The 111,488-nt window shown below is 64.7% G+C and carries 105 protein-coding genes and 1 tRNA gene (2 of these 106 running past the window's edge); 59 read left to right on the top strand and 47 right to left on the bottom strand.

The features are described 5' to 3' along the window. Both GOC52_RS05505 and GOC52_RS05510 read right to left on the bottom strand, forming a co-directional pair. On the bottom strand, positions 1-290 hold the beginning of the coding sequence (locus tag GOC52_RS05505; protein WP_019336990.1) for a peptide MFS transporter. Its footprint begins 1,465 nt before the window's first position; the window shows 290 of its 1,755 coding nt (coding positions 1-290); the start codon lies at positions 288-290; its stop codon lies off the left edge, out of view. A 79-nt stretch (positions 291-369) separates the two neighbouring features. Further along, positions 370-1,518 carry a DUF1624 domain-containing protein gene (locus GOC52_RS05510; protein WP_191850868.1) on the bottom strand — a complete coding sequence of 383 codons (1,149 nt, stop codon included), beginning with the start codon at positions 1,516-1,518 and terminating at the stop codon, positions 370-372. A 200-nt stretch (positions 1,519-1,718) separates the two neighbouring features. On the opposite strand from GOC52_RS05510, the gene GOC52_RS05515 reads away from it, so the two are divergent. From GOC52_RS05515 to GOC52_RS05525, 3 genes are all read left to right on the top strand, one after another. Beyond that, complete coding sequence (locus GOC52_RS05515) at positions 1,719-3,683, top strand: OPT family oligopeptide transporter (RefSeq protein ID WP_053442668.1); 1,965 nt, start codon at positions 1,719-1,721, stop codon at positions 3,681-3,683. A gap of 233 nt (positions 3,684-3,916) precedes the next feature. Continuing rightward, a complete protein-coding gene (locus tag GOC52_RS05520; RefSeq protein WP_010483385.1) occupies positions 3,917-5,995 on the top strand; it encodes an alpha/beta hydrolase family protein in 2,079 nt (692 codons plus the stop codon). A gap of 114 nt (positions 5,996-6,109) precedes the next feature. Further along, positions 6,110-7,366: a DUF819 family protein gene (locus GOC52_RS05525; RefSeq protein WP_049411403.1), complete on the top strand. Its 1,257-nt coding sequence runs from the start codon at positions 6,110-6,112 to the stop codon at positions 7,364-7,366. Positions 7,367-7,486: 120 nt separating this feature from the next. Here GOC52_RS05525 and GOC52_RS05530 read toward each other — a convergent pair whose 3' ends face one another. The 5 genes from GOC52_RS05530 to GOC52_RS05550 are packed head-to-tail and all read right to left on the bottom strand — an operon-like array spanning position 7,487 to position 10,512. Beyond that, positions 7,487-7,969: a hypothetical protein gene (locus GOC52_RS05530; RefSeq protein ID WP_010483381.1), complete on the bottom strand. Its 483-nt coding sequence runs from the start codon at positions 7,967-7,969 to the stop codon at positions 7,487-7,489. A 45-nt stretch (positions 7,970-8,014) separates the two neighbouring features. After that, positions 8,015-8,275, bottom strand: a complete 261-nt coding sequence (gene minE / locus GOC52_RS05535; protein ID WP_004148073.1) for a cell division topological specificity factor MinE — start codon at positions 8,273-8,275, stop codon at positions 8,015-8,017. A gap of 2 nt (positions 8,276-8,277) precedes the next feature. Then, a complete protein-coding gene (gene minD, locus GOC52_RS05540; protein ID WP_010483375.1) occupies positions 8,278-9,087 on the bottom strand; it encodes a septum site-determining protein MinD in 810 nt (269 codons plus the stop codon). Positions 9,088-9,124: 37 nt separating this feature from the next. After that, positions 9,125-9,970 (bottom strand): septum site-determining protein MinC, encoded by an 846-nt coding sequence (gene minC, locus GOC52_RS05545; protein ID WP_010483373.1) that lies wholly within the window; start codon positions 9,968-9,970, stop codon positions 9,125-9,127. Continuing rightward, entirely contained in the window at positions 9,916-10,512 is a 597-nt protein-coding gene (locus tag GOC52_RS05550; RefSeq protein ID WP_010483371.1) for a GNAT family N-acetyltransferase, read from the bottom strand. The genes minC and GOC52_RS05550 overlap by 55 nt, the downstream gene beginning before the upstream one ends. Before the next feature lie 153 nt (positions 10,513-10,665). Between GOC52_RS05550 and GOC52_RS05555 the strand changes: the two genes are divergently transcribed. From GOC52_RS05555 to GOC52_RS05570, 4 genes are all read left to right on the top strand, one after another. Continuing rightward, positions 10,666-11,868 (top strand): sensor histidine kinase, encoded by a 1,203-nt coding sequence (locus GOC52_RS05555; RefSeq protein WP_043396763.1) that lies wholly within the window; start codon positions 10,666-10,668, stop codon positions 11,866-11,868. Then, positions 11,868-12,509 carry a response regulator gene (locus tag GOC52_RS05560; protein ID WP_005408537.1) on the top strand — a complete coding sequence of 214 codons (642 nt, stop codon included), beginning with the start codon at positions 11,868-11,870 and terminating at the stop codon, positions 12,507-12,509. The genes GOC52_RS05555 and GOC52_RS05560 overlap by 1 nt, the downstream gene beginning before the upstream one ends. A gap of 234 nt (positions 12,510-12,743) precedes the next feature. After that, entirely contained in the window at positions 12,744-13,817 is a 1,074-nt protein-coding gene (locus GOC52_RS05565) for a polyketide cyclase (RefSeq protein WP_021203110.1), read from the top strand. Positions 13,818-13,920: 103 nt separating this feature from the next. Beyond that, entirely contained in the window at positions 13,921-14,292 is a 372-nt protein-coding gene (locus GOC52_RS05570) for a DUF423 domain-containing protein (protein WP_043396757.1), read from the top strand. A 159-nt stretch (positions 14,293-14,451) separates the two neighbouring features. Here GOC52_RS05570 and GOC52_RS05575 read toward each other — a convergent pair whose 3' ends face one another. The 5 genes from GOC52_RS05575 to GOC52_RS05595 are packed head-to-tail and all read right to left on the bottom strand — an operon-like array spanning position 14,452 to position 17,150. After that, positions 14,452-15,261 (bottom strand): M15 family metallopeptidase, encoded by an 810-nt coding sequence (locus tag GOC52_RS05575; protein ID WP_010483364.1) that lies wholly within the window; start codon positions 15,259-15,261, stop codon positions 14,452-14,454. A gap of 9 nt (positions 15,262-15,270) precedes the next feature. Continuing rightward, on the bottom strand, positions 15,271-15,864 hold the full coding sequence (locus tag GOC52_RS05580; protein WP_043396750.1) for a PH domain-containing protein: 594 nt from the start codon (positions 15,862-15,864) through the stop codon (positions 15,271-15,273). A gap of 3 nt (positions 15,865-15,867) precedes the next feature. After that, positions 15,868-16,047, bottom strand: a complete 180-nt coding sequence (locus tag GOC52_RS05585) for a DUF4177 domain-containing protein (RefSeq protein WP_010483360.1) — start codon at positions 16,045-16,047, stop codon at positions 15,868-15,870. Next, positions 16,044-16,223: a type II toxin-antitoxin system antitoxin gene (locus tag GOC52_RS05590; RefSeq protein WP_010483358.1), complete on the bottom strand. Its 180-nt coding sequence runs from the start codon at positions 16,221-16,223 to the stop codon at positions 16,044-16,046. Before GOC52_RS05590 ends, GOC52_RS05585 begins: the two co-directional genes overlap by 4 nt. Positions 16,224-16,268: 45 nt before the next feature. Further along, on the bottom strand, positions 16,269-17,150 hold the full coding sequence (locus tag GOC52_RS05595; RefSeq protein ID WP_043396748.1) for an SPFH domain-containing protein: 882 nt from the start codon (positions 17,148-17,150) through the stop codon (positions 16,269-16,271). Positions 17,151-17,287: 137 nt separating this feature from the next. On the opposite strand from GOC52_RS05595, the gene purT reads away from it, so the two are divergent. Further along, the gene (gene purT, locus GOC52_RS05600) at positions 17,288-18,475 is read left to right on the top strand and encodes a formate-dependent phosphoribosylglycinamide formyltransferase (RefSeq protein WP_043396745.1); all 1,188 of its coding nucleotides are present in this window, start codon (positions 17,288-17,290) and stop codon (positions 18,473-18,475) included. Between the two features lie 146 nt (positions 18,476-18,621). On the opposite strand, the gene GOC52_RS05605 is transcribed toward purT, so the two are convergent. Beyond that, on the bottom strand, positions 18,622-19,839 hold the full coding sequence (locus GOC52_RS05605) for an endonuclease/exonuclease/phosphatase family protein (protein WP_191850870.1): 1,218 nt from the start codon (positions 19,837-19,839) through the stop codon (positions 18,622-18,624). A gap of 38 nt (positions 19,840-19,877) precedes the next feature. Then, positions 19,878-20,633: an arginyltransferase gene (locus tag GOC52_RS05610; protein ID WP_191850872.1), complete on the bottom strand. Its 756-nt coding sequence runs from the start codon at positions 20,631-20,633 to the stop codon at positions 19,878-19,880. 156 nt (positions 20,634-20,789) lie between these two features. Here GOC52_RS05610 and GOC52_RS05615 point away from each other — a divergent pair, with 156 nt between their 5' ends. Next, positions 20,790-21,350: an EF-hand domain-containing protein gene (locus GOC52_RS05615; protein ID WP_191850874.1), complete on the top strand. Its 561-nt coding sequence runs from the start codon at positions 20,790-20,792 to the stop codon at positions 21,348-21,350. A gap of 51 nt (positions 21,351-21,401) precedes the next feature. Here the strand turns inward: GOC52_RS05615 and GOC52_RS05620 are convergent, their stop codons facing one another. From GOC52_RS05620 to GOC52_RS05635, 4 genes are all read right to left on the bottom strand, one after another. Further along, entirely contained in the window at positions 21,402-22,619 is a 1,218-nt protein-coding gene (locus GOC52_RS05620; RefSeq protein WP_043396739.1) for an RNA polymerase sigma factor, read from the bottom strand. Between the two features lie 224 nt (positions 22,620-22,843). After that, positions 22,844-23,353 (bottom strand): pathogenicity-like protein, encoded by a 510-nt coding sequence (locus GOC52_RS05625; protein WP_071305666.1) that lies wholly within the window; start codon positions 23,351-23,353, stop codon positions 22,844-22,846. A gap of 4 nt (positions 23,354-23,357) precedes the next feature. After that, a complete protein-coding gene (gene tesB / locus GOC52_RS05630; RefSeq protein WP_005408551.1) occupies positions 23,358-24,278 on the bottom strand; it encodes an acyl-CoA thioesterase II in 921 nt (306 codons plus the stop codon). Positions 24,279-24,365: 87 nt separating this feature from the next. Continuing rightward, entirely contained in the window at positions 24,366-25,142 is a 777-nt protein-coding gene (locus tag GOC52_RS05635; protein ID WP_010483336.1) for an enoyl-CoA hydratase/isomerase family protein, read from the bottom strand. Between the two features lie 34 nt (positions 25,143-25,176). On the opposite strand from GOC52_RS05635, the gene GOC52_RS05640 reads away from it, so the two are divergent. Further along, positions 25,177-25,623 (top strand): copper chaperone PCu(A)C, encoded by a 447-nt coding sequence (locus GOC52_RS05640; RefSeq protein ID WP_010483333.1) that lies wholly within the window; start codon positions 25,177-25,179, stop codon positions 25,621-25,623. A 72-nt stretch (positions 25,624-25,695) separates the two neighbouring features. Here the strand turns inward: GOC52_RS05640 and GOC52_RS05645 are convergent, their stop codons facing one another. The 3 genes from GOC52_RS05645 to uvrA all read right to left on the bottom strand — a co-directional run bounded on the left by GOC52_RS05645 (position 25,696) and on the right by uvrA (position 29,904). Continuing rightward, positions 25,696-26,421: a hypothetical protein gene (locus GOC52_RS05645; protein WP_053442673.1), complete on the bottom strand. Its 726-nt coding sequence runs from the start codon at positions 26,419-26,421 to the stop codon at positions 25,696-25,698. Positions 26,422-26,506: 85 nt separating this feature from the next. Continuing rightward, on the bottom strand, positions 26,507-26,914 hold the full coding sequence (locus tag GOC52_RS05650; protein WP_010483330.1) for an acyl-CoA thioesterase: 408 nt from the start codon (positions 26,912-26,914) through the stop codon (positions 26,507-26,509). Beyond that, complete coding sequence (gene uvrA / locus GOC52_RS05655; protein WP_191850876.1) at positions 26,914-29,904, bottom strand: excinuclease ABC subunit UvrA; 2,991 nt, start codon at positions 29,902-29,904, stop codon at positions 26,914-26,916. Before uvrA ends, GOC52_RS05650 begins: the two co-directional genes overlap by 1 nt. 337 nt (positions 29,905-30,241) lie before the next feature. Between uvrA and rplU the strand changes: the two genes are divergently transcribed. The 3 genes from rplU (at position 30,242) to cgtA (ending at position 32,078) form a co-directional block, all read left to right on the top strand. Beyond that, positions 30,242-30,550 carry a 50S ribosomal protein L21 gene (gene rplU, locus GOC52_RS05660; protein ID WP_005408557.1) on the top strand — a complete coding sequence of 103 codons (309 nt, stop codon included), beginning with the start codon at positions 30,242-30,244 and terminating at the stop codon, positions 30,548-30,550. Positions 30,551-30,568: 18 nt separating this feature from the next. After that, entirely contained in the window at positions 30,569-30,832 is a 264-nt protein-coding gene (rpmA, locus tag GOC52_RS05665; RefSeq protein WP_005415704.1) for a 50S ribosomal protein L27, read from the top strand. Positions 30,833-31,025: 193 nt separating this feature from the next. Continuing rightward, positions 31,026-32,078, top strand: a complete 1,053-nt coding sequence (gene cgtA / locus GOC52_RS05670) for an Obg family GTPase CgtA (protein ID WP_010483324.1) — start codon at positions 31,026-31,028, stop codon at positions 32,076-32,078. A 216-nt stretch (positions 32,079-32,294) separates the two neighbouring features. On the opposite strand, the gene rpsT is transcribed toward cgtA, so the two are convergent. Then, positions 32,295-32,564, bottom strand: a complete 270-nt coding sequence (gene rpsT / locus GOC52_RS05675; RefSeq protein WP_005408560.1) for a 30S ribosomal protein S20 — start codon at positions 32,562-32,564, stop codon at positions 32,295-32,297. A 117-nt stretch (positions 32,565-32,681) separates the two neighbouring features. Between rpsT and murJ the strand changes: the two genes are divergently transcribed. The 7 genes from murJ (at position 32,682) to GOC52_RS05710 (ending at position 42,367) form a co-directional block, all read left to right on the top strand. Beyond that, entirely contained in the window at positions 32,682-34,286 is a 1,605-nt protein-coding gene (gene murJ, locus GOC52_RS05680; RefSeq protein ID WP_029379866.1) for a murein biosynthesis integral membrane protein MurJ, read from the top strand. A 75-nt stretch (positions 34,287-34,361) separates the two neighbouring features. Further along, the gene (locus GOC52_RS05685) at positions 34,362-35,309 is read left to right on the top strand and encodes a bifunctional riboflavin kinase/FAD synthetase (RefSeq protein ID WP_010483316.1); all 948 of its coding nucleotides are present in this window, start codon (positions 34,362-34,364) and stop codon (positions 35,307-35,309) included. Beyond that, positions 35,306-38,137, top strand: a complete 2,832-nt coding sequence (gene ileS / locus GOC52_RS05690) for an isoleucine--tRNA ligase (RefSeq protein ID WP_049411378.1) — start codon at positions 35,306-35,308, stop codon at positions 38,135-38,137. Before GOC52_RS05685 ends, ileS begins: the two co-directional genes overlap by 4 nt. Beyond that, positions 38,137-38,661 (top strand): signal peptidase II, encoded by a 525-nt coding sequence (gene lspA / locus GOC52_RS05695; protein ID WP_010483311.1) that lies wholly within the window; start codon positions 38,137-38,139, stop codon positions 38,659-38,661. The genes ileS and lspA overlap by 1 nt, the downstream gene beginning before the upstream one ends. Positions 38,662-38,688: 27 nt before the next feature. After that, a complete protein-coding gene (gene ispH, locus GOC52_RS05700) occupies positions 38,689-39,639 on the top strand; it encodes a 4-hydroxy-3-methylbut-2-enyl diphosphate reductase (protein ID WP_010483308.1) in 951 nt (316 codons plus the stop codon). A 182-nt stretch (positions 39,640-39,821) separates the two neighbouring features. Continuing rightward, positions 39,822-41,705, top strand: a complete 1,884-nt coding sequence (locus GOC52_RS05705; RefSeq protein WP_191850878.1) for a M61 family metallopeptidase — start codon at positions 39,822-39,824, stop codon at positions 41,703-41,705. Further along, a complete protein-coding gene (locus GOC52_RS05710; protein ID WP_191850880.1) occupies positions 41,702-42,367 on the top strand; it encodes a lysoplasmalogenase in 666 nt (221 codons plus the stop codon). Before GOC52_RS05705 ends, GOC52_RS05710 begins: the two co-directional genes overlap by 4 nt. 81 nt (positions 42,368-42,448) lie before the next feature. Here the strand turns inward: GOC52_RS05710 and GOC52_RS05715 are convergent, their stop codons facing one another. The 5 genes from GOC52_RS05715 to GOC52_RS05735 are packed head-to-tail and all read right to left on the bottom strand — an operon-like array spanning position 42,449 to position 48,422. Further along, the gene (locus tag GOC52_RS05715; protein WP_191850882.1) at positions 42,449-43,168 is read right to left on the bottom strand and encodes a hypothetical protein; all 720 of its coding nucleotides are present in this window, start codon (positions 43,166-43,168) and stop codon (positions 42,449-42,451) included. Next, a complete protein-coding gene (locus GOC52_RS05720) occupies positions 43,165-44,121 on the bottom strand; it encodes a hypothetical protein (RefSeq protein WP_191850884.1) in 957 nt (318 codons plus the stop codon). Before GOC52_RS05720 ends, GOC52_RS05715 begins: the two co-directional genes overlap by 4 nt. Positions 44,122-44,167: 46 nt before the next feature. Continuing rightward, entirely contained in the window at positions 44,168-46,966 is a 2,799-nt protein-coding gene (locus GOC52_RS05725; RefSeq protein ID WP_191850886.1) for a TonB-dependent receptor plug domain-containing protein, read from the bottom strand. An 11-nt stretch (positions 46,967-46,977) separates the two neighbouring features. After that, positions 46,978-47,946, bottom strand: a complete 969-nt coding sequence (locus tag GOC52_RS05730) for a FecR family protein (RefSeq protein WP_191850888.1) — start codon at positions 47,944-47,946, stop codon at positions 46,978-46,980. After that, positions 47,943-48,422, bottom strand: coding sequence for an RNA polymerase sigma factor (locus tag GOC52_RS05735; protein ID WP_229301228.1), 480 nt, complete (start codon positions 48,420-48,422; stop codon positions 47,943-47,945). Before GOC52_RS05735 ends, GOC52_RS05730 begins: the two co-directional genes overlap by 4 nt. A gap of 284 nt (positions 48,423-48,706) precedes the next feature. Between GOC52_RS05735 and GOC52_RS05740 the strand changes: the two genes are divergently transcribed. The 4 genes from GOC52_RS05740 (at position 48,707) to GOC52_RS05755 (ending at position 53,434) form a co-directional block, all read left to right on the top strand. Further along, positions 48,707-51,577, top strand: coding sequence for an autotransporter family protein (locus GOC52_RS05740; protein ID WP_191850890.1), 2,871 nt, complete (start codon positions 48,707-48,709; stop codon positions 51,575-51,577). Positions 51,578-51,674: 97 nt separating this feature from the next. Next, the gene (locus tag GOC52_RS05745) at positions 51,675-52,679 is read left to right on the top strand and encodes a 2-hydroxyacid dehydrogenase (protein ID WP_191850892.1); all 1,005 of its coding nucleotides are present in this window, start codon (positions 51,675-51,677) and stop codon (positions 52,677-52,679) included. A 50-nt stretch (positions 52,680-52,729) separates the two neighbouring features. After that, a tRNA-Thr gene (locus GOC52_RS05750) sits at positions 52,730-52,805 on the top strand. Positions 52,806-52,999: 194 nt separating this feature from the next. After that, complete coding sequence (locus tag GOC52_RS05755) at positions 53,000-53,434, top strand: putative periplasmic lipoprotein (RefSeq protein ID WP_043396702.1); 435 nt, start codon at positions 53,000-53,002, stop codon at positions 53,432-53,434. A gap of 118 nt (positions 53,435-53,552) precedes the next feature. Here GOC52_RS05755 and GOC52_RS05760 read toward each other — a convergent pair whose 3' ends face one another. After that, complete coding sequence (locus GOC52_RS05760; protein ID WP_043396699.1) at positions 53,553-53,888, bottom strand: hypothetical protein; 336 nt, start codon at positions 53,886-53,888, stop codon at positions 53,553-53,555. Between the two features lie 13 nt (positions 53,889-53,901). Beyond that, the gene (locus GOC52_RS05765) at positions 53,902-54,537 is read right to left on the bottom strand and encodes a GyrI-like domain-containing protein (protein ID WP_043396696.1); all 636 of its coding nucleotides are present in this window, start codon (positions 54,535-54,537) and stop codon (positions 53,902-53,904) included. 351 nt (positions 54,538-54,888) lie between these two features. Here GOC52_RS05765 and cyoA point away from each other — a divergent pair, with 351 nt between their 5' ends. From cyoA to cyoD, 4 genes are read left to right on the top strand one after another with little or no spacing between them, the layout of a single operon-like run. Next, positions 54,889-55,929, top strand: coding sequence for a ubiquinol oxidase subunit II (gene cyoA, locus GOC52_RS05770; RefSeq protein ID WP_010483288.1), 1,041 nt, complete (start codon positions 54,889-54,891; stop codon positions 55,927-55,929). Between the two features lie 2 nt (positions 55,930-55,931). After that, on the top strand, positions 55,932-57,929 hold the full coding sequence (gene cyoB, locus GOC52_RS05775) for a cytochrome o ubiquinol oxidase subunit I (protein ID WP_005408582.1): 1,998 nt from the start codon (positions 55,932-55,934) through the stop codon (positions 57,927-57,929). After that, the gene (gene cyoC / locus GOC52_RS05780) at positions 57,926-58,564 is read left to right on the top strand and encodes a cytochrome o ubiquinol oxidase subunit III (protein ID WP_005408583.1); all 639 of its coding nucleotides are present in this window, start codon (positions 57,926-57,928) and stop codon (positions 58,562-58,564) included. The genes cyoB and cyoC overlap by 4 nt, the downstream gene beginning before the upstream one ends. Next, positions 58,564-58,905: a cytochrome o ubiquinol oxidase subunit IV gene (gene cyoD / locus GOC52_RS05785; RefSeq protein WP_005408584.1), complete on the top strand. Its 342-nt coding sequence runs from the start codon at positions 58,564-58,566 to the stop codon at positions 58,903-58,905. The genes cyoC and cyoD overlap by 1 nt, the downstream gene beginning before the upstream one ends. A gap of 141 nt (positions 58,906-59,046) precedes the next feature. On the opposite strand, the gene GOC52_RS05790 is transcribed toward cyoD, so the two are convergent. Further along, positions 59,047-61,104 (bottom strand): putative bifunctional diguanylate cyclase/phosphodiesterase, encoded by a 2,058-nt coding sequence (locus GOC52_RS05790; RefSeq protein ID WP_191850894.1) that lies wholly within the window; start codon positions 61,102-61,104, stop codon positions 59,047-59,049. Between the two features lie 150 nt (positions 61,105-61,254). Here GOC52_RS05790 and radA point away from each other — a divergent pair, with 150 nt between their 5' ends. From radA to GOC52_RS05810, 4 genes are all read left to right on the top strand, one after another. Further along, a complete protein-coding gene (gene radA, locus GOC52_RS05795) occupies positions 61,255-62,631 on the top strand; it encodes a DNA repair protein RadA (protein ID WP_043396689.1) in 1,377 nt (458 codons plus the stop codon). 138 nt (positions 62,632-62,769) lie between these two features. Further along, entirely contained in the window at positions 62,770-64,626 is a 1,857-nt protein-coding gene (locus GOC52_RS05800) for an ATP-binding protein (RefSeq protein ID WP_043396686.1), read from the top strand. 48 nt (positions 64,627-64,674) lie between these two features. After that, a complete protein-coding gene (locus GOC52_RS05805) occupies positions 64,675-66,981 on the top strand; it encodes a tetratricopeptide repeat protein (RefSeq protein WP_043396683.1) in 2,307 nt (768 codons plus the stop codon). A gap of 94 nt (positions 66,982-67,075) precedes the next feature. Beyond that, positions 67,076-67,534, top strand: coding sequence for a YqhG/Tai3 family protein (locus GOC52_RS05810; protein WP_043396681.1), 459 nt, complete (start codon positions 67,076-67,078; stop codon positions 67,532-67,534). Positions 67,535-67,575: 41 nt separating this feature from the next. On the opposite strand, the gene GOC52_RS05815 is transcribed toward GOC52_RS05810, so the two are convergent. Next, positions 67,576-68,370: a cytochrome C assembly family protein gene (locus tag GOC52_RS05815; protein ID WP_019336787.1), complete on the bottom strand. Its 795-nt coding sequence runs from the start codon at positions 68,368-68,370 to the stop codon at positions 67,576-67,578. A 122-nt stretch (positions 68,371-68,492) separates the two neighbouring features. Here GOC52_RS05815 and ffh point away from each other — a divergent pair, with 122 nt between their 5' ends. The 10 genes from ffh (at position 68,493) to GOC52_RS05865 (ending at position 75,510) form a co-directional block, all read left to right on the top strand. After that, complete coding sequence (gene ffh / locus GOC52_RS05820) at positions 68,493-69,869, top strand: signal recognition particle protein (protein ID WP_010483267.1); 1,377 nt, start codon at positions 68,493-68,495, stop codon at positions 69,867-69,869. A 91-nt stretch (positions 69,870-69,960) separates the two neighbouring features. Beyond that, positions 69,961-71,037 (top strand): NAD(P)H-dependent flavin oxidoreductase, encoded by a 1,077-nt coding sequence (locus tag GOC52_RS05825; protein WP_043396676.1) that lies wholly within the window; start codon positions 69,961-69,963, stop codon positions 71,035-71,037. Continuing rightward, positions 71,034-71,816, top strand: a complete 783-nt coding sequence (locus GOC52_RS05830; RefSeq protein WP_191850896.1) for an aminotransferase class IV family protein — start codon at positions 71,034-71,036, stop codon at positions 71,814-71,816. Before GOC52_RS05825 ends, GOC52_RS05830 begins: the two co-directional genes overlap by 4 nt. 130 nt (positions 71,817-71,946) lie before the next feature. Next, on the top strand, positions 71,947-72,207 hold the full coding sequence (gene rpsP / locus GOC52_RS05835) for a 30S ribosomal protein S16 (RefSeq protein WP_005415733.1): 261 nt from the start codon (positions 71,947-71,949) through the stop codon (positions 72,205-72,207). Between the two features lie 44 nt (positions 72,208-72,251). Further along, on the top strand, positions 72,252-72,764 hold the full coding sequence (gene rimM, locus GOC52_RS05840) for a ribosome maturation factor RimM (RefSeq protein ID WP_043396669.1): 513 nt from the start codon (positions 72,252-72,254) through the stop codon (positions 72,762-72,764). An 8-nt stretch (positions 72,765-72,772) separates the two neighbouring features. Continuing rightward, positions 72,773-73,531 carry a tRNA (guanosine(37)-N1)-methyltransferase TrmD gene (gene trmD / locus GOC52_RS05845; protein ID WP_043396666.1) on the top strand — a complete coding sequence of 253 codons (759 nt, stop codon included), beginning with the start codon at positions 72,773-72,775 and terminating at the stop codon, positions 73,529-73,531. A 154-nt stretch (positions 73,532-73,685) separates the two neighbouring features. Then, the gene (rplS, locus tag GOC52_RS05850) at positions 73,686-74,087 is read left to right on the top strand and encodes a 50S ribosomal protein L19 (RefSeq protein ID WP_005415736.1); all 402 of its coding nucleotides are present in this window, start codon (positions 73,686-73,688) and stop codon (positions 74,085-74,087) included. 82 nt (positions 74,088-74,169) lie between these two features. Next, the gene (locus GOC52_RS05855) at positions 74,170-74,550 is read left to right on the top strand and encodes a DUF6404 family protein (RefSeq protein ID WP_099560464.1); all 381 of its coding nucleotides are present in this window, start codon (positions 74,170-74,172) and stop codon (positions 74,548-74,550) included. A 79-nt stretch (positions 74,551-74,629) separates the two neighbouring features. Then, positions 74,630-75,064: a DUF1801 domain-containing protein gene (locus tag GOC52_RS05860; protein WP_043396661.1), complete on the top strand. Its 435-nt coding sequence runs from the start codon at positions 74,630-74,632 to the stop codon at positions 75,062-75,064. Positions 75,065-75,102: 38 nt separating this feature from the next. Further along, the gene (locus GOC52_RS05865) at positions 75,103-75,510 is read left to right on the top strand and encodes a DUF1801 domain-containing protein (protein WP_010483245.1); all 408 of its coding nucleotides are present in this window, start codon (positions 75,103-75,105) and stop codon (positions 75,508-75,510) included. Between the two features lie 74 nt (positions 75,511-75,584). Here the strand turns inward: GOC52_RS05865 and GOC52_RS05870 are convergent, their stop codons facing one another. Further along, positions 75,585-77,045, bottom strand: coding sequence for an MATE family efflux transporter (locus GOC52_RS05870; protein WP_191850898.1), 1,461 nt, complete (start codon positions 77,043-77,045; stop codon positions 75,585-75,587). Between the two features lie 62 nt (positions 77,046-77,107). Here GOC52_RS05870 and GOC52_RS05875 point away from each other — a divergent pair, with 62 nt between their 5' ends. The 3 genes from GOC52_RS05875 to GOC52_RS05885 all read left to right on the top strand — a co-directional run bounded on the left by GOC52_RS05875 (position 77,108) and on the right by GOC52_RS05885 (position 79,065). Then, positions 77,108-77,347: a hypothetical protein gene (locus GOC52_RS05875; protein ID WP_019337562.1), complete on the top strand. Its 240-nt coding sequence runs from the start codon at positions 77,108-77,110 to the stop codon at positions 77,345-77,347. A 9-nt stretch (positions 77,348-77,356) separates the two neighbouring features. Then, positions 77,357-77,764 carry an RNA-binding S4 domain-containing protein gene (locus GOC52_RS05880; protein WP_010483238.1) on the top strand — a complete coding sequence of 136 codons (408 nt, stop codon included), beginning with the start codon at positions 77,357-77,359 and terminating at the stop codon, positions 77,762-77,764. Between the two features lie 113 nt (positions 77,765-77,877). Beyond that, the gene (locus tag GOC52_RS05885; RefSeq protein WP_019337563.1) at positions 77,878-79,065 is read left to right on the top strand and encodes a glycoside hydrolase family 5 protein; all 1,188 of its coding nucleotides are present in this window, start codon (positions 77,878-77,880) and stop codon (positions 79,063-79,065) included. Between the two features lie 72 nt (positions 79,066-79,137). Here the strand turns inward: GOC52_RS05885 and GOC52_RS05890 are convergent, their stop codons facing one another. The 3 genes from GOC52_RS05890 to mutS all read right to left on the bottom strand — a co-directional run bounded on the left by GOC52_RS05890 (position 79,138) and on the right by mutS (position 84,234). Continuing rightward, positions 79,138-79,740, bottom strand: a complete 603-nt coding sequence (locus GOC52_RS05890) for a DUF937 domain-containing protein (RefSeq protein ID WP_010483234.1) — start codon at positions 79,738-79,740, stop codon at positions 79,138-79,140. A 108-nt stretch (positions 79,741-79,848) separates the two neighbouring features. Beyond that, the gene (locus tag GOC52_RS05895; RefSeq protein ID WP_010483232.1) at positions 79,849-81,492 is read right to left on the bottom strand and encodes a catalase; all 1,644 of its coding nucleotides are present in this window, start codon (positions 81,490-81,492) and stop codon (positions 79,849-79,851) included. A 186-nt stretch (positions 81,493-81,678) separates the two neighbouring features. Further along, positions 81,679-84,234 carry a DNA mismatch repair protein MutS gene (gene mutS, locus GOC52_RS05900; RefSeq protein ID WP_049455628.1) on the bottom strand — a complete coding sequence of 852 codons (2,556 nt, stop codon included), beginning with the start codon at positions 84,232-84,234 and terminating at the stop codon, positions 81,679-81,681. Positions 84,235-84,436: 202 nt separating this feature from the next. Here mutS and GOC52_RS05905 point away from each other — a divergent pair, with 202 nt between their 5' ends. The 6 genes from GOC52_RS05905 to GOC52_RS05930 all read left to right on the top strand — a co-directional run bounded on the left by GOC52_RS05905 (position 84,437) and on the right by GOC52_RS05930 (position 89,776). Then, complete coding sequence (locus GOC52_RS05905; protein WP_238794423.1) at positions 84,437-86,332, top strand: site-specific integrase; 1,896 nt, start codon at positions 84,437-84,439, stop codon at positions 86,330-86,332. Positions 86,333-86,343: 11 nt separating this feature from the next. Then, the gene (locus GOC52_RS05910; RefSeq protein WP_191850903.1) at positions 86,344-87,117 is read left to right on the top strand and encodes a nucleotide-binding protein; all 774 of its coding nucleotides are present in this window, start codon (positions 86,344-86,346) and stop codon (positions 87,115-87,117) included. Positions 87,118-87,250: 133 nt separating this feature from the next. Next, complete coding sequence (locus tag GOC52_RS05915) at positions 87,251-87,694, top strand: hypothetical protein (RefSeq protein ID WP_191850905.1); 444 nt, start codon at positions 87,251-87,253, stop codon at positions 87,692-87,694. A gap of 272 nt (positions 87,695-87,966) precedes the next feature. Further along, positions 87,967-88,371, top strand: coding sequence for a hypothetical protein (locus tag GOC52_RS05920; protein WP_191850907.1), 405 nt, complete (start codon positions 87,967-87,969; stop codon positions 88,369-88,371). Then, positions 88,368-88,802 carry a hypothetical protein gene (locus tag GOC52_RS05925; protein ID WP_191850909.1) on the top strand — a complete coding sequence of 145 codons (435 nt, stop codon included), beginning with the start codon at positions 88,368-88,370 and terminating at the stop codon, positions 88,800-88,802. Before GOC52_RS05920 ends, GOC52_RS05925 begins: the two co-directional genes overlap by 4 nt. Continuing rightward, positions 88,799-89,776 carry a CBASS cGAMP-activated phospholipase gene (locus GOC52_RS05930; RefSeq protein WP_191850911.1) on the top strand — a complete coding sequence of 326 codons (978 nt, stop codon included), beginning with the start codon at positions 88,799-88,801 and terminating at the stop codon, positions 89,774-89,776. Before GOC52_RS05925 ends, GOC52_RS05930 begins: the two co-directional genes overlap by 4 nt. Positions 89,777-90,626: 850 nt before the next feature. Here the strand turns inward: GOC52_RS05930 and GOC52_RS05935 are convergent. From GOC52_RS05935 to GOC52_RS05950, 4 genes are all read right to left on the bottom strand, one after another. Continuing rightward, on the bottom strand, positions 90,627-91,892 hold the full coding sequence (locus GOC52_RS05935; RefSeq protein WP_191850913.1) for an ATP-binding domain-containing protein: 1,266 nt from the start codon (positions 91,890-91,892) through the stop codon (positions 90,627-90,629). Then, a complete protein-coding gene (locus GOC52_RS05940) occupies positions 91,889-93,673 on the bottom strand; it encodes an ATP-dependent nuclease (RefSeq protein ID WP_191850915.1) in 1,785 nt (594 codons plus the stop codon). Before GOC52_RS05940 ends, GOC52_RS05935 begins: the two co-directional genes overlap by 4 nt. Before the next feature lie 61 nt (positions 93,674-93,734). Further along, positions 93,735-94,691 carry a hypothetical protein gene (locus tag GOC52_RS05945; protein ID WP_191850916.1) on the bottom strand — a complete coding sequence of 319 codons (957 nt, stop codon included), beginning with the start codon at positions 94,689-94,691 and terminating at the stop codon, positions 93,735-93,737. A 654-nt stretch (positions 94,692-95,345) separates the two neighbouring features. After that, entirely contained in the window at positions 95,346-95,639 is a 294-nt protein-coding gene (locus GOC52_RS05950; protein WP_238794443.1) for a helix-turn-helix domain-containing protein, read from the bottom strand. Positions 95,640-95,840: 201 nt separating this feature from the next. Between GOC52_RS05950 and GOC52_RS05955 the strand changes: the two genes are divergently transcribed. The 3 genes from GOC52_RS05955 to GOC52_RS05965 are packed head-to-tail and all read left to right on the top strand — an operon-like array spanning position 95,841 to position 97,603. After that, positions 95,841-96,704 (top strand): hypothetical protein, encoded by an 864-nt coding sequence (locus GOC52_RS05955; protein ID WP_191850920.1) that lies wholly within the window; start codon positions 95,841-95,843, stop codon positions 96,702-96,704. Further along, complete coding sequence (locus tag GOC52_RS05960) at positions 96,701-97,063, top strand: hypothetical protein (protein ID WP_026346942.1); 363 nt, start codon at positions 96,701-96,703, stop codon at positions 97,061-97,063. The genes GOC52_RS05955 and GOC52_RS05960 overlap by 4 nt, the downstream gene beginning before the upstream one ends. A 45-nt stretch (positions 97,064-97,108) precedes the next feature. Then, positions 97,109-97,603, top strand: coding sequence for an ABC transporter permease (locus GOC52_RS05965; RefSeq protein WP_231110266.1), 495 nt, complete (start codon positions 97,109-97,111; stop codon positions 97,601-97,603). 463 nt (positions 97,604-98,066) lie between these two features. On the opposite strand, the gene GOC52_RS05970 is transcribed toward GOC52_RS05965, so the two are convergent. Beyond that, positions 98,067-98,432 carry a hypothetical protein gene (locus GOC52_RS05970; protein WP_191850922.1) on the bottom strand — a complete coding sequence of 122 codons (366 nt, stop codon included), beginning with the start codon at positions 98,430-98,432 and terminating at the stop codon, positions 98,067-98,069. A 218-nt stretch (positions 98,433-98,650) separates the two neighbouring features. On the opposite strand from GOC52_RS05970, the gene GOC52_RS05975 reads away from it, so the two are divergent. Continuing rightward, positions 98,651-99,085, top strand: a complete 435-nt coding sequence (locus GOC52_RS05975) for a BLUF domain-containing protein (protein WP_019659243.1) — start codon at positions 98,651-98,653, stop codon at positions 99,083-99,085. Between the two features lie 439 nt (positions 99,086-99,524). On the opposite strand, the gene GOC52_RS05980 is transcribed toward GOC52_RS05975, so the two are convergent. Next, on the bottom strand, positions 99,525-99,824 hold the full coding sequence (locus GOC52_RS05980) for a hypothetical protein (protein ID WP_065183090.1): 300 nt from the start codon (positions 99,822-99,824) through the stop codon (positions 99,525-99,527). Positions 99,825-99,885: 61 nt separating this feature from the next. Between GOC52_RS05980 and GOC52_RS05985 the strand changes: the two genes are divergently transcribed. Then, positions 99,886-100,500, top strand: coding sequence for a hypothetical protein (locus tag GOC52_RS05985; RefSeq protein ID WP_019659241.1), 615 nt, complete (start codon positions 99,886-99,888; stop codon positions 100,498-100,500). Positions 100,501-101,154: 654 nt separating this feature from the next. Here GOC52_RS05985 and hxsA read toward each other — a convergent pair. The 5 genes from hxsA to GOC52_RS06010 all read right to left on the bottom strand — a co-directional run bounded on the left by hxsA (position 101,155) and on the right by GOC52_RS06010 (position 105,812). Next, positions 101,155-101,817 (bottom strand): His-Xaa-Ser repeat protein HxsA, encoded by a 663-nt coding sequence (gene hxsA, locus GOC52_RS05990; RefSeq protein WP_191850924.1) that lies wholly within the window; start codon positions 101,815-101,817, stop codon positions 101,155-101,157. Between the two features lie 2 nt (positions 101,818-101,819). Next, positions 101,820-102,989, bottom strand: coding sequence for a His-Xaa-Ser system radical SAM maturase HxsC (gene hxsC / locus GOC52_RS05995; protein ID WP_191850926.1), 1,170 nt, complete (start codon positions 102,987-102,989; stop codon positions 101,820-101,822). Then, positions 102,976-104,361 (bottom strand): His-Xaa-Ser system radical SAM maturase HxsB, encoded by a 1,386-nt coding sequence (gene hxsB / locus GOC52_RS06000; protein ID WP_238582451.1) that lies wholly within the window; start codon positions 104,359-104,361, stop codon positions 102,976-102,978. The genes hxsC and hxsB overlap by 14 nt, the downstream gene beginning before the upstream one ends. A 97-nt stretch (positions 104,362-104,458) precedes the next feature. Continuing rightward, on the bottom strand, positions 104,459-104,896 hold the full coding sequence (locus tag GOC52_RS06005; protein ID WP_238794424.1) for a hypothetical protein: 438 nt from the start codon (positions 104,894-104,896) through the stop codon (positions 104,459-104,461). Positions 104,897-105,365: 469 nt separating this feature from the next. After that, positions 105,366-105,812: a winged helix-turn-helix transcriptional regulator gene (locus tag GOC52_RS06010; protein ID WP_080112492.1), complete on the bottom strand. Its 447-nt coding sequence runs from the start codon at positions 105,810-105,812 to the stop codon at positions 105,366-105,368. Between the two features lie 61 nt (positions 105,813-105,873). On the opposite strand from GOC52_RS06010, the gene GOC52_RS06015 reads away from it, so the two are divergent. After that, positions 105,874-106,821 carry an aromatic alcohol reductase gene (locus tag GOC52_RS06015; RefSeq protein WP_053442702.1) on the top strand — a complete coding sequence of 316 codons (948 nt, stop codon included), beginning with the start codon at positions 105,874-105,876 and terminating at the stop codon, positions 106,819-106,821. Between the two features lie 778 nt (positions 106,822-107,599). Here GOC52_RS06015 and GOC52_RS20900 read toward each other — a convergent pair. Next, positions 107,600-107,902 carry a winged helix-turn-helix transcriptional regulator gene (locus GOC52_RS20900; protein WP_203218405.1) on the bottom strand — a complete coding sequence of 101 codons (303 nt, stop codon included), beginning with the start codon at positions 107,900-107,902 and terminating at the stop codon, positions 107,600-107,602. Positions 107,903-108,130: 228 nt separating this feature from the next. Here GOC52_RS20900 and GOC52_RS20825 point away from each other — a divergent pair, with 228 nt between their 5' ends. Both GOC52_RS20825 and GOC52_RS06030 read left to right on the top strand, forming a co-directional pair. Further along, complete coding sequence (locus tag GOC52_RS20825; protein WP_274600463.1) at positions 108,131-110,269, top strand: methyl-accepting chemotaxis protein; 2,139 nt, start codon at positions 108,131-108,133, stop codon at positions 110,267-110,269. Positions 110,270-110,324: 55 nt separating this feature from the next. After that, positions 110,325-111,488 carry the 5' portion of an EAL domain-containing protein gene (locus GOC52_RS06030; protein WP_032955122.1) on the top strand. The gene runs 414 nt beyond the window's last position, so only the first 1,164 of its 1,578 coding nucleotides appear in the window; its start codon is at positions 110,325-110,327; its stop codon lies beyond the right edge, outside the window.

The raw sequence follows: 111,488 nt of genomic DNA on the forward strand, positions 1-111,488 counted from the left end.
TGGCCGAGCACCAGCAGGATACCGCCGAACAGCACCGCCCGGCGCATGCCCAGCCAGCGGTCGGCCAGCATGCCGCCGAATACCGGGATGCAGTACACCAGGCCGCCGTAGGCACCGAGCAGGTCCAGGCCGGCCTTGTCGCCGAACAGGTGGTATTTGGTCAGGTACAGCAGCAGCAGCGCCTTCATGCCGTAGAAGGAGAAGCGCTCCCACATTTCAGTGAAGAAGCAGACGTAGACGCCCTTGGGATGGCCCAGGAAGTCGTCGGAAGCGATAGCAGTGGAATTCATCGCGGAATTATAGGCCTGTGGCCCGATCCGCTTTCAGTGGATCCACGCCATGCGTGGATTGCCGGACTGGTCTGGGCGATCACAGGTACCGCAACCACGCCAGGTCACGCCTTCGCGCCTTGAACCGCGCGAACGCCCGCGTCGGCGGGTACAGCGCCACCGCCAGCGCACAGGCCACCAGCAGCAGGCCGGCCACCGAATCCAGGGCGTACAGGTCACCGTGCGTCGGTCCCCAGATCGCCAGCGCGGCCAGGTACAGCCCCTTCAGCACATACAGGTGCAGCAGGTAGAAGAACATCGGCGCGGCGCCGATATCGGCCAGCGGGCGCAGTGCGCGCGCCAGTGGCGGCCATTCGTACAGGCGCAGCAGCAACAGCCCCACGCCCAGGGTCAACAGCAGGAACTGCAGCGACGGCGGGTACTTGGTGATGTTGAACACGCTCATCCATGTGCGCAGCGTGCTGCTTTGGTACTGCCACGGTGCATCCCCGTACTGGTTGGCGAATCGCAGCAGTGCGAACAGGGCCAGTGCGCCGATGCCTGCCCACAGCAGCCATCGCTGGCGCTGCTCTGGCGCGCGCTCGCGACCGAACCACGGCCCCATCAGGTAGCCCAGCGCAATCACCCCAATCCAGGGCAGCAGCGGATAGGACGTGCGCAGGCGCAGCGCACCGGCCTCGATCCAGTCGCGCTGATGCAGCACTTTCCACAGCACCGGCAGCAGGCCATTGCCCTGCAGCCGTACGCTGTCGAACAGGTTGTGCCCGGCCACCACCGCGACCGCGGCCACCAGCAGGACGGGACGGGGCAGCCACAACAGGCCGCCCAGCGCGATCATGCTCAGGCCGATGGCCCAGATCACCTGCAGGTACAGCGTGTCCGGTGGCAGCTGGAAGGTCCAGGCGAAGTTCACCAGGGTCAGTTCCAGCACGACCAGGAACAGGCCGCGCTTGAGCAGGAAGGCGGACGTGGCCCGACGCGGATCCGCCTGGCGCTGGCCGTACAGCCAGGCCGAAAGACCGGTCAACAGTACGAACACGGGCGCGCACAGGTGGGCCAGCAGACGGCAGGCGAACAGCGCAGGGGAGACCGTCGCCGCGTCCATCGGGTCGCTCACCTGGTGCTGCAGGAAGAAGGTCTCGCGCACGTGGTCCAGCAGCATCAACAGCATCACGGTGCCGCGCAGCTGGTCGATGGAGGCCAGGCGAGGGGAGGGGGAAGGGGGCATGCGATGCAGTAACAACAAGGTAGCATTAAGATATAACATATCATTTGCTGCGTGCCCAACCGGACTTTGCCGGGTCGGTCGATTGCCGGTCCACGTACTGGCCCATTGCGCTGCAGCACACGCCCCCATCCTTTGGCACGCTGGACTTGATCTGTCCTGAACGCTAGCGTGGCAGGGATTTTTTGCCAGCAGGGGCTTCCATGAACCACGACGCTGCGCCCAAGCAGCTCACCTTCCGCGCAGTGGCCCTGGCCATCGTGCTGGCGGTGGTGCTGTCGGCCGCAAACGCCTACCTCGGTCTGTTCGCAGGCCTGACCATCGCCACCGCCATTCCCGCCGCGGTGATATCCATGGGCGTGCTGCGCCTGCTGGGCGGTGGCTCCATCCTTGAAAACAACATCGTGCAGACCGGCGCTTCGGCCGGCTCGTCGATCGCCGCCGGTGTGATCTTCACCATCCCGGCGCTGGTGATCATGGGCTACTGGCCGGACTTCAAGTACTGGTGGGTGCTGGGCATCGCCGGCCTTGGCGGCCTGCTGGGTGTGCTGTTCTCGGTGCCGCTGCGCCGTTCGATGATCGTCGAAGACCCGCTTCCGTTCCCGGAAGGCAAGGCCGCGGCCGAAGTGCTCAAGGCCGGTGAGAATCCGGGCCCGGGCCTGAAGATCCTCGGCCTGTCGGCGGTGATCGGCGCCTTCGTCAAGCTGGCCGCGGAAAGCGGCATGCGCCTGATTCCCGATGCCTGGGCCACTTCGGCCTACGTCGGCAGCTCCAAGGTCACCGCCTTCATCGGCACCAACCTGTCGCCGGCACTGCTGGGCGTGGGCTACATCGTCGGCCTCAACGTCGGCATCGTGGTGGTGTCCGGCTCGATCCTGACCTGGCACATCGCCATTCCGATCTACCAGGCGTTCTTCATGAACACCGATCCGGCACTGGCCGCGTCGGTCGCCACCGCTTCGTCCACCGAAGCCGCGTTTGCCATCTGGGGTGCGAAGATGCGCTACCTGGGTGTCGGCGCGATGCTGATCGGTGGTATCTGGACCCTGATCTCGCTGCGCAAGTCGCTGCTCAACGGCGTCAAGAGCGGCTTTGCCGCCGCCCGCAAGAGCGGCGGCCCGGTGCTGGCGCACACCGAGCGCGACCTGCCGATGAAGTGGATGCTGGTGGCCCTGGTGGTCTTCGTGCTGCCGCTGCTGGCCCTGTACCAGGCCATCGTCGGCCAGTGGCACGTGTCGATCCCGATGACCCTCATCATGATCGTCGCCGGCTTCCTGTTCGTGTCGGTCTCGGCCTACCTGGCCGGCCTGATCGGTTCGTCCAACAACCCGGTCTCGGGCATCACCATCTCCACCATCCTGTTCGCCTCGGCCGTGCTGGTGGTGCTGCTGGGCGCCGATGGCCTCAAGCCGGTCGGTGCCGGCGGTGCGCCGCTGGGTGCGGTGGCTGCGATCATGATCGGCGCGGTGGTGTGCTGCGCTGCGGCGGTCGGCGGTGACAACCTGCAGGACCTCAAGGCCGGCTACATCGTCGGCGCCACCCCGTGGAAGCAGCAGTTGATGCTGGGCATCGGTGCGTTCTCGTGCGCACTGATCATGGCCCCGGTGCTGAACCTGCTGGCTACCGCCTACGGCATCGGCCTGAAGTCCGAGCTGCACCCGAACGCGCTGGCTGCACCGCAGGCCAACCTGATGGCCTCGGTGGCCAAGGGCCTGTTCGGTGGCGAACTGCCGTGGACCTTCATCGGCATCGGTGCCGTGGTCGGCGCCGCCATCATCGCCTTCGACAGCTGGCTGAAGTCGCGCAACGCACGCTTCCGCGTGCCGGTGCTGGCCGCCGCCATCGGTATCTACCTGCCGCTGGAACTGATGGTGCCGATCTTCCTCGGTGGCCTGATTGCCCACCTGGTGGAGCGCTTCCACAAGGTGCGCGCCGATGACGAAGAAGGCCGCGACCGCGTGCACAAGCCGGGCGTGCTGTTCGCTGCCGGCCTGATCACCGGCGAGGCGCTGATGGGCATCGCCATCGCGATTCCGATCGTGGTCAGCAGCCGCGCAGACGTGCTGGCCGTGCCGTTCCACCTGCCGGGCGCACAGTGGATCGGCCTGGCCGTGCTGTTCCTGGTCGGCTGGCTGATCTACCGCACTGGCAAGTACGCCAAGGCGTAATGCAGGGGGTCGGATCCCTTCCCGGAGGGAAGGGCTCTGACCCCACGCTGACAGCGTCTGGGGTCAGAGCCGATTCCGCCGGAATCGGATCCGACCCCCGTGTCCCCACAAACCGCGCTACGGCGCGGTTTGCTTTTTCTGGCGATTGCCCGCCCGCAGGCATGACCGATGGCCTTGGCAGCCCCGGCCGCACGGGCCTAACATCGGTTTTTTGCCGTCCTGCGGAGACCCCGATGAAACTGCGTCATGCCCTGCTGCCACTGAGCCTGCTGGCCGCCCTGCCCAGCGTTGCCGCTGCCCGTGGCCTGGAAGTCCGCGACATGGTGGCCATGGACCGCGTCTCCGCGCCGGTACTGACCGCTGACGGCGGCACCGTGGTGTTCGCCAAGCGCAGCGTCGACGCCAACCTGAAGGCCTCCACCGCGCTGTTCGCACGCAACCTGCGCACCCGCGATGCGGCGCCGCCGAAGCAGATCACCCCGGCTGGCTGGAGTGTCAATTCCGCTTCACTGTCGGCCGATGGCCAGACCGTGTACTTCCTCAGCGCCAAGAACGGCAGCCAGCAGCTGTACGCGCAGCCGATCAGCGGCGGTGCTCCGCGCCAGCTGACCGACTTCCCGGTGGACGTGGACAGCTACCACGTGTCGCCGCAGGACGACCGCGTGTTGTTCAGCGCCGGCGTGTTCCAGGCCTGCGCCTCGGATCTGGCGTGCACCGAGAAGAAGCTGAAGGACGTGGCCGGCGCCAAGGCCAGCGGCAAGGTCTTCGATTCGCTGTTCGTGCGCCACTGGGATACCTGGAACGACGGCCGCCGCAATACCCTGTTCGTGGCGCCGCTGCCGTCGGCCAAGGCCGGCGCGGTCAAGGGCGCTTCTGCACTGAGCGCGACCATCGATGGCGACGCGCCGTCCAAGCCGTTCGGTGGCAACGATGATTTCGCGTGGTCGCCGGATGGTGCCAGCGTGGTGGCCAGCATCCGTGTGGCCGGCAAGCAGGAGCCGTGGTCGACCAACTTCGACCTGTACCGCTTCGACGCCGCGGGCAAGCAGGCACCGGTCAACCTGACCGCGTCCAACCCGGCCTGGGATGCCGGCCCGGTGTTCAGCGCCGACGGCAAAACCCTGTTCTACCGTGCGATGAAGCGCCCGGGCTTCGAAGCCGATCGCTTTGGCCTGATGGCGATGGACGTTGCCAGCGGCAAGACGCGCGAGATCGCCCCGCAGTGGGATCGTTCGGCTGGCGGCATCGCCCTGTCCGCCGACGGTGCCAGCATCTACACCACTGCCGATGACCTCGGCGAACACCCGCTGTTCCAGATCGACGTGGCCAGCGGCAAGGCCACCAAGCTGATTGGCGATGGCAGCGTTACTGCTGTCGACGTGGCCGGCAACAGCGTGGCCATCACCCGCAACAGCCTGAAGAGCAACGACCAGGTACTGGTCGGCCTGCTGCCGGCCGCGGGCGAAGCCATCGGCGAACTGCGCGCGCTGACCCCGGCTGCTGGCGACGTACTGAAGGACGTGACCTTCGGTGACTACGAACAGTTCGAGTTCAAGGGCTGGAACAACGACACCGTGCACGGCTACGTGGTCAAGCCGCACAACTACCAGGAAGGCAAGTCGTACCCGGTCGCGTTCCTGATCCACGGCGGTCCGCAGGGCAGCTTCGGCAACGGCTGGAGCTACCGCTGGAACCCGCAGACCTACGCGGGCCAGGGCTACGCGGTGGTGATGATCGATTTCCACGGTTCCACCGGCTATGGCCAGGCCTTCACCGATGCGATCAGCCAGCACTGGGGCGACCGCCCGCTGGAAGACCTGCAGAAGGGCTGGGACGCGGCGCTGAAGAAGTATTCCTTCCTCAACGGTGACAAGGCCTGTGCGCTGGGCGCGAGCTACGGTGGCTTCATGGTCAACTGGATCGCCGGCAACTGGAACAGCCCGTTCAAGTGCCTGGTCAACCATGACGGCGTGTTCGACCAGCGCATGATGGGCTATGCCACCGAAGAGCTGTGGTTCACCGAGTGGGAGCAGGGCGGTACCCCGTACCAGAAGGCTGCGAACTACGAAAAGTTCAACCCGGTCAACCACGTGGCGGACTGGAAGAAGCCGATCCTGGTCATCCACGGCCAGCAGGACTTCCGCATTCCGGTCGAGCAGGGCCTGGCTGCGTTCACCGCTGCACAGCGCCAGGGCATCGAATCGAAGTTCCTGTACTTCCCGGACGAGAACCACTGGGTGTTGAAGCCGAACAACAGCATCCTGTGGCATGACACCGTCAATGCCTGGCTGAAGCAGCACATCGGCAACTGATGGTTGCAGCGCCGCCCTTCGGGGCGGCGCTTTTGTTTTCGACGGTGGGTGCCGATGTTCCCGCCGGTGGGTGCCGACCGTTGGTCGGCACACCTTCGCCAACAGCAGCCGAGCATGGCTCGGCTCTACAAGAGCACCTGCATGATCCAGAACGACATCGTCGTCTTCGGCTTGATCGCCGCCACCCTCGGCGCCGTGTTCTGGACCGCCTCGCGCGAGCAGGGCCTGTGGAAGCGCTTCTACACGTTCGTGCCGGCGCTGCTGCTGTGCTACCTGATTCCCGGCATCTACAATACCGTCGGCCTCATCGATGGCCAGAACACCAAGCTCTACAACCCGATCGCACGCGACATCCTGCTGCCGGCGGCGCTGATCCTGCTGACGCTGGCGGTGGACATCAAGGGCATCCTGCGGCTGGGCCCGAAGCTGGTGCTGATGTACCTGGGCGCGTCGGCCAGCATCATGCTCGGCGCGGTGGTGGCGTTCCTGTTGATGCGCGCGGTGCATCCGGAAACCGTGGCCGGTGACACCTGGGCCGGCATGGCCGCCCTGGCGGGCAGCTGGATCGGCGGCGGTGCCAACATGCTGGCGATGCGCGAAGTGTTCGACGTCAATGCAACCACCTTCGGCCAGTTCGCGGTGGTCGATGTCGGCGTGGGCTATGTATGGATGGCGGCACTGATCTTCCTGGCCGGGCGCGCCGCGAAGATTGATGCACGCAGCGGCGCCGATACTTCGGCCATCGATGAACTGAAGGAGCGCATCGCGCGCTTCCAGGCCGAGCACGAGCGCATTCCCAGCCTTACCGACCTGATGCTGATCGTGGCGGTGGCCTTCGGTGGCGTGGGCCTGTCGCACGCCATCGGCGCGCCGCTGGCGGCGTGGTTCAAGGCCAACGTCAGCTGGGCTTCGCAGTTCAGCCTGGATGCGCCGTTCGTGTGGGTGGTGGTGCTGTCGACCTCGCTGGGCCTGAGCCTGAGCTTCACCCGTGCACGTACCCTGGAAGGGGCGGGCGCCTCGCGGCTGGGCTCGCTGCTGCTGTATTTCCTGATCGCCTGCATCGGCATGCAGATGGATCTGCTGGCGCTGCTGGATCGCCCGTGGCTGTTCCTGCTCGGCCTGATCTGGATTGCCGTGCACATCGTGCTGCTGTGGTGCCTGGGCAAGCTGCTGAAGGTGCCGTTCTTCTATTTCGCGATCGGTTCGCAATCGAACATCGGTGGCCCGGCCTCGGCGCCGGTAGTGGCGGCCGCGTTCCATCCGGCGCTGGCGCCGGTGGGCGTGCTGCTGGGCACGATGGGCTATGCGACCGGCACGTACCTGGCCTACATCGTCGGTATTACCCTGCGCGCGCTGGCCGGGCAGGGGTGATCCTGTAGAGCCGAGCCCATGCTCGGCTGCTTCTGGCTTTGCATTCGCGCTCGTGACAGCGAAGAGCAGCCGAGCATGGGCTCGGCTCTACAGTAGATCCACGCCATGCGTGGATGGCGGTTACGCCGCCTGCAGCAACCCGCGTTCGATCAACCACGCCCGCGCATCCTCGGCGTCCTGTTCAAACCACGCCTTGGTGGATCCCAGCCGATACGTATACCCCCAGGCATCCATGTCGGCCATCAGCCGCGCAGTGCCAACACCCGGCAGCTGCCCGGCCAGCACGATCTGCAGGTAGCAGGTGGCATCTTCCTCGGCCACCGAGTCGGTGGCGTCGGTATGCACCTGCGCACGCCGCTCCGGTGGCAGCACGATCAGGTGGCAGGCTTCGTGCAGCATCGAATGTACGGGAGTGTCGTCGCGCACATACACGTTGCTGGCGATGATGCCGGCCTCGGGCTCGCCCCAGTAGCTGCCGGGAATCGGTTCACCGGCCGCGACGTGGTGCAGCCGCAGGCCATGCGCGGCGAGCAGGCGCTGCGCATCGGCGAAGGCGATGTCGCCCACGCAGGTGATGTCCACGGCGGTTGTCGTATCGGTCATGCGGTTGGGCAGCCCCGCCCATGCAGGCACGGGCGGGGCAGGAGATCAGGGTTTGTCCGGGCCTTCAGGCAGCGCCACGGAGATGTCCAGCACGTCGTGCTGGCCATCCTTCACCAGGTCGACCTTCACCGCATCGACGTCGATGTTCACGTACTTCTTGATCACTTCCAGCAGCTCACGCTGCAGCAGCGGCAGGTAATCGGGGCCGCCACGGTTGCTGCGTTCCTGCGCGATGATGATCTGCAGGCGGTTCTTGGCGGTTTCGGCGGTGGTCTTCTTCGCTTTGAGGAAATCAAACAGGCCCATGCTTACCCTCCGAACAGCTTGCTGAAGAAGCCCTTCTTCTCGACGTTGGTGAAGCGCATCGGGCGTTCTTCGCCGAGGATGCGCGCGACTGCGTCGTCGTAGGCCTGGCCGGCAGCGGACTCGACATCCAGGATGACCGGCTCGCCCTTGTTGGAGGCGTTGAGCACGTCACCCGACTCGGGGATCACGCCAATCGCCTTCAGGCCGAGCACTTCCTCGACGTCGGCGATGCTGAGCATCTCGCCACTTTCCACGCGCAGCGGGGTGTAGCGGGTCAGCAGCAGGAAGGCCGGCACGTCCTGGCCGGACTCGGCCTTGTGGGTCTTCGAATCGAGCAGGCCGATGATGCGGTCCGAGTCGCGCACCGACGACACTTCCGGGTTTACCACCACCACGGCGCGGTCGGCGAAGTACATCGCCAGGAAGGCGCCCTTCTCGATGCCGGCCGGGGAATCGCAGATGATGTAATCGAAACCGTCGGCGGCCAGGTCCTTCAGGACCTTGCCCACGCCTTCCTGGGTCAGTGCGTCCTTGTCGCGGGTCTGCGAGGCGGCCAGCACGTACAGGTTCTCGAAGCGCTTGTCCTTGATCAGGGCCTGCTTGAGGGTCGCTTCGCCGTGCACGACGTTGACGAAGTCGTACACCACGCGGCGTTCGCAGCCCATGATCAGGTCGAGGTTGCGCAGGCCGACGTCGAAGTCGATCACCGCCACCTTCTTGCCGCGCCGTGCCAGGCCGCAGGCCAGGCTCGCGCTGGAAGTGGTCTTGCCGACGCCGCCCTTGCCGGAGGTGACTACGATGATTTCAGCCAAAGGACTTCTCCTGGTTCTGCATGAGTTTGGAGCTGCGTCAGTCCAGCGCAGCGATCTTGATCTGGTCCTGTTCCAGCCACACCTGCACGGCTTTGCCGCGCAGGTTGTCCGGGACATCGTCCAGTACCTTGTAGTGGCCTGCAATGGCCACCAGTTCCGCATGGAAATCACGGCAGAAAATGCGTGCCGCGGTGTTGCCCTGGGCCCCTGCCAGCGCGCGGCCGCGCAGGGTGCCGTAGATATGGATGCTGCCGTCGGCGATGACTTCGGCGCCGGCACCGACGGTGGCCATCACGGTCAGGTCGCAGTTCTCAGCGTACAGCTGCTGGCCCGAACGCACGTTGCCCAGCTGCATGCGGCCGGGTTGCGGTGCGGCGGCGTCGGCGACCTTGGCCACCGGCGTGGCCGGCGCCGGCTTCGGTTCGGCACGGGCCGCGCGACGCGGTTCAGGCGCGGACGGCGGCGGAGCCGGCTCGGCCTCGGCACGCTCGTACTGGGCGCGGAATTTGGCCAGCAGGGGCAGCCCGAGCTGCTGCGAGAGCAGGTCGACCGCGCTGGTGCCATAGGCCAACGCCACCGGCAGCACGCCGGCACTGCGCAGGCCATCGACCAGCGCCTGCGCGGTAACCACGTCCGGCACCTGGCTCAGGCCGCCGAAGTCGAGGATCACCGCCGCGCGGCCGAACAGTTTCGGCGCACGGGTGACGCGTTCACGCATTTCCTGCACAAGGCGCTCGACATCAAGGGTGCGGATGCGCAGGTTGGCGACGCCCACCTGGCCGATCTTCAGTTCACCGGCCTGTTCGTAATCGAAATTCACCGCCACGCTCAGGTCCCCGTCGGCCGCTGTGCCTGTGCCGGCAGCTGCCGGGCACGTGTCCATGCCACATCCGGCAGCTTGCCGCCGTAGGTCTCCTGGACCCACGGGTAGCTGCACAGTTCCTTGGCCAGCATGCTGGCGCGCACATCGACCTGCGGCATGGTGTTCTGGCCCAGCTCGCGGAAGCCGAAGCTGCCGTGGAAGAGCAGGGCGGCATCGGCGCCATGGTCGAGGAAGACTTCGCAGGTCATCTGCGGGTAGCGCAGCTCGGCGAAGCTCTGCGCGTCGGCATAGAACGCACGGCCGACGCCACCGCCACGACGGCGGCTGGCGACCACGATGCGGTCGATATAGAAGAACGGGGTGTCCAGCTGCTGCTTGAACCAGGCGAAGTTGCTGCTGTCGTGCTGGCTGTCGCTGCCGAAGCCGATCAGGAAACCGGCCAGGTTGCCGTCGCGCTCGGCGACGCGGAAATACTCAGCGGTTTCGTAGAACAGGCGCAGGCGGGCCGCATCCAGGGGAAGGATGGCCAGGCCAGCGTTGTTGTTCAAAGCCAGGACGGAATCGAGCTCGTGCTCGCGCACGTCGCGGATGACAATCGACATTGTGACTCCGTGGGGTAACGCGGTTGGTCCGTCAAATTGGACCCTGCGCACGATTATTGCATGCCCGGGGTGGGCTGCGGCATGAACAGGGGGCCGCAGATGCATGACTTCCGTGGGAGTGCGCGACGCAGGCCGGGCCCGTAGAGTGCTGGCATGTTGGGAGTCCTCAGCCATACCCGCGTCCTCCGTCTGGCCGGCCTGTTTACCTGGGTCATGGTCGGCCTGCCACTGGCGTACTCGCAGTTCGAGAACCTGCACAGCCGCAGCGATATGGGCAGCTGGGCGATCCTGCTGTTCGTCGCCTACCTGTCCTTCGGCGCCGCGTACTACTGGCTGACCCGCCTCCTGCGCAGCGACAGCGACAGTCACACCACCTGGCTGGACCGCGGCCTGCTGCTGCTGCTGACGGTTTCGGCGCTCGGCGTCAGCTACCTCAGTGGTTCCGGCCTTGGCAGCATCCTGATGATGGTGGCTGCCGGCGTCATTCCGTGGATGCTGTCGGCGCGCCTGTGCGTGCTGTGGCTGCTGGTCAGCCAGCTGGCGGTGGCCCCGGTCTATTACATGCTGCTGCACTTCCCGCTGTTCGAAGCCGTGATGCAATCGCTGCTGTATGGCGGCTTTTCCATGTTCATCTTCGTGACCAGCCTTGTCGCGCGACAGCAGACCCAGGCCCGCGACGAGCAGCGAAGGCTCAATTCGGAGCTGCGCGCCACCCGCGCCCTGCTGGCCGAAAGCGCCCGGGTCAATGAGCGAACCCGCATTTCGCGTGAGCTGCACGATCTTCTGGGGCATCAGCTGACTGCGCTGACCCTGAACCTGGAAGTGGCCGGCCACCTGGCCGAGGGCCAGGCGCTGGACCATGTGAAGCGCTCGCACGCCCTGGCCAAGCTGTTGCTGGGCAACGTGCGCGAGGTGGTCAGCCAGCTGCGTGAGACCGGCGCCATCGATCTGGCCGCGGCACTGCGCCCGCTGACCGAGAATGTGCCTTCGCTGGACATCCAGCTGGACATCGAGGATCCGCTGAACGTGGAGGACCCGCAGAGGGCCCACGTGCTGCTGCGCTGCACCCAGGAGATCATCACCAACGCGGTGCGCCACGCCGGCGCCCGCCACCTGTGGATCAAGGTGTACCGTGAAGCCCCCGACCGGGTGGTGGTGGAGGCCCGCGACGACGGTGTCGGCGCGGATATGGTCAATGTGGGCAATGGCTTGCGCGGCATGCGCGAGCGCCTGCAACAATGTGGTGGCCAGCTGCAGGTCGAAACCCGGCCCGGTGAAGGCTTCCGGTTGCGGGCGACGGTGCCGGCAACGGTGCTGGTGGCCGCCCTTACCAAGGTTCCTGAAGGAGTGCGTTGATGATTCGCGTCTGCCTGGTCGACGACCAAACCCTGGTGCGGCAGGGAATCCGCTCCCTGCTGGCGCTCGACGACGGTATCGAGGTGGTGGCCGAGGCCGGCGATGGCCGGCAGGCGGTCGAGCTGATACCGCAGGTGCGTCCCGACGTGGTGCTGATGGACATGCGCATGCCGGTGATGTCCGGGCTGGAGGCGCTGCAGGTGCTGTCGCGCCAGGAGCAGCTGCCGCCGACCATCATCCTCACCACCTTCGACGACGACCAGCTGGTGCTGGCCGGGCTCAAGGCCGGTGCCAAGGGCTACCTGCTCAAGGACGTGACCCTGGCGCAGCTGGTCGGTGCCATCCGCACCGTGGCCGAAGGCGGTTCGCTGGTGCAGCCGGCCGTGACCCAGCGCCTGCTGTCCGGCCTGGAGCACATGCGCAACGAGTTCGTCAGCCTGGACCGGCCGGACCCGTTGACCGACCGCGAGACCGAGATCCTGCGCCTGATGGCCAGTGGCTTCTCCAACAAGGAGATCGCCAATTCGCTGGGTGTGGCCGAAGGCACCATCAAGAACCACGTGTCCAACATCCTGTCCAAGCTGGGCGTGCGCGACCGTACGCGTGCCGTACTGAAGGCGTTCGAGCTTCAGCTGGTCTGAGGAAAACCTTTTCAGGACAATGACTTGAGGCCCAGGCATGGCCCTCGGGTGGGGTTGCCCCCTACTTCACGGGTATCGGTATGCGGTACCCTTCGAATTCTTTGTCCATACAAATACGCAGCCGGCAGGGAAACCGGTGCGCCAATCCCGATAAACAATGCCCGCGAAGCCTGCTAGGATTGGCGCTTCGCTTCAATCAACCCGGCCGTGGGATCGGCCCCGGAGACTCTCTGAATGACCCGTATTATCGAGTTCCTGATCGCCTTGGGGATCGTGGCTGGCCTGTTCGTCATCATTGGCGTATGTCTGCCGGGCGAGCGTCACATCACCGAAAGCATCGAGACCAACCGCAAGATGACGATCGTGTACGACACGGTCAGCAGCCTGCGCCGCTTCAAGGACTGGAACCCGCTGGTACTGCGCGATCCCGCCGTTGAACTGAAGCTGTCCGGCCCGGCCTCCGGCGTCGGTGCCACTCTCGACTTCACCTCCAAGGACCTGGGCACCGGTTCCTGGAAGATCACCGAAGCCGAAGAGAACAAGCGTGTTGCGATCGCCATCGATGACGCCACCAAGGGTCACGACAAGATCACCACCTTCACGCTGGAGCCGACCGGCAAGGGTGGCCGCAACGTCAAGATCACCCAGGACTACTCGGTGAAGTACGGCTTTGACCTGTTCGGCCGTTATGCAGGCCTGTATGTCAGCCGCCAGATCGGCGACGACATCAAGATGGGTCTGTCGCGCATGGCCAACATGCTGGCCACCGTCCCGAACGTGGACTACCGCACCCCGGAAGCCCCGCTGACCGATCTGGGCATCGTCGACGTGCCGGCTGAAGACCTGCTGGTCGTCAACGCCGGTAACGTGGACCGTGGTCAGGACACGATCACCAAGTCCATCAAGGACAACCAGGAGTGGATCAAGCGCGTGATGGAGGCCAATGGCCTTGAAGCCGCCGGTCCGTTCCGCATCATCACCACCGACTTCGGTCAGGAAAAGTACGCCTTCGACATCGCCCAGCCGGTGAAGAAGAAGGGTGCTGAAGGTGCCACCGCTGAAGAGCTGACCGTCAAGATCGACGGTGGCGCTCCGGTCAAGTACGTGCATGTGGCTCCGCACCGTTCGGCGCATGCCGCCTACACCGGCCACATGGCGGGTCTGGACGTGGCCCGCAACGGTCTGCGTGCCTGGGCCGTGACTTCCGGCAACGAAGTGATCGACCGTCCGTACGAAACCTGGAAGGACGGCATCGACAAGTCGTTCACCCCGGAAGGTACCTACGACATCTACTGGGCCGTCAAGTAAGCTTCGGCTGACCCATGTAGTGTTGGACACGAAAACGCGCCGCTCATTGCGGCGCGTTTTTTTTCATCTGGCGCCCGGCAAGGGCGCTGCGCAAGGAGCCCACATGTTCAATCTCGAACGTCGCGCACGTAAGCCTTCGCTGCTGGCCTGCCTGGGTGCGCTGCTGGCCGCCGTCTCGATCGGCCTGTCGGCCTACGCCTCGCACGGTGTGGCCGACCCGCTGGCGCAGCAGCATCTGAACATGGCGGCGCTGTATGCGTTCGCGCATGGTGCGGTACTGGTGGCGCTCGGACCGCGCGCGCAGGGAGCGATCGCGCACCTGGCGCTGTACGTGCTGCTGCTGGGAGTGCTGCTGTTTTCCGGCAGCCTGGTGGGCGGCGCGTTGTGGCAGTGGCCGACGCGGATGGCACCGATTGGCGGCACCAGCATGATGGCCGGATGGGTGTTGCTGGGGATCAATGCGTTGAGGCGGTGACGGCAGCGGAGATCGGCCAAGCACGACACCGCTGCGCCGTCAGCTTCTGTAGAGCCGAGCCATGCTCGGCTTCGAGCGAAGCGACCCGCTTTTGTCTTTGCTCTCTTGTTCCATCCTGCGGCCATGCACTGATTGCCCCAGGCTTTCGCCACGAGGGGCTCAGCCGTTGGCCGGCTTCCAGCACCAGTGCCACGGTTCGTAGACGATTCCGTGCGGGTTGTCGCGGGGGTAGCTCAGATGGAAGCCGTGTTCACCGGCATGGGCCTGCAGCCACGCGAACGCGTCGGTGGCTTCGAACGATTCTTCGGCCGGCGCGTCGCCCGGCGTGCCGATGTCCAGCGCGTGGCCGCTGTGGTGTTCGCTGAACCCCGGTGCGGCATTCACCTTCAGGATCTCTGCCACGCTCAAGCCGCGCGCCAGCTTCCGTTCGAAGATGCCCAGCTGGTAGGCATGGCTGCGGAAGCCGGAGATCGCGTCCAGCGCAATTCCGTCCTGTGCCGCGTGCAGTTGCATCCGCCGCCAGCCCTGCGCGGCGCCACGGCGCAGCCACAATGGGCGGGCGAAGCGGTCGCGACCGGCGAAGTGCAGCAGGCACGGTTCGGATTCCAGCGGCAAGCCGCTGCCGTCTGCGTAGCGCTGTGCATCCAGGCCAAGCTGCTGCAGGCGCTGCTGCAACCCGGCCAGCGGCAGCCATTGTTCTTCCAGCCCGGCGGCGAAGGGCCGCGCTGCCGCGGCATCCAGCAGCGCCAGTGCTTCCTCGACCCCGGGCTCGCGTGGCAGGCGCGGCACCATGGCGTGCACACCCTGCGCCAGTACCGCCGCCAGGTAGCGGCCATCGCGCTTGCGCCGCAGCACCCAGTGCGCCTGCGACAGCAGGCGTGCATCCAGGTTGCTGCGTGCACGCAGCAGGTGGGCGGGCCACAGCTCGATGGCCTCGGTATTGATCAGCAGGGGGGCGCGTCGTTGCATCGCCGCAGCTTACTGCCGTGGCGCCGACGCGGCCACCTTGCGCAGTGCATCGAGTAGGGCCTGCGGCCGGTCCACGCTGAGCAGCAGCGTGCTGCCATCACTGACCGGCAGGGCGAGGACGCGCGCACGGTCGGTGACCAGGGCGAAGCCCTTGCCGCCGCCCTGCAGGCGGAAGTGGCCCGAGTAGAAGCCCGGCATTGAATAGCCATTGGTTTTGACACGGATGCCGTAGCGGCGGTCACGCTGCAGGTCGACCACCTCGGCCTGGTCCAGCCGCAGCTGCGCCACCGGTACGCGCCGCCGATACATCGTCGAGTGCACGTCCAGCACGTTGCCGGCCAGCGCCACGCGGCGGCGGAAGAATGCGGCTCCCAGCCCGACAGCGAGTACAGCGATGACGATCAGGCTCCATGCCGCACTGCCGCCCATCCGGAACCAGGGCGGCGACAGCGTCACTTCGATCCAGGGGGCGCCTGCCGGTGCCTTGTACAGCTGTGCGTACAGGCAGGCCACGAAGGCAGCCAGCAGCGGCAGCACGATCCAGAGCACGCGCAGCGGCGAGCTCTCGGCCACGTCAAAGGGTTTGGGGTCGCTGCCGCCCATGGTTCAGGCCTCCTTCTTGAACACCAGCATCGCCGGGCGCATCGGGGCCGGGATGATGACGTTGACCAGTTCCCAGCCAAGCTGGCCCTGGCGGGTCAGTTCACTCTGGATGTCCTCGGCCTTCAGGGTGCCCATCATCGTGGTCTTCACTTCGATGGTCTGGTAACTCCAGCGCGTGCTCATTCCTTGTCCTCCGGCGATGGCGTGGGTTTCGGCAGGCGTCCTGCCCTGCGCAGGGCGTCGCGCAGCACGTATTCGATCTGCGCGTTGAGGCTGCGCAGCTCGTCGTCGGCCCAGCGCTGCGCCGCGGCCAGGACCTCGGCGTTGATGCGCAGCGGATAGGCTTTCTTCTCACTCATGGGGGCTCCTGGCGGGGCGGTGGGGCGCCCCGTTGCGAGTGTGGCTCAATACAGCGAACCGGCATTGACGATCGGCTGGGTGCCGCGGTCAGAGCACAGCACGGTCAGCAGGTTGCTGACCATGTGCGCCTTGCGCTCCTCGTCCAGCTCAACCACCCCGTTCTTCTGCAGTTCGGCCAGGGCCATCTCGACCATGCCGACCGCACCGGCCACGATGCGCGTGCGCGCGGCGATCACCGCGTTGGCCTGCTGCCGCTGCAGCATCGCCTGGGCGATTTCAGCGGCGTAGGCCAGGTGGCTGATGCGCGCGTCGATCACCTGCACACCCGCATCGGCCAGGCGCTCGGCCAGCTCGTTCTTCAGGTGCTGGGAGATCTCGTTGGCATGGCTTCGCAGGGCCAGCTGGCCGTCCTCGTGCTGGTCGTAGGGATAGCTGGTGGCCATCGCGCGCAGCGCGGATTCGGACTGGATGTGCACGAAGCTCTCGTAGTCGTCCACGTTGTAGACCGCTTCGGAGGCGTCGACCACCTGCCAGACGATCACTGCGGCGATCTCGATCGGGCTGCCGTCCAGCTCGTTGACCTTCAGCTTGCCGCTCTCGAAGTTGCGCACGCGCTGGCTGACCCGGCGCTTGGCGTAGAAGGGGTTGTTCCAGCGCAGGCCGTTGTCCTTGACGGTGCCGACGTACTTGCCGAACAGGCTCAGCACGGCCGCCTGATTGGGCTGGATGGTGTACAGGCCGGCCAGGATGAAGACCGCGGCAGCGACCACCAGCACGCCGGCCAGCATCAGCAGCAGATTGGGCGAGCCGGTGCTGGCCTTGGCCGCCACCCCCAGCACGAACAGCGCGCCGCCGGCCAGCGCAGCCAGCAGGGATCCGGCCAGGGTGCCGAGGCCGTTGAGGGAGGCAAGCGACTTCTCTTTCATGGCGGTACGTCCTTGAGGGTTCGAAGTGAAGATATCAAAGTGATATCACTTGTCGACTACCGTTCGTCGGATGCCATGGCCCGGGTGCCCGGCCAGCTAGAATGCCCACCCGCCTTCACATCGCTGCTGGAACTGCCATGGCCAAGCTTGGAACTCCGTTGTCCCCCTCCGCCACCCGCGTGCTGCTGCTGGGCTCGGGCGAACTCGGCAAGGAGGTGGCCATCGAGCTGCAGCGGCTGGGTGTGGAGGTGATCGCCGCCGACCGTTACGCCGACGCGCCGGCGATGCAGGTCGCACACCGCTCGCACGTGATCGACATGCTGGACGCGATGGCCCTGCGCGCGCTGATCGCCCAGGAGCAGCCGCACCTGGTAGTGCCGGAGATCGAGGCCATCCACACCGAGACCCTGGTCCAGCTGGAACAGGAGCAGGGCCTGCGGGTGATCCCGACCGCGCGTGCTGCACGCCTGACCATGGACCGCGAAGGCATCCGCCGCCTGGCCGCCGAAACCCTGGGCCTGCCGACCTCGCCGTACCGCTTCGTCGATACCGAGGCCGAGTACCGTGCTGCCGTGGCCGCCATCGGCCTGCCGTGCGTGGTCAAGCCGGTGATGTCGTCCTCGGGCAAGGGCCAGAGCACCCTGCGCAGCGAGGCGGACATCGCCCCGGCCTGGGAGTACGCGCAGACCGGTGGCCGTGCCGGTGCGGGCCGCTGCATCGTCGAAGGTTTCATCGATTTTGATTACGAGATCACCCTGCTGACCGTGCGCCACGCCGGCGGTACCTCGTTCTGCGCGCCGATCGGCCACCTGCAGAAGGACGGCGACTACCGCGAAAGCTGGCAGCCGCAGCCGATGTCGAGCGCGGCACTGGCGCGCGCGGAAGAGATCTCGCGCGCGATCACCGACGACCTCGGCGGCTGGGGCCTGTTCGGTGTCGAGCTGTTCGTGAAGGGTGATGAGGTGTGGTTCAGCGAAGTGTCGCCGCGCCCGCACGACACCGGCCTGGTGACGCTGGTATCGCAGGAGCTGAGCGAGTTCGCGCTGCACGCGCGCGCCATCCTCGGCCTGCCGATTCCGGTGATCCGCCAGAGCGGCGCGTCGGCCTCGTGCGCGCTGCTGGCGCACGGCGAGGGCGTGCCGTACTTCAACAACGTCGCCGCCGCCCTGCACGTGCCGGACACCGCCGTGCGCCTGTTCGGCAAGCCGAGCGTGCACGGCCATCGCCGCGTGGGCGTGACCCTGGCGCGCGCGGAAACCATTGACGAAGCACGCGCCATCGCGCGTGATGCCGCCGACGCCATCGGCGTCGAACTGCGCCCGTAAAGCGGTAGCGCCGGGCCATGCCCGGCGGCTTTCCCTGCGCTGCGTAAGTTTCCTGTAGAGCCGGGCCCACGCTACGCTCGGCTGCTTTTCAATCCGTGCCGCGCGCGAGAGCCGAGCGTGGGCTCGGCTCTACAGCGCAATCTGCCTTACGGCTTCACGTCCACCCACACCAGGTGGTGGTCGCTGCCGTCGGCGATCTTCGCCTCCGGGCTTTCATTGGCCGGCCAGAAGATGCCGCTGCCGATGTACTCGAAACCGGTCGAGGGCAGTACGTAGTCCAGGCGCATGGTGCCGGACTTCGGGCCGAAGTCGCCGGTGGCGTGGAACGGTGCGCCCTTGCGCTCGATGCCCTTGGCCGCATAGGCCAGGCTGGTCTGCTCACCGCCGACGCTGCGCGGGGTGGGGTAGCGCAGCACGCGGGCGTTCTCGATCAGCTCGACGATCGCCTCATGGCGGCCATCGCCATCGACCGGGTCGTTGTTCAGGTCGCCGAGGATCACGAAGCGTGCGTCCTGCGCCAGGCCACCGCACTGGCCCTTGTCGTCACACAGCCACGGCTTGTCACCCTTGGAAAGGTACTCCTGCCACAGGCGCAGCTCGTCGTGGTTGCGCGCCGCGTTGCGCTTCTCCGGGCCGTCGAACACCGGCGGGGTCGGGTGCGAGACCAGCGCATGCACCACGCCGGCCGGGGTCTTCACCGGCACGTCCCAATGCGACTTCGACGACAGGCGCAGCTGCGACCACACCTGGTCGTTGTAGAAGCTCTGGCCGGTACGCGGATCGACCGGGCGGATGGCACCCGGCATCGCACTCCATTTCAGCAGCTGGAAGCTGCGTACCTTGGCTTCATCGATCGGGTAACGCGACAGCACCAGCATGCCGTACTGGCCCGGGTGCAGGCCGTAGCCCCACGCATCGTTGCCGCGGCTGCGGCCTTCGCCGCCGACCACGCCGTTGTTGTCCAGGTCCAGGCCACTGGGCACGCCGGTATTGACCGGGGCCAGATAGCGGTAGGCGAAGTGCAGCGGCTTGCCGCCGCCGGGCTGGGCGACTTCCAGGTAGCGCTTCTGGAACAGGTCGGCGGCGCGATGGGTGTCGTCGGAATCGAATTCGTTCAGCAGCACCAGATCCGGGCGCACCTGCTGCAGTACCGCGGCGATCTTGCGTGCGTGCTCGCTGTCGCCTTCCAGTTCCTTGATCAGGCCACCGGCGTCGTCGGAGTACAGCGAGGTGTTGTAGGTAGCCAGGCGCAGCGCAGTGGACGGCTTTTCGGTCATCGCGGGGGACGTGGCGAAGGCAGGGGCGGTGGCGCCGCAGAGCAGGGCCAGGGCGAGGATCAGGGGATGGCGGCGGGTCATGTTCATGGGCCGTATTGTGCACCTGGCCTGGTGTCAGCGGTTTGTCAGCGCCCGTCCAGTTCGTTGTCGAAATCGTGCCAGCGGCGGCCGTCGTACGCCTCCAGCGGATGGAAGCGGCGCTTGTAGTCCATCTTCTGGTGGCCGCGGATCCAGTAGCCCAGGTACACGTGTGGCAGGCCCTCGCGGCGCGCCCATTCAATCTGCTGCAGGATCGCGAAGGTGCCCAGCCCGCGCGCGGCGTGGTCCGGGTCGAAGAACGTGTAGACCGCCGACAGGCCGTGCTCGGTGACGTCGGTCACCGCCACCCCCAGCAGTTGGCTGGGCTGGCCGTCGTGGCCGGGCAGGCGCATTTCCATGAAACGGGTGTGCGACCAGCTGCCGATCAGGAACTGCTCGAATTCGTGCGGGCCGTGGTCGTCCATGCCGCCATTGGCGTGGCGGTGGGTGAGGTAGCGGTGATACAGCGCGAACAGGTCGTCGTGGGCGGTGGCGGCGGTGATCCGTACCTCCAGGTCGGCATTGCGGGCGGCGCAGCGGCGCTGGCTGCGGTCCGGAGCGAAGCGCGCCACCGGGATCCGCACCGCCACGCAGGCCTGGCAGTGCGCGCAATGGGGCCGGTAGACCAGATCGCCGCTGCGGCGGAAGCCCCAGCTCAGTGCCAGCGGATAGAGCGCACCGAGGCGGCGGTCGTTCGGGTCCAGCACCAGGTCGCGTGCCACCCGGTCCGACCAGTACCCGCAGGGGTGCTCGCCGGTCTGGAAAAGTCGCAGTTCGTCGTCTCTGTCGCCATGCATCGCCATGGGCACAGCATAGCCCCAGGTTGTCGCAGTGGCGGCGACTGTCCGCCGGATGAATGGCACCGGCAGCGGCGTCAACCGATGTCGCGCCCGGGCGTTGTTGTCCCCCGAGGGTGAAGTGATCACCCCGACGCTGTTCCCATCCCCAGGAGTGACCTCATGATCCGTACCCCCCTGCTGCTGGCCCTGCTGCTCGGCACCTCCGCTTCCGGTATCGCGCTCGCTGCCGACACCCCGGCCACGCCCGCGCAGCGTCCGGCCAAGCTGGACACCAACGGCGACGGCGTCATCGACCGCGGCGAAGCCGCTGCCAACCCGCGCCTGGCCGCGAAGTTCGACGAGCTGGACAAGAACAAGGACGGCAAGCTCTCGCGCGATGAGCTGCCGCGCTGGAAGCATGGTCGCCGTGGCCACGGCGGTGAGCGCTGGGCCAAGCTGGACGCCAACAAGGACGGCCGCATCAGCCGCGAGGAAGCCAAGGCCGACCCGCGCCTGGCCGCGCGCTTCGACCAGCGTGATCTGAACAAGGACGGCTACCTGGACAAGGCCGACCGCGAGCTGCGTATGAAGCAGCATCGTGATGCCTGGTTCGCTGCCGCCGACACCAACAAGGACGGCCAGCTGAGCAAGGCCGAGTTCGACGCCGCCAAGGGCCCGATGCACGGTGGCCCGCGCCATGGCGGTCCGCGCGACGGTGGCGCACCGGCGCCGCAGCGCTGAGGGTCGACGCAGTGAATGACGACAACGCCGGCAGACTGCCGGCGTTGTCCGTTATACGTTTCCGCTGCGCATCAATGCATACACCACCAGGGCGATCACGAAGACGTTCGCGCCGATGATGCCGGTGCGCCCGTAGACGGATTCGTATTGCCAGTTGGTTCCGCTGCGGCCGCGCCGCGCCGAATCACGCGCGATCATGGGGGCCATCACGCGCTGCAGCGGCACCAGGCACTGGTAGTTCACCGTACCCAGGCCGATGACGAGAATGGCAAGTTGCAGCCACAGCGGCACCTGCAGCATCAGCGAAACCAACAGGCTGGTGCAGACGACCATCGCAGTGAACGTATTGAGGTGCACGAACCGTCGCACGGCCGCCCGTTCCTGCGGGGTGTCTGCGAAGCGCAGCAGGAAGCGGCCCCCCAGATAGCTGCCGATGATGCCACCGACGACGCCCCCGGCAACGGCGGCCCAGTTGCTGGCGGGTATCAGGTGCAGCTGGCTGGCGGCGGCCGTCAGTGAACCCATGGCTGCGCCGCCTGCGGCACTGACGCCGCCCAGGCCCAGCTTGCTGCCGCCCACGCCGACGCCGGTGCTGAGCAGGATCGCGGCACTGGCGGTGCCGGGTGCGGCCACCAGGACCATCGACACCACGGCGGTGGCGAATGCAGCGCTCGGCGCGCTGCTGCGTGCGAACTCACCGAAGCGCTGCAGCAGGCCGTCGCGCACCAGGGTGCGGGCGCGCGACAGGCGCTTGCGCACCGCCGCGTCGCTGAGACCGAGCAGGTCGGCCACTTGCTGCGAGCGCTGGCCTTCGCGGTAGTACAGCAACAGCACTTCGCGGCTGTCGGCGGGTAGGGTGGAGATGATGTCCTCGGCGGCGATTTCTTCCTCCACCCGCTGCAGGCGATCGGCGGCGCCCGGCGACGGATCTGCGGCCATCCCCATCGCCACCTCGGCCGCCTCGCCGGTCAGTGGACGGCCACGCTGGGCGCGCAGCCAGTCGCGGGCCAGGTTGCGGGTGATCTGCCGCAGCCACGGCAGGAAGCTGGTCGCGCTGCGCAGCTGGTGCAGCTGCTGCCAGCCCTTCACAAAGGCTTCCTGGGCAATGTCCTCGCTGGCCTGGCGGTCGCGGGTGATGGCCAGCGCGATGGCGGTGACCGTGTTCTGGCAGGCCAGCACGATGCGCCCGTAGGCGTGCTGGCAACCGCTGGCGGCAGCGGGCAGTTCGCGTTCCAGGGTCTGGTCGATCGATGCGGCGAACGTCGTCATGGCGGCGGCTCTCCTGCTGGGATTGTGTCCCATGACGGAGCTGCGCGCCCAATGTGACCGCAGATGCTGATGCATCTGCGGTCCGCGCATTCCACCTCATCCCCGCGCCGTTGGCGCACCCCCTTGAACAACAAGGGGGCTCCAATCCTGACGGGTTACGGTGAAGTCGCGACCCTGCTGCCAGGCCGCCGTGCTCGCCGGGCATGGCCCGGCGCTGCCGCCTCTTACTTGGAGGGCTGGATACGGACCCGGATTTCTTCCTCTTCCGGCGCGCCCTGAGGGGCCGGTTGCGCCTGCTGCGGCTGGGCCTGCGGGGCAGGGGCCGGTGCGGCAGGTGCCGGGGCGCCGCGATGGCGCAGGCCGATCACCAGCGCCACGCCGGCGATCACCACCAGCAGGGCGATGCGGATGCGCCAGGCCCAGCCGCGGCCGCTGCCGCTCGTTTCGGCGGTGTCGCGGAAGGCGAACTCGGCGGTTGGGTGGTCGCGGCGGGTGGTGTCGAGCAGGCGGGCCTCGCGCAGGATTTCGCGTGCGCGCGGCTGATCGTCGGCGCGCACGATCCAGACTGCCGGGTAGGCGTTGGCGTTGCCCAGGTCGGTATAGCTGAACTGACCGCGGCGGCGGGTCTTGTACGAGCGCCCGTTGGTCACCTTGACGTCGATGCCGTGCTCGCGCAGCAGGTCGGCTACGCCTTCGACGGTTTCCACGCGCTGGCTGCTGAAGATCTGGCGCATCGGTTTACTCCTTGGCCGGCACGGCGGCGGCCGCGGCCTGGTCGGGAACCACGCGGATCAGGCCCTCCTGCGCGGTACTGGCCACCAGCACGCCGTTGCGGGTGAAGAACTGGCCGCGGGCCAGGCCGCGCGAATCCTGCGCGCTGGGGCTGTCCAGGGAGTACAGCAGCCAGTCGTCGGCGCGGAACGGGCGATGGAACCAGATCGCGTGGTCGAGCGAGGCCATCTGCACGTGCGGGTGGTAATAGCTGATGCCGTGCGGGAAGGTTGCCGTTCCCAGCAGGTGGAAATCGGAGGCATAGGCCAGCAGCGCCTGGTGCAGTTCCGGGGCGTCGCCGACCGGCTCGCTCAGGCGCAGCCACACCTGGTGGTAGGGCGGACGCTTGGGCGGGTTCAGTTCGTCACGCGGGTAGACATGGCGGAACTCGAACGGGCCGCCGCGCGACAGCCAGCGCTGCACCTTGATCGGCAGCCGCTCCAGCACTTCGGCCGGCAGCGGACGGTTCGGTTCGATGTCTTCCGGCTGCGGCACTTCGGGCATCTTGTGCTGGTGCTCGGCGCCGGTCTCGGCCTGCTGGAACGAGGCCGCGCAGAAGAAGATCACCTTGCCGTGCTGGATCGCAGTGACCCGGCGTACCGAGAAGCTGCCGCCGTCGCGGGTGCGGTCCACGTCGTAGACGATCGGGTGGTCGATGTTGCCGGCGCGCAGAAAGTAGGCGTGCAGTGAGTGCACGTGGCGGCCGTTGTCGACCGTGGCCTGGGCCGCGGCCAGCGCCTGGCCCAGCACCTGCCCGCCGAACACGTACTTGGTGCCGATGTCGCGGCTCTGCCCGCGGAACAGGTTGTCCTCCAGCCGCTCCAGGGTGAGCAGGTCGATCAGCTCGGAGACGACGGGTTCGGGCGTGTCGTTCAAGGGGGCGGCCACGGCAGTGAAAGAGGGCCTGATTATACCGGTCAGGGGTCAGTTCCCTTTCGCCCGGCGAAAGGGATCTGACCCCGGGCGAGGCAACCGCTATTTGCCGAGGCGGGCCACGAGCGCCTGCAGGGCGTTCTGTGCGTCCGGCGCAAACCAGGCCTCGACGAAGCGGTCGAGCTGGATCAGGTCCGGCTGCAGCGCCACGTGCAGGTCCGCGCGGGCGATGGCGCGGGTCAGCAGCATCGGCTGGCGCGGCTGCTTGAGCAGGTTCTGCAGCCAGGCCACGGCACGCGCGACCACCAGGTCACCTTCGGCCAGTTCGTCGACCAGGCCGATCTGCAGCGCCTGTTCGGCCGGCACCAGCGAACCGGTGGTCAGCAGGACACCGGCGCGGTGCACGCCCACCGCACGGCGCAGCAGGCGCTGGATGCCCTCCGGTGCGATCAGGCCGACCTGCACTTCGTTCAGGCCGATGGCATATGGTCGCGACGGATCGGCGCTGCGCGCCATGACGCGGTAGTCGCAGCACAGGGCCAGCACGCAGCCACCCGCCGGGGCGTGGCCGGTGATCGCCGCGACCACCGGAATGCGGCTCTCGGCCAGCGTGCGCACGGCGCCAAAGAAGGCGTTCCAGGTGTCCAGCAACTTGTGCTTGTCATCTCCATGCGAGAGCAGGTGCGGCACGTCCATGCCGCCGGTGAAGATGCGCTCGCTGCCCGACAGCACGATGCCGTGCGCGTCTTCGGCCATGGCCAGCTCGATGGCATGGATCAACTGCCGGCACAGTTCGGTGTCCAGTGCGTTGACCGGCGGCCGCGCCAGGCGCAGTTCGCGAATGGGGCCATGGTTGATCACCTCGATGAGCGTCGTCATGCTGCGGTCTCGTTGCGAAGAAGGAACCTGGACGATGATAACCAAACCATTCGTTGGCGTACTGTTGGTTCTGTGTGCGGCCGCAGCATCGGTTTCGGCGGCGGAACCGGCCTGCGTCACGGTGGAGCAGGGCTGGGCGCGGTTGCCACCGAATCCGGCGATGCCGATGACCGCCGGCTACGGCGTGATCCACAACGGCTGCAGCAAGGCGGTGGTGATCACCGGCGCAAGCAGTGCGGTGTTTGGCGATGTGTCGCTGCACGAAACCACCATCGTCGATGGGGTCAGCCGGATGCGCGCGATCGAGCGCCTGCCATTGGCACCGGGCGCGCGTGCCGAGCTCAAGCCCGGTGGCCTGCACCTGATGCTGATGCAGGGCAAGGGCCCGTTGAAGGAAGGCCAGGCGCTGCCGCTGCGGCTGCAGCTGGAAGGCGGTGGCGAAGCGAGTGCGGCGCTGACCGTGCGCAAGGCTGCGCCGTAGCGGGATGGTAGTGCCGGCCGCTGGCCGGCAGCACAGCAAATGCCGGCCAGCAGCCGGCACTACTGCGGGGGCTTACGTCCAGTCGTACGAGAACAGCACCGTGCGGCTTTCCGGCTCGTACAGCATCACGATCGCATCGGCACCGGTGGCGCACCAGTTGTAGCCGGCCACGTCGGCCACGGCGAAGAACGTGTTGCCATTGCGGGTGATGATCACCGTTTCAGCATCGTCCGCAGCGTTGGGGTCATCGGCAGCGTCGGTGAAGCCCAGTTCGAATGCCGCGGGAATCTCCGCGGTCTCGGTCCAGTTGCCGAAGCCTATCGGTCCCCCCAGCGTATCCAGGTAATCGCGCTCGCTGGCCTCACCGTTGCCGTAGCGCGAGTAGCAGGCGAGACGGCCGTGCGCGGCATGGTAGTCGCGGGCCTTGGCGTAGCTCTCGCGCATCTGTGCGATGTGTTCCCGCGCGTGCTTGTCCTGCACCGCGTCACCGATGAAATAGCCCTCGTTGCCGAGAAAGCGCATCTCGTTGCCGGCGGTCAGTTCGAAGGCGATCCAGTTAGTGCCGGTGAAATCGTTGTGGTGTTCTTCGGTGGTCTCGCCGATGCAGCCGTCATACGGCTCGATCGGGCACAGCATCGTTGCCACCTGGCCGGCCAGTTCCGGGCGCAGCACGCCCAGGTCGATCTTCAGCAGCGGCAGCAGATGCTGGGCGAGCCACGCCTGGTCAGCGGGGAAGACGTCGGTGGGGAAGGGGACCATGCCGGGCAGCAGGTCGCTCAGTTCAGTCTGGTGGATCATGTCAATCCTTTGAATTGCAACGGTAGCGCCGGGCCATGCCCGGCGGACCAGACGCCGACCAAGGTCGGCATCTACCAGAAGCGGATCAGCTCGACGCGCTGCGGATCGCCTCCGGCAGCGGTGCGCTCCTGCCGGTCTGCGTATCCATCCAGACCACCACCACGTTACCGTCGGAATACAGCTTCGAATCGTCCTGCTGGTCGACGATGCGGTGGCCGATGGTCACGCTGCTGTTGCCCAGGCGCTCGACGAACAGCTCGACCAGGATGTCGTTGGGCCACACGATCGGCAGCCGGTAGTTGACGTTGGTCGCGGCCACCACCGGTGCGATGCGGTCGGTCATCGACACGCCTTCAACGCCCAGCATCCAGCGCACACGGGCTTCTTCCAGATAGGAAATGTACTTGGCGTTGTTGACGTGGCCCATGCTGTCCATGTCGCGCCACCGTACGCTGATCGGGATGCGGGCCAGGATCTTGTGTTCGCTGCTCATCAGGCGTCCTTCTTCTTGCGGGTCGTCGCGGTCTTGCTGGTCTTGCCGGTGCTCTTGGCAGCCACCGCCTTCTTCGCCGGCTTCTCAGGCTTCACCTTGCGTGGCGGACGGGCGTCGGGCTTGTTGGCCACCGCAGCCGGTTGCTCCGGGCGCGCGCTGGTGGAGGGCAGCATGCGGGCCAGGAACTGGCCGGTGTACGACTGCGGGCAGGCCGCCACGTCCTCCGGCGTGCCGGTGACCAGGATGGTGCCACCGCGATGGCCGCCTTCCGGTCCCAGATCCACAATCCAGTCGGCGGTCTTGATCACGTCCAGGTTGTGCTCGATCACCACCACCGTGTTGCCTTCGTCGCGCAGCTTGTGCAGCACGCCCAGCAGCGCTTCGATGTCGTGGAAGTGCAGGCCGGTGGTCGGCTCGTCGAGGATGTACAGGGTGCGGCCGGTATCGCGGCGTGACAGTTCCTTGGACAGCTTCACGCGCTGCGCTTCACCACCGGACAATGTGGTCGCGCTCTGGCCCAGCTTGATGTAGCTCAGGCCGACGTCGACCAGTGTTTCCAGCTTGCGCGCGATCGACGGCACCGGCTCGAACAGCTTCAGCGCATCCTCGACGGTCATTTCCAGCACGTCGTTGATGTTGAAGCCCTTGTACAGGATCTCCAGCGTCTCGCGGTTGTAGCGCTTGCCATGGCAGACATCGCACGGCACGTACACGTCCGGCAGGAAGTGCATTTCGACCTTGATCAGGCCATCACCCTGGCAGGCTTCGCAGCGGCCGCCGCGCACGTTGAAGCTGAAGCGGCCCGGCGAATAGCCACGCGCACGCGCTTCGGGCACCTGTGCGAACAGTTCGCGCAGGGGAGTGAACAGGCCGGTGTAGGTGGCCGGGTTCGAACGCGGGGTGCGGCCGATCGGCGACTGGTCGATGTCCACCACCTTGTCGAACAGGTCCAGGCCATCGATCTCCTTGTAGGGAGCGATCGGATGCGAGGCGCCGTTGATCTCGTTGGCGGCCAGCGAGAACAGGGTGTCGTTGATCAGGGTCGACTTGCCCGAGCCGGACACGCCGGTCACGCAGGTCAGCAGCCCCGACGGAATCGCCAGGTCCACGTCCTTCAGGTTGTTGCCGGTCGCCCCGCGCAGATGCAGGGTCATTTTCGGGTTCGGGGTGTGCCGGCGCGCCGGGATCTCGATCGCGCGCTTGCCCGAAAGGTACTGGCCGGTCAGCGAGCGTGGTGCCTCCAGGATGTCCTGCAGGGTGCCCTGGCCGACGATCTCGCCGCCGTGCACGCCCGCGCCCGGGCCGATGTCCAGCACATAGTCGGCCAGCCGGATCGCATCCTCGTCATGCTCGACCACGATCACCGTGTTGCCCAGGTCACGCAGGCGGGTGAGGGTGCCGAGCAGGCGTTCGTTGTCGCGCTGGTGCAGGCCGATCGACGGCTCGTCGAGCACGTACATCACGCCGACCAGGCCGGCGCCGATCTGGCTGGCCAGGCGGATGCGCTGCGCCTCGCCTCCGGACAAGGTGTCGGCCTTGCGCTCCAGGGTCAGGTAATCCAGGCCGACATCGACCAGGAAGCCGAGGCGTTCGCCGATCTCCTTGACGATCTTCGCGGCGATCTCGCCGCGCCAGCCCGGCAGGCTCAGTTCGCTGAAGAACTTCAGTGCCTCGTCGATCGGCAGCACCACCAGCTCCGGTAGCGGACGATCAGCCACGAACACGTTGCGTGCCGCCTTGTTCAGGCGCGCGCCGTTGCATTCCGGGCACGGCTGTTCGCTGATGTACTTGGACAGCTCCTCGCGCACCGCCGGCGATTCGGTTTCCTTGTAGCGGCGTTCGAGGTTGGGAATGATGCCCTCGAAGCGATGCTTGCGCTGGGTGCGGCCACCGGCTTCGGTGAAGTAGGTGAAGGTGATCGTTTCGTCGCCGCTGCCGTACAGCACGGCCTGCTGGATCTTGGCCGACAGCGAGTTCCACGCGGCGTCCACGTCGAACTTGTAGTGCTTGGCCAGCGAGGCGATCAGCTGGAAGTAGTAGGCGTTGCGACGGTCCCAGCCACGCACCGCGCCAGCGGCCAGCGACAGCTCCGGGTGCACGACCACGCGCGAAGGGTCGAAGAACTCGGCGATGCCCAGGCCATCGCAGCCGGGACAGGCACCCATCGGTGCGTTGAACGAGAACAGACGCGGTTCCAGCTCCGGCAGCGAGTAGTCGCAGACCGGGCAGGAGTACTTGGAGGAGAACAGTGCCGGCGTGGCGTCGGCGGTGTCCAGGCTCTGCACCGAGGCCATGCCATCGCCGAGCTTCAGCGCGGTCTCGAAGCTCTCGGCCAGGCGCTGCTTGATGTCCTCGCGCGGGCGGAAGCGGTCGATCACCGCCTCGATGGTGTGCTTCTGGCGCAGCGCCAGCGGCGGCACCGCATCGATTTCATGCAGCTCGCCGTCCACGCGCACACGCACGAAGCCCTGCGCGCGCAGCTGGTCGAACACCTGGGCGTGTTCGCCCTTGCGGTCGCGGATGACCGGGGCCAGCAGCATGTAGCGCTGTTCCGGGTCCAGGGTCAGTACCTGATCGACCATCTGGCTGACCGTCTGCGCTTCCAGCGGATAGCCGTGGTCCGGGCAGCGCGGAGTGCCGACGCGGGCGTACAGCAGGCGCAGGTAGTCGTAGATCTCGGTGATGGTGCCGACCGTCGAACGCGGGTTGTGCGAGGTCGACTTCTGCTCGATCGAGATGGCCGGAGACAGGCCTTCGATGTGGTCCAGGTCCGGCTTTTCCATCACGCTCAGGAACTGGCGCGCATAGGCCGACAGCGATTCGACGTAGCGGCGCTGGCCTTCTGCATAGATGGTGTCGAACGCCAGCGAGGACTTGCCCGAACCGGACAGGCCGGTGATCACGATCAGCTTGTCGCGGGGCAGGTCGAGGTCGAGGTTCTTCAGATTGTGCGTCCGCGCGCCGCGGATGCGGATGAAATCCATCGCCATGGGGGATCCGGTTGTGGGGGCGTTGGCTGGGTGCCGGGCCAGCAGGGAACGGCAATCGGTCAGCCTACCGAGGTGACCAGATGGGGGCAATGGGCGACAATGCCAGCCCGATGTCTCACCTGATGAGACAGGCCGACAGCTTTGTGTAGAGCCGGGCCATGCCCGGCTGCCTGGGCTCCGGACCGTTCAGCCGGGCATGGCTCGGCCCTACAGGGCCGGCCCCGGGCTGTGCAGGGGTTGACTTGACCCGCGCCCGCTGATCTGCGTACAATTCCGCTCCTGTCCGCCCTCGATGGCGGCAGCTCAGACCACAATAACTACAGAGGAAGGCCTGGTCATGTACGCAGTACTGGTCACCGGCGGTAAGCAATACCGCGTGGCGCAGGGCGAAAAGCTCCGCATTGAAAAGCTCGAAGTCGAAGTCGGCAGCGAGATCAAGTTTGACAACATCCTGATGCTGGGTGACAGCGACGGCGTGAAGCTGGGCGATGCGCTGAAGGGTGCTGCCGTCACCGCCAAGGTCCTGTCCCAGGGTCGTGCTGACAAGGTCCGGATCATCAAGTTCCGTCGCCGCAAGCACCACATGAAGCGTCAGGGTCACCGTCAGTACTACACCGAAATCGAGATCACCGGCATCGCCGGCTAAGCATCAGGAGAAGCAGTCATGGCACATAAAAAGGGCGTAGGCTCCTCGCGCAACGGTCGCGACTCCAACCCGAAGTACCTGGGCGTCAAGATCTTCGGCGGCCAGGCCATCGAAGCCGGCAACATCATCGTGCGTCAGCGCGGCACCCAGTTCCACCCGGGTTCGGGCGTTGGCCTGGGCCGTGACCACACCCTGTTCGCCCTCGTGGACGGCAAGGTGGAGTTCTCGGTCAAGGGCGCCAAGAAGCGTCGCACCGTCAGCATCGTCTCGGCCGACGCCTGATCCAGGCATCGCCGGCACCCGTGCCTCGGCATGGCCGTGCTGGATGAAGAGCACGCTGCATGAAGAGCCCCGCTTCGGCGGGGCTTTTCGTTAGAGTGGACGCAAGACCGGCCAGGCCGGGTTGCCGGCCAGTGGCTGGCATGACATTCAAGGCGGCGGCTGGCAGGCCGCGCCCATCGCAGGCATCGAAACAATGAAACTGGTAGACGAAGCAGAAATCGAAGTGTTCGCCGGCAACGGCGGCAACGGCTGCATTGGCTTCCGTCGCGAGAAGTTCATTCCGCTCGGCGGCCCGGACGGCGGCGACGGCGGTGCGGGCGGCAGCGTGTACATCCGCGCCGACGAAAACCTGAACACCCTGGTCGACTTCCGCCATGACCGCATCTTCAAGGCGCAGCGTGGCGAGAACGGCATGGGTCGCCAGGCCTATGGCAAGGGCGGCGAAGACCTGACCATCACCGTGCCGGTCGGCACCGTGGTGATCAACGTCGCCACCGATGAAGTCATCGGCGACCTGACCCAGCACGGCGATCGCCTGCTGGTGGCCAAGGGTGGCCGTGGTGGCCTGGGCAACATGCATTTCAAGAGTTCGACCAACCGCTCGCCGCGCCAGGCGCTGCCGGGCGAGCCGGGCGAAGAGCGCACGCTGAAGCTGGAGCTGAAGCTGCTGGCCGATGTCGGCCTGCTGGGCTTCCCCAACGCGGGCAAGAGCACCCTGATCCGCGCCGTTTCGGCGGCGACGCCGAAGGTGGCCGATTACCCGTTCACCACGCTGTACCCGAACCTGGGTGTGGTGAAGGTGGAGAACTACCGCAGCTTCGTGATTGCCGACATTCCGGGCCTGATCGAAGGGGCCGCGGATGGCGCCGGCCTCGGTGCGCAGTTCCTGCGGCACCTGCAGCGCACCCGTCTGCTGCTGCACCTGGTGGACATCTCGCCGATGGAAGGTGGGGTGGAAGGCATTTCCCCGGTCGAGCAGGTGCGTGCGATCGAGCGCGAACTGGAAAAGCACGATCCGGAGCTGCTGCAGAAGCCGCGCTGGCTGGTGCTGAACAAGGCTGACCTGATGTTCGAAGACGAAGCGAAGGCCGCGGCCGAGCAGATCGTCGCCGAGCTGGGCTGGAAGGAGCCGTGGTTCCTGGTCTCGGCGCTGGGCCGCGAAGGCACCTTCCCGATCATGAGCCGGATCATGGCGTTCTTCGATCGCCAGAAGGAAGACGAGCTGGAAGCCCGCAACGCGCAGTGATGCCGTTGTGGTTCCGTGCAAAAACCCGGCTTCGGCCGGGTTTTTTGTTGGGACTGCTTTTGCTGTAGAGCCGAGCCATGCTCGGCTTTCCGCGCAGACGGCAGCCGAGCGTGGGCTCGGCTCTACATAAGCTGGATCGCAGGCAACAAAAAACCCGGCCGAGGCCGGGCTTTTGTCTGCAGCCCAAACCCCGAAGGGCAGGGCGACAACGCCGGATCAGGCGGCCTTGAGGGCCTTGATGCGGTCGTTCAGGCGGCTCTTATGGCGAGCAGCCTTGTTCTTGTGGATCAGGCCACGCGCGCTGAAGCGATCCAGGATCGGCTGGGCAACGGCGAAGGCGGCTTCGGCGCCGGCGGCATCGTTGGCGTCCAGCGCCTTGATCACTTTCTTGACAGCGGTGCGCAGCATCGAGCGCTGAGCCACGTTGCGCGCGTTGCGCACGACGGTCTGCTTGGCGCGCTTCTTGGCGGACTTGATATTGGCCACGGTGGTGGTTTCCTGAAAAAATCGGTGTTATGGGAACAGCAAGCTAGCTAGTATGATGGCCCGAGAAATGCACGTCAAGTCGATTGTCAAGAGGGACGCTGAGTGAGTTCACCGAAGATGTTGCGAGGCCTGCTGTCGTTCAGCAGCATGACCATGGTCTCGCGGGTGCTCGGACTTGTCCGGGACCAGGTGATCACCACCACGTTCGGCACCAATGCGGTCACCGATGCGTTCTGGGTTGCCTTCAGGGTACCCAATTTCCTGCGCCGGTTGTTCGCCGAAGGCTCTTTCGCCACCGCTTTCGTGCCGGTGTTCACGGAAGTGAAGGAAACCCGCAGCCACGCCGAACTGCGTGAGTTGATGGCCCGCACCGCCGGTACCCTGGGTGGGGTGCTGATGCTGGTCACCGCCGTGGCGCTGATCTTCGCACCGCAGCTGGCCTCGGTCTTCTCAAGCGGCGTTGATACCGACCCGGTGAAGCAGGGCCTGCTGATCGACCTGTTCCGCCTGACCTTCCCGTTCCTGTTGTTCGTCTCGCTCACCGCGCTGGCCGGCGGTGCGCTGAACAGCTTCCAGCGATTCGCCATGCCGGCGCTGACCCCGGTCATCCTCAACCTGTGCATGATCGCCGGTGCGCTGTGGCTGGCCCCGCGGCTGGGCGGCACTCCAGAGAAGCAGATCCTGGCACTGGGCTGGGCGGTACTGGCCGCCGGTATCCTGCAACTGCTGTTCCAGCTGCCCTCACTGAAGGGCATCAACCTGCTGACCCTGCCGCGCTGGGGCTGGAGCCACCCGGGCGTGCGCAAGGTGATGACGCTGATGGTGCCGACCCTGTTCGGCTCGTCGGTGGCGCAGATCAACCTGCTGCTGGACACCGTCATCGCGGCCAAGCTGACCGATGGCTCGCAGTCCTGGCTTTCGCTGGCCGACCGCTTCCTGGAGCTGCCGCTGGGCGTGTTCGGCGTGGCGCTGGGCACGGTGATCCTGCCGGCGCTGGCCCGCCACCACGTGAGTACTGACCGCGAGGGCTTCTCGCGCTCGCTGGACTGGGGCCTGCGCATGACCCTGCTGATCTCGGTGCCGGCCATGCTGGGCCTGCTGCTGCTGGCCGAGCCGCTGATCGCGACCATCTTCCAGCATGGCCAGTTCAGCGCCTTCGACACCCGCATGACCGCGCTGTCGGTGTACGGCCTGAGCTTCGGCCTGCCGGCGTTCGCCCTGTTGAAAGTGGTGCTGCCGGCGTTCTACGCCCGCCAGGACACCAAGACGCCGGTCCGTGCCGGTGTGGCCGCGCTGGTGGCCAACATGGTGTTCAACTTCGCGCTGCTGGCCGTGCTGTACCAGGTGATGGTGCCCGATGAGCTGAAAGCGCAGGGCGTAATGGCGGCCATCGGCAAGCAGCCGGGCCTGCACCTGGCGCTGGGCATTGCCAGCGCACTGTCCAGTTACCTGAACCTGGGCCTGTTGTGGTACTGGCTGGGCAAGACCGACGTCTACCAGCGCCGGCCGGGCTGGGGCGGCTATCTGCTGCGCCTGCTGCTGGCCTGTGCGGCCATGGTTGGTGTGCTGCTGGCCCTGTTGCACTGGCTGCCAGCGTTCTCCGCGATGGGTGTCTGGGAGCGGATCGGCAGCCTGTCGCTGCTGGTCGGCGGTGGCGGTGCGACCTACGCGGTGGCCATGCTGGCGATGGGCTTCCGCCCGCGCGACCTGCGTGGGCATTGATCGCGGCCCGTGGCGGCTATACTTCAGGGTTACACCATTGAAACGGCGGCCCCGGTCGGGCCGGAACGAGAGTTGATGAGCAGGCTGTTCAGAAGCGTCGAGGGCGGGGAGCTGTTCCCGAACGGAAGCGTGGTCTGTATCGGTGCATTCGACGGCCTCCACCTGGGTCATCGTGCGCTGGTCCGCCACGCGGTTGCCCGCGCGCGCGCCTTGGGCGTGGCCGCGGTGGCCGTGGCGTTCGAGCCGCTGCCGCGTGAATTCTTCGCCCAGGGCACGCCGCCGCCGCGGCTGACCCTGGCCCGCAGCAAGGTCGAGATCCTGCGCGAGCTCGGTGTCGATGCGATCGGCCTGCTGCGTTTCGACGCGGCAATGGCGGCGATGCCGGCCGAGACCTTCGTGCACCAGCTGCTTGTCAATCGCCTGAGTGCGCGTGAGGTCTGGATCGGGCCGGAGTTCTGCTTCGGCAACCGCCGTCGCGGCGACCTGGCCCTGCTGCAGAAGATGGGCGCCGAACTGGGCTTTACCGCGGGTGAAATCGAAGCGGTCGACCTGCATGGCGAGCGCATCTCCAGCACCCGCATCCGCCAGCTGCTGCAGGAGGGCGACTTCGCCCGCGCCAACGATCTGCTGGGCCGACCGTACGCGATCAGCGGCCGGGTGGTGCGCGGGCGCCAGCTCGGCCGTACGCTGGGCTTCCCCACCGCCAACCTGCGTTTCCCGAAGACCCCTGCGCTGTCGGGCATCTACGCGACCTGGGTGCACGGCGTGTTCGACCAGCCGTGGCCGTCGGTGTCCAGCTTCGGCACGCGGCCGACGGTGGAGGGCGTGGAGCCGCTGCTGGAAGCCCACCTGTTCGATTTCCAGGGCGACCTGTACGGTCGACACATCGAAGTGGAATTCGTCGCCAAGCTGCGCGACGAAGAGAAATTCAATGATCTGGCGGCCCTGACCGACCAGATGCACCGCGACGCCGAACAGGCGCGCGCCATCCTTTCCGAACATAGATTGCGAGCCACTGCGTGAGCCAGGACTACAAGACCACCCTGAACCTGCCAGCCACCGAATTCCCGATGCGCGGCGACCTGCCCAAGCGCGAGCCGGGCATTCTGGCGCAGTGGGAAGCGCAGGGGCTCTACCAGCAGCTGCGCGACAACGCCGCCGGCCGCCCGCTGTTCGTGCTGCACGATGGCCCGCCGTACGCCAACGGCCGCATCCACCTCGGCCACGCGGTCAACAAGATCCTGAAGGACATCATCGTCAAGTCGCGCTACCTGGCCGGCTTCGATGCGCCCTACGTGCCGGGCTGGGACTGCCATGGCCTGCCGATCGAGATCGCGGTCGAAAAGAAGTGGGGCAAGGTCGGCACCAAGCTCGACGCCGTTGAATTCCGGCAGAAGTGCCGCGAGTTCGCCGAAGAGCAGATCAACATCCAGCGCGTGGACTTCAAGCGCCTGGGCGTGACCGGTGACTGGGACAACCCGTACAAGACCCTGAGCTTCGACTTCGAAGCCAACGAGATCCGTGCGCTGGCCAAGGTCGTGGCCAATGGCCACCTGGTCCGCGGCGCCAAGCCGGTGTACTGGTGCTTCGACTGTGGCTCGGCGCTGGCCGAGGCCGAGATCGAGTACCAGGAAAAGGAATCGCCGGCGATCGACGTGGCCTACGCCGCGCGTGATGCGCAGGCCATCGGCCAGGCGTTCGGCGTGAGCGTGCCGGCCGACGTCGAAGTGGCGGTGCCGATCTGGACCACCACCCCGTGGACGCTGCCGGCCTCGCTGGCGGTGTCGCTGGGTGCGGAAATCAACTACGTGCTGGCCGAAGGCCCGGCGCACAACGGCAAGCGCCGTTGGCTGGTGCTGGCTGCCGCGCTGGCCGAGCGCGCACTGCAGCGCTACGGCGTGGACGAAGTGGTGCTGCACGGTGAAACCACCGGCGCGGCGCTGGAAAACCAGCTCCTGGCGCATCCGTTCTACCCGGAACGCGGGATCCTGGTGCTCAACGGCGACCATGTGTCCGACGAGGACGGTACCGGTGCGGTGCATACCGCCCCCGGCCATGGCCAGGAAGACTTCGTGGTCAGCCAGAAGTACGGCCTGCTGGACAAGTACAACGCCGGCCAGGTGACCCCGATCGACGGCCGTGGCGTGTACCTGGAATCGACCCCGCCGGCAGGTGACGTGGTGCTGGCTGGCCAGCACCTGTGGAAGGCGCAGGAGGCCATCGTCGGCGTGCTGCGCGACAACGGTTCGCTGCTGGCGTTCCATCCGATCCGCCACAGCTACCCGCACTGCTGGCGCCACAAGACGCCGGTGGTGTTCCGCGCCACTCCGCAGTGGTTCATCTCGATGGACAAGGCCAACCTGCGCAACGATGCGCTGGCCGCCATCGACACCGTCGGCTGGTTCCCGACCTGGGGCAAGGCGCGCATCCAGAGCATGGTCGACGGTCGTCCGGACTGGACCATCTCGCGCCAGCGCACCTGGGGTGTGCCGATCGCACTGTTCACCCATCGCCAGACCGGCGAGATCCACCCGCGTTCGGTGGAACTGATGCAGCAGGTCGCCGACCGCGTCGAAGCCGAGGGCATCGACGTGTGGTATTCGCTGGATGCTGCCGAACTGCTGGGTGCCGAAGCGGCCGACTACGAGAAGGTCACCGACATCCTCGACGTCTGGTTCGATTCGGGCGTGACTCATGAGGGCGTGCTCGCCGCGCGTGGCTTCGGCAAGCCGGCCGATCTGTACCTGGAAGGTTCCGACCAGCACCGTGGCTGGTTCCAGTCTTCGCTGCTGACCGGCGTGGCGATCGACAAGCGCGCCCCGTACAAGCAGTGCCTGACCCACGGCTTCACCGTGGACGAGCACGGCCGCAAGATGTCCAAGTCGCTGGGCAACGGCATCGAGCCGCAGGACATCATGAACAAGCTGGGCGCGGACATCCTGCGCCTGTGGATCGCCTCGGCCGACTACAGCAACGAGATGTCGCTGTCGCAGGAGATCCTCAAGCGTAACGCCGACGCCTACCGTCGCCTGCGCAACACCGCACGCTTCCTGCTCGGCAACCTGGACGGTTTCGATCCGGCCCAGCACCTGCAGCCGCTGGATCAGATGGTCGCGCTGGACCGTTGGATCGTGCATCGCGCGTGGGAGCTGCAGGAGAAGATCAAGGCGGCCTACGACGGCTACAACATGGCCGAGATCGTGCAGCTGCTGCTGAACTTCTGCAGCGTGGACCTGGGCTCGCTGTACCTGGATGTGACCAAGGACCGCCTGTACACGATGCCGACCGATTCGCACGGTCGCCGTTCGGCGCAGAGCGCGATGTACCACATCGCCGAAGCGTTCACCCGCTGGGTCGCACCGATCCTGACCTTCACCGCCGACGAGCTGTGGGGCTACCTGCCGGGCGAGCACGCCGGCCACGTGCTGTTCACCACCTGGTACGACGGCCTGGCGCCGCTGCCGGCCGATGCGCAGCTCAACGCCGCCGATTTCGACCAGCTGCTGGCTGTGCGCGAGCAGGTGGCCAAGGTGCTGGAACCGATGCGCGCCAACGGTGCCATCGGTGCCGCGCTGGAAGCGGAAATCACCATCGCCGCCAGCGAAGAGCAGGCCGCGCGCTGGCAGCCGCTGGCCGATGAACTGCGTTTCCTGTTCATCAGTGGTGACGTGCAGGTGCGTCCGGCGACCACCGACGAGGTGTTCGTCAGCGCCCAGCCGACCACCAAGGCCAAGTGCGTGCGTTGCTGGCACCACCGCGCCGACGTCGGCAGCAATGCCGATCATCCGGAGCTGTGCGGTCGCTGCGTGAGCAACATCACCGGTGCCGGTGAAGTGCGGAGCTGGTTCTGATGGCCGCGCCCCGTCCACATCCGAACGCCCTGGTCTGGCTGCTGCTGTCGGCGGCGATCATCGGCCTGGACCAGTGGTCCAAGGCCTGGGTCCTGTCGAGCCTGCCGGAGTTCCAGCCGGTGGTGGTCATCGACGGCTTCTGGAACTGGTACCGCACCTACAACACCGGTGCGGCGTTCAGTTTCCTGAGCGACGCCGGTGGCTGGCAGAAGCACTTCTTCACCGTGCTGGCGATCGTCATCAGCGGCCTGATGGCCTGGTGGCTGCGCGGCACCGCCCGTGGCAACTGGAAGGCGGCCGTGCCGTATGCGCTGATCATCGGCGGCGCGATCGGCAACGTGATCGACCGCCAGGTGCATGGTCATGTGGTCGATTTCATCCAGTGGTACGTGGGCAGCTACACCTGGCCCTCATTCAACATCGCCGATTCGGCCATCGTGGTGGGTGCCATCGGCATCGCCCTGTTTGGCCTGTTCGACGGCAAGTCCGCCAAAAAGGCGGATAATGCCAATCCGAAACCGTAAGCCGGCCGCTGCCGGGAGATTGAACTGATGGATGTGCTGCTCGCCAACCCGCGTGGTTTCTGTGCCGGTGTCGATCGTGCGATCGAGATCGTCAAGCGCGCGATCGAAACGCTGGGCGCGCCCATCTACGTCCGCCATGAAGTGGTGCACAACCGCTTCGTGGTCGACGACCTGAAGCAGCGCGGCGCGATCTTCGTCGAAGAACTCGATGAAGTGCCGGACAACAACACAGTCATTTTCAGCGCCCATGGCGTGTCCCAGGCCGTGCGTCAGGAAGCCGACCGCCGTGGCCTGAAGGTGTTCGACGCCACCTGCCCGCTGGTGACCAAGGTGCACTTCGAGGTCGCCCGCCACTGCCGTGCCGGCCGTGACGTGGTGCTGATCGGCCACGCGGGTCACCCGGAAGTGGAAGGCACCATGGGCCAGTGGAACCGCGAAGCCGGCACCGGCCAGATCTACCTGGTGGAGGACGTGGAGCAGGTTGCCACGCTGCACATCAACCAGCCGGAAAACTTCGCCTACACCACCCAGACCACGCTGTCGGTGGACGACACGCGCGGCATCATCGATGCATTGCGCGAGCGCTTCCCGGCGATGCAGGGCCCGAAGAACGACGACATCTGCTACGCCACGCAGAACCGCCAGGACGCCGTGCGCGACCTGGCCAAGCGCTGCGACCTGGTGCTGGTGGTCGGTTCGCCGAACAGCTCCAACTCCAACCGTCTGAGCGAGCTGGCCCGCCGTGAGGGCGTGGAGTCGTACCTGATCGACGGCGCGCACGAGATCGATCCGGCGTGGGTGGCAGGCAAGCAGCACATCGGCGTGACCGCAGGTGCCTCGGCGCCGCAGGTGCTGGTCGACGGCGTGCTCGCGCGCCTGGCCGAGCTGGGCGCCAGCGGCGTGGGCGAACTGGACGGCGAACCGGAATCGATGGTGTTCGCGCTGCCGAAGGAACTGCGGTTGCGGTTGGTCGACTGACCGCGGAAGCGCCTCATCCACGCATGGCGTGGATCTACTGAAACTGCTCTGGCGGGTGCGAACCTGGGTTCGCACGCTTTTTCGCATGCAAGGATGGGCGGCCTGCCCATGACCTTTGGCCATGGGGCGGGGCACCTTACAGGCCTAGCATCGGAAGATTCTCCGTTGTTGGAAGTTGCCCGATGAAGACCCGAGCCTTGGCGATGTCGTTGCTGTTCGCGCTGGCGGCCACGCCTGCACTGGCGCAGACCTCGCCACCGGCGAACGCGGCGGCTGCCGGCCTGCTGCGCATCGAGGTCGACGCGCGCGATCTGGCCCGTCGCATCTTCAAGGTGACCGCCACCGTACCGGCCAAGCCCGGCCCGATGACCCTGCTGTACCCGCAGTGGATTCCCGGCAACCATTCGCCCACCGGCCCGATCGACAAGCTGGCCGGCCTGCGCGTGACCGCCAACGGCAGGCCGCTGGCCTGGCAGCGCGACCAGTACAACGTCTATGCCTTCAAGGTGAACGTACCGGAGGGCGTCAGCGAGATCGTCGCCCACTTCGATTTCCTGTCTTCGCAGGGTGGCAGCCAGGGGCGGGTAGTGATGACCCCGGAGATGCTCAACCTGCAGTGGAATGCCAATTCGCTGTATCCGGCCGGCATCGATGCACGGCAGCTGCAGGCGCAGGCCAGCGTGACCCTGCCCAAGGGCTGGTCGTTCGCCACTGCGCTGGAAACCGCGCGCCGCGACGGCGACACCGTGGTGTTCAAGCCGATCTCCTACGACCACCTGGTCGATTCGCCGTTGTTCGCCGGTGAGCACTACCAGCGCATCGATCTCGACCCGGGTGCGAAGGTGCCGGTGCACCTCAATGTGTTTGCCGACGACGCCAAGTCGCTGAAGCCGAGCGAGGCGCAGATCACGATGCACCGCGCGCTGGTGCAGCAGGCCGACAAGCTCTACGGTGCGCGCCACTACAACCACTATGAGTTCCTGCTGGCATTGACCGACCGCCTCGGTGGCATCGGCCTGGAGCATCACCGTTCCAGCGAGAACAGTGCCGATCCGGGCTACTTCACCGAGTGGGACAGCAACGCGTGGATGCGTGACCTGCTGCCGCACGAGTACACCCATTCCTGGAACGGCAAGTACCGTCGCGGCGCCGACCTGGCCACCGCCAACTTCAACGTGCCGATGGGCGACAGCCTGCTGTGGGTGTACGAGGGCCAGACCCAGTTCTGGGGCCAGGTGCTGGCGGCGCGCTCGGGGCTGTGGTCGGCCGCGCAGGCGCGCGACATGCTGGCCAATGTGGCCGCGACCTATGACCGTGGCCGCCCGGGGCTGGCCTGGCGTCCACTGCAGGACACCACCAACGACCCGACCATCGCCCAGCGCCGTACGTTGCCCTACCGCAACTACCAGATGAGCGAGGACTACTACTCCGGCGGCCAGATGCTGTGGCTGGAAGTGGAGGGCAAGCTGCGCGAACTGAGCGGCAATCGCCGCAGCCTGGACGATTTCGCGCGTGCGTTCTTCGGCGTCGGCAATGGCGACTGGGACGTCAACCCGTACACCTTTGATGACGTGGTCGCGACTTTGAACGGCATTGCCCCGTATGACTGGGCCACGTTCCTGCGCGGGCGCCTGGACGGCCACGGTTCGTTGACTGGCGGCCTGGAGCTGGCGGGTTGGAAGCTGGTCTACCGCGATACCCCGAACGATGCCTACAAGGCGCAGGAGAAGCGCGCGAAGGCGGCGCTGCTGGCGTACTCGCTGGGTGCGACCGTGCTCGACAACGGCACGGTCGGTGATGTGATCTGGGACAGCCCGGCCTTCAACGCCGGTCTTGCACCTGGCATGAAGGTGATCGCGGTGGGCGGGCGCGAGTACAGCAGCCAGCGCTTGAAGGACGCGGTGGCTGCGGCAGCGAAGGACAAGGCGCCGATCATGTTGCTGGTGAAGCAGTTCGACCGCATTGAAACCATGAGCATCGCTTACCACGGTGGCCTGCAGTACCCGGTGCTGGAGCGCATCACCGGCAAGCCCGACCGCCTTGCAGATCTATGGAAGGCGCGATGAAGTCGCGCGCCCGCGATGGCGTGGTCCCGTTGATGGCGATCCTCGCCATCGTCGGCGCGTTCCTGCACGGCGATGGGCGATGGCTGCACTGGCTGGCCAAGCCCGCGACCACGCTGCTGATCGCGGCCATCGCCTGGCGTGTGCATGATCCGGCGCAGCCGTTCTACCGCCGCGCGGTGCTGGCCGGCATGCTGCTTTCGTGCGTGGGCGACATCGCGCTGATGCTGCCGATGGATGCGTTCGTGCCGGGACTGGTCGCGTTCCTGCTGGCGCATGTCTGCTACATCGTCGCCTTCCGCGATGGCCTGCGTGCCGGGCGTGGGCTGTTCGGCGCCGCTGTGCTGCTGGGTGCATTTGCCGTGCTCAACGTGATGGGCCTGTGGCCGCACCTGCCGGTGCCGATGCGTGTGCCGGTGCTGGCCTACGTGGTGGTGCTGGCGTCGATGGCGGTGCTGGCCCTGGCACGGCAGTGGCGCAGCCCGCAGCCCGGTGCCGTGGACGCCCGAAGCGCCCGCTGGGCCGCGGCAGGTGCATTGCTGTTCGTGGCCAGCGATTCCCTGCTGGCCTGGGACCGCTTCGCCGGTGGCCTGCCGTTGGCCAGCCTGCTGGTGTTGTCCACCTACTACGGCGCGCAGTACGCCATCGCCCGCTCGGTGAAATAGAAAAAGGGGACGGAGGGGATTAAGTCGCAAACCGCACCAAGGCAGATACGACTTAATCCCCTCCGTCCCCTTTTGTGTGGCCTATCGGCGGTGCACGCCGCGCAGAGAGCCCTGCGCATCGAACTGCAGGCGCACGGATTCGCGGTCACCGGCCACTTCGTCCGGCAGCCACACCAGCTTGCCGCCCTTGCGCACGATTACATACACGTGGCCGACTTCGGATACGGGGTTCTGCAGGGCATTGCGTTGTTCCTGCAATGCCTGCGCCACGCGCGGCACGGCCTCGAAATCGATGCTGGCCAGGGATGTGCTGCTGCGCTGCAGGCTGATGGTCGGCGCGAACTGCTGCGGGTTCACCGGATTGCCCTTGCGCCACTGGCCACGTTCAAAGTGATAGCTGTCGACGTGGCCAGGCTGTTGCGGATCGACCAGATCCAGGTTGATGCGGCCATCGTCGTAGAAGTGGATGCTGTGGAAGACCGTCAGCCGCTGGCCGGCCAGTGCCGGCAGCTGCTCCAGTGCCTGACGGGCAGCCAGCAGGTAGTCCGCATCGAACAGGCGATTGTTGCGCTCGGGCGCCGCAGCGGTACTCGCCGCGGGGAAGGGCGCCGGGGACGGCACAAGCGATACGGGTTGTTCGCGCTGTGACTGAGACGGGACGGAGGGTGGCAACCGGTCCGGCTGTACCGAATGCCCCAGCGTTTCGCTGATGGTCTGCACTGCGCCGCCGGCAATGGCCGCGCCCGCCAGAACCAGCAGCAGTACCAGGAACACCGTGCGGGTGGAGGGAGGCTGTTTCATATTCCCTCCAGCCGCACGTTGCTGCGGTCATCCGGGTCGTACAGCAGCGTCACGTGCTCGCGCGGGATGTTGGCCAGTTCAATCAGCGGGATGAAGCGGCGCACGCGGGCCTGCTGCACGTTGCCTTCGCGGTCGATGTATTCCAGCTGGAACTCCACCTGTGGTTGTTCGTTGAGGTAGGTGCCGGTCTGACGGACCTTCAATACCCGGGCCTCCACGCCGATGCCGCGATACTTCAGCGCATCACCGCGGGCATCGGCGTGCAGCAGGCGGCCGAGCAGGCGCAGCCCCAGCGCATAGCCACACAGCACCAGCGGGCATACCAGCAGCGGGTGACCGAACGACAGGAAGGTCCAGCCCAGCCCCTCGTTCTGCAGCCGGTAGGCCAACACATAGGCAGCGGCAACGGCTGCGATGCCGAGTCCTGCACCGATGCCACGCCGCCACAGGCTGGCGACATTCAGTTCGGGCTGCGCACCGTCCAGCACGATGTTGGGGAATGCCCCGGGCGTCCGGCCCAGGCGCGCATCGATGTGCCTGCCCACCTCGAAGCGATGCAGCTGGGGTTTGCTGTCGACCACCAGCATCTGTTCGCGGATCGGCGTACCTGACAGGTTCTTGAAGGACAACTGCAGTTTCCACTGCGCGAAGCCGCGCACCTGTACGCCGGTCTGTTCGGCCTGTTCGATCAGCGCACTGCGCGGTTCACCGTCGGCCAGGATCGACTGCACCCGGTGCAGTGCGCGCGGTGGCCCCAGCAACAGGTAGTGCAGGAAGGCGAACAGCAGCGTCAGCCACAAGCCCAGCGACAGTGCGAGCAGCAACAGTGCCGGCCACGGCGCGCTGCGGTCGACCAACGCCACCGGCCACGAAGTGCCGAAATAGAGAATGCAGGGAAAAGGCAACGCGAAGAACAGCAGGAACGCGCCCCAGAACCAGAGATAGGCTTTCATGGGAGAAGGGGACCGCGGTGGAACAGGGCGCGTAGATTACTACGCTTCAGCGGAACTGCAGGGTAAGCAGGTAGTAGCGGCCGAGCGGATCGTCCAGGCCCGGCATCTGTCCGCCATTGCCGACCAGATAGTTCACCGGTTGCGCATCGAGTACGTTGTGCACATCCAGCGCTGCAACGATGCGCGGCCCCAGCCGACGTGCGAGGTGCAGGTTCCAGCGCAGCTGGCGTGGATTCATGCAGTGGTTCCGATCGACCTGATCCTGCGGGCACTCGGCCCCGGGCAGCCAGGCACGGGTGCGCCCGACCTGGTTGCCGCGCAGGGCGATGTCCCAGTTGCTGTTCTGCCATTGCACGTTCAACACCGCAGCCAGCTCGGGTGTCACGTGGCCGCGCAGGTCCACGGCGGCCTCGTGGTCACGGCGGCGGCGCAGCTCCTGCTGTTTCAGCGCATCGAGCGAAAACAACCACTGGCCGTTGCTGCCGCTGTCGATGCGGTACTCGCCACGCAGCACCCAGTTGCGGGAGGTGGTGCGGCCGATGTTGTCGAACGACAGGCGCAGGCTGCTCAGGTGGCCGTCTTCATCCAGTTCCCAGGTACTGCGATTCCACACCGCATCGCTGGGCTGCAGGGCGAGGATCTCGTTGCGCAGTTCCACGATGTTGTGGGTCAGCGACAGCGAGAACGTGTCGTTGGGTGTCCACGTGGCTGCCAGCGAATGGCTGCGCGATCGCTCGGCCTTCAGTGCATCGTTCTCTACGACGTTGGCCGTGACGCTGCAGCCGCCACCGCGGGTGGCGATTGCACATTCCGGAAGGGCACTGGACACCGGAAGCGTGATCGAGCCGAAGTAGCCGGGAGGCCGCCGTTGCTCGAACAGGCTCGGTGCACGGTAACCGCGCCCGCTGGCCAGCAGGAACGACCAGTGCGGCGTCGGGCTCCAGCGCAGCCCGGCACGAGGCGAGAACGCCATGAAGCCGCCGTCGCGGTCCCAGCGTGCAGCCAGGTCCGCGCGCAGCGTGGGTGCCAGCGGCAGGCCCAGCTCGGTATAGACGCCACTGCTTTGTCGCGACAGGCGGCGTTGCTGCTGCGGCAGGCCCAGCGCAAGGTCGCCCTGGCTCAGCAGCGCATCCGGACGCGAGACCCAGCGTTCATGGCGCAGGTCGATGCCGGTGGCCAGCTGCGCATTGCCCCCGGGCATTGCCATCAGTTCACGCTGCACACCCCACCAGCCCTGCCATTGTGCGGTGCTGCCGCGGTTGCGGATGGACGGAAACAGCGTGTCCGCCTCGGCCGCCGGCGGCGCGTCGAAACCGGGGGTGAACCTGCGCGCCTGCGTTGCTTCAAGCAGGCGCGTCGTGCGCACGGTGCCGGCAGTGGACAAGGTGACTTCGCTGCGCTGCGCGCTGATGCCCGCCTCCCAGCTGCGCCGGCCCTGGTCACGGCCGATGCCGACGGTGACGTCCGCATCGGTGGCGCGGACGCTGGGGCGCACGTTGCCGGCCTCGCGCAGCACACTGTTGAAGGTGATTCCGCGCGAGACTACGGCAACGGCAGTCGGGCCCAGGTCGAAGCGCTGACGGTTGTGACTGGCCCGTGCCTCGACATAGGCATAGCGTCCCTCGCCACGTTCATGCCGGTAGTGCAGGTAGGCCGACGCGGTATCCGAGGCGGGCTGCAGCGAACGCGGGCGCGCGCTGTCAAACCAGCAGCCATCCTCGCGCCGCTTCAGGGGCGGCTCGCAGCGTCGGGCGGGCACGTACCAGTTGCCGAAGATCGCGCCGATCGGATACAGCGAGGTTTCCGCATGCCAGTCACGCTGGTCACCGGCGACATGCTCGACACGGTGCAGATCCAGGCCGGCAAACCAGCGATCCCCATTGCCACGCGCGCCGCCCGTGGCGGCCTGCAGGCGGTACTGGCCCGCATCGCCGCGGCTGCTGAGTCCGGTCTGCAGCATGGCTTCGGGCCCATCGGCCTGGTCGCGCAGGATGATGTTGACCACGCCGGACATGGCATCGGCCCCATAGATGGCCGAGGCACCGCCGCGTACCAGTTCGATGCGGTCGACGAAGCTCAGCGGAATGCCGCCGAGGTCGGTGAGCCCGCCCTGTTCCAGCGACACCATGGGATAGCGCGGCAGGCGCCGGCCGTTGACCAGGAACAGCGTCGCCCGCGGGCCCATGCCGTCCAGGCTGGTGGTGGCCGCTGCACCCACCGGCAGGTACTGCGAATCGCCGCCGCGCGAGGTACTCATGGCGGGATGGCCGTTCATGCCGGGCAGGTGCCGCAGCAGGTCGAACAGATTGCCGTAGCCACTGCGCAGGATGTCGTCGCGATCGATGGTGGTGACCGGCAGTGTGGTCTGCACCGAAGAGCGCGGCAGCCGGCTGCCGGTGACGTGGATGGGTGCCAGTTCCACCTGGTGTGGCGTGTCGGCGGACCTGGGAGCCGGGTGCGGCAGGCGCGGGGCTGCGACCGCTTTCGGTGGCGTGGCAGGTGGCTCGGGATGGACACGTCGCACGACAAAGGCACCCGAGGACGTGCGCAGGATGTTCACCGGCAGGCCGGCGACCAGCAGCTTCAGGGAGGCCCCCGTATCGCGTTGGCCACGTGTGCCAGTGGTGCGCAGATCATCCAGTTCACGTGCGTCGAACAGCAGGGCGGTGCCACTCTGCCGGGCCCATTGCTGCAGTGCCGGCACCAGTGGGCCCGCACCCACGTCGATCTCCAGCGTGCCGGCGGGCTCGCCGGCATCGGCCATCGGTAGTGCGGCAACACCCAGTGCAAGGCATAGCAGGGCGCGGAGCAGCCCCCACTGCAGCGCACCCGGACCTGCCTTCACTGCCGGTCTCCTCAGTAGGTGCGGCGCAGTTCCAGCGCGCCATCCGGACGCGTCTGGCCAGCCACGGACCAACCCAGTTCCAGCGCCGACAGCAGCTCCTGTGCATCACCGGCGCGGAAGGTGCCGCTTACAGCCAGGTCGGTGATCTCCGGATCGACGATCACCAGCGGCGTGCGGCCATAACGGTTCATGCGCTCGACCACGATCGACAGGGGCGTGGCATCGAACACCAGTTGCCCCCGCAGCCAGCCTTCAGCGGCTGCGTTGGACGAGAGGGCGGGGCCCGGCTGGATGCGGCCGGAGGGCAGTACCTGCAGCTGTTGGCCGGGCGCCAGCGTGTGCTGCGCTGCGCCGTTGCTGACTTCCACGGCACCTTCCAGCAGCGCGACCTCGACCAGGCCGTCGCGCAGGCGTTCCACCTGGAAGGTCGTGCCGATGTCACGGATCGTACTGTCGCCGGCGTGCAGTTTCAGCGCCTTGTTCGACGGTGCGACCTGCAGTTGCAGCCGGCCCCGCTCCAGCACCAGATCACGATGGCGCCAGCCGAAGCGGGCGCGGAGGGTGGTGCCGGCATCCAGCATGGCGACGCTGCCATCGGCCAGCGTCTGCTGCTGTGGCTGGTGCGAATCATTGGCGTAGACCTGCGGCGTCGGGTTGCCGTCGACGGCAACCATCCAGCCGATGCCGATCGCCATGCAGACACCGGCGGCAGCGGCCACGCCCGGCAGCCAGCGCCGGCGCGGCGGACGCGCCGCCCGTGCCGCGGCGGTGCGCAGCCAAGGGTCAGCCGCAAGCGCCGCACCCTGCTGGAACAGGGTTTCGGCCTGCACCCAGGCTTTGACGTGGGCCGGATCTTCGGCCAGCCAGTCCTCGAACGCCTCGCGTTCGACCGACGTGCAGTCCGGGGCTTCCAGGCGGGCTACCCAGGCGCTGGCGCGTTCAAACAGCTGTGCATCATCCCTGTGCGGGGTGCCACTCATTGGCCGTCCCTGTCGTTGTGCAGCGGATCCGATCCCAACTCCTGACGCAGGCCCTGCAGGGCCCGGGCGATATGTTTTTCCACGGTCTTGGCAGTAATTCCACAATGCCGCGCGATCTGCGTGTAGCTCATGCCGGTGATGCGGTTGAGCAGATAGACCTCGCGTGCGCGTTCGGGCAGCTTGAACAGGGCCTGCCGCAGCAGGGACAGCATCTGCCCTGACTCGGCCTGGCGCAATGGATCGGGCGAGGAACTGGACGGTTCGTCGCTGCCATCGTGTTCGGCCAGCGGCAGATGCGGCCGCGACTGCGGCGAGCGGCCGCGGTCTGCCAGGCGGTTGCGGGCGATACGATACAGCAGCAGGCGCAGTTCGTCCGGGCCCTGTGCGCGGTAGCGGATCAGCCGCTCCATGCAGTCCTGCGCGATATCCTCCGCATCCTCAGGCCCGACCCCCCGCGTGCGCAGGAACGCGCACAGCGGTGCGCGCTCTTCGCGTACGAACGCGATGAAGGCATCCGCAGGTGCGGGTAGCTCCGGCGCGCGATGGATCAGGGGAGACGGGGTGGACAGGGCTGGCCTCGACTGTCGGTGGCGAATGCGTCATCGAGTTTTACGCGACGATGACCGGATGGGGAAGAGTGTGCATCGATCGGATTCTCATTGTGAATGTATTCATTTTTCACGATCCGTTCCACTGGGGGAGATCACCCCACTGCGGCGTTGATCGTTCTACCCGCGTGTTGCGGGTGGAGAGAGAACACATGAAGTATTCGAAGTTGAGCCTGGCCCTGGCCGGGCTGATGGGCGTTGCCGCCATATCCGTGGTGGATGACGTCATGGCAATGAATTATCACGTGCAGGGCGATCGCATCTTCCTGAGTGGCGATGTGACCTACGCCGACGTGGTGTCCCTGCCGGCACTGCTGGCCAAGGCGCAGGCCGAAGGCCGGCCGGTCCGTGAGGTGGTGCTGCGCACGTCCAATGGTGGTGCGTTGATCGCCGGCGAGTGGCTGCAGGGCATCATCCGCACCTCCGGACTGAACACCATCGTGTCCGGCAATTGCATCTCGTCCTGCTCGATCATGCAGTCTGGCGGCGTCGAACGCTATCTGGCCGGCGATCTGCCGCTCATCGACTCGGTGCAGATCCACGCGGCCAGCAGCGGCGGCAAGGTGATCTACACGCCGTCGCCGCGCATGACCCAGATCTACACCGGCAACTACGGTGGTGGCATGGATGCCGGGCTGCTGCACAAGGCCATGTACGAAGTGGTGAAGCCGAACGGCCTGCTGGTGTTCCGCGATCCGGCACGCAGCACCGGTTCCTCGGTCACTTTCGACCCCGATGGCAGTGGCAGCAAGCTGGAGTCGTTCCCCGGCCAGGACATCTACAGCAACAGGATCATCACCGCGAACGGGTACCGCGATCCGGGCGACACCTTGAATGTCACCGCCAACGTGACCGGCGACATCAACCCCGGCTACCTGCGTACCGGACGCCAGTTGCAGGCGTTCGTCGATGATGATTTCGCGCGCTGGAATACCGACTGGCGATCCACCTACATCAATCTCGCGCAGAGCATCTACAACGCATCCAGCAAGGGTCCGCAGGGCATCGGTGCGCTGTCGGTGCAGGGTTACCTCAGTGACCCGGACATCCAGGACCTGTTGCTGTCCAAGCTGCGGCTGGCTGATCTGGATGTCTCCACGCTGGACAACGCCATGGGCGTGATCCGGGTGAGCAACGGCGCCACCTGGCGTACGTCCGCGACGACGGGTGCGGATTTCATGCTGGTCGACAATGGCACCATCGCGCTGGAAGGCGGCGCCCTGCGCGCATCGGAAGTGCGCGTGCTCGGCGCAGGCATGCTGGTCGGCCATGGCGACGTGGCGGGTACTGCGATGGACCGCGCTGCATTGCTGGACGGCACCGGCCCGTCGTACCGCGAAGACGGGTTCAACCGCCTGCGCGTGTTCGGCACGCTGATGCCGCGCGGTGGCGACCTGGTCACCCATGGCTACGTCAACATCATGCCGGGCGGCAAGGTGCTGTTCGACGTTACAGAGAATGGTGGCACCACCGCCGGCCGCCTGCGCGTGGGCACCTTCTTCGATGACGAGCAGACCGAGGGGGCACTGGTGATCTCCAAGGGTGCCTTCCTCGAACTGAACGTGGCGCAGGGCTACTACGGCCAGGACTTCCGTCGTGACCTGGTTGAGGGCCCGATCTACCAGGGCGGCTTCGAAGAGGCCGTGCGCCTGGGCGACACCAGCTACAGCGCCAGCATCAGCGGTGATGTGTTCCGTCCCCGCCACAATTCGCTGTTGAGCTTCAACGTGAAGCAGACGGCCGATGGCCTGTGGCTGACCGCCAACCCGGGCTTTGACCAGCTGGGCCTGTTCGCCAACGGTACGTCCGGCGACGGCCTGGGCCGTGCGCTGGCGACTGCTTCCGATCGCCAGGACAAGGGACTGAAATCGCTGCTGGGCGCACTGCAGTTCGCCGACCGCGATGTGATCGCACAACAGGCCGGTGCCCTGCGCGGTGATGCGCACGCCAGCCTGCGCCTGGCCGACACCGCGCTGGTGGGCAGCATCGGCAACGTCGTGCAGCAGCACCAGTCGGCCATGCGCAGCGGCGGCGATGCCGATGGCCTGGCCTCGCAGGTGGCGCAGTCGGTCTCCTCCCAGCCGGGCATGCGCCATGGCAGCCTGTTCAACCAGCTGGCGATGCACCTGGTCGAGCCGGCGCCGGGCAGCGTTGCGGGTAGCGGTGATGCCGGACGCAGCCATGGCATCTGGGCACGTGGTTTCGCCAGCCATGGCCGCATCGATGCCGACGGTGGCGTGGCCGGCCTGAGCCACAACATCGGCGGCATCGTGGTCGGTGCCGACACCCGCGTGGCCGATGACCGCGTGACCCTGGGCGTAAGCGTGGCCGCGGCGGACATGTCGACCAAGGCCAGCGATGGCTCTGGTTTCACCGGTGATGTGCGCGCGCTGGACGTGGGCGGTTACCTCGATGCGACGTACGCGCGCGGCTATCTGTCGGCGGCCGTGCGCTACACCGATCTGCGGCATGACACCCGTCGCAGCATCGGCGGTATCGATGGCCTGCAGCAGCCCCTGCGCGCGAAGTACAGCAACGATGCGATCTCCGCGCGTGTTGAACATGCGTTCTCGTTCACCACCGGCAAGGGCCTGGTGATCCAGCCGTTGCTGCCGGTGGTGGACTACGCGCGTACTTCGGCCACCCGCTTCAACGAAGGGCAGGGCGCTGGTGCGCTGGTTGGCCGCAGTGGCAGCCTGGAGAGCATCCGCGTGGGTGCGGGCCTGCAGCTGTTCAAGACCTTTGAGGGCAACAACGGTGAGCGCATCACGCCGCGCGCCCGGGTGGTCTGGCAGAAGGAGCTGGGCGATTCGCAGGCCCGCTACAGCACCGGCTTCGCCGCGGCACCGGATCTGGTGTTCGGCGCCAGCAGCCAGGCGGTGGGCGAGCAGGTGCTGGCCTGGAACGTCGGCGTGACCAGTCGCGCCAGCGAGCGCCTGTCGATCATGGCCGACTACGTGGGTGAGCGCCGCGACGGGCAGATCCAGAACGGCGTGATGCTGGGCCTGGGCTACCGGTTCTAAATGGCACCCGGCACCGGCGATGACGGCATCGCCGGTGCCATCCCAACGCGGGCGCTGCTGCGGTATGGTCGGTATGGCATTCCACCCAGGCCCATCCATGCAGATCGCCGTCTTCAGTGCCCGTCCCTACGACCGCCGCTTCCTTGATGAGGCGAACCAGCGCGATGCGTCTGAGGACGGCTTTGCGTTCGTGTACTTCGATGTGGCGCTGGACGTGCATACGGCGGCGCTGGCGCAGGATTGCGCAGCCGTATGCGTGTTCGTCAACGACCGCCTGGATGCGCCGGTACTGCATGCCCTGCATGCGATGGGGGTGCGGGCCGTGCTGCTGCGCTGCGCAGGTTTCAACAACGTGGATCTGGCGGTTGCGGAAGCGCTGGATCTGTTCGTCGCACGCGTACCAGCCTATTCGCCTGAAGCCGTGGCCGAGCATGCGCTGGCGCTGGTGATGACCCTCAACCGGCAGACCCATCGCGCCTACAACCGGGTGCGCGAAGGCAACTTCATGCTCGATGGCCTGCTCGGGCGCACCCTGCATGGCCGCACCGTGGGCATCGTCGGTACCGGCAAGATCGGGCTGGCCACCGCGCGCATCTTCAGGGGCATGGGTTGCATCGTGCTGGGGCACGACCCGTACCCGTCGCCGGCCTTCGCCGGCGTGGGTGACATGGTTGGGCTGGATGAACTGCTGGCGCGCGCCGATATCGTGTCACTGCATTGCCCACTGACGCCCGATACCCAGCACCTGATCAACGACGCCTCGCTGGCGCGGATGAAGACCGGCGCGATGCTGGTCAACACCTCGCGCGGCGCGCTGGTCGATACCCATGCGGTGATCCGCGCGCTGAAGTCGCGGCGGCTGGGTCATCTGGCCATCGACGTCTACGAGCAGGAAAGCGCGCTGTTCTTCCAGGACCTGTCCGGCGAGATCATCGATGATGAGGCCTTCCAGCGCCTGATGACCTTCCCCAACGTGCTGGTGACCGGCCACCAGGGGTTCTTCACCGTAGATGCGCTGCAGGAGATCTCGGCAATCACGCTGGGGAACCTGCGGGATTTCGCCGAGGGGCGGGTGTGTTCGAACCGGGTGGAGGCGAGCTGAGCCGGGTGGATTGACCGCCGGGGCGCCCAGCCCGTAAAATCGCGGGCTCCGCCGGAATAGCTCAGTTGGTAGAGCGGCGCATTCGTAATGCGTAGGTCGCAGGTTCGACTCCTGTTTCCGGCACCAGTTGTAATGAAAAGCCCCGGCCTAGGTCGGGGCTTTTTGTTTGGGCTGTGCTGGCGCGGCCCGGCCCTGGCGGAAGCGTCCGATGGAACTGCAGGCATGTACTGGCTCAGTCGGGGTCATTACCATTGCCGTCGTGGATTGCTTGCGGCCCTGGGCTGGATCGGGCAAGTCAGTTTCAATCAACAGGGGGTGTCATGAAGAAGATCGTGGTGAGTCTGATGGCGTGCGTCGTTCTTGCCGGCTGTGCAACCCGTCAGATCAGCTCCGAACAGGCGCAACCGGTGCCTGCCGAGCGGGTTTTCGCCTTCAATGGGATAGGTGACAGTGCTTCCGGACAGGTAATCGTTACGCGCGACGTTGGCGCGGTTGGTGGGGCGTGCCCGCTTGCACTGTATATCGACGGCACCCTGGCAGCCCATCTGCAGCGGGGAGAGTCTGTCTCGCTGTCTGTTCCCTCCGGGAATCGCATTGTCAGCGCAATTTTCGCGGGCAAAGGGCTCTGTTCGTGGGGGGATGAATCGGCGCATAGGCGCGAGATTTCCCAAATGGTCACGGCGGGTGGCAGGACCAAGATCCGTCTCGCGTTGGCCCATGATGGCGTGATTCAGATCGGTCCGACCGCGTTCTAGGCGCGCTCCACGCAAGGCGAGCAGGTCCATCAACGGAACGCCCCAGCCCTTGCGCGGGCTTTCTGTTTCTGCCCAAGGGAAGGGGGCGGTCTGCAACGTCACCGATGGGAACACACCTTCATTTACGTCCAGCGATCACCGCGTCCCGCGCCAGCCACCACGCGAGCTGCCGGAGATAACCACCTGCTGCTCCCGCCGATGCGGCGATCAGCAGGCGTGCGAGCACTCTGGTTCCGCACGTGGCCCGCTCCCGCACCCAAGGCAGGACCGCCACCACCTGCGCAGCCAGCAGCAGCATCAGCACGTCCAGCCCCAGCGCATCCACGACCGGCAACAACGGCAGCAGATCCGGATTGCAGGCCAGCACGATCACCAGCGCGGCACCCAGCACGGCCATCAGGCGGCGCCCGGCGGGCAGGGTGGTCCAGTGCAGCAATCGGTTGATCAGGCGCATGGCATTCCTTGTCTCATATGCGGGAATCCTCATCAGGCCCGATCGGCCGCACCGGCTGTCGCAGCACGGTTTTCAACCGCGCTGCGTCGGTCCTGCGCGGGTCGCTCAGGTAGATCTCATGATGGGGGCCGGCAAAGGTGTATCCCAGTGCGGGCATCACTTCGTCATGCATCTGCGCCAGGGTGGGGCCTTCGTCGTCGTAGGCGCCCACGTGCAAGGTCTGCAGGCTTGGGCCCTCGGCAAGGATCTGATGGCGAAGGCTGGGTGGAGCCTCTCCCAGCTTCGTGCGCGCCTTGCTGATCGCGGCCTGCCACTGTGCAGGGTCGATGCCCTCGGGCGTGCGGATCATCACCGTCCAGACCCACTCATCCTTCCGCCGCGCGACGAAGCTGGCCGGGTCCTCGGCGCTCCACAGTGCTTCCAGCGGTGGCACCACGTAGTCCTGGCCCGTGGCCTTCAGTGCGAACTTCAGTGCATAGCTCACCGAATACAGCCACTGCACGGCCTGCAGGTAGGCGGGGGCCGTGTTCGGGTCGCCGCGACCATCGACCATCACGTAGGGCAGGGGCGGCACATCGACCCGTACGAACTTGCCGGCGGGCGGTTGATACAGCGCCCGGTCGCGCTTCTTGAAGTCGATCTTGTCCATGGGCTTCCTCCAGCGCCGAGCATCCCATGCCGGGCACCCGTCAGCACGCCTGAACAGGTTCAGATGACTTTGCCGAACGAGGGCGGACCGCCGGCCAGCACCCGATGCTAGGATGCCGCCCTCGGGTGTTCTGCCCGCCGCGCCCGTGCGGTGCGACAACGTGTCGCAGCCAGAAACGGGCCTTTCCTGCGCTCGATCATTGTCAATGCCTTTCTTAAATGGTGGGTGACGGCCTAAAATTGAAAGGCTGACTCGACCCCACCTCCCTACCTGTCTTCCGGACCGGTGGGACCGGCTTTGGCCGGAACAGGCAGGACGGGGAACGGCATTCCCTCGCAATTGGATCGACCGATGATTCCGTTGAAAACCCTTGGGCGCTGGTTGCGCCCGGGCCTGCTGCTGTCGTTGCTGGTGATGCTCACCGGCTGCGATGCCGTGGCCATCCTCAGTCCGAAGGGCCAGATCGGCCAGGATGAGAAGACCCTGCTGATCACGGCCACCGTGCTCATGCTGCTGGTCGTCATCCCGGTCATCATCATGACCCTGACCTTCGCGTGGAAGTATCGCGCCTCCAACACCAAGGCCCGTTACGAGCCGAAGTGGTCCCACTCGACGGCGATCGAGGTGGTGGTGTGGTCCATTCCCTGCATGATCGTGCTGGTGCTGGCGGTCCTGACCTGGCGTTCGTCGCACGCACTGGACCCGTACAAGCCGCTGGATTCGGACGTCAAGCCGGTCACCATCGAGGCGATCTCGCTGGACTGGAAGTGGCTGTTCATCTATCCGGAAGAGAAGGTGGCGGTCGTCAACGAAATCAAGTTCCCGGTCAACACGCCGCTGAACTTCAAGATCACGTCCGATTCGGTGATGAATGCCTTCTTCATCCCGCACCTGGGCAGCATGATCTACTCGATGGCTGCGATGGAGACCAAGCTCCATCTGATCGCCAACGAGACCGGTGAATTCCCGGGCATGTCCTCGCACTACAGCGGCGCGGGCTTCGCCAAGATGCACTTCACCGCCTACTCGGTCACCGATGCCGAATACCGCCAGTGGCTGGACCAGGTCCGTGCCGGCGAGCAGACCCTGGACAAGACCTCGTTCAAGGCGCTGGGTGAAGCACGCAACGCCGAGTGGTACCCGGTCACCTACTTCGGCAAGACCGAAGAAGGCCTGTTCGACTGGGTCATCGCCAAGCACATGGGCGACAACAAGCACTACGGCATGAAGCACTCGCACGCTGGTGCCGCCGCTGCCGATGCCGCCAGCCATGAAGCGCACGAGGGCCACGCCCCCAGTGACGCACATGATTCCAAGGAATCGGGTGAAAACCTGGATGCCAACGAACACGAACACGCGGGCCATGCCGGCCACGCGGGTTCGGGAGAATGAACATGTTGGGAAAACTCTCTCTTGAGTCGATCCCCCACGATCCAATCGTGCTGACCACCCTGGTCGGCGCGGTGCTGGGTGGCCTGGGCGTCATGGCCCTGATCACCAAGTTCAAGCTGTGGGGCTATCTGTGGAAGGAGTGGTTCACCTCGGTGGATCACAAGAAGATCGGCGTGATGTACCTCATCGTCGCCTTCGTCATGCTGCTGCGTGGCTTCTCCGACGCCATCATGATGCGTACCCAGCAGGCGCTCGCCGTCGGCGGGTCCGAGGGTTACCTGCCGCCGCACCACTACGACCAGATCTTCACCGCCCACGGCGTGATCATGATCTTCTTCGTGGCGATGCCGCTGATCACCGGCCTGATGAACCTGGCCGTGCCGCTGCAGATCGGTGCGCGCGACGTCGCGTTCCCGTTCGTCAACTCGCTCAGCTTCTGGCTGTTCGTGTCGGGCGCTGTGCTGATCATGCTGTCGCTGTGGATCGGTGAGTTCGCTGCCACCGGCTGGCTGGCGTTCCCGCCGTTGTCGGGCATCGAATACAGTCCAAGCGTCGGCATGGACTACTACATCTGGGGTCTACAGGTCGCAGGCCTGGGTACCACGCTGAGCGGTATCAACTTCTTCATCACCATCCTGAAGATGCGTACCCCCAGCATGAAGCTGATGCAGATGCCGGTGTTCACCTGGACCGCCCTGGTGACCAACGTGCTGATCGTGGCTGCCTTCCCGGTGCTGACCATCACCCTGGTGCTGCTGACCCTGGACCGCTACCTGGGTACGCACTTCTTCACCAATGATGGTGGCGGCAACGCCATGCTGTACATCAACCTGATCTGGATCTGGGGTCACCCGGAGGTGTACATCCTGGTCCTGCCGGCGTTCGGTGTGTTCTCCGAAGTCATCGCGACCTTCTCGCGCAAGGCGCTGTTCGGCTACAAGGGCATGGTCTACGCCACCGCCTGCATCGGCGTGCTGTCGTTCATCGTGTGGCTGCACCACTTCTTCACCATGGGCTCGGGTGCCAACGTCAATGCCTTCTTCGGCATCACGACGATGATCATTTCGATCCCGACCGGCGTGAAGATCTTCAACTGGCTGTTCACCATGTTCCGCGGCCGCGTGCACTTCACCACCCCGGTGCTGTGGACCATCGGCTTCATGGTCACCTTCGTCATCGGCGGCATGACCGGCGTGATGCTGGCGATCCCGGCCATCGACTTCGTGCTGCACAACAGCCTGTTCCTGATTGCCCACTTCCACAACGTCATCATCGGCGGCGTGGTGTTCGGCATGTTCGCCGGCATCACCTACTGGTGGCCGAAGATGTTCGGCTTCCGCCTGAACGAGTTCTGGGGCAAGTGCGCGTTCTGGTGCTGGTTCATCGGCTTCTACGTGACCTTCATGCCGATGTACGTGCTGGGCTTCATGGGCATGACCCGTCGCCTGCAGAGCACGGTCAACCCGGCCTACGAGCCGCTGCTGCTGATCGCCGCCGCAGGTGCCTTCATCGTTGGCGCCGGCATCCTGTGCCAGATCATCCAGGTGGCCGTGTCGATCCGCGACCGCAAGAAGACCGTCGACCTGACCGGCGACCCGTGGGATGCCCGTACGCTGGAGTGGGAAACCTCTTCGCCGCCGGCCTTCTACAACTTCGGCACGCTGCCGGAAGTCACCGAGCTGGACGATTTCTGGGAGCGCAAGCAGCGTGGTGAAGCCTGGCCGAAGCCGGCCAAGTACACCGACATCCACATGCCGCGCAACACCGGCACGGGCGTTGTCATCGGTGCCTTCAGCCTGGTGTTCGGCTTCGCGATGATCTGGCACATCTGGTGGCTGGCCATCGTCGGCTTCGTCGGCATGATCGCCACGTTCATCTACCGCACCTTCGACCAGGACGTGGACTACTGGGTCCCGGCCGCCGAGGTGGAACGCATCGAGAACGAACACCGCAAGCACCTGGAAGCCCAGGGCCTGGTGAAGTCGGAGCTGAAGGCATGAGCACCAATACCTCGACCCTGAGCCACGGGCACGCCGCGCACGCGGCGGCCCATGGCCATGACGACCACGAGCACCACGACACCGGCGGCAATACCGTCTTCGGTTTCTGGGTGTACCTGATGAGCGACTGCCTCATCTTCGCCTCGCTGTTCGCCACCTACGTGGTGCTGGCGGGCGGCACCGATGGTGGCCCCACCGCGAAGGACCTGTTCGAACTGCCGTTCGTTGCATGGGAAACCGCGCTGCTGCTGACCTCGTCGCTGACCTTCGGCCTGGGCATGATCGCCATGCACCGCAAGCAGATGGGCCAGATGTACCTGTGGCTGGGCATCACCTGGCTGCTGGGCTTCGGCTTCATGTGCATGGAAGTGTGGGAGTTCCAGCACCTGATCCACCAGGGCTACGGTCCGGACCGCAGTGCCTTCCTGTCGGCGTTCTTTGCCCTGGTCGGTACCCACGGCCTGCACGTCAGCGCCGGCCTGCTGTGGCTGCTGGTGATGTTCGTGCAGCTGAAGAAGTACGGCCTGACCCCGACCAACAAGACCCGCATGGCGTGCCTGAGCCTGTTCTGGCACTTCCTGGACCTGATCTGGATCGGCGTGTTCTCCGTCGTCTACCTCAATGGAGCCCTGTAATGGCACATGACAACCATGCACACGACCACGGCACCGGCGGCGAAAGCCATGGCACCGTGAAGTCGTACCTGATCGGCTTCGTGCTGGCGGTGGTGCTGACCGTCATCCCGTTCTGGATGGTGATGTCGGGTGATTTCTCGCGCACCGTCAACGGTGTGGTGATCGCGATCACCGCGGTGCTGCAGATGCTGGTCCACCTGGTGTTCTTCCTGCACCTGGACCGCTCTTCGGAAAGCCGCTGGAACGTCAACGCTGCGGCCTTCACCGTGGTGGTGATCGGCATCATCGTGGTCGGCACCCTGTGGGTCATGCACAACATGAACGTGCACATGATGCACTGACGTCTTCGCGACGTTGCCACGCAGAAAGGCCGCCCTCGGGCGGCCTTTCTGTTTGCCGTGGGGGGGGGGGCGGCGAGGAACATCCACGCACGGCGTGGATCTCCTGATGAGGTGGGTGCGGAGCTTGCTCCGCACATCGGCTCAGCCCACCCGGCGCAGAAATTCCTCGGCGTCCATCGGTCGGCCCAGGTGGTAGCCCTGCAACTGGTCGCAGCCCAGTTCGCTCAGGTACTCGCGCTGCGCCTGCGTCTCCACGCCTTCGGCCACCACCTGCAGCTGCAGGGTGCGTCCCAGCGCGATGATCGACGAGACGATGGCGGCGTCCTCTTCATTGCATTCCAGGTCATGCACGAACGCGCGGTCGATCTTCAGTTCGGTGGCCGGCATGCGTTTCAGGTACAGCAGGCTGGAATAGCCCGTGCCGAAGTCGTCGATGGCAATGTGCACGCCCATCGCGGTGAGGTCGTTGAGGATCGCCAGGCTGGCGTCGACGTCCTTCATCGCCGTGGTCTCGGTGATCTCCAGGGTCAGCCGCGCCGGCTCGATGTGGTGCCGTTCGAGCACCCCGCGCACGCTGTCCAGAAGGGCCGGGGAGGAGAACTGCAAGGGCGACAGGTTCACTGCCATCGACCATTCGGCATGTCCGGCATCGTGCCACGCACGCAACTGCGCACAGGCGCGGTCCAGCACCCAGTCGCCGATCGGCAGGATCAGGCCACTGCGTTCGGCAATGGGGATGAACACGTCCGGCGCCAGCAGGCCCAGCTCCGGATGCTGCCAGCGCAGCAGCGCCTCGGCGCCGGTGGCTGGCGCGCCCGCGGCCGGGAACTTGGGCTGGTAATGCAGGATCAGTTCATTGCGCATCACGGCCTTGCGCAGGTCCTGCAGCAGGCGCAGCTGACGGTTGGCGCTGAGCTGCATCGAGGGGGTGAAGAACGTATAGCCGTTCCGCCCGGTTTCCTTGGTGTGGTACATCGCAGCGTCGGCGTGTGCCATCAGCTCGCGCTCGTTGCCGGCGTCATCCGGGTACAGGGCGATGCCCAGGCTTGCGCTGACCTGCAGCTCGGCTGCATCCAGCAGGAACGGTTCGCCAGCCGCCGCGATGATCCGCTCGGCCACCACCACCGCATCGTCGGGAACATCGATGGCCAGCACGATCACGAACTCGTCGCCGCCGAGGCGGGCGAAGGTGTCCTGCGGACGCAGCAGGCCGCCGATACGCTGCGCCACCGCCACCAGCAGGCGGTCGCCCAGCTGGTGCCCGTAGGCATCGTTGACCGCCTTGAAGCCGTCCAGGTCGCAGAACATCACCGCCACCGCATGGTTGCGGCGCCGCGCCTTCTCGATGGCCTGCTCGATGCGGTCCTGCAGCAGCATGCGGTTGGGCAGCTGGGTCAACGGGTCGTGCAGGGCGGCCTGGATCAGCTTGTTGTTGGCATGCGCCAGCGAATCGGCCAGCAGGCCGGTGCGCACGCGCATCTGCCGGTCGAACAGCGAGGCGACCAGGGCGATACCCAGCGTGGCCACGGTGGTGACGATCACCAGCACCGCCAGCCAGCGCGTGTCGATGCCACCGCTGCCGACCGCGCCGCAGATGCTGCCCTCCGGGAAGCGCGCCGCGGCCATGCCGGTGTAGTGCATGCCGACGATGGCCAGGCCCATCACCAGCGAGGCCAGTGCGCGCAGGCGCATGGTGTTGCGCTGCTCGGCACGCAGGCGGAATGCGATCCACAGCGCAGCACCGGCGGCGCCGATGGCCACCGCAATGGAGGCGGCGAACCAGCCCGGGTGATAGTCGATGCCCGGCTGCATGCGCATCGCGGCCATGCCGAGGTAGTGCATCGTGGCAATGCCCAGGCCCATCAGCACGGCGCCGGCCAGCAGCCGTCGCCAGGGCAGGCTGGGCCGCGACACCAGCCACAGCGCATAGGCAGAGGCGCCGATCGACACGGCCAGCGAGTAGAGGGTGATGCCGAGGTCGTAGCCGACCGGGATCGGCAGGTCGAAGGCCAGCATGCCGATGAAATGCATCGACCAGATACCCAGGCCCATCGCCGCTGCACCGCCGGCCAGCCACCAGCGGGCCACGCGGCCCTCGGCCGTGGCCAGGCGGCCGGCCATGTCCAGCGCCGTGTACGAAGCAAGAATGGCCACCAGCAGGGAGATGGCGACCAGGCTCTGACTGTAACTGCCAGTCATGTTGAATCCAGAGGGGGAGGGAGGGGGCGCCCGCAAGGCGCACGCCCGCGACAGCTATCGGCGCGGGGGGGCGGGACTTGAGCGGTCGCAGCACCTGCGACCCGGCTCGGCTATCCTGCCACGCCTGTTCCCGTTGCTGGAAATCATCCAATGGCAAAAGCCCGCACCGCCTACGTCTGCAATGAATGCGGCGCCGAATTCAGCAAGTGGCAGGGCCAGTGCACCGAGTGCAACGCCTGGAACTCGCTGTCGGAAATCGTGCTGGAGAGCGCGGCGGCGGCCAAGGCGCCAACGTCGCGCCGGGCCGGCTGGGCGGGCAAGATCGACCCGCCGAAGATCACCGCGCTGAAGGACGTGGAGCAGACCGAGCACCGCCGGGTCAGCACCGGCATCGGCGAGTTCGACCGCGTGCTCGGCGGCGGTCTGGTCGAAGGCGCGGTGGTGCTGGTCGGTGGCGACCCCGGCATCGGCAAGTCGACCCTGCTGCTGCAGGCGGTGGCGAAGATGGCGGCTGAATTGCCGGTGCTGTACGTCACCGGCGAGGAGTCGCTGGCGCAGGTGGCTGGCCGCGCGCATCGCCTGGAGCTGCCGCTGGATGGCGTCAATGCGCTGGCCGAGACCGGCGTCGAGTCGATCCTGCAGCATGCCTCCAGGGCTGGACCGCGGCTGATCGTGGCCGATTCCGTGCAGACCCTGTGGACCGAGAGCCTGACCGCCGCGCCGGGCTCGGTCAGCCAGGTACGCGAGAGTGCTGCGCGGCTGGTGCGCTTCGCCAAGGAAACCGGCACCGCCGTGTTCCTGGTCGGTCACGTGACCAAGGAGGGCGGCATCGCCGGCCCGCGCGTGCTGGAACACATGGTCGACGCGGTGCTGTATTTCGAGGGCGAGAGTGGCAGCCGTTTCCGCCTGCTGCGCGCGTTCAAGAACCGCTTCGGTGCGGTCAACGAACTGGGCGTGTTCGCGATGGGCGACAAGGGCCTGAAGGAGGTCTCCAACCCATCGGCGATCTTCCTGTCCGGTGGCAGCACCCATCAGCCGGGCAGCTGCGTGATGGTCACCCGCGAGGGCACGCGGCCGCTGCTGGTGGAGGTGCAGGCACTGGTCGACGCATCGCCACTGTCGAACCCGCGCCGTGTCGCGGTCGGCCTGGAGCAGAACCGCCTGGCGATGCTGCTGGCGGTGCTGCATCGCCATGGCGGCGTACTGGTCGGCGACCAGGACGTGTTCGTCAATGTGGTCGGTGGCATCCGCGTGCAGGAGACCGCCGCCGATCTGCCGGTGCTGCTGGCGGTGTTGTCGTCACTGCAGGACCGGCCGCTGGCGGAGAAGACCATCGCCTTCGGCGAAGTCGGCCTGTCGGGCGAGATCCGCCCGGTGCCCAATGGCGAAGACCGCCTGCGCGAGGCCGCCACTCACGGGTTCAAGCGCGCCATCGTGCCCAAGGCCAATGCCCCCAAGGGCGGTTCGGTGAAGGGTATGGAAGTGATCGCGGTGGAGCGGCTGTCCGAGGCCATCGACGCGGCGTGATGCCGGTACTGTAGAGCCGAGCCGATGCTCGGCTCTACACATGTCCAATGCAGCAACGGTCAGCTTCCCTGTGCTAGTTTTTCCCGCTCGACGAAGACGCCCTCTGGCGTCTTTCCGTGCCCAGGAGTAAACGATTACATGCAGGACACCGCGCTCACCGCCCCCAACGCCGAAATCCGTCGCGCCGGGGTCGATCTCAATGGACTGATGACGGTGCTGGGCAAGCACCTGTATTCCACCCCGGTGGTGGCGCTGCGTGAGCTGGTGCAGAACGCGCACGATTCGATCATCCGTCGCCGCATCGAGCAGCCCGGCATCGAAGTGCCTTCGCGCATTTCGGTGCAGGTCGATGCCGCCGCTGGCGTACTGCGCATCACCGACACCGGTGCCGGCCTGACCCGCCAGGAAATCCACGATTACCTGGCCACCGTCGGCGTCGGCTACACCCGTGGCCTGCGCCAGGGCGGCGAGGACGATGAAGGCCTGATCGGCATGTTCGGCCTCGGTTTCCTGTCGGCCTTCGTGCTTGCGCGCCGGGTCAGCGTGCGTACCACCTCGTACCAGACGCCGGATCTGGGGCACCTGTACGTGTCCAGCAATGCCGAGCAGTACACCGTCAGTGAGGTGCCGGCACGTGCGATCGGTACCGAGGTGGAACTGGAGCTGCATCCGGATTTCCTGCCACTGGCCAACGAAGCGCGCCTGCACGAGGTGCTGGGCCGTTACTGCGCGCTGCTGTCCGAGCCGATCTTCATCGGCGCTGCGGCCGAGGCGCTCAACCCCGAGCCGCCGCCGTGGCGTGGACAGGGCGACGTCGCTGTGCACCCGGTGCAGGCGCGCCGCCAGGCGCTGCAGTTCGCAGCGCGCTTCGAGCACGATTTCGAGCCGATCGTCACCGTGCCGTTGCGCGCGGACGGCAACAGCGATGCCACCGGCCTGCTGTGGGTGCAGGACGGTGCTACCTACGGCACCAGCGACAACCGCAACCTGTCGGTGTTCGTGCGCGGCATGCTGTTGGATGACGATGCGCGCGACCTGCTGCCGCCCTGGGCTGGGTTCATTGGCGGGGTGATCGAATCCTCGCGGCTGACGCCTACCGCCAGCCGCGAAGATCTGCAGCGCGACGACCAGTACCGCGCCGTGCAGCATGCGCTGCTGGAAGCGCTGATTGATGGCCTGGCCGACGTCGCGCGGCAGCAGCCGGAGGCCTGGCGACGCGTTCTCACGCGCCACAATGAGGCCTTGCTGGGCGCAGCGCTGTGCGATGATCGCCTGTTCGACCTGTTGCTGGAACACGTGCGCGTGCCGACCTCGCAGGGCGACCTGCCGGCCAGTGCGCTGCCCGCACGTGGCGCCGTGCACGTGATCCTCGACAACGGCGGCGGCTTCGAGGAAATGCTGTTCCGCGCGATGGGCGTGCCGGTCGCGCACGGCCATCGCTATGCGGTAGTGCCGTTCCTGCGCCGTTGGGCCCAGGCCAAGGGCCTGCGCTTGGTTGAATTGGGGACCGAACAGGGCAACCGTGCACTGTTCCGCAGCGATGACAGCCTCGACGAGGCGCAGCTGGCGTGGCTGCGCGAGCAGCTCGGTGACGGCGAACAGCTGCTGCCGGCACGCTTCAGCCCCGAGTCGCTGCCGGTGGTGGTGGTGCCCGACCGCGAAGCCGAGCTGAAGCAGCGCCTGGAAGACGACGAGAACGACAAGCGCGTTTCGATGGCCGCGCTGCGCCTGGCCCGGCAGTTCACCGCGCGCATCGAATCGCGCGCACCGTCGCGGCTGTACCTCAACCTCGACAACCCGGCCGTGCAGGCGCTGTTGCGCGCCCAGCGCGAGGGGCATCCACAGGCCGAAGCCGCAGCCCGCCTGCTGCGCTCACTGAAGATCATCGTCGCCGCGCAGGGCCGCCCGCTGGCACGCGCGAACACTACGCCCGGCCCGGATCTCAACGGCGCCTTTACCGATATCGCCGGTGCCCTGCAGCAGATGCTGCGCTGAGCACCGTACCTTCTCATCCAGCCTTCGCTAGACAGGAGCACTTACCCCATGGACATCTGGAACTGGGTCGAAAAACTGCAGGGTGACCTGCGCCAGGCGGGCCAGGCGCAGAACGCGCACCTGCTGAACCGTCTCGCCGACGAGGTGAGCGAACTGCGTGTCGACCGCGTCGACGCGCTGCTGCCTGAAGCGCGTGCGCTGGGCAAGGCGCTGGACAACCCGTGGGTCGACGTCTACGTCGGCCACTGGGCGCTGCGCAATCGCGTCGGCAACCGCGTCGAAGGCGAAAGCGCGCTGGGCGAAGCCGTGGCGCTGTTCGAGCGTGCGCATCGTGAGGACACGATGGAGTGCCCGCAGTCGATCTGCGTGACCCAGGATCTGGCTGCCTGCTACGGCAACATCGATGGCCCGGGCTGGGTTCCCGAACGTGTCGAGGTGTGCGATGAAACGCTTGCACGCATCGATCCAAGCTGGGCCTGCTTCCAGTGCCTGAGCTGCGAAAAGGCCGATGCGCTGCTGGATGATGGCCGCGGCCAGGATGCGCTGGATTACCTGAAGGTGCAGTCGGATGCGATCGAGGCCTGCGGCAAGGAAGTGTTCGACAGCTTCCCGGAAATGCAGATCAAGATCCTGCTGGGCATGGGCCGCGCCGAAGAAGCGCTGTTGCTGATCGAGAAGCGAGAGGCCGAAGTGGCCGCGTCCGGCGAGTACGAGCCGGCCAACTGCACGGTGCCGCGCCGCCTGTCCAAGGCATGGGCGCTGGCCCAGCTGGGCCGCGACGAAGAGGCCGTGCAGCAGCTGGTGCCGTGGAGCGAACTGACGCCTACCTACTGGCGACTGTGGGCGAACACGGCCGCAGCGCTGTGCCGGCGCGATCCTGCACGCAATACCTGGGATCTGGGCACGCGCTTCAACACCATCATCGAACACTTTGCCGAGGTTGGCTCGCACCGCCTGCTGATCGAAGTCGCTGCGCTGAGCCTTGAACTGGCGCTGCAGCGAGGTGCACGCTGGGTGGCGCTGCGCCAGCTGGAACTGGCGCGTACCCATCTGGCGCAGCTGCGCCAGGACCGTGGTGCGGCAGCATTGGTGGCCGACCTGGCCGCGCGTATCGATGCATTGCCTGACGTTGCGCCGCTGCCGGTGCCGGCCAGCGAACTGCTGGCCTGGCTGAGCGAGCAGGGGGAGCAGAACCAGTCGCGCGATCCGGAGCGCGAGGCCCAGTGGCTGCTGCAGGCACAGGCGCAGCTGCCCGATGACGAGGCGCTGGCTGAGATGGCTGCCTCGGCATTGAGCGCCTGTGGTGCGCAGGCGGAAGCGCGCGCATTGCTGTGGCGATTCGTGCGCGCACACGATCAGGATGATGGCCCGGCCGCCTACACGCTGATGCGCTGGCTGACCGAGCAGGGCGACGACGAGGGCCTGCGTCAGCTGGCCCGGATCTACTGTGGCAGCGTGCCGGTGTTCGCGCACTGGTGCGAGGTGCAGCGTGCACGTCGCGTGTCCGATTGGCCGGCGCTGGAGCAGGCCGCGCAGGCGCTGCTGGCCGCCTCGCCGGGTTCGCACGGCGCGCGGGGCACGCTGGCGCGCATGTACATGGAAACCGGCCGTTTCAGCGAAGCACAGGCCTGCTATGCGCAGCTGGTGGAGCTGCTGGAGGAACCCAACGCCGCGCACTGGGACCACATGAGTGCGGCCAGCGCGGCACGCGACTGGGATGCGGTGCGCCGCTCGGCGGCGGCGATCGGCATGGAGTTGTCCAGCCAGGATGGCGTGGTCGAGGAGCCGTGGGGCTGGGTGATCATCCGCAGTGAAGAGAATGGCGAGCCGATGGAGTACTACGCCCGTCGCAGTGGCCCGGTGACCGCACGCATCGTCGAGAACGCACCGGCCAACCGTGCCCAGCAGGTCGGCGACTGGGTGGTGTTTGATGCCGCGCTGGTGCACCCGGCGCCGGAGGAAGAAGAGGCCCGCGAGCACTTCATTCCGACCTATGCGCAGGTCCATGTGCTGGAACGCGGTGGTTTTGCCCGCAGCTGGCTGGTCGATGGCGCGCACCCGGGCGAAGAAGCCTGGAATGCCCTTGTCGAAGCTGCCGAAGCACAGGGTTGGAAGGTGTGGTCGCACAGCCGCGCGGACTACACCGTCACCGACCCCGACATGGAGGGAGGCACCCTGCCGGGCGTGCTGTTCACCGTTGCGCAGCCGCAGGACCACGCACCGCTGGCGCTGCACCGCTTCCTGCAGCAGGAGACCGCGAAGTGGCCGCACCCACACTGCTGGCTGCGGCTGGCCGAAGCCTGCGACCAGGACCGCCAGCCGCATCTGGATGTGATCGAGCGTTACGGGTTGTAAGTAGAGCCGAGCCTGCGCTCGGCTTATGCTGGAACGCAGCCGAGCATGGGCTCGGCTCTACAACAGATCGCCATCACGACCAAAGGGATTGGACATGCGAAAGACAGGGATGTTGATGATTGCCGGCCTGCTGCTGGCGCCAGCCGCACAGGCCGCGCCCGCCTGCCAGGAACCAGTGGTTGTGGCCCGCGCGTTCTACGAAGCGACGACGGGCGATGGCGACCTGCTGGAACCGCCGCCCGCGCTGGTCAGCCCCGGCTTCGGCAAGGCCCTGCGCGGCGAGCGCGCCTGCCAGCAGCGCGAAGAGGGCATCTGCACGATCGATTCCGATCCGTGGCTGGATGCGCAGGACGGCGACATCGAAACCCCGGTGCGTTACAGCTGGAAAGAGGCGTCGGCCACCGCCGGCGAGGTCGAGATGCGCTATTCGGTTTGGAAGAAGGCCTACGTGACCCGTCTATCGATGGTGCGTCAGGGGCAGGGCTGCTGGCAGGTCGATGACATCCTCACCAACAGCGGCCGTTCGGTGCGGAAGATCCTGGCCCAGCCTTGACGTTAGCGCCGGTGGGTGCCGACCGTTGGTCGGCACACCGCCTATCGCGAATGCCCGAACACCAGCTCGATCACGAACTGGCTGCCGAAGAACGCCAGCAGCAGCAACAGCATCGCCGCCAGCGTCCAGTGCACCGCCTTCATGCCGCGCCAGCCGTAGCGGCGGCGGCCGATCAGCAGCACGCCGAACACGATCCACGACAGCACGCTCAGCACGGTCTTGTGTACCAGCTTCTGTGCCAGCAGGTCGTCGACGAACAGCACGCCGGTGACCAGGGTCAGGGTCAGCAGCGCGAAGCCGACGGTGATCACCCGGAACAGCAGTGATTCCAGGTCGGCCAGCGGCGGCAGCGCCCGCAGCCACGGGCGGAACTCGCGGCGACGCAGTGCGCGCTCCTGCAGCCACAGCATGATCGCCAGCAGCGCGGCGATGCTCAGCGTGGCGTAGGCCAGCAGCGCCAGCCAGGCGTGGCTGGCCAGGCGCCAGCCCAGCACTTTGCTCGGTTCGTGGCCGTAGCCGTGGTAGGCCAGCAGCAGTACCGCGGCCAGTGGGAACACCACCACGCCCAGCGCCGACATGCGGCCGCGCGCGCCCACCAGCGAGGTCAGCCAAGCCATGCCCAGGCCGACCAGCGACAGCGCGGCGAAGAAGTGCATGTCCGGCCCGCCCGTGGTACGCATCGCCACCATCACGTGGTAACCGCCATGCAGCAGCATCGCCGGCAGGGCCGGCCACAGCCAGATGGGCGAGCCGGAGGTTTCATCGCGGCCGAGCGCGCGCACCAGCAGGGCACTGGCAGCCAGGTAGAGCAGGACGGCGATGAGAACGATTGTCATCGTTGCAGTTTCGCATACCCCTGCGGTGGTGGCGACGGCCCCGTGGCCGCAGTCCGGGGAGACAGTCGGACCCGTTATACTGTCTGCCTTATTGTCCCCCGCTTTCAGACAGGTTGCGTCGCATGTTCGAGTCCCTGACCCAGCGCCTTTCCGGCACCATCGAGCGCCTGCGTGGCCGTGGCCGCCTGACCGAGGAGAACATCCGCGAGGCGACCCGCGAGGTCCGCATCGCGCTGCTCGAGGCCGACGTTGCGTTGCCGGTGGTGCAGGCCCTGATCGAGCGCATCAAGGTGCGTGCGGTCGGTCAGGAAGTGCTGAAGTCGCTGACCCCGGGCCAGGCGCTGATCAAGGTCGTGCGCGACGAGCTGACCGCGGTGATGGGCGCCGAAGCCAGCGACCTGAACCTCAATGTGCCCGCGCCGGCCATCATCCTGATGGCGGGCCTGCAGGGCGCCGGCAAGACCACCACGGTGGGCAAGCTGGCCAAGCACCTGAAGGAAAAGCGCAAGAAGAAGGTGATGGTGGTCTCGGCCGACGTCTACCGTCCGGCCGCGATCGAACAGCTGAAGACCCTGGCCGAGCAGGTCGGCGTGCTGTTCTTCCCGTCCAGTGCCGACCAGAAGCCGGAAGCCATCGTCCGTGCCGCCATCGACGACGCGCGCAAGTCGTTCGTCGACGTGCTGCTGGTCGATACCGCCGGCCGCCTGGCCATCGACGAAGCGATGATGGCCGAGATCAAGGCCCTGCACGCTGCGGTGAACCCGGCCGAAACCCTGTTCGTGGTCGACGCTATGACCGGCCAGGACGCGGCCAACACCGCCAAGGCCTTCGGCGACGCCCTGCCGCTGACCGGCGTGGTGCTGACCAAGACCGACGGTGACGCCCGTGGCGGTGCCGCACTGAGCGTGCGCTACATCACCGGCAAGCCGATCAAGTTCGTCGGTGTCAGCGAAAAGCCGGAAGGCCTGGACGTGTTCCACCCGGACCGTATCGCCAGCCGCATCCTCGACATGGGCGATGTGCTGTCGCTGGTCGAGCAGGTCGAACAGCAGGTCGACAAGGACAAGGCCGCCAAGCTGGCCGAGAAGGTCGCCAAGGGCAAGAAGTTCGACCTGAACGACATGCGTGACCAGCTCGAGCAGATGCAGAACATGGGCGGCATCGGCGGCCTGATGGACAAGCTGCCGGGCCTGGGCAACATCCCCGACCATCTGAAGCAGCAGGTCAGCCAGGGCAAGGAAGTGCCGCGCATGATCGCCATCATCAACTCGATGACGAAGAAGGAACGGCGCAATCCGAACCTGCTGAACGGCTCGCGCCGCGCGCGCATCGCCAAGGGCTCGGGCGTGACTCCGGCCGACGTCAACAAGCTGATGAAGCAGTACATGCAGATGGAAAAGATGATGAGCAAGATGGCTGGCGGCGGCATGAAAGGCATGCTGCGCAGCATGAAGGGCATGATGGGCGCCATGGGCGGCCGCGGCATGCCGTTCCGTTGATGCAGCGACGGGGCCGGCGCGCATTGCGACGCGGCCCCGGTCACAATGACTGGCGTATGCTGGATGGCGACTTCTCCAACAGGTATGTCGCGTGAATGCATCGCCGATTCTTGAACGCGCCGACACCTTCTGTCGGCGTTTTTCATTGCAGCTTCCGATCCTGCTGGCACCGATGGCCGGTGCCTGCCCGGTGCCGCTGTCGGCTGCGCTGGCCAATGCCGGCAGCATGGGTGCGATGGGCGCGGTGCTGTCGTCATCTGCCGATATCGGTCGCTGGATGGAGGACTTCCGCGCGACCTCCACCGGCCCGGCACAGGTGAACCTGTGGGTGCCGGATCCGGTGCCGACCCGTGACGTTGCCGCCGAGGCCGCCAGCCGCGCCTTCCTCGCGCAGTGGGGCCCGGACGTGCCGGCCAGCGCCGCCGATGCCACGCCCGCCGACTTCGAAGAACAGTTCGCCGCACTGCTGGCCGCACGCCCGGCGGTGGCCTCGACCATCATGGGTGTGTTGCTGCCGCGCCACGTGCAGCAGTTGAAGGATGCCGGCATTGCCTGGATCGCCTGCGCGACCACCTTGTCCGAAGCGCGTGCAGCACAGGACGCCGGTGCCGATGCGGTGGTGGCGCAGGGCATGGAAGCGGGTGGCCATCGCGGTGCGTTCGATCCGGCGATGGCCGAGCGCCAGCTGGTCGGCCTGTTCGCGCTGCTGCCGCGCCTGGCCGATCACCTGCAGATTCCGGTGATTGCCGCCGGCGGTATCGCCGATGGCCGCGGTATCGCGGCCGCGCTCACGCTGGGGGCCAGCGCGGTGCAGATCGGCACCGCGTTCCTGCGCACGCCGGAAGCGGCGATCGCCTCGGCGTGGGCCGATGGGCTGGCTGCCAGCGAACCGGAAGACACCTGGCCGACCCGTGCCTTCAGCGGTCGTCTGGGCCGTGGTCTGGCGACACCCTACGTGCGCGCCGCCGCCGCAGAAGGCGCCCCGGCGCCGCGTCCGTACCCGGTGCAGCGCGGCCTGACCGCGCCGATGCGCAAGCAGGCCGTGCAGGAAAACCGCCTGGCCGCGATGCAGGCCTGGGCCGGGCAGTCCGCGTGGATGGCGCCGGCACAGCCGGCCGCAGACGTGCTGCGCGGCATGTGGAGCCAGGCGCAGGCACTGCTGCGATGACGCTGACCTGCAACGGCCAGCCGGCGCAGGTGGAGGATCTGCTGCCGGCGCTCGTCAACTACGGCCACTTCACCTCGCTGCAGGTGCGCGACCACGCGGTGCAGGGACTGGACCTGCATCTGGCGCGGCTGTCGCATGCCACGCGCGAGCTGTTCGGTAGCGAGCTGGATATGGCGCAGGTGCGGGCTTGGATGGTGCAGGCGCTGCGGCAAGCGGGGCAGGGCGATGCCTCGTTGCGGGTGACGGTGTATTCGCGCCACTTCGATTTCCGCAATCCGCTGGCGGCGGTGCCCGTGGACGTGCTGGTGGCGGCGTCCGCGCCGGTGACGCTGACCGCCTCCAAGCGTGTGCGCAGCGTGGCCTGGCAGCGTGAACTGCCGCAGATCAAGCACGTCGGCACGTTTGGCCTGTTCGCCGAGCGCCGTGCGGCGATGGCGGAAGGATTCGACGATGTGCTGTTCGTGACCGTCGATGGCCACGTGAGTGAAGGCAGCACCTGGAACCTGGCCGTGCACGATGGTGAACGGCTGCTCTGGCCGCAGGCGCCGGCCCTGCGCGGGACCGCCGAGGCGCTGCTGAAGCAGCATTGGCCGGGGGCGCAGGCCACGCAGCCATTGCGGCTGGCGGATATGGCCGGCGTGAAAGCCGCTTTTGCCTGCAACGCCAGCGGTCTGTGGGCGCTGGATGCCGTCGACGGGCATGTCCTGCCCGGCTCGCAGGCACTGGCTGAACAGGGCAGAGCGGTGCTTGCGGCGGTGGCTTGGGACGGTTTGGGGTGAAAAGCCCGCCGGGCATGGCCCAGCACTACCGTGAAGGCTGGTCACCCATGGGGTTGGCTCGGCCGGGCTCTGCCGCTATAATCGCCCGCTTACCTCGCCATCCTGGCGACTGGGCAATAGGAAAAACACCATGGTCAAGATTCGACTGACCCGCGGCGGCGCCAAGAAGCGTCCGTTCTACCACATCATCGTCACCGACGTGCGCAGCGCGCGCGACGGCCGCAACATCGAGCGCGTTGGCTTCTACAACCCGGTCGCCCAGGGCGCCGAGAAGCGCATCGAGCTGGACCTGGCCCGCGTTGACCATTGGGTCAAGAACGGCGCCCAGCCGACCGACAAGGTCCGCAACCTGATCAAGGAAGCGACCAAGTCCCAGGCCGCTGCGGCCTGATCCTGACGGGCCACGCTTCGGCGTGGCCCTCTTGGTTGAAGCAGATGAAAGATATCGAGCGCCGCATCCTGCTGGGCAGGGTTGTCGGCGCTTTTGGTGTGCGCGGCGAGATCAAGCTCGAGTCCTGGACCGAGCCACGTTCCGCCATTTTCCGTTACCAGCCGTGGATCGTGCGCAGCCCGTCCGGCGTGGAAACCACGATTCAAGGTGTACGCGGCCGCGACAGCGGCAAGCACCTGGTCGCCCGTTTCCCCGGCGTCGAGGACCGCGATACCGTCGAAGCGATGCACGGCACCGAGATCTACGTGGCCCGCAGTGCATTGCCGCCGCCGAAGCCCGATGAGTATTACTGGGTGGACCTGGAAGGCCTGGATGTGAAGACCACCGAGGGTGTTGCCCTGGGCCAGGTCTCGCATCTGTTCAGCACCGGCGCAAACGACGTGGTGGTGGTCCGGGGTGACCGCGAGCGGATGATTCCGTTCGTGCAGCCGGACTTCGTCAAATCGGTCGACTTCGAGGCCAACCTGGTCGTGGTCGACTGGGATCCCGAGTTCTGAGTGTGAGCATGCGTTTCGACGTCATCACCCTGTTCCCCGAGTTCCTCGCCCAGTCCGCTGGATTGGGCGTGGTCGGGCGCGCGCTGGAGAAGGGGTTGTTCAGCCTGCATGGCTGGAATCCCCGTGATTACGCTGAAGGCAACTACCGCCGGGTGGACGACCGTCCGTTCGGTGGTGGCCCGGGCATGGTGATGCTGATCGAGCCGTTGCAGGCCTGCCTGCAGGCAATCCGCGATGCTGATCCGACCCCAGCGCGGGTGATCTACCTCAGCCCGCAGGGTGCTCCGTTGACCCAGGCCAAGGTGCGGGAACTGGCGGCGCTGCCGCGCATGGTCCTGCTCTGCGGCCGCTATGAAGGCATCGACGAGCGTTTCCTGGAGGCCAATGTCGACGAGGAGATTTCCCTCGGCGACTACGTGCTGTCCGGCGGCGAACTGGGTGCGGCGGTGATCATCGACGCCGTGGCCCGCCTGCAGGACGGCGCCCTGAATGACGCTGAATCGGCGGCGCAGGACAGCTTCGAGGGTGACCTCGGCCTGCTCGACTGCCCGCATTACAGCCAGCCGGCCCAGCATCCGCTGGGTGACGTGCCGGATGTGCTGCGCTCGGGCAACCACGCGGCCATCGCGGCCTGGCGCCGCCAGCAGTCGCTGGTCCGTACCGCGCAGCGGCGCCCGGACCTGCTGGATGAACAGGCGTTGGGCAAGGCCGACCGCAAGCTGCTGGAGCAGGGCCGTCAGGCCCAGAAACACAAGGCCAGCCCCTAGCGCAGGGCTGGCTTTATCGGCTATCATGGCCAATTCCCGCCGGCCCCGGTCGGCGCGCGCAGTACCCAAAACAAACGTGCAGCACAGTCCGGTGACTGCATGAGCCTACGTTGTCGATACGACACGCCCACCCGAACAAGAATCGGTGTAACCCATGAGCAAGCTGAACAAGTCCATCGTCGCGGAATTCGAATCCGCCCAGATCACCCGTGAACTGCCGAAGTTCAGCCAGGGCGACACCGTTGTCGTCAACGTGAAGGTGAAGGAAGGCAGCCGCGAGCGCGTGCAGGCCTACGAAGGCGTCGTCATCGCCACCAAGAACGCCGGCCTGAACTCCTCGTTCACCGTCCGCAAGATCTCGCACGGCTACGGCGTCGAGCGCGTGTTCCAGACCCACAGCGCCATCATCGACTCGGTCGAAGTGAAGCGTCGTGGTAAGGTCCGCGCCGGCAAGCTGTACTACCTGCGTGGCCTGGAAGGCAAGGCTGCCCGCATCAAGGAAGACCTGGCTGCCGCTGCTGCCGCCAAGGCTGCCCGTCTGGCCGACAAGGCCTGATAAACAACTTCGGTTGTTGCCGCAACGGCCACCTTCGGGTGGCCGTTTGCGTTTCCGGCATCGCATCGGCCACGATCAGCTGATGAACGACATCAATCCGCGCTATCCCGCCGTGATCCAGTCGGCGTTGCGCTTCCTCGACGGCAAGGGGATGGCGCGCGTGCAGTCGGCACCGCTGCTGCATCGTCTGCTGTGGCGCATGGGCATCGCACTGCCGCCGCCGATCCTGGCGGGCTTCGGCACGAACGCGCTGGTGCAGGGCCTGCTGTTCGGGCTGTTCTGGACCGCGCTGATGTGGCTGATGCTGTGGCAGGGCAGCGAGCGCCCGCTGGCGCTGTTGCTGGTGGCCGGGCTGTTGGCCGGTGCGCTGTTCGGCGTGGTGATGGCGGCCCTGATGCGCTCGCTGCGCCGCCACCGCAAGCTGCCGGACTGGCGGCAGTTCCGCGCGCGGCAGGCGGACTGAGCCGATGGCGCACTGCGCCGTGACCGCCAGGTAAGGGTCGCGCTAGGCTGCGGTTCCATCCCGATGGACGTGCCGTGCGATGCCTGCCAAGCGAACCGCACCTTCCGCCGCGCCCACGCTGTTGTCCGGCGGCAATCCGCAGATCGCCAAGGGCGAGGGCAATGCCCCGGTGCAGGCGTATATCGCGGCGATGCCGGACTGGAAACGTCTGATCGGCGAACAGCTGGATGCGCTGATTGAACAAGCCGTACCCGGGGTGCACAAGGCGGTGAAGTGGAACTCGCCGATGTATGCGGTGGCCGCGGGCGAAGGCTGGTTTCTCAGCTTCCATTGCTTCACCCGCTACATCAAGGTGGCGTTCTTCCGCGGCGCTGCACTGACGCCCGTGCCGCCGGAGCCGTCCAAGAGTGCCGATACGCGGTACCTGCACATCCCGCAGGATGGCGCGCTGGATGAAGCGCAGTTCCTCGACTGGGTGCGCCAGGCCGCCGCGCTGCCCGGTGAGCGCATGTAACCCCGACGTTCTGGTTTCCTTTCCGACGAGAGCTGCTGATGGCCACGCATGCACCGAACCCTGCCGATGCCGGAACCCCGGCAACTGAACTGATCGATGCGCGCATCGCCGAGCTGGGCGACTGGCGTGGCGAAGTGCTGGCACGCGTGCGTGCGTTGATCCATGAAGCGCTGCCGGACGTGCAGGAAACCTGGAAGTGGCGCGGTACACCGGTGTGGGAGCACAACGGCATCCTGTGCACCGGCGAGACCTACAAGCAGGCGGTGAAGCTGACCTTCGCCAACGGGGCGGCGCTGGCCGATCCGAAAGGCCTGTTCAACGCCAGCCTGGAGGGCAACACGCGGCGCGCGATCGACATCCATGAAGGTGCGATGCCGAATGCCGCTGCGTTGAAGGCGTTGCTGCGCGCGGCGGCGGCGTTCAACGCGGCGAAGAAGAAACGCTGACCGCCTCCTGTAGCGCCGAGCCCATGCCCGGCTTGGAGGGCCGCGCCTGTGCGGACCAACGGTCCGCACCCACCTCAGCGCGGCGGAGTGGCATCCGGGTCGGCCACCGGTGACGGTGGGCAGGCCGGAATTTCCGACGGCGTGGCCAGTTCTTCGGCGTGCGAAGGCTTGCCCATCATCTTCGCCTTGCGCCAGCCACCCCAGCGGTAATACGCCAGCGACAGCAGCATCGACACCAGCGAACTGACCGGGAAGCTCCACCAGATCGCATCGGCGCCCCAGTACGGCTGCAGCAGCTCGGCGAACGGCACGCGCACGCCCCACAGCGAACCGGCCAGGATCAGCAGCGGCGGAATCACCGCGCCGGTGGAGCGCACCACGCCGGAGATCACGAAGCTGACGCCGAAGAACAGGAACGAGCCGATCACCACGTGGTTGAGGTGGCGGGCGATGTCCAGCGCCTGGCTGGCCGGCGGCAGGAACAGGGCCAGCAGCTGGCGATCGAACACCACCAGCGGCAGGATCAGCGCGCCGGTCAGCAGGAAATTGAACAGCACGCCCTGGCGCGCGGTGCCGCGCACGCGGTCCCAGCGCTGCGCACCGACGTTCTGCGCGGCCATCGACGAGCACGCGGCGCCGATCGCCATCGCCGGCATCTGCAGGTAGTTCCACAGCTGCAGCGCGGCGCCGTAGCCCGCGCCGGTGTCGGTGCCGTACTGGTTGACCATGGTCATCAGCAGGATCACCGACAGCGAGATCAGCACCATCTGCAGGCCCATCGGTACGCCCTTGACCACCAGCGCCTTGAGGATGGCCAGGTCGAGCTTGAACAGGCGCATGTCGGCACGGCCCAGCCACAGCGTGTGGCGCTTGTGCCGCATGTACAGCAGCAGGCCGGTCAGCGACAGCGTCTGCGCGACCAGCGTGGCCCAGGCCGAGCCGGCAATGCCCAGCGCCGGGAACGGGCCCATGCCGAAGATCAGTACCGGGTTCAGCACGATGTCCAGTGCCACCGAGACCATCAGGAAACGGAACGGCGTGCGCGAGTCACCGGCACCGCGCAGCGCGGCGGTGAGGAAGGCGAACGCATACAGCGTCGGCATCGCCAGGAAGATGATCTGCAGGTAGGCCTCGGCCAGCGGCAGCGAGGCGGCCGGCGTGCCCATCGCCGCCAGCAGCGGATGGGCCATGAACCAGCCGGCGATGGCGATGATTACCGACAGGCCGATGAAGAAGGTGGCGCTGGTGCCGACCACGCGCCGCGCATGCGCGATGTCGCGCGCGCCGATGGCCTGGCCGATCAGGATGGTCGAGGCCATGCCGAAGCCGAACACCGAGCCGATGAGGAAGAACATGATGTTGTTGGCGTTCGCGGTGGCGGTCAGTGCCGCCTCGCCGAGGAAGCGCCCGACCCAGACCGCATTCACCGAACCGTTCAGCGACTGCGCGATGTTGCCTGCCAGGATCGGCAGGGAAAACAGCAGGAGATTGCGGCCGATCGGGCCGGAGGTCAGGTCAATCGGCGCTTTGGCCATGGAGTGGTGATCGAATCCCGGGAGGCGCACACTAGCACCAAGCCGGTTTGCGGGATGTGGCAATGCATCAACGACTGCAGATGAAGCGGAGCGCGGCGCTGGCCTTGATCGGCGCCGCACTGGCCGCATGTTCGACAGGTGACCGGCTGGGCGATACCCAGGTGCGGCCAACCGACCGCCCCGAGTGCCTGGTCGGCAGCCAGCGCCAGGATCTTTCCGCCGGCGTACCCACCCTGATCGGGGGCAGCGGCTGCCGCACCGATCCCGACAACCCGCGTCCCCTGAACAAGCGAACGGAGTAGTCCCTGCCGATGACCGAGCTTTCCCCGCTGTCGCCCAGTGTCCGCCTGGACATCTGGTTGTGGGCGGCCCGCTTCTTCAAGACCCGCAGCCTGGCCAAGCAGGCCATCGAAACCGGCAAGGTCAGCGTCGCGGGCCAGCGTCCGAAATCCTCGCGCGCGGTGCGTGTGGGTGAGCAGCTGCAGGTGGATCGCGGCGAGGAGCATTTCGAGATCCGGGTGCTCGGCCTGAGCGACCAGCGCGGGCCCGCACCGGCGGCGCAGCAGCTGTATGCCGAGAGCGAGGCCTCCAAGGCCCGTCGTGCCGAACAGCGTGCGCTGCGCATCGCCGCACGCGATGGGTTCCAACCGCCAGAGCACAAACCGGACAAGCGCGCGCGGCGGTTGATCCGCGCGTTGGGCGATATCGACGCGCTCTGACCGAACGGCGATTCCGGTGCATGGTTCCTATCGCGGCGCGAAAGCAGGCGTGAGTCACGGTGCATTCGGAAAGGGCGGGGCAGGCTGGAAGTCCACTTTCTGGAAGCCTGCCCATGCATCGCATGCTGTTATGCCTGTCCCTGCTTGCCGCCGCGCCATTGCACGCGGCCGACATCACGTTCTGGGACACTCCGCAGCGCGGGGGCAACAGCATGAACATGTCGCCTCCGGACCGGAGCTACTTCGAGGCCCTGCGCGCGACCGGTGCGACCTGGGTACGGCTGGTACCGGACAAGTGGAAGGGGCAGGGCGGGCGTGACTTCCTGATTGGCAACGCCGACGACTACCGTAGCCTGGTTCCGGCCGACCTGGCCACGCTGCGGCGGGTGCTGGATGATGCCGACGCGGCTGGGCTGAAAGTGGTGCTGACTCCTTTGTCGTTGCCGTTGCTGCGCTGGAAGCAGCACAACGGCGACAAGGTCGATCCGCGCCTGTGGCAGTCCTTCGACAATCACGCGCCGGCCCGGCGCTTCTGGAGCGACCTCGCCACGGCATTGAAGGGCCATCCCGCACTGGCCGCCTACAACCTGATCAACGAGCCGGTTCCCGAGTATGGTGCTGGCCTGGCCGAGCATGCCTCGGCCGCGGCCATGCAGCAGTGGTACGCCGGTGTGGAAGACGGTCCACGCGATCTGCGCCGCTTCTATTCGGAACTGATCGCCAGCATCCGTGCGGTCGATGCGGACATGCCGTTGATGCTGGATGCCGGCTGGTACGCCGCTGCCGACGGTTTCAACTACTGGCCGGCGCCGCTGGCAGATTCGAAACTGCTGTACAGCGTGCACATGTATGAGCCGTATGCCGCAACCAGCGCGCCTAACCAGAGGCGCACCACGCCGTATCGCTACCCAGGCGTGGTGCCGTTTGGCGAACACAGCGAACGCTGGGATGCCGCGCGGGTCCGCAGTTACCTGCAGCAGCCGATGGACTGGGCGAAGACGCACGGCGTGAGGGCCAACCGCATGGTGGTCGGCGAATTCGGCTGCATGCGGCGCTGGCCCGACTGCGGCCGCTACCTGCAGGACGTGCTGCAGGTGCTGGAGCAGGACAAGGTGCACTGGGCCTTTTACGCGTTCCGCGAGGATGGCTGGGATGGCATGGACTACGAGCTGGGCGACAGTCCGCTGCCGTGGTCGTACTGGCAGGCGCAGGAGAAGGGGAAGACCGTGGCGCCGCCGCGTTCGATGAAGGCACCGGTGTTTGCGCCGATCCTGGAGCGGTTGAAGGCGGGCAACCGGTAAGACGCCGGGCATTGCCCGGCGCGTCCCATGGAGATGCCGATCACGCCGGGCCACGCCCGGCGGCGGCATCGTTCAGCGCTTGCCACCCAGCAGGCTGCCGCCGATCTTGAGCAGATCGCCCACGCCGAGCTGGCCGTCACCGTCCTGGTCCAGCAGGCTGCCGAGCAGGCCACCGGCAAGACCGCCCTGTTGCTGCACCTGCTGCTTTTCCTGGCCCAGGGCCTGGCTGAGCGAGCCGGCATCGGCCTGGCCGCCACCGAGGCGCTGGGCAAGGAAGGCCATCACGATCGGCGCGAGGATCTGCAGCAGCTGGCTGGTGCGGCCGCTGTCGAGCTGGGTGGCCTGGGCCAGGCCGGTTTCCACCTTCTGCTGGCTGCCGCCGAAGATGTGGCCGAGGATGCCGGCGCCATCGCTGGCGGCACCGCCGCCGCCGCCACCCAGCACCGAGCCGAGCACGCTGCCCAGGTCCAGGCCACTGTGGTTGTTCTGCAAGGCGCCGAGCAGTGCCTGCGCGCCCTGCGGCTGCGAGGCGTTGTTGCCCAGCGCGCCCATCAGCACCGGCAGCGCGGCACTGATCGCGCCGGAAGCCTGGGTATCGCTGATGCCGAGCTGCTGCGACACCTGCTGCAGCGGGGCGCCCTGCAACTTGGCGAGAAGTTCATCGGTCAGGCTCATCTGCGGGATCCTTGATTGGGGTTGGGCGTGCAGAAGGTACGACGCGGACCGTTAAAACGGCGACGCCGCCTCGCAGGGAGGCGGCGCGCCGTTCACGGGGGAGGGCGATCAGAGCTCGATGTCTTCGGCGCCCGGGGTGGCGGTGGGGAAGTCCGCTTCCGGCTGGGCCGGCTTGAACGGATCCGACGGCTGGCTGGCCAGCGCCTTCAGCGCCGCGGCCACACCGGCACCGTAGGCCGGGTCGGCCTTGCTGCAGTTGTCGATGTGGCGCTGCTTGATGAAGTCCGGCGCATCGCCCAGGGCACGGGCGGTGTTGGCGAACAGGCGGTCCTTCTGTGCCTGGTTGTAGCTACGGAACAGCGCACCGGGCTGGCTGAAGTAGTCGGCGTCGTCCTCACGGAAGTTCCAGAAGTCGGCGTCGCCGCGGATCTTCATCGGCGGCTCGCGGTACTCCGGCTGCTCCTGCCACTGGCCGTAGCTGTTCGGCTCGTAGTGCGGCAGGCCGCCGTAGTTGCCGTCCACGCGCATCGCACCGTCGCGGTGGTTGCTGTGCACCGGGCAGCGCGCTGCGTTCACCGGAATCTGGTGGTGGTTCACGCCCAGGCGGTAGCGCTGCGCATCGGAGTAGGCGAACAGGCGCGCCTGCAGCATCTTGTCCGGCGACGGGCCGATGCCCGGCACCAGGTTGCTCGGTGCGAACGCTGACTGCTCCACGTCCTGGTACCAGTTGACCGGGTTGCGGTTCAGTTCGAACTGGCCCACTTCGATCAGCGGGTAGTCGCTCTTCGGCCACACCTTGGTCAGGTCGAACGGGTGCACGCGGTAGGTTTCCGCATCCAGTTCCGGCATGACCTGGATGAACAGCTTCCACTTCGGGAAGTCACCCTTCTCGATCGCGGCGAACAGGTCGCGGCCGTGGCTTTCGCGGTCATGGCCGACCAGGATCTGCGCCTGCGCGTCGGTCAGCGATTCGATGCCCTGCTGGCTGACGAAGTGGAACTTGACCCAGAAGCGCTCACTGTCGGCGTTGGTGAAGCTGTAGGTGTGCGAGCCGAAGCCGTGCATGTGGCGGAAGCTGCGCGGGATGCCGCGATCGCTCATCACCACGGTCACCTGCAGCAGGGCTTCGGGCAGCAGCGTCCAGAAATCCCAGTTGTTGCGCGCGCTGCGCAGGTTGGTGTGCGGGTCGCGCTTCACGGCCTTGTTGAGGTCGGCGAACTTGCGCGGGTCGCGCAGGAAGAACACCGGCGTGTTGTTGCCGACCAGGTCCCAGTTGCCTTCTTCGGTGTAGAACTTCAGCGCGAAGCCGCGGATGTCACGCTCGGCATCGGCGGCGCCACGCTCGCCGGCCACCGTGGTGAAGCGGGCGAACATCTCGGTCTGCTTGCCGACCTTCTCGAACAGCTTGGCACGGGTGTACTTGCTGATGTCGTGGGTGACGGTGAAGGTACCGAACGCGCCCGAGCCCTTGGCGTGCATGCGACGCTCGGGAATGATCTCGCGGTTGAGGTTGGCCAGCTTTTCCAGCAACCAGACGTCTTCCATCAGCAGCGGGCCGCGTGGGCCGGCGGTCTTGCTGTTCTGGTTGTCCACCACCGGCGCGCCGAAGGCCGTGGTCATCGGGGTCACCGGATCATCGCCCTGCTTCTGTTTCGGCGTGGTACTCAGCTCGCGCTGCTGCTGGGCGCCTTCCGCAGGCGACGGCGCGGTGTGATACGGGCATTTGGGGCTGTTGTTATCGGACTGGCTCATGGCTGGCTCCTGCGGGTGAAGACGGGGTGGAACATCTTCACTCGACTTTAGCTAGCGCCAGATGAAATGAATAATCGAATGATTCGTTCAGGTTGATAGATTCTGTCAATTGAAACTCAGAATCAGATTTGCGAAATCTTTCGATGGGCCTCCTGCGAGGCAGGAGGCCAAGCGCTTGCGCTGCGGCTACAGCAGCGCTTTCAAGCGATACAACGCTTCCAGCGCCTGCTTCGGCGTCAGTTCGTCCGGATCGATGGCGGCCAGTGCTTCCTGTGCCTTGTTCGATGGCGCCGCGAACAGGCCGAACTGCTGCGGTGCATCCAATGCCTGTGGTGCCAGCTCGGCGGCATGGCTTTCACCACCGCGCTGTTCCAGCTCGGCCAGGCGACGGCGCGCCTGCGCTACGGTGGCGCGCGGCAGGCCTGCCAGGGCCGCCACCTGCAGGCCGAAGCTGCGGTTGGCCGGGCCGTCCTTCACCGCGTGCATGAACACCAGCGCCTCACCATGCTCGACCGCGTCAAGGTGCACATTGGCAATACCGCTGCGGCCGCCTTCGTGCTGCTCATCGGCCAGCGCGGTCAGCTCGAAGTAGTGGGTGGCGAACAGCGTGTAGCAGCGGTTCTGGTAAGCCAGGTGGCGGGCCACCGCGTCGGCCAGCGCCAGGCCATCGTAGGTGGACGTGCCGCGGCCGATCTCATCCATCAGCACCAGCGAATGCGCGGTGGCGTGGTGCAGGATGTAGCTGGTCTCGGCCATTTCGACCATGAAGGTGGACTGCCCGCGGGCCAGGTCATCGCCGGCGCCGATGCGGGTCAGGATGCGGTCGATCGGGCCGATCAATGCGCGGCTGGCCGGCACGAAGCTGCCGATGTGGGCCAGCAGCACGATCAGCGCGTTCTGCCGCATGTAGGTCGATTTACCGCCCATGTTCGGGCCGGTGATGACCAGCATCCGGCGGTCCGGATGCAGGTCCAGGTCGTTCGGTTCGAACGGCTGCTCGCGTACCGCCTCGACCACCGGGTGGCGGCCGCGTTCGATCTTCAGGCACGGCTCGGCCTGCAGTTCCGGCCGGGCCCAGTCCAGCGCCTGCGCGCGTTCGGCGAAGGCGGCCAGCACGTCCAGTTCGCTGAGTGCGGCGGCGCACTGCTTCAGCGGCTCCAGCTGCCCGCCGAGGGTATCCAGCAGCTGCTCGTACAGGTACTTCTCGCGCGACAGCGAACGGTCGCGCGCGGACAGCACCTTGTCCTCGAACGCCTTCAGTTCTTCGGTGATGTAGCGCTCGGCATTGGTCAGCGTCTGGCGGCGGGTGTAGTGCACCGGCGCGCGGTCGGACTGGCCCTTGCTGATTTCGATGTAGTAGCCATGCACCCGGTTGTAGCCCACCTTCAGGGTGGCAATGCCGCTGCTTTCGCGCTCGCGCTGTTCCAGGTCGACCAGGAACTGGTCGGCGTGGGTGGACAGGCGGCGCAGTTCGTCCAGCTCTTCATCGAAGCCATCGGCCAGCACGCCGCCGTCGCTCAACTTCAGCGGCGGCATCTCGGCGATGGCGCTGGCCAGCAGCTGCGCGCACTCGTCGTGCTCGCCCAGCGCCGCATGCAGGGCCTGCAGGCGTGGTGAGTCCAGCGGGGCCAACACGTCGCGCACCGCCGGCAGCAGGCCCAGGCCGTCGCGCAGGGTGGAGAAATCGCGCGGGCGCGCCGAGCGCAGCGCCACGCGGGTGAGGATGCGTTCCAGGTCGCCAAGGCGGCGGAACTGCTCGCGGATGTCAGCGTCGCTGCCGCGATCGATCAGGGTTTCCACCGCATGGTGGCGCTGTACCAGCATCTCGCGCAGGCGCAGCGGACGATGCAGCCAGCGCCGCAGCAGGCGGCCGCCCATCGGCGTCACCGTGCTGTCGAGCACGCCCAGCAGCGTATTGCGGGTGTCGCCATCAACACGCGTATCCAGTTCCAGATGGCGGCGGGTGGCGGCGTTCATCGCGATCGCCTCGCCGGCAGTCTCCATCGCGATGGAGGTCAGGTGCGGCAGGCGCTGCTTCTGGGTTTCCTCGACATAGCCGAGCAGGGCGCCGGCGGCAGCGGTCGCGCGCGGCTTGTCATCGATGCCGAAGCCGCTCAGGTCATGCAGTTTGAAGAAGTTCAGCAGCTGGCGGCGGCCACTGTCGGCATCGAACAGCCACGGCGCGCGGCGACGCACGCCGGTGCGCTGGCGCAGGAACTCCGGCCAGTTTTCTTCGTCGGGCACCAGCAGCTCGGCCGGCTCCAGCCGTGCCAGCTCGGCTTCCAGGGCGTCGTCGGTTTCCACTTCGTTGACCAGGAAGCGGCCGCCAGCCAGGTCGGCCCACGCCAGGCCGTAGCCCTGCTTGCTGCGCGACAGGGCCATTAGCAGGGTGTCGCGGCGTTCATCCAGCAGCGCCTCGTCGGTGACCGTGCCGGGAGTGACGATGCGCACTACCTTGCGCTCGACCAGGCCCTTGGCCAGCGCCGGGTCGCCGATCTGTTCGCAGATCGCCACCGACTCGCCCAGTGCCACCAACCGCGCCAGGTAGCCTTCATAGGCATGTACCGGCACGCCGGCCATCGGGATCGGTGCGCCCCCGGAGCTGCCGCGCTGGGTCAGGGTGATGTCGAGCAGGCGCGCCGCCTTGCGGGCGTCGTCATAGAACAGTTCGTAGAAGTCACCCATGCGGAAGAACAGCAGCAGGTCCGGGTAATCGGACTTGGCCGCGAAGAACTGCTTCATGAGGGGCGTGTGCTCTGCACTGGCCTTAGATGCAGACGGTTTCGCTTTTGAATCAGTAGTTTGCAAGAGAACTTCCTACGGTTTGTAGCGGTCGATCCCGGCAGCTGACGGCGAGTAACGGGGTTCTTCGTTGCGCCGCAGTTGCGGTGGTCACTCAAAGAGGATCAAATCGATGTTGCGACGGACAGACGGCGAATCGACCATGGATACGGTTGTTGCGACGCAGGCAGAGGCCCCGCGCCGCCGAGGCACCAAGTTTAAGCTGACCTACCGCCAAATCTGCGAACTGAGCGTGGCCAAGGGCCCGGTCGAAGGCAAGCAGGGCAGGGTGGTCATCGCCCCTCGACTGCCCGAAGACGCCGGGAAGCCTTACCGCGTCCTGGACGGCAACCAAGGTGCTCCGACGGGGTTCGGCTTTTACGTGGGCACCACCCGTACCACTTACGAAGTCGTGGTCCGCGGCCCAGCCGGGGTTCGTCGGTTCTCCTTGGGCAGCGTCACCGATATCGGCCCGGAGCAAGCCTACGAGCTAGCGCGACGGAAGTTGGCTGTGGTCCGGGAGACGGGCGAGCATCCTTCGAAGGAAGAGGCCCGAGCCGAGCAGTTGGTTGAGCTGAAGGGGCTCACGCTGGCGGATTGCTTTGCGGCCTACGTTGAGGACCTGCAGAAGCGCGTCCGCAACAAGAAAGCGAAGCCCGCTAGCATCCGGGCGATCCAAGACAGCCTAGCGCGGTTTGCTCGCCCGGAAGTCGGGCTGGCGGACAAGCCGATCCTTCAGCTTTTGGACAAGGACATCCACCGTGCGTTCGATAGCCTGCGGCGATCGTCCATGGTGCGCTCCAACCGGATCCCCACCCCGATGCGCCAGGCGCTGGCTGATCAGCCGGACTGGGCCGCGCTTTCCACGCAACAGCTCGAAGCGTTGGGCGTGACCGGGAAGTACATCCAACGAGTCAAAGCGGCTGGTCTAGCGTCGACCGAACACGCGTTCACGGACGCGAAGAGAGCGGTCGACCTGGTGCTGAAGCGGGAACGAAAGGCGGCAGCTCAGCAACAGCGGGAGCCGGTGCTGCGCTACAACCCGTTCCAGGTCATCCACGACGACGACATGTTGCGAGACTCGCAGGCACTTCGCCGGCACTACGAGCGCGCGGAAGTGCGCAACCCCTTGGGGGACGAAACACTGCCCACGGTCCTCAAGGTGATCTTGGCGCGACGGGACGAGCAAGGCGGCTTGAACGCGACCGGCGCTGATTACTTGCTGCTGACCCTGCTCTGGGGAACCCGCCGCGGCGAGGCCGCTCCCCTGCGCTGGTTTGACCGGTGTTCCCCGGGCGAGCTGCGCCAGTCAGAGGTGTCCTGGGTCTGGTTGGCCGGGCCGGATGAGGTCAACCCTTACACGAGGCGGGCAGGGTCCCAGGTCTACCTGTTTGACACCAAGAACGGGGAGGAGCGCTACCTGCCGGTGGCTTACTTTGCTGAAAAGATCCTGCAGCGGCGTTACGACGAGCGCGCGGACGAAACCAAGCTCAAGCAAGACCTGGCGGACGCGGAAGAAGTGTTGGACGCCGCCCGAGCCAGGCGTGCGCGCCGGGATCTGCTGGACCGGCTGGAAAAAGAGGTGGAGAGGGCACGCCGCTCGCGGGCCAAAACCATGTTCGTGTTCCCGGCCCGATCAGATCGCAGCACGACGGGGCACTACTCGGACAGCAAGAGCATCGTGGCGAACGTGCGTCGGGACGCGGGGTTGCTCGATCTGCGGGCAGAGGTCGACATCGGTCTGACCCTCCACGATCTGCGCCGCACGCTTGGTCGCTACGCGGCCCTCCTGTTCGGCGAAAGTCGAATCGTGTCCCAACTGCTCCACCACAGAACGTTGGGGCGAGGCGAGGATCGCATGGCCGCTGTCTCCGAACGCTACACCGAGCAGGAGTGGTCCAAGCTCCGCGAGGCCATGGGCCGGGTTGAAGAGCACATGGTGGCTACGAGTCCCCGTGTTTGGAATCGATTGAAAGGCACGGACAAGCCCCGCCTGGACGAGTCCGGCGATGCCCCAGTCTCCATTTTCTCAGCAAGAAACCGGCGCGACGATAAGTAAGGAGCGACCCAATGGAATGCCAGCGTAAAGAAGAGGACTACCTGGAGCAGCGCTCTGCGGCACTGGATGCTGAGCTGAACAAAGCCGCCGCAGGCTTGCCGCCTCCGACGATCAGCACCAAGGCAGCGGCGCGTTACCTCGGGGTCCACTTCGACACGCTTGGGGAGTGGCGCCGTCGAACGCCTCCTGCAGGGCCGCCCTTCGTGAAAGGCGCCGGCCGCGCTGCTGGAGGGGCCAACGAGCACGTCCGTTACCCTTACAACGAACTCGTTGCTTGGCAGGCCTCGCGTGTGGGGCGCAGCGTCAAAGAGCGTCGCTTGATCGACGAACTGGACGCGGCCCAGCAACGGGTCCGTGAACTGGAAATCGAACTGGCCTTGCGGCAGGCGCGGGACGACGCAAGCCGGTTGCGGAAGAAGCTGGGACGCATCGCAACGCTGGCCACGCTCGATGAGATTGCCGCGGTTCCCCATGAGTGGGCGTTGGTGGACGGCCAGGTGGCCGGTCATGTCTTGGTGGTGAGCGACGATGTGCTGAGCGGTGCACTTGAACGGGGCGATGTATGGGATGCCACAGTCGAGGTGGCGCTGCAGGCGCCTTGGGTCGACGGTGAGACGCGTGAGCCCTACCACGCCGCTTACGCAAAGGTGTTGCAGGTGGCGATGCACGAACTCTGCGAAGCCCAAGCCGCTCAGCGAGCCGGCGATCTGCAGGCGCGTTGGGCGCTAGGGGATACGATGCGTGTGTCCGCGCGGCCTTTCGCCCGAGACGAAGAAATGTCGTGAAGCGGGAAAAAGACCCAGGTGAGGCGACCATGGACATGTTTTAGAGACAGCGCGCAGTTGGTTCGAGCGGATGTCGCAGCGTGTAGCACCTGCTTGGATAGGTGATGGTCCTACAACCTCAGGGGGAAAAGATATGAACACAAGCATTGCAGCCGCCATGGGCTTCGACGACCTCTACAGTGGCAGTGAGGCCTTCCGCGAGCGCTTCGATGAGATGCTGGACGCAGTGAAGCTGCTGCCAGTGGCTCTCCAAGAGCGCGGGCGGTCACTGAGGTATCCCCAACTGCACAACGCTTGCGTGATGGGAGATGTCGAACTGGTGATGGCGCTCTTGGCCACCGGCCTGGACCCCGATGCGTATACCTACACTGACGACGAGGAGGATCAGCCTCCATTGGTCTGGCTGGCCCGGGATGTGGAGCTAAGTTTCGAGGTGAAGCGTCAGGTTGCCGAGGCACTGCTTGCTGCGGGAGCAAGCGTGGAAGAGGGGGAGCCGGAGGAAGAGGCCAAGAGCATTGGCGGCCACGATTTCGCCAGATTTTTGCTTTCCAAGATTCTGTCATCGAGCAGGGGCTAACACGTTGCTTTCAGCCATTCCGTCCGCTCCCATTGCTCACGCTTAGATGACTGTGCCGACGGAGCGGGAAGGGGCGGAACGACGCGAAGCGAAGCTGCCGCCAAACCTGCAGATCGCCAACTTGGCGTGCATACCCTGTTGTGCTTCGTCCTTGAAACACTTAACGAAATATGAATGGGCCCACCTATCTCAATATTGATTGAGACGTGGCCACCTATTTGACATCCGTGGCCACGCGGGTAGCATGGGGTCACCAACCCGAGGTAGCTATCATGACTTCTAATAAAAAGCTTCGCCTGTCGCTAGAGCGGGCTATCCAAAATAAGTTTGGGCCAGACCAGACCACTGAACTGTTGAGCTTTTTAGAGGGAGTTGACGCCAAACCCGATCTTTGGACCTCAAGAGGAATTAAATCTCATCTTGCTGATGTAATCACTGAAGCTCAGCGAGGTGAGCCTCAGTTAATCAAGCGCTCTACTGACGAGCTGCCCGTGCTCGTAATTTCACTCGGCTCAGTGATGGAGAATTTCCAGCCGCGCCAACAGACGTCGTTCTGGGAATATATGCGACATGATATGAAGCCGGTCATGCCTTTGTCTAAGCTTAAGGAGCTCAAGGCTCTACCCTTGGAGAAGATCGATATTTCGACTTTGAGCGCACAGGTTGCGGAGGCATGAGCCATCTTCTTTCAACAGATGCTCTAATAGATCTTGTTGCAGAAAATAATGGTCTTAAGATGGCCATTGCGGGGCTGGCAATTCATCAAGTTCAAATAAGTGTGGTTTCCATTGCTCACTATCGGGCGACCATTAATGCTCCCGGGGTCCCGCCCTCTGTACGAGGCATACATGCCGCAAACTTGGATGCCTTTGTCCACAAGGCAGAGGCGCAGCAGTTGCTGCGCGATGTAAATCTGCGTGTCGCCGAGGGTTACGCCCACCTTCGAGGGATGGAACTGAAGGATGGTGCAAAAAGAATGCTCTCAAGCGAGAATTTGTTCGTTTTGGCCACGGCATGGAAGCTTTCTTTGACGCTTATTACTCCGAATTATGCTTGGCTCTCTCAGCTAAGTCCGCTGGGACTTAAGTTGTTGGTATATAAAAAATGAGCGATCTTGACCTGTCTTTGGATGTCGTACTTAGAGCTCCCAGTAGCTTCAAGGTGTTGGCATTATCAGGTGGAGGATATAGAGGGCTGTTCGCAGCTTCGGTTCTTGAGAAGATTGAGGCGGACTACAAGTCGAAGGTTAACCAGAGATTTGAGTTGCTAGCCGGGACATCCATCGGAGGGATCATCGCTACTGCGTTGGCGGTAGGGGTTCCGGCTGCGACGATCTCTAGAGCTTTCGTTGACAGTGGTGCGAAAATATTTAAAAAGAGCAAGATTTCAACCCGCTGGCTGCCAGGGTGGACTGGGGCAAAGTATGATAGTGCGGGGCTCGAGGAAGTGATAAGGAAAATCCTTGGGAAGCATTCCAAGGTTAATCTTAGAGATCTCCATATTCCCTTGATTCTGCCAACGGTAAATGTGAGTACCGGCGGGCCTTGTGTGCTCCTCTCGGGGGGCGTCGATCCGAAGCGTGCGCAGGATCTCACCTTGCTGGATGCAGCTCTAGCCACTTCTGCTGCTCCCACCTACTTCCCGTCGCGAAAAATAGGTGGTGATGACATCGTCGATGGCGGCTTGATTGCCAACGCTCCAGATCTCGTAGCCTTAGCTGAGGCCACCCGCATGGCGAGGTTGGATATCATTGAAATGCTTAGTATCGGTACTTGCGCTGGATCGCTGGCGAGGCCTCCAGGCGATCCGATTATAGCTGGGAAGCTAGGATGGCTCGTTAAGCATCAACTGATAGAGTTGACTCTATCTGCACAGGAGAGCTTGGCGATTCAGACTATCAAGTCTTTCCTGGGGAGCCGATTTCTTCGAATTGATGCGGCCCCTGCCCAAGATGAGCTTCCGCATTTAGGGCTTGATGTCGCCACAGAAAAGTCGACAGCGCTTTTGCGGTCGATGGCTAGTAGAGCCTATGGGATTGCAATCTCATCCCATCAGCAGCAAATTGCCGATTTTTTCCGCTAATGAGTTGTCCGGCCCTTGTTTTTCGTCATGAGTGTCTATGGGATAAAGTCATACAGGATTGTGGGGCTGGTTATTGGTTGCTTGCTGCGAATGACGGCGCGAGGCAGCCGTACGTCGCTCGGCCTTCTCCTGTGTGATTTGTGCATAACTCACTAGCAGAAGCATCGGCAGCACAGCTGGCATGCTGAAGGCCAAGCGCGACTAACCGGGTGAGGAGGCTCGTGAGCCATTCCATCAGGCGAAACGCTAGTCAGGGACTACGCGAGGCGCGCCTCGGCTGTATCAGGGAGCGCGGCCATCCGGCTTGCGTGTAGGGCGAAGAGCGATCTAATGACTAAGCTGCAAAGTCCAATAAATGGCCGGCTCAACTCAAAAATTACCTCAACGTCGTTGACCGGACCAAGCTGGAGACTAGCCCGCGCAAGACCGGTGCCGCCAAGTTTGCCGGTACCAACGCCAGGACGACTAGGCTGAGGATCGCGCGGGCTCGCTCAGGGCGCGGCAGTAGGTCGGCGAAGGCCATCTGCAGGAAGAATGCCATGTAGGCGGCCGCCACGATAACCCAAGCGATGAAGAGTCGTTTACAGCCGCTGCGCCTGATCGTCGGCGAGGCGTGCGGTCGCCGAATCGCTGCGAGGCTGGGCAGCACGACCCAAATCCAGTGATGTCTAAAGCCTTGGCCAAATCCTTGCGTCTATCGGCGGCCAATCTCCACGCCACGTCCGACCCATTGGCCCAGGTGATTCTACCGGTCTCAAAACTGCCAGTGTCGAAGCAGAAGGAAGCGTTAAAGAGGCTGCGCGACCTTTCAGATTATTGTTAACGATAGACAGTACATGACGCTGCTTGGCTACTGCTTGAAGGGCGGCGCATCGAGGTGCTTCTTCGCCTGAACAAGTATCAAGCACTCCACTTTTGCCCGGGTCACCGCGTTGTAGAGCAGCCGCCGCTTTTGTTCGTTGTCTCCTGGCGTTGCCGCAGGCCAAAGAACCACAACATGGTCAAACTCTCTGTTCTTTGCCCTATGCACGGACATCGCCTTGTAACCGAAGTCCGAAGAGCGCTGGAACCTGACGCGGCTTGCGCAAATCTGTTTAACGGCGTCTGAGAGCATCTCTCGAGAGATTGCTACGTCACGCTTGGTCCGAATCAAGCGGTCTACCCAGTTGGCAAACTCTTCATAGATGCCTCGATTGCCTGTCGCTCTCACCGCCTCCAAGGCCTCGGCTGGGGTAGCAACAGCGGGAGCCACTATCCGAGCCAAGAGTGCTTCCACGACCTTTTGCTCAGCCTGTTCCCAATCGACTCGGTAGGGCCCATTGCCCTGCTTGGTGGCTTTGACGGCAGACGTCATCACAGTATCTTCTGCGAAGACCTTCACTATAGGGGATATAACTGCCAAGGACTTCCCCTTTACCTTCCATGCGATCTGGTTACTCAAGAAGGTAGACGCCAGTGCAGCGTTCGCTGTCGCTCTGACAGAGAACCCGGGGCCGATGGGGAGATCCAAGCCGGACCTGAGTGCAGCGGCTGCGTTGAGCAACGAATCGACGTTTGTGCGCATCGTCCGCTCCAGCTTTACGTGGTCTTCTTGGGTTTGGAGCCAGCCCCATGCCGGATTCGGTCGAAGGTCACCGTCCAAGCACTGGAACTCATCGGCAGCAATCAGCGTTGTCAGTTCCGATGCGAGGCGACGGACGACATCTAGGCGGTTTGCAGAGAGATCCTGGGCCTCGTCAATGATCAAGATGGGAAATGAGGCCTTCACCCAGAGCACGACGTGGCGGTGGTTGAGAAGGGCTGCGGCCACCCTGCACGTCTCTTCGTATTCGGATTCCCTCGGCTCACCGTAGTGCTCCTGGGTAGCCAGCGACTGCCAGCGTCGAACAAGCCTGGCGGCGAAGCTGTCTAGTGTGGCGCATTCGTAACGACGTTCAATTCCCGGAACCTGGGCAAGACGATCATCTAAGCGTCGCCTAGCGCCGTGCATGAAGGTCAGCGCTAAAACCTTACTTCCGATCTCCAAAGGCTTCTCGGCAATGACTTCTGCAAGCTTCTGCATCAGCTGGTATGTCTTGCCACTGCCCGCCCCGCCGGAAAAGACGGTAACGGTCATGGCTGGAAGACCCAGACGTTCTCGGCCCTGCTAAAGCGGGCGCTCTCCAGATCGGCGCAGGCCAACGCCATGCCCTTGAATAGGTCCGACGCTCGCCCTCTACATGCCTCGTTGTTGACGATGGCATCCGCGATAGACTCGTAGAGCACCAAGTCACACTTCTTCGTTTTTGCATGCGCTACGACCTTGGGCACATCGGCATCCGCCAACGTTGGAATATCCCTCGTTACTACCGCAATCGCAGCTGGGTCAGCAGAGAAGATCCAAGACAAGACATCTTCCAGCATCTGACCATCGGACCACCTGATGATAGAGCCGGGACGAGCCCCCGCCTGAGCAAGTTCCGCGGAGTATCGGAAGCCTTCTCCGTCGCCGTCCACAAGGCAGCAAACGCACGGATGCACCCGCTGAAGGTCGGTCCAAGTCTCAACTACCTTGGCATCTTCGGTTGGAACTAGGCCGACCTCCAACCCGAATGAGTGAGCATGCTCGCCTGCCCAGCCTTGTCTAAGCATGAGTGGCTTGAGAAGTGTCTGTAGCAACAGGTGATCTGAACGGCCCTCGGGGACCAGCACAAACGAGTGCATGAGGGCGTTGATGACCTCAGTCCGGTTGTGCTGATAGAACTTGCGTCGCCAGTTAGCCGCTTGACCATCAAGATTTTTCTCCAAGAAAGGCTTGGCGGTCAAAATCCCACCAGTGTTTCTAAGCAGCAAGACGGAGGTGGGATCAGCCATCGCGGCAATGGTTGGAGAGTGGGTGGTGACAAATGTCTGTGAGGACAGTGCTTGGACTCTCAGCACAATCTGCTGCTGTGTTGCCGGAGGCAGATGAAGCTCTGGCTCTTCCAAGGCCATGGTGAAGCCTTCGCCGCCTTTAGCACGCAGTCTTCCAAGCTCAAGGAGGAGGAACAGCCCCTGCAATGAAATCAAACCGTTTCCTTGGCGGGCGGCGGGCACGCTAGGTCCGTTCGGCACAGCGTAGTGGGCCGCCACGGCATCCAATACCGAGCGGCTGTCCGTGGAAGTGACACGAAGCCTCAGCTTAGGCGAGCCGGCAATACAGCGCGCGACCTCATCGTTCACGCTGTTAACTAGGGGCGCAATCTGCCTGTCGTCCTCAATGGCTGTTTCAGGCGATCGCAGCTGGTCCCGCTGGGCAATGATAGCTCCGGCTGGCTGCGCGGCTGCGGCATGAAGGGTCCTGCGGAAGAGTTCGCTGCCCCACGACAGAACTCGATCCCAGGTCCGACTTGCTCTAACCAGGAAGAACCCAAAGTGCTGTATGAGCCGATGGGGAACCGCTACCGGCGAGTCTTCATTGAAAGGGTCGACTGCGCCATCGTGGTCGTGGAAATAGCGCACGACCTCTACTGTGAGTGATAGCCGGTCAAAATAGGCTTGAACTGCAATCTGGCAGCAGAGATGTTTAGCAGTCTCTGTCGGCAAGGGATGAACCGTGCCGGTCGCCTCGTCCAACCACTTCGGGACAGCGCGCCCATCTCTGAACCATTCGGAGTGTTGATTGGGGTCATTGCCTTCAAAGCCCGTGATCGTCGCAATCAGCTTGATGCGGTCATTTGGCTGCGGATCTGACCCGAAGAAGTCGTGCTCCGTCAGGTCACGTACCAGGCGGTCTCTTCCAAGGAGCAGAGTGAGTGCCTCGATAACAGTGGTCTTACCAGTGTTGTTGCTCCCAACCAGAACTACGTGTTTGCTGAAGCGTAAGTAGCCTTTACTTACGCCACGGAACTTGTGGATGGAGAGATCTGCAACCTTCATGATTTACCCAGGCGTTATCGGAAACAAATTTCTTCACGAATCACTGCTGCCTTACCGCTATTTAACTGTCTCGCTCTTTATCCGCCACATAGCGGTGATATGAGCAGATTGTTTCCCCATACTCTTCTAGCCCAAGTGGTTCTGAACACACGGCGCACTCGCTATGCCCGAGCTCAAAGCCGCAAGCGAGACACATTTCTTCCTCATGAACATACGCCTCTTCGTTGCACTCGGGACAGGTGTCCAAGGGGTCGGGCCCGCCATCTTTTGCAGCCGAGAAGCTCGCACCAGCAAAAAAGCTAAGGAGTATGCGACCGAGCCACTCCTGATTTGAGCTGGTATGACCGCAAGCTCTGCACGCCCACCGCGCCTCAAATGCGTTGGTGTTTTGGACTTGAGTTTGCATGACCAAATGGGAGCTACACTCAGGACATCCCTCGCCTTCGATAGCATCCGTTAGCAAGGTCGGCCCATCTATTTGAGCATAAGACGCCTTACACTCTGCTCGGAGGCGGTCTTCGATCTCCTTCTCTCCAACAAGTAGAGACCAAGCGTCCTCTTCGATAGCATCCAGAGGGTCGACGCCCAAGTGCTTAGGCATGAACTGAGACAGAAAAAGAAGACCGTCGGCAAATGCACCACGGATCTGACCCACGTCGTCGACGTGATGGTGCTCAACGCGATTCCTGACTCCCGTGATCCGCTGCAAGAGGCTGGCGTCCACCTCAATGCCGAGCGACTTAAAGCGGGATATGATCTCAGAGACATCAACTGTCGTCCTCCCGGACCCCTCAAAGACGACCTTCCCCTGATCATTCAGCGCCGGGCTGATTTGCTTCCAAATCAAGATCTCGTCTTCGGGCGACAGGCGGCGAAGCTTCTCTTTGCACAAGAGCAGGATGCCCGCAGTCAGGTTTCGGACGGCTGAAGATAGGCGGGGAGGGGAACCTTCGTTGAAATCCTCCACGCCAACCTGTATTGCGTTGAGCGCGTTACGGTATATCGGATGCTCCGGCATCGTCCTCTCCCTAACTGCGGTTTTCGCAAGAGTAAAGCTTCTCCAAGGCTAAGAGGAGCCCCCAAGCTTCCACCCCGGGAGGAAAGGAAAGAAAACGCTTGTCAGATGTTTTGCGAAGGCAGGAGTCAGATATTGCTGTATTGCAGCATCGGCGACAACTTTCCTGCGGAGTGGCGGGTGGTCTGCGAAGTATATTTGCCGTGCGCGCGTTTCTAAGACGCCCAAGTAAACGCGGCTTGGCGTTTGGTGCCCATCGCTTGCGAGGGAGCGGGAGCAGGTCTGCGGCACCCGTTCCTACGAGAACCAGAGCCTGGGCTGACATAACCACGGCCCAGATGAGGAAGAAGCCCCTCCAGAACCCACCCCGCTTGGGCGTGGAGGAGCGTACGGTTGCCGTTGGGCCTCCTCCTGGCGCCGGTAGGCCCGGGCGTTGATCCAGTAGAGAAACCCCAACACGACCCAGGTGGCCAAGCCGGCCGTGACGGCGAGCCAACTCAGCGGGGCGCGCTGCTGCAGGTCGTCGAGGCCGTCGGCCATGAACAACAGGCTGGGTGACCGAAGTTTCAAGAAGATCGCTGGCAGCCGGGCGACGACCTGTATCCAATTCGCCACAGCCGTGGTGCCGCCTGCGCCCGGGAAAACTACTGCGATCGCCTATTCGGCATGCGCTAAGAGACGGTCAATCGCTTGCTTCCGCTTGCCCGGTGGGAGCGCGGCGAGCCCTTCGAGGGCTTGAGACAGCTTCGCTTGCTGGGCCTCGCTTTGAAGGCCCAGTGCCAAAATGGCGTCGGCCATCGCCGGCGTCGTCGCCAGCAAGTAAGCCGGCGGCACGTCCAGTGCCTGCGCCAGCTCAAACAGTGCTTCCAGGCTCACCGTCATCGATTCGCTTTCATAGCGACTGATGCGTGCCGATGCAGTGTCTTTGTCCAGGCCCATCCTGACCCCCACTTCGCGCTGGCTGAAGCCTCGAAGGATCCTGGCTTGGCGCAGTCGCGCCGCCACGATCGCTCGCGGAGTTGTCGGCGTAGTCACAGGCTGAACGGATGCAGTGCAGGCATGCACCGATGATGACCCAAGCCCTACGTCAGGGGTAGACTCTACGTGCCACGTAAGTTTGTGGCAAGTCCATCCAAAGGAACGAGGGGCTGTATGAAGAACGGGGCAGTTCTGGCCGGCGCGTTCGCGCTGGCTGTATCGACGGGCGCCAGCGCCCAATCCACGACCGCATCGGGCCTGCTTCGGCAGATCGGTGGGGCCCTCTCTGGGAAGTCCGGCTCGCAGGCCAAGGTGTCCCACCCCCTATACGCCGAACCTGCAGGGATGTATTGGGACCTGGACGAGGACACCCTTGAGGGTGCTCAGCACCTGCGCGAAGGGCTGTCTTCCACGGGGGCACAAGGGATCGACATGTGCGACATGGGCCTGCTGGCGATGGCCCATTCCGCCTACCAGTTGCCATCGGAAAAGCGGCAGTGGTGCTTGCGGCAGGCTTGGGTGGCCGCAAAGAGGACGACGGGCAGCCAAGAGGCGGAGCCGTCAGCGGCGGTGATCGAGCAGCGCTTCGGGCCGGCCTTCGACGCAAGGCTCGAGCGGTTCAAAGGGATTCGGCGGTATGCCGTTCGCCCGAACTTCAAAGCGCTGGGCGGAGTCAGCTACAACGCAGATCGGGGCGTGATGGAAGTGTTCGTGCCGATGCCGCAGATCTCGCTTGCTGGGTTGAGTGTCACGGGAAAGAACTTCGTCCCCTGGATTCGCAAGACGCCCACGGGCGTGTCCAGCCCGCCGAACGCGGGGCGCTACCGGTTGCTGATCCGGATGGACCCGGCCGAAGCGGCTAACCTCGCGCGTCAAGGCCGCTCGTTTCAAGACGACCGCGTGGTCTTCTCGGTCAATCGGGTTTGGATCGACGGCACGGAGCCCAAGATGGACGTGACCGTCGAGAAGGTGAGCCTGGGCTATCGGAACGAAACGATCGAAGTGGACGTCACTAAGAACCTAGGAGAAGGTGCATGAAGCGTGGAATGGTGGCCGCTGCAGTAGCCATTGTCGGCTTGGCCGCATGCAGCAAGGCGGACCAAGGGCCGTCGATGGAGCAGGTGGCGAAGGGTTATGAGCAGTATTTGAACGAAAACCTGGTGGCCGAGCTAGGGCAGCGCGTGGAAGTGCGTGGCTGGGAGGACTTGAACGCCGACTGCCATCCGAGCGGGCCCGAACGAACGACGTGCGTCACGGGCGGCACCCTCGATGTGATCGGTTTCCAGGGCGGTCGCCAGCTCAAGGAGAGTCCTGCACCCGTGCCGGCGCGAGCGGATCTGGTGTTTGAAAAGCGGGCAGGGCAGTGGCTGCTTGTTGATGCGCAGAAGAAGCCCTGATCGGCCCCTGTAACTCGCCCTCGGTTTCGCTCATTTGGAGGTTCCATGAATGTCCACGTTCGCTCTCACTCGACCGCGTCCAATATGCAGTGGGCCCTGCTCGCACCCGCAACGGTCCTTCTTGGAGGCGCTGGCCTGCTCGCCTTCGTAGGCGGTGCAGAAATTTCTGGAGAGCTTGGGCTTGCCTGGCAGGCTGTGGCGGCGTTCTCGGCTGGAGTCGGCGTGTTGGCGCTCCTCCTGCTGCTTTACGTGCTGAACTGGCGGGCGGCGCGCGTTCGGGCAGCCAGGGCGGTCAATCCCTTCTTGGAACCGAGGCGCGGGGGCTTTTGGAAGGGGGCACTGATGGGCACGCTGGTCGTGGTGGTCGTCCAGCTGGCGAGCATCGGTGTAGGGATCTTCTACCCTGGCCTGATCGAGTCGGAACGCAACTTCTTCGTGTCTGTCCCGCCGCTGGCGTTGGCCGCCCTCTACACCGTCTTCCCGATTGCGCCACTCATGGGCGGGCTGATCGGGCGCGTGTGGCGGGCCACCAGTCTGTAAGGCGTGCCGGCAGCTTCTGACAACCATCAAAGGGGGCAAATGCCCCTTTTCAGCGGTTCGCGAAAGATGCCGGCGGCGATGGCCACCTACTCCCTTCGATGCTCGATCAAAGCCGTCCGGCAGTTCTCGCAGGCGTCCCTGAGCCCCGATTGGGCCGCCGCGATCAATGCATCGGTGCCCATGACGGAAGCTTCGTTCCGTTCGACGATCAAGATTGGTATGGCCTCGGTGGCCTGCCGCCAATCGCTAGCTAAGCGTGGTTCTTTCTTGTTACCGCGAACGTTGCCCATCGTTGCTGCCTCCGTTGAAGATGGAAGCATCTAACCATGCGTCTGAAGCTTGGCAAGGTATACGGAGTAGCGGATCTGAAAATGTGTCAAGCCATTTGCGATCTGAGGCTTAACTGCTATCGAGCTCTCACTATCCCGTAAACTGATTCATCTCCCACTGCTAGTTTCCTTCTTCAAGCCGGTCTGTCATCCACGTTGAGTGTCGCAATGATCTCCCCGGCAACCTCAGCAGTTGCGCAGAGGAAGAAGACAGCATCCTTCTCCGCCGCCTGGGACAGGAAATGGTGGACGGTGATCAATGCGGCAGTCGTGTTCCTGACGAACACCTCGTGGCACTGCGAGAGCCGAACATGCGCAAGCTGGGCTGCGAGCGCCTGCTTGGTTGCGTGGACTTCGGCACGGTGATCGCTGTCAATTCGCCCGGGAAGACCCACTCCGCATCCGGTATAGACACATTTGTCCTTGAACCTGGTTTTCCAGACGAATTGAGGTGAGTTTAGTTCGAAGGGCGGAGCGTGGAGGGGATTGCTCTTGATCATGCAGTGGCGATGACTCTGGGCTGATCGCTTCCTGCGAGTTGCGCAAGAAGAGTCCGATGCCGTTCTTGACCGCTCAGCATTGAGCGGCGTCGGCGAGAATAGTTGCGCGAGCGTGAAGGTCCCGCGACTGAGTGACCTCTCGCTTTCGCCTTTGCTTCCTGCACACCCAGAGCACAAAGCGCGGCGTAGGCTGACGCCTTAACTCGAGGTTGTTAGGCATGCTCAATTGCTCGGTTGTCTTTGTAAGCTCAGCAGTAGAGGAGCTGACTGAAGTGCGGATTGCCGAGCTGATGGCAGCCGGCGCTGAGTTCAATGAGGCATGTGGTTCGCGCGCAGTTGTGTGCTTCGATGGAAGCCGCTTTTTCACCTACCTTGAGGGGACCGCCAGCGCGGTAGGTGCGACGATGGTCTATGTGGAGTCGCTGGACATCCACTCAGAGCTTGTGCAGCTCGCTAGAGGTGCTGTCCAAAAGCTTCGCTTCTCCGATCAGCCTCTGCTGTTCATGCGGGTGTCCACTCCCTGTTTGAAGACCTTGGTTCGAGCGGACTGGACCAACTTCTCACAGCGTTTGAAGGGCAGGTTTGAGCCCGTGACGGGCATGGAGCAGCTCGCCGAGCTCGTTGCCCGACACCGAGAGCCAGCCGAGGCCTAGTGCGCGCCGTGGGCACGTAGTAGGGCGCAACTGGGGTTCGTTTCAGGATGAGGGTTTGCTTTCAATGCGGGAGCGCTTGATGGCACCTGCGGCGAAGATCCCCGCGATAACGAGGGTGCGGTGCGGGATCTTGAGACGCGAGCAAGGACGACAACGCCGCGATTGGGCGCATAACAGGGGGCGGCTTGTCGAGCCGGGTGGCCCTAGAGCCGGTTGGTGCAGGTTATTCTGCACAACCCAGCTTCGAGCATAGAAATGCACGCCTTCCAGGATTGGACGTTCAGCGCCAATGGCAGAATCATAACCGCCAGAGTGGAGGTGGATGGAAACGGGGGTGGAACCATCACTCGGTTTGAGACTCGTCCTGGTCCCGCTCAAAGCGGCCTTTCGATCAAGGTCAGCTCTCAGCGGGAGGCGGCCACCAAGCTGGAGCAGATCCTTACTGATCTATTGGGCGCTGGCTGGTAGGGCCTGGGTCCATCAGGGATATCTGTTCGGTGAGCATCCGAAGAGACTGCTGAAAGGCAGCGGTGAAGATCGGGCCATCGAGGCCGGCATGAGTGTCCGCCGCTTCCACCAACATCAGGTCCCAGATCCGGCGCAATGATGGCGGATCACTGTGGGTGGCGATGGTCGCGCCGAGTGCGTACTCCATCGCTTTGAGGTATCCCCGATGCGCTTCTAAGTCGACCTCGCATGCGTGCAGGCGTTCAGCAAGTTGCTCCAGGGTGTATGTCATAGCGGACTCGACTTGAGGATGAATACGAGAGATAGTCCATCTAGGTCATTAGGCAGACACAATGAGCATTCTCAACGTCTTGCTGAGCCCTAGCCAGCTCCTCGTTGCTGTTGACACCCTGGCAGAGGATGCCCGGACCGGCGCCCACTCCTCGGGCGCCAAAATGCTCCTGATTCCGCAGCACAATCTCGTGATGGCCGCACGCGGGTCTACGCAGTTTTTTCTTCGTGTCTACGAGCTGGCGCTTCAGGCGAGCTTCCGCGCAGATTTCACGATGGAACAGCTTTCCGCGGAGCTGGGCTTGGTGCTGGACCAACTGTGGCCGAACTACGTAAGGGCAGCTGCCGAAGCGCGCCTACCGATTGACCATCTCGGGACTGAGCTGGTTCTTGGGGGCTGGTCGCCCAGGAATGGTCGGATGATGGCAACTGCGTACGCCAAGAACGACAGCACCAGACCTACCATTGTTCAGTGCCTTGATGGCGGCTTGGCCTCGCCGGGAGAACCCTTGGCCGGCAGGCCTGAGAGCTTTGCCCCAGCCGATGTCCTCGCAGCCGGCAAAATCCAGGCCACTTGGCTTAACGCGCGGGTAGGGCGGCAGGTGGCTGGTGGTCGGCTTCTGGCGACGTTGCTGCGCGATGGGCAGGCTGTGATGCAAGATCTAGGTGCGATCTAGATCTTCGGGCACCAGCCCCGCTAGCGCCAGGATCCTGTCCTTTCTCATCTGCTCTCCCCAGAGAACCCACGCTTGGTCTACGGTCAAAATCCCCGTCACCGCGCATGCGGGACAGGTGAGCTCCACCCCCCCCACAGCATCGGTAAGGCCTTGGCCACGCGACATACGCGATTCGTCCCCACACGAGCCACACTTGGCCTGTAGGGATTCCACTCGCTCGATCGTTCCATTCAGGCGCAGCAAAGGGCGAATCCGAAGGATCCGGAAAGCGGTCGAGGGTGTCATGTGTCATACCTGAGAGGGGCTAGACACAGGGGCGAAGGATTTCGCGCCAGAGAGGAGCCAGTTGGGTCAACCTTACACCATGAACCGTTAAGAGTTTCATTCCGGCCGAAGCTCTGCGCCCCAGAGGAAGGCTCTAGAGCCTGCTCACCGGATCGATACGCGCGGATGCCATGAGAGTGTGCCCCCCAAGCGAAGCGCTCCACCGTGTGCCTTTACGCCATGGCCTGGGTAATGCGCAATCCAATCCTGGTCTCGACCTCACGGGGTGTCAGGCAAGGCTCCCCGGGGAAGGGGGGGGCTTCACGAACGCTGGTGTGTGGTCAGCTTTTGGCATTAGGCGGAAGCCACGGCATGGTGCCGGCGTGCTGATTAGAGCCGCACCCCGAGTGCGTCGAGCGTCGGAGTTGTCATCGTTCCTGTCGCTCGAATGCCGTGGGCCAATTGGAACATGCGCAGCGCCGATTGGGTTTCAGGGGTAAGCGCCCCGTCGATGGCGCCCGGATCGTAGCCCTTGGAATAGAGCGCTGCTTGGACGCGCATGATGAGCAGCTTGAGCGCATCGGCGTCCCGTCCCTCCGTGACTGGCTTTTCGTAAGTGCCAGGTTCCAAGGTCAGGTTGTTCGTGGACCTCGAGTTTGCTCGGGTGGCCGGCTCCAAATTATGGGTCGGGTAGCTGTTCAAATGGCTGGCGCCACTCCCGGTGGTTCGGGGAGCTGCGGGCGCCGCCGGTGCCGCTGGCGCGGTGTAGCGGGTGGGCGGTGGGCTATAGGTCGCCGGTGGCGGGGTGTAGGAGCGATACGAGCTTCCCGACCCGGACGAATGGGAGCGATGGGAACTGTGTGATCGATGGGAGCTGTGGCTGCGGTGCCCTGCATACAGGTTGTGCCGGCCTGCATTCAACGAGGTGCTCAGGACAGTCGCGTATTTCCCGTCCATCTCGGAGAGCCTGGAAAGGTCGGACTGGCCCTTGGGCGGCTCCGTGCCCAGGGTTCCCAAGGTGGCGGCGCCGACGATCATCAGTGCGTTGGACATGATCAGGTTTCCAGGACAGGAGAGATGGACCGGCTGGTCCAAGCCGGTGTGACCCACGAGAAGAAGCCGCCGCACTGCTGGCGAACCAAGCAGCCATCACAGGCGGGCAGGTAGTCGTTCTTCCAAGGCGAAATGCTTTGCACGGCGTAGGGCCAAAGCGATCGGTCCAACGCGCACAAGGGCAGGTTGTAGAGCGAGACCGGGATTCCGCCCGCGGCCAGCAGCCCTACCGCTTCGGACAGGACGTCACCGTAGTCCGCTGGATCGGCCCAAAGCTCACGCTGATGGGCTTTGGCAAAGCCGATGGGCTCGATGCCCATCAGTGCAACGTGTTCGACGAAGGGCAGGTTTCGCCATATGTAGCGGGCCAGCTGTGCCAGCCGCTCGACCGTGGGCTTGACCAACACGACTCGGATCTCCACCCGCTGCTGGGCGGCCTCCAGTGCGTAAAGCCCACGAAGGGTCTGAGCGAACGCCCCCTCGCTTTGCACGACGTAGTCGTGCAAGGCATAGCGGTCTCCGTAGAGCGGAATGCCCCAGCTCAGGTTAGGATGGAGGCCCGCAAATTTCGCGTGCAGGCCGGGCTCACGCATTCGGCCGTTGGACAGGATGTGCAGGTGGGTGTTGGGCAGCACGTGCGCGCATTTGGCCACCACGTCGACCAACCCGTCACCTAGCAGGGTCGGTTCCCCGCCGCTGATCGCCAGCGAAGGTTCCTCCGGATCGATGAGGTCAATCAGGTCCAGGAGGTGCCTCACCCGCCAATCGTCTTGAACGTCTCGGGGCGGCTGAGAGCACATCAGGCAGTAACTGTTGCAGCGCTCGGTGGCGAACAGCACATTGCCGGTGTCTCCGCGCCGGTAGCGGATCGCCACTTTCTTCTGCAGGGGATTGAGCTCCAACACATCCCCTGGCTTGCAAACACCCGGCGGACCTTCCAAGTGAACGAGAGGAGCCTCACTGGGTGAGCGCAACCCGCTGGAGGGCAAGACTGCACCCCAAGGCAGGTTTAGCAGCTCATTGCTGGCGTGGTCCGCTGGGACGTCCCGCAGGTCCAGGGCCAAGCGCTCGAAGGGAAGTGCTGATTGGGCAAACTCTGCCAGCGACACGACCTTGAGCAGGCTGGCCTTCGCCGACGGCGCCAGCTCGGCTCTGGTTTCAAGCGGCAGCATGGACGGCGTCCTCCACCGATGGCTTCGGATTGGCCCAGGAGCGCATCAATCCTTGGATGTTCCGGTCAGCCTTCTCGTAGCGCTCCAGCAGGAAATCAAAGAGCCCCATGTTCCGCCGGCAGAAGTCGCTGCTGGGCCGATGGCCGATGGGATCCCCCTGGCGGGCGTAGTGCTCGATCGGATCAGCGCCGCACATAGGCACAAACGCGCAATCGGAGCACGTGGGTAGGGCCTCGGCGACGCCGGCGTCCAGCAAGCGGCCCATGGCGGGCGAGGACAGCCATTGGCCGACCGGTTGGCTGACGTGGCCCAAGGCAAAGGCATCGTCCCCCATGGCGGCCAGCATGCGTGCCTCATCCGACGGATAGACCCGCCCATCATGGTCATAAATGACGGCGCCCAACCCGGCTCCGGAGGGTGATCGGAGATCGACGTAACCGTGCCCGAACGAAGTGAAGAGCTGGGAGAGAAGGAGAGACGCGTAGGACTCTTCCATGGCGTAGCCGGCCAGGTTCACCGACAGCAAGTGGTCGAATGCGCGTCGGTAGAAGGCCAGGAAGTCTTCCGTGGGGTAGCCGGTGCGGCGGGCCGTCTTGGTGGCGAATCCGTAGGGGCTCAGGGGACGCAGGGAGATGCTGTGGAATCCCAGCGTCCGGTATTCGTCGATGATGGCCTCAGGGACCTCGAGGCTCTGGCGGGTCAGGGTCGTCAGCGCCGAGACGGCATCGTCTCCCAGCCAACGGCGTCCGCGTTCAATCCCCTCAACAGTCCGCCGGTAGCTGTCGCGACCGGGTCTGGGGCGATTGGCGTTGTGAAGCCATTCGGGACCGTCCAGTGACGTAGAGAGCTTGAAGCGATGTTCGGTCAGAAACGCCAGCTGGTCGTCGGTGAGGTCATGCAGGGTGGATGCCAGCACGAACCGCAGCGAGCGTCGGGCGGTCCGATTGCGCTCGACGATCTGCCGGGTGATGGCCTTCACTTGCTCAAAATTGAGCAGGGGTTCACCCCCTTGGAATTCGATCGTCAGTTCTTGGCTCGGCCATTCGAACAACCGTTCCACCGCCTGTCCGGCGTGCGCGCTTTCCATGTCGAACGCAGTGGCGCTCGTTTCCTGCCGCGACACTTGGCAATAGTTGCAGGTGTGGTGGCAACGCAGGGAAACCACGAAGATGTGGAGAGCAGGTCCACCCATCAGGTAGGACTTTCGGCTGCGGATTTGACTAAGCAGAGGCGCCAAGCTGCTTCGGTAGGTGCCGGCAACGGCCAGGTGCCGGGCTTCCAAATCCGCAAAGAGGGCGGACTCGGTCGGCAACTGGTGGGTCACCAGACGCTGAACGTCCTCCATCTTCATCAGGAGCCAGTCGCCTGCCATCGACGAGACGAAGGCCCGATCGTGATCCCACGGCAGACGCCGGAACCGTAGAGGCAACAGTTGGTAGTCCGATGGCGCGGCGAAAGCCTCAGCGAGCCTAAACCTCGACATGGGGCACCGCCGGCTGTGCCTGGTTCAGTGCTGCACGAAGCAGCTCCTGCTGAAGTCCGCTCGTCTCCGCTCGCACGGCCGCTCGCAGGCGTTCGTCAAGCAAATCTCGAGAAAACCGGGCCCAGATGTCCTCTGGCACCGTACAGCCGTCCGGAGACCAAATGCCAACGATGAGGTTGGCGCCTTGGCAGCGCACCTCTATACCAAGCTGGCCGGTATAGCGATGCGCGGCCCGAGCCGCCACGTCGTCTGAATACAGTGCGCGATCAATAATGAATTGCGAGCGTTCCATTGCCCATCCCCCTTTGATGCACGAACTGTGCTCCTGACCGGGCGCTGTTGCAAGTTCGGCAGTCGGAAGTCCCACTTGCTGCAGATTCCCTGTCTCCACAAAGAGCAGCGGTAGCTTGGGGCCTTCTTTCAAGCGCTGGACGCCCGCAGCCTATGCTCCGGAATGAAGCCAAACAAGCTTCTTTGCAGAGGATGGGCGGCCATGAGAGACATTGTCTTTCGGTCTTAATGGCGCCGATCGTGGAAGCGCGATATGCGGGCTTGACCGAGCCGATAGTGCTTACTCGCAACTACTTGGGGCAGCGACCTGCTCCTTGATGCGCAGGCAGTGATCTTTCAACGTTGGATTGAGCGCAAGTGCCGGCATTGCCGCCGCATCAGCGTGGAGTGCGAGCAGCTGGCTTTATCGGGCGAATCTGACACCCAAGTGCGGAGCCTGGTCGATATTAATCAACAATCTCCATGCCAGCCCAGCTGAGCGAATAGCCCGGGGCAGGAATGCCGCAGCGGCACAAAAGAAGGCGCCGCGCTCGTGACAGATAATCAAGAGCTCTCCAGCAATCGTGCTGAAGCGATAACTGAGCTTAGTTAGGTCGTTCTGTTCAGGCCTCGTCGCGTGGCAGCTTTCTATCGAACCTTTCTCGTGCGGATCGAAAGCTGCTGACGTTCTCTACAATCCAAGTCCAAAGAGGGACCATTCGAACCAGGAGCTCATATCCAGAGTCGGAGAGTGCATATTCGACATGGGGCACCACTTCATCGAACTCGCGACGCACTACCAGCCCATCGCGCTCCAAATGGCGAAGCGTACGGGTCAGCATGCGTTGCGTGATTCCGTGCATCCGACGGCCGATCTCTGCATGTCGAAGCTGACCATAAACGCCTAGTGTATGAATGACACCTAGCGACCAACGGCTGCCTGCATGGGCAAGGACCTCTCGACGAAGCCCATCGTCATCATCTCGAAGTCCATCGCAGACCGTCTGGGAGTACTGAAGGATGTCTTCTCTACGGAGATTGTCTGACGGCAGTATCACGCGTGTGCCCATCTTTCGCGCCAGTTCACGGGCTGGCAGTATACCGGAAAGACAAGCTGAAGTGAGTGCAGTGATGAATAATGTGAATTATGACGTTAAGTCGAGAAATATTCTTGTATTGGGAGCGGGTGAGCTCGGTATGCCGGTGCTGCGCAGTCTGGCGCGTCGTGCGAAGGAAGTTGATGGAGCAAAAATAAGTGTCCTGCTTCGCGAAAGTGCCGTCAAATCGGGCAATCCGTCCAAGCAGAAGGATATTTCAGATATTCGTAATGCGGGTATCGAAATTGTGCTGGGGGATTTGGTGGATGACTCGATCGATGAGTTGGCTTCTCTCTTCTCCCGCTACGATACTGTGATCGGCTGTGCTGGCTACGCTGCGGGCATCAACACGCCTATGAAGCTTGCCAAGGCCGCGCTCCAGTCTGGCATTCCGCGCTACTTCCCATGGCAGTTCGGGGTGGACTTCGAGGCGATCGGTCGTGGTGGTCCGCAGGATATCTTCGATGCGCAGCTGGACGTTCGCGAGTTGCTGCGGTCGCAAGACAGGACCGATTGGGTCATCATCTCGACAGGTATGTTCATGAGCTACTTGTTTGAGCCCGAGTTTGGCGTGGTTGATCTCGAGAACAGTGAGGTCCACGCGCTGGGTAGTCTTGATAATGCTGTTACGCTAACAACACCCGATGATATTGGCCGCCTAACTGCGGAGATCGTGTTCTTTGATCCAACGATTCGTAATGAGATTGTCTTCTTGGCTGGCGACACCGTCACCTATGGTGAAGTTGCGGATAAATTGGAGGCTGGTCTTGGTCGATCCTTCAAGCGTTCCGTCTGGACGGTGCCTTTCCTCTTGGAAGAGCTGAAGAACGATCCCAAGAACATGATGCGCAAATACCGGGCTGCATTCGCCATCGGCCGCGGCATGTCTTGGTCGAAGGCCGGGACATTTAATGAGCGCGAAGGCATTCCGGTCACGGACGTGTCAGCGCTGATCGCCGCTGAGCTGGGAGGTGTTAAATAGCTTGCCTGGGCTAGTCGTCGTCCTCGCTGGGCAACTGGCGGTAGAGAGGTAGTCCTTGCTAGATCTGCGGCGAGTTACTTGAGGTGCTGATCGCAGCGTCTGTTTAGTAATGCCAAGTGGTTCCACAGATTAGGTGGGAGTCATGTGTGTCCCTGAGGTCCGCTACTTGCGCTGATTCAGGAGCCGCTCAGCGCCGGATAGCCCACCTGCGATGAGCGAGCGATGCCGCTTGGCGGTTGATTTTGATAGGCGGTCGGCCTGAAGTTCACTTCATGTTGCCTCCAACACCGAGGTATCACGCCAACGCGGCCGCCCTCCGGGGCGGACCGCGGCTTTGATGACACCAGGAGAGAGCTTGTGCGTACCGAGCTCCAGTTGTAGACGGAGCTAGATTCTCCGCCACGGGCATCGAGGAGGCCGTCAAGTAGCTGGGAGTGCCGAAGGGCTCGTTCTGCTACTACTTCGACAGCAAGGAAGCCTACGACCTTGTCCATCTGAGCGATCAGCCCAAGGGGGCTAGACTGCCCCAGCGGCACTCAAAGGCGCTCTGGTCGAGCCAGGCATCCATGAACTCTCCAGCAAGCACGCTCAGTCAATAGTTGAGCCCAGAGAGATCGCTCTGTTCAAACCTCTTCGCGTGACAGCTTGCTGGCGAACGGCTCTCGTACGAATCGAAGGCTGTTGAGGATTCTCTCCAATCCAAGTCCAAAGAGGAAATAATTGAGCCAAGATTTCGTCTCTCGGGTCAGCAAGTGCATATTCGACTCGGGGTGCCAGCTCATCTAAGTAGTGACGCACTTACCAGCCCATCGCGCTCCAAATGGCGAAACCTACGGGTCAGCATGCGTTGTGTAATCCCGTGCATCCGACGTCCGATCTCTGCAGGACGAAGCCAACCATTGAAGCCGAGTTGGTTATGCGTGTGTATCCCTGCCTCCGTCCGGGAATATCCATTCAATGGGAGATAGTCAGGGGCAATGTGGACCTCTCCCCTGACAGGAGGCGCCGCCTGCCTCGAGGGGGGCATGTCCTTGCCTTCGCTGGCAACTATGGACAAGTCATGGACAAACGAAAGATACATGTTCCTGCTGATTTCGATGGCGCGCAGCTGTAAACGGGCAGGACCGACTCTTTGGATACGCAGCGCCTGTCAAGAAAGGTGGTGAACGTCGCGCAATGTCGCTTATATGGTGGTCATTGCGAAAAGTCCAGGTGGGGTGCTACTCCGCTGTGGGAGGGCTAAGGTTGTGCCGGATGGGGCCGATCACTGGCCCGCTGACGTTGTCGGCCAGGAGCCAACTCCTCCCCCATGAAAGGTGTGAATGTGAAGAATTTCTTGATGCGGTTCAGGGTCGGTACCCGCTTGAGTGCCGCCTTCGCTATCTTGATCGCGGTTGCGATGTCCATCGTTGCGTCCGGTCTTTGGACGCTGTCCCGTGCTGAGCGAAGCATGGACTCGATAGTCAAAGAGAGCATGGAGCGCATTCGACTCTCCAAATCCATGGCAAGCGCGAACATGCAGATCAGTATCTCGTTGCGTGAACTGATCATGCTGCAGGACAAGGATGTCCAGGCATCCTTGATGCGAAAGATCGCCGAGCAGCGGAAGGTGTACGACGAGGCTCGTGATGCCCTCTACGCAACCCCTGCCGACGAGGAAGGGAAGAGGATTCGTGCCGTCATCACCGAAAAGCGACTCGCAGCGCGTCGGGTCAATGACTCAGTTGTCGAGGCGGCCTCGCAGGGTGACGTAGTTCAGGCTACCAAGCTTCTCGCAGAAGGAGATGTGCTCCTCAATGAGTGGCAAGCTGCCATCTTTGCCAACGCGGAGCTTCAGGAGCGCTTGGCGGACGCAAGCTATCGTGAGGCACAAGCCGCGAGCGCCAGCGGTCGCACGATGCTTATCACAGCCGGGCTTCTCGCGATCGTGCTCAGCATCGCGTTGGCAATTGCGATCACGCGCAGTTTGACCGTTCCTTTGGAGCAAGCCACAAGAACTGCCAATGCCATTGCATTGGGTGGCATCGAGAACTTGATCAAGGTGGAGGGACGAGACGAGACAGCAGCACTGTTGAGAAGCATGAGCGCGATGCAGGATCGCATCAAGGCTCTCATCGCTGATCAGGAGGAAATGGCCTCTGCTCAGGCCGAAGGGCGGACGTCCCATCGTATTGATAGCTCCCGTCATCCGGGTGCCTTTGGCCAGCTCGCAATTGACACCAACGCCATGGTTGAGCGCTCCAACATGCTGATCGAACAGATCGTCGACATCGCTCAGCATTACGCGATAGGGGACATGAGCGTACGGATGGAGGCTCTGCCCGGAGATCAGACCGCTATCACAGAAGCTATGGAGACCACACGAAGCAATTTGTTGGCGATCAACGAGGAGATTCGTCGTCTTGTTCAAGCCGCGGCATTGGGGGACTTTTCACAACGCGGAACTTCAGATGGCTTTAGTCACAGCTTCCGAGAGATGATCGATAACCTTAACCAGATGTTCGACGTCAGCGACCGAAGCCTTTCGAGTATCGCGAGTCTGCTGGGGGCGGTGGCTCAAGGCGATCTGACCTACCGTGTAGCCGGCCAGTTCAGTGGCGTTTTCGCCAAAATGCGTGATGCCGCGAACTCCTCCTCGGAGCAGCTTGGCAGCATCGTACGAGGCATCCAGGACGGAGCCGGAGTCATTCGGGTGTCCGCCGCGGAAGTGAGCAAGGGAAGCTCGGACCTGTCACGTCGCACGGAGCAGCAGGCGGCGAACCTGGAGGAGACGGCTGCGTCGATGGAGGAGTTGACTTCCACGGTGCGCCAGAACGCGGATCATGCCTTGCAGGCTAGCAAACTCGCTTCGGACGCTGGTGAACTTGCCCTTCAGGGGGGCCGCGCCGTTGATCGGGCAATGGAAAGGATGGAAAAGGTTGAGGGGTCGTCTCAGCGCATCGCAGACATCACCACGGTGATCGATGGGATTGCCTTCCAAACCAACATACTAGCGCTGAACGCGGCCGTGGAGGCTGCTAGGGCAGGGGACCAAGGTCGGGGGTTTGCAGTGGTTGCAAGCGAGGTCCGGACGCTGGCCCAGCGCAGCGCTGAGGCAGCGAAGGAGATCAAGCAACTCATTGATCGCTCGGTCCAGGATGTGGTCGACAGCTCGAACGAGGTCCGGCAGACGGGGGCCACCATCCATCAGGTCGTTGAGAGCGTCCAGCGCGTACGCGACATGATCACGGAGATATCCGCAGCCTCCCAAGAACAGACTGCGGGCATTGAACAGGTTAACCAGGCGGTGATGCAGATGGACGAGGTGACACAGCAGAATGCTGCATTGGTGGAAGAGGCCTCAGCAGCAGCCGGTGCCGTCGAAGACCAGGCCGATGGGCTTGCTCAGGCAGTCGCATTCTTTAAGGTAAATACTGAGTTCCGCCCCCGTTTGGTTCACGCCAGTTGAGTCCGATCCCGCCGGATAGCAATCTGTCCGGCGGGTCCTAACCCCGGAGTCAGGAATGCGCAAGTCATCCGCTAAGCGGCGATCTTTGCGATGGGCACTTCTCCGTTCAGCGCCTTTTCTTCTGGGGATAGCCGTGGTCGCGAGCACTCTGGCGGCGGCCCAGTTGGCAGTCACGCAGCGGGCTAAAGTTGAACTTGCCGACTATACGGTCGTTCTCTTGGAACACGCTCAAGATGTTGCCCGTGCCGGCGTTGATGGGTTGAACAAGGCGCTGTTGATAGATGCCGCGCCCTGTGGAGATGAGGACTTAGCCGAGCTGCGTCTCATAGCGTTTCACTCCCGCTACATTAAGGATGTTGGGAGATTGAGCAACGGGCGATTGATATGTACAGCAATATGGGGGCGCCTTCCTACGCCTGTAAAGCTTGTCGCTCCGAATCGCCTCGTTCGAGGCTATTCGCTCTGGCGGAGCGTGGCCGCCCCTGGCGATGGGCGCATCAAAGTGGACCTCGCGTCGTACGGAAACGCCATTGTGACCACGGCTCCAACGGCGTTTGAGCGAGTGGCAGTGCCCATGGAGGGGGGCGGAGCGTTGGTGGTCACGCGAGACGGCAGACACCGGTTTCAATCCTTTGGCGCAGTGCAGGAAATGTCGCTGGGCACGAACGGGGCGTTGACTCCATCTGCCGGGCACGTCGCCACACGCGCCTGCAGCAGTGAGTTCGATATCTGCGTCGTTGCCCAAGCCGCATCCGGCAGCCTATGGAACGAACCTTCTTGGACAGTTACGTCCATCCTTGCGCTGGCTCTGGCTGGAGGAGCAGGGTCAGGGGCTCTACTGAAGGTCTTCCAAGGGCGGCGGGAAGCTCTGGACCTAATGCTGACTCGCGCAATCAGGCACGGAGACATCGACTTGGTCTACCAACCACTGCGACGCTTGTCTGACCGTCAGATGATCGGTGTCGAGGTCTTGGCTCGTTGGCGGACACTGACTGGATCCGATGTTTCGCCCGACACCTTCGTACCCATGGCGGAACACCTGAAACTCGGCACTGAGCTGGCGAAGGTGGTGGTCGCGAAAAGCCTAGATGAGATTGGATGGCGCCTACGATGTGGGGACGGCTTCTACGCAAGCATCAACCTGTCTGCCCAGGACATTCTGAGCATCGGACTAAGACAGTTTCTGCTTGCGCAGACAAAGATTTATGGAGTTTCGGCA

It is taken from the genome of Stenotrophomonas sp. SXG-1, from assembly GCF_014083965.1.
GTDB classification, from domain to species: domain Bacteria; phylum Pseudomonadota; class Gammaproteobacteria; order Xanthomonadales; family Xanthomonadaceae; genus Stenotrophomonas; species Stenotrophomonas geniculata.

Excerpts from the sequence above, each read along its gene's own strand:
- GOC52_RS05610 (WP_191850872.1), bottom strand. The coding sequence starts at position 20,633 with ATGGCGATGCATGGCGACAGAGACGACGAACTGCGACTTTTCCAGACC.
- GOC52_RS05565 (WP_021203110.1), top strand. The coding sequence starts at position 12,744 with ATGACCCGTATTATCGAGTTCCTGATCGCCTTGGGGATCGTGGCTGGC.
- radA (WP_043396689.1), top strand. The coding sequence starts at position 61,255 with ATGGCAAAAGCCCGCACCGCCTACGTCTGCAATGAATGCGGCGCCGAA.
- GOC52_RS05595 (WP_043396748.1), bottom strand. The coding sequence starts at position 17,150 with ATGAAAGAGAAGTCGCTTGCCTCCCTCAACGGCCTCGGCACCCTGGCC.
- GOC52_RS20900 (WP_203218405.1), bottom strand. The coding sequence starts at position 107,902 with ATGTATCTTTCGTTTGTCCATGACTTGTCCATAGTTGCCAGCGAAGGC.
- GOC52_RS05740 (WP_191850890.1), top strand. The coding sequence starts at position 48,707 with ATGAAGTATTCGAAGTTGAGCCTGGCCCTGGCCGGGCTGATGGGCGTT.
- hxsC (WP_191850926.1), bottom strand. The coding sequence starts at position 102,989 with ATGCTGCCGCTTGAAACCAGAGCCGAGCTGGCGCCGTCGGCGAAGGCC.
- GOC52_RS05715 (WP_191850882.1), bottom strand. The coding sequence starts at position 43,168 with ATGAAACAGCCTCCCTCCACCCGCACGGTGTTCCTGGTACTGCTGCTG.
- ffh (WP_010483267.1), top strand. The coding sequence starts at position 68,493 with ATGTTCGAGTCCCTGACCCAGCGCCTTTCCGGCACCATCGAGCGCCTG.
- rimM (WP_043396669.1), top strand. The coding sequence starts at position 72,252 with ATGAAAGATATCGAGCGCCGCATCCTGCTGGGCAGGGTTGTCGGCGCT.
- GOC52_RS05935 (WP_191850913.1), bottom strand. The coding sequence starts at position 91,892 with ATGACCGTTACCGTCTTTTCCGGCGGGGCGGGCAGTGGCAAGACATAC.
- GOC52_RS05940 (WP_191850915.1), bottom strand. The coding sequence starts at position 93,673 with ATGAAGGTTGCAGATCTCTCCATCCACAAGTTCCGTGGCGTAAGTAAA.
- GOC52_RS05550 (WP_010483371.1), bottom strand. The coding sequence starts at position 10,512 with ATGTCGATTGTCATCCGCGACGTGCGCGAGCACGAGCTCGATTCCGTC.
- GOC52_RS05590 (WP_010483358.1), bottom strand. The coding sequence starts at position 16,223 with ATGAGTGAGAAGAAAGCCTATCCGCTGCGCATCAACGCCGAGGTCCTG.
- GOC52_RS05620 (WP_043396739.1), bottom strand. The coding sequence starts at position 22,619 with ATGACGACGTTCGCCGCATCGATCGACCAGACCCTGGAACGCGAACTG.
- GOC52_RS05585 (WP_010483360.1), bottom strand. The coding sequence starts at position 16,047 with ATGAGCACGCGCTGGAGTTACCAGACCATCGAAGTGAAGACCACGATG.
- GOC52_RS05685 (WP_010483316.1), top strand. The coding sequence starts at position 34,362 with ATGAGCAGGCTGTTCAGAAGCGTCGAGGGCGGGGAGCTGTTCCCGAAC.
- GOC52_RS05710 (WP_191850880.1), top strand. The coding sequence starts at position 41,702 with ATGAAGTCGCGCGCCCGCGATGGCGTGGTCCCGTTGATGGCGATCCTC.
- hxsA (WP_191850924.1), bottom strand. The coding sequence starts at position 101,817 with ATGTCCAACGCACTGATGATCGTCGGCGCCGCCACCTTGGGAACCCTG.
- GOC52_RS05790 (WP_191850894.1), bottom strand. The coding sequence starts at position 61,104 with ATGACTGGCAGTTACAGTCAGAGCCTGGTCGCCATCTCCCTGCTGGTG.
- GOC52_RS05625 (WP_071305666.1), bottom strand. The coding sequence starts at position 23,353 with ATGCGCCAGATCTTCAGCAGCCAGCGCGTGGAAACCGTCGAAGGCGTA.
- GOC52_RS05860 (WP_043396661.1), top strand. The coding sequence starts at position 74,630 with ATGCCTGCCAAGCGAACCGCACCTTCCGCCGCGCCCACGCTGTTGTCC.
- GOC52_RS05615 (WP_191850874.1), top strand. The coding sequence starts at position 20,790 with ATGATCCGTACCCCCCTGCTGCTGGCCCTGCTGCTCGGCACCTCCGCT.
- GOC52_RS05855 (WP_099560464.1), top strand. The coding sequence starts at position 74,170 with ATGAACGACATCAATCCGCGCTATCCCGCCGTGATCCAGTCGGCGTTG.
- uvrA (WP_191850876.1), bottom strand. The coding sequence starts at position 29,904 with ATGGCGATGGATTTCATCCGCATCCGCGGCGCGCGGACGCACAATCTG.
- GOC52_RS05895 (WP_010483232.1), bottom strand. The coding sequence starts at position 81,492 with ATGAGCCAGTCCGATAACAACAGCCCCAAATGCCCGTATCACACCGCG.
- GOC52_RS05555 (WP_043396763.1), top strand. The coding sequence starts at position 10,666 with ATGTTGGGAGTCCTCAGCCATACCCGCGTCCTCCGTCTGGCCGGCCTG.
- GOC52_RS05815 (WP_019336787.1), bottom strand. The coding sequence starts at position 68,370 with ATGACAATCGTTCTCATCGCCGTCCTGCTCTACCTGGCTGCCAGTGCC.
- GOC52_RS05885 (WP_019337563.1), top strand. The coding sequence starts at position 77,878 with ATGCATCGCATGCTGTTATGCCTGTCCCTGCTTGCCGCCGCGCCATTG.
- GOC52_RS05635 (WP_010483336.1), bottom strand. The coding sequence starts at position 25,142 with ATGACGACGCTCATCGAGGTGATCAACCATGGCCCCATTCGCGAACTG.
- GOC52_RS05830 (WP_191850896.1), top strand. The coding sequence starts at position 71,034 with ATGACGCTGACCTGCAACGGCCAGCCGGCGCAGGTGGAGGATCTGCTG.
- cyoA (WP_010483288.1), top strand. The coding sequence starts at position 54,889 with ATGATTCCGTTGAAAACCCTTGGGCGCTGGTTGCGCCCGGGCCTGCTG.
- GOC52_RS05975 (WP_019659243.1), top strand. The coding sequence starts at position 98,651 with ATGCTCAATTGCTCGGTTGTCTTTGTAAGCTCAGCAGTAGAGGAGCTG.
- ispH (WP_010483308.1), top strand. The coding sequence starts at position 38,689 with ATGGATGTGCTGCTCGCCAACCCGCGTGGTTTCTGTGCCGGTGTCGAT.
- purT (WP_043396745.1), top strand. The coding sequence starts at position 17,288 with ATGGCCAAGCTTGGAACTCCGTTGTCCCCCTCCGCCACCCGCGTGCTG.
- GOC52_RS05955 (WP_191850920.1), top strand. The coding sequence starts at position 95,841 with ATGAAGAACGGGGCAGTTCTGGCCGGCGCGTTCGCGCTGGCTGTATCG.
- mutS (WP_049455628.1), bottom strand. The coding sequence starts at position 84,234 with ATGAAGCAGTTCTTCGCGGCCAAGTCCGATTACCCGGACCTGCTGCTG.
- GOC52_RS05720 (WP_191850884.1), bottom strand. The coding sequence starts at position 44,121 with ATGAAAGCCTATCTCTGGTTCTGGGGCGCGTTCCTGCTGTTCTTCGCG.
- GOC52_RS05960 (WP_026346942.1), top strand. The coding sequence starts at position 96,701 with ATGAAGCGTGGAATGGTGGCCGCTGCAGTAGCCATTGTCGGCTTGGCC.
- GOC52_RS05920 (WP_191850907.1), top strand. The coding sequence starts at position 87,967 with ATGACTTCTAATAAAAAGCTTCGCCTGTCGCTAGAGCGGGCTATCCAA.
- GOC52_RS06015 (WP_053442702.1), top strand. The coding sequence starts at position 105,874 with ATGAATAATGTGAATTATGACGTTAAGTCGAGAAATATTCTTGTATTG.
- rplU (WP_005408557.1), top strand. The coding sequence starts at position 30,242 with ATGTACGCAGTACTGGTCACCGGCGGTAAGCAATACCGCGTGGCGCAG.
- GOC52_RS05650 (WP_010483330.1), bottom strand. The coding sequence starts at position 26,914 with ATGAGCAGCGAACACAAGATCCTGGCCCGCATCCCGATCAGCGTACGG.
- trmD (WP_043396666.1), top strand. The coding sequence starts at position 72,773 with ATGCGTTTCGACGTCATCACCCTGTTCCCCGAGTTCCTCGCCCAGTCC.
- GOC52_RS05910 (WP_191850903.1), top strand. The coding sequence starts at position 86,344 with ATGGAATGCCAGCGTAAAGAAGAGGACTACCTGGAGCAGCGCTCTGCG.
- GOC52_RS05765 (WP_043396696.1), bottom strand. The coding sequence starts at position 54,537 with ATGGACAAGATCGACTTCAAGAAGCGCGACCGGGCGCTGTATCAACCG.
- GOC52_RS05810 (WP_043396681.1), top strand. The coding sequence starts at position 67,076 with ATGCGAAAGACAGGGATGTTGATGATTGCCGGCCTGCTGCTGGCGCCA.
- GOC52_RS05945 (WP_191850916.1), bottom strand. The coding sequence starts at position 94,691 with ATGCCGGAGCATCCGATATACCGTAACGCGCTCAACGCAATACAGGTT.
- GOC52_RS05805 (WP_043396683.1), top strand. The coding sequence starts at position 64,675 with ATGGACATCTGGAACTGGGTCGAAAAACTGCAGGGTGACCTGCGCCAG.
- GOC52_RS05905 (WP_238794423.1), top strand. The coding sequence starts at position 84,437 with ATGGATACGGTTGTTGCGACGCAGGCAGAGGCCCCGCGCCGCCGAGGC.
- GOC52_RS05575 (WP_010483364.1), bottom strand. The coding sequence starts at position 15,261 with ATGCAACGACGCGCCCCCCTGCTGATCAATACCGAGGCCATCGAGCTG.
- GOC52_RS05515 (WP_053442668.1), top strand. The coding sequence starts at position 1,719 with ATGAACCACGACGCTGCGCCCAAGCAGCTCACCTTCCGCGCAGTGGCC.
- GOC52_RS05865 (WP_010483245.1), top strand. The coding sequence starts at position 75,103 with ATGGCCACGCATGCACCGAACCCTGCCGATGCCGGAACCCCGGCAACT.
- rpmA (WP_005415704.1), top strand. The coding sequence starts at position 30,569 with ATGGCACATAAAAAGGGCGTAGGCTCCTCGCGCAACGGTCGCGACTCC.
- GOC52_RS05580 (WP_043396750.1), bottom strand. The coding sequence starts at position 15,864 with ATGGGCGGCAGCGACCCCAAACCCTTTGACGTGGCCGAGAGCTCGCCG.
- cyoB (WP_005408582.1), top strand. The coding sequence starts at position 55,932 with ATGTTGGGAAAACTCTCTCTTGAGTCGATCCCCCACGATCCAATCGTG.
- GOC52_RS05800 (WP_043396686.1), top strand. The coding sequence starts at position 62,770 with ATGCAGGACACCGCGCTCACCGCCCCCAACGCCGAAATCCGTCGCGCC.
- GOC52_RS05745 (WP_191850892.1), top strand. The coding sequence starts at position 51,675 with ATGCAGATCGCCGTCTTCAGTGCCCGTCCCTACGACCGCCGCTTCCTT.
- GOC52_RS20825 (WP_274600463.1), top strand. The coding sequence starts at position 108,131 with ATGAAAGGTGTGAATGTGAAGAATTTCTTGATGCGGTTCAGGGTCGGT.
- cyoC (WP_005408583.1), top strand. The coding sequence starts at position 57,926 with ATGAGCACCAATACCTCGACCCTGAGCCACGGGCACGCCGCGCACGCG.
- GOC52_RS05985 (WP_019659241.1), top strand. The coding sequence starts at position 99,886 with ATGAGCATTCTCAACGTCTTGCTGAGCCCTAGCCAGCTCCTCGTTGCT.
- GOC52_RS05705 (WP_191850878.1), top strand. The coding sequence starts at position 39,822 with ATGAAGACCCGAGCCTTGGCGATGTCGTTGCTGTTCGCGCTGGCGGCC.
- GOC52_RS06010 (WP_080112492.1), bottom strand. The coding sequence starts at position 105,812 with ATGGGCACACGCGTGATACTGCCGTCAGACAATCTCCGTAGAGAAGAC.
- cyoD (WP_005408584.1), top strand. The coding sequence starts at position 58,564 with ATGGCACATGACAACCATGCACACGACCACGGCACCGGCGGCGAAAGC.
- GOC52_RS05930 (WP_191850911.1), top strand. The coding sequence starts at position 88,799 with ATGAGCGATCTTGACCTGTCTTTGGATGTCGTACTTAGAGCTCCCAGT.
- GOC52_RS05570 (WP_043396757.1), top strand. The coding sequence starts at position 13,921 with ATGTTCAATCTCGAACGTCGCGCACGTAAGCCTTCGCTGCTGGCCTGC.
- GOC52_RS05925 (WP_191850909.1), top strand. The coding sequence starts at position 88,368 with ATGAGCCATCTTCTTTCAACAGATGCTCTAATAGATCTTGTTGCAGAA.
- GOC52_RS05760 (WP_043396699.1), bottom strand. The coding sequence starts at position 53,888 with ATGCGCCTGATCAACCGATTGCTGCACTGGACCACCCTGCCCGCCGGG.
- GOC52_RS05970 (WP_191850922.1), bottom strand. The coding sequence starts at position 98,432 with ATGATCAAGAGCAATCCCCTCCACGCTCCGCCCTTCGAACTAAACTCA.
- GOC52_RS05965 (WP_231110266.1), top strand. The coding sequence starts at position 97,109 with ATGAATGTCCACGTTCGCTCTCACTCGACCGCGTCCAATATGCAGTGG.
- GOC52_RS05645 (WP_053442673.1), bottom strand. The coding sequence starts at position 26,421 with ATGATCCACCAGACTGAACTGAGCGACCTGCTGCCCGGCATGGTCCCC.
- GOC52_RS05890 (WP_010483234.1), bottom strand. The coding sequence starts at position 79,740 with ATGAGCCTGACCGATGAACTTCTCGCCAAGTTGCAGGGCGCCCCGCTG.
- GOC52_RS05870 (WP_191850898.1), bottom strand. The coding sequence starts at position 77,045 with ATGGCCAAAGCGCCGATTGACCTGACCTCCGGCCCGATCGGCCGCAAT.
- GOC52_RS05520 (WP_010483385.1), top strand. The coding sequence starts at position 3,917 with ATGAAACTGCGTCATGCCCTGCTGCCACTGAGCCTGCTGGCCGCCCTG.
- rplS (WP_005415736.1), top strand. The coding sequence starts at position 73,686 with ATGAGCAAGCTGAACAAGTCCATCGTCGCGGAATTCGAATCCGCCCAG.
- GOC52_RS05755 (WP_043396702.1), top strand. The coding sequence starts at position 53,000 with ATGAAGAAGATCGTGGTGAGTCTGATGGCGTGCGTCGTTCTTGCCGGC.
- murJ (WP_029379866.1), top strand. The coding sequence starts at position 32,682 with ATGTTGCGAGGCCTGCTGTCGTTCAGCAGCATGACCATGGTCTCGCGG.
- hxsB (WP_238582451.1), bottom strand. The coding sequence starts at position 104,361 with ATGGCAGGCGACTGGCTCCTGATGAAGATGGAGGACGTTCAGCGTCTG.
- rpsP (WP_005415733.1), top strand. The coding sequence starts at position 71,947 with ATGGTCAAGATTCGACTGACCCGCGGCGGCGCCAAGAAGCGTCCGTTC.
- minC (WP_010483373.1), bottom strand. The coding sequence starts at position 9,970 with ATGGACACGTGCCCGGCAGCTGCCGGCACAGGCACAGCGGCCGACGGG.
- GOC52_RS05530 (WP_010483381.1), bottom strand. The coding sequence starts at position 7,969 with ATGACCGATACGACAACCGCCGTGGACATCACCTGCGTGGGCGACATC.
- GOC52_RS05605 (WP_191850870.1), bottom strand. The coding sequence starts at position 19,839 with ATGAACATGACCCGCCGCCATCCCCTGATCCTCGCCCTGGCCCTGCTC.
- GOC52_RS05915 (WP_191850905.1), top strand. The coding sequence starts at position 87,251 with ATGAACACAAGCATTGCAGCCGCCATGGGCTTCGACGACCTCTACAGT.
- GOC52_RS05560 (WP_005408537.1), top strand. The coding sequence starts at position 11,868 with ATGATTCGCGTCTGCCTGGTCGACGACCAAACCCTGGTGCGGCAGGGA.
- cgtA (WP_010483324.1), top strand. The coding sequence starts at position 31,026 with ATGAAACTGGTAGACGAAGCAGAAATCGAAGTGTTCGCCGGCAACGGC.
- GOC52_RS05640 (WP_010483333.1), top strand. The coding sequence starts at position 25,177 with ATGATAACCAAACCATTCGTTGGCGTACTGTTGGTTCTGTGTGCGGCC.
- GOC52_RS05525 (WP_049411403.1), top strand. The coding sequence starts at position 6,110 with ATGGCTCGGCTCTACAAGAGCACCTGCATGATCCAGAACGACATCGTC.
- GOC52_RS05980 (WP_065183090.1), bottom strand. The coding sequence starts at position 99,824 with ATGACATACACCCTGGAGCAACTTGCTGAACGCCTGCACGCATGCGAG.
- GOC52_RS05730 (WP_191850888.1), bottom strand. The coding sequence starts at position 47,946 with ATGAGTGGCACCCCGCACAGGGATGATGCACAGCTGTTTGAACGCGCC.
- minE (WP_004148073.1), bottom strand. The coding sequence starts at position 8,275 with ATGGGCCTGTTTGATTTCCTCAAAGCGAAGAAGACCACCGCCGAAACC.
- lspA (WP_010483311.1), top strand. The coding sequence starts at position 38,137 with ATGGCCGCGCCCCGTCCACATCCGAACGCCCTGGTCTGGCTGCTGCTG.
- GOC52_RS05510 (WP_191850868.1), bottom strand. The coding sequence starts at position 1,518 with ATGCCCCCTTCCCCCTCCCCTCGCCTGGCCTCCATCGACCAGCTGCGC.
- GOC52_RS05875 (WP_019337562.1), top strand. The coding sequence starts at position 77,108 with ATGCATCAACGACTGCAGATGAAGCGGAGCGCGGCGCTGGCCTTGATC.
- GOC52_RS05880 (WP_010483238.1), top strand. The coding sequence starts at position 77,357 with ATGACCGAGCTTTCCCCGCTGTCGCCCAGTGTCCGCCTGGACATCTGG.